The following is a 113,041-nucleotide window of genomic DNA, read 5'->3' on the forward strand; positions in this document are numbered from 1 at the left end:
CCCGCTCCTTCGTTTAAAACCACAGCGGGCCCCGGCCCGGGGGGGGGCCGGGCCGCGGCGCCCCCCCCCCCCGCCCCTCCCCCGCGGGCCCGCGCCGCCCAAGGCCGGAGGCGATTGTTGCGCCGCCTATGCCGGAGCCGATGATGACGATGTCCGGATTTGTCATGGCCGTCAGCGAATGCGGCTCTCGGTCGCCGGATCGAAGAACACAGCCTTTGTCAGGTTGAAGGCGAGCGGCGTGTTGGTGCCCGGCTGGATGTTGGCGTCGGCACGCAGCCGCGCCACCACGCCCTTGCCTCCGAGATTGGTGACGGCGAAGGTGTCGGAGCCTGCCGGTTCGATGACCTCGATGTGACAGTCGGCGGTGGCGATGTTCGACGCATTGCGCTCGGCGCCTTCCGGGTCGGTCAGCGCTTCAGGGCGGACGCCGAAGATGATCGGCTTGCCCTGGAACGCCGACAGGCCCGCCGGTGCATTGGCCATCGGCAGGTTGATCGGCTCGCGCGCCTCGCGCTGGAGCACGACGGACAGCGCGTCGCCATTGGTGCCGATGGTCGCCGGGATCAGGTTCATCGCCGGCGAGCCCATGAAATCGGCGACGAAGAGATTGGTCGGGTTGTTGTAGATTTCGGCCGGAGTGCCGAACTGCTGTACCTCGCCGTCGCGCATGACGGCGATCTTGGTCGCCAGCGTCATCGCCTCGATCTGGTCGTGGGTGACGTAGACGATGGTGGTGCCGGTGGTGGCGTGCAGGCGCTTGATCTCGATGCGCATATCGACGCGCAGCTTGGCGTCGAGGTTGGACAAAGGTTCATCGAACAGGAACAGTTTGGGGTCGCGCACCAGGGCCCGGCCCATTGCGACTCGCTGGCGCTGGCCGCCCGAAAGTTGGCTCGGCTTGCGCTGCAGCAGGTGACCGATCTGCAGCACCTTGGCCACCTTGTCGATCGCCTTCTGGCGCTCCGCCGCCGGCACGCCGCGCATCTCCATGCCAAAGGAGATGTTTCCCGCCACCGTCATGTTCGGGTAGAGCGCGTAACTCTGGAACACCATGGCAATGTCGCGCTTGGAGGGATGCAGATCGTTGATCTGGCGGCCGTCGACGCGGATTTCGCCCGACGTGATCGTCTCCAGCCCGGCGATGGTGTTGAGCAAAGTGGATTTTCCGCAGCCGGACGGGCCGACCAGCACCAGGAAGCCGCCTTTCTCGAGTTCGACATCGATCCCTTTCAGAATCTCGACCTGGCCGAAGCGCTTTCTCAGACCATCAATTTCCAGAAAAGCCATCAGATTATCCTTTGACGGCGCCAGCCATGAGACCGCGCACGAAGTAGCGGCCGGCGAGCACATAGACGAGAAGGGTTGGCAGTGCCGCGATCATCGCGGCGGCCATATTGACGTTGTATTCGACAACGCCGGTCGAGGTATTGACGACATTGTTGAGCGCCACCGTCATCGGCATCGAGTCGCCGGTGCCGGCGTAAGCCGAGGCGAACAGGAAGTCGTTCCAGATGTTGGTGAACTGGTAGATCACCGTGACGACGAAGATCGGCATCGAGTTCGGCAGCATGATGCGGCGGAAGATCTGGAAGAACGAAGCGCCGTCCACCTGTGCCGCCTTGACCAGTTCGGTCGGGAACGCCTCGTAGTAATTGCGGAAGAACAGCGTGGTGAAGCCGATGCCGTAGACGACGTGGACGAAGACGAGGTTGACCGTCGGGTTGCCGAGGCCGAAGCTTGTTCCGACCGAATTCCGCAGCGTGACGCCGAAGCGGCCGAGGCTGCCCAGGATGGTTGCCATCGGCAACAGCACCGACTGGAACGGAATGAAGCAGGCGAACAGCATCAGTCCGAACACCAGCGTCGCGCCACGGAAGCGCCATTTGGTCAGCACGTAACCGTTGAGGGCGCCGAGCATCGTCGAGATCAGCACGGCCGGAACCACCATCTTGATGGAGTTCCAGAAATAGCCCTTGATGCCGGCGCAGGTGAGGCCGACGCAGGTCTCCCCCCAGGCCTTGAGCCATGGATCGAAGGTCGGCGCCTGGGGCAATGCCAGCATGTTGCCGTTCTGAATCTCGTCCATGGTCTTGAACGAGGTGACCAGCATGACGAACAGCGGCATCAGGTAGAACAGCGCAAACAGCGCCAGCAGTCCGTAAATGACGATGCGGTTGACGATCTTGACGTTGACGACGCCTGAAGCCTGACGGGCGGGAGTGGTGACGGCGCTCATCGCGGCTTCTCCCTGAGTTCCGAATAGAGATAGGGCACGATGATGGCGACGATGGTCATCAGCATGATCACGGCACTGGCCGAGCCGACGGCCATTTCGTTGCGCTTGAACGTGTACTCGTACATGAAATTGGAGGGCAGCCAGGCCGAGCCGCCCGGTCCGCCGCTGGTCAGAGCCACGACCAGATCGTAGGATTTGATGGCGAGGTGTGCGAGGACGATGAAGGCCGACAGGAAGATCGGCCGCAGCAGCGGAATGACGATACGGCGGTAGAGCTGGAAGGTGGTGGCGCCATCGATCTGCGCCGCCTTCATGATCTCGCCGTCGATGCCGCGCAGGCCTGCCAGGAACATCGCCATGATGAAGCCGGAGGCCTGCCAGACGCCGGCGATGACCACCGTGTAGATGACGAAATCCTTGTTCTTGATCCAGTCGAAATGGAAGCTCGTCCAGCCCCACTGATGCAAGGTCTGCTCGAGGCCGAGGCCGGGGTCGAGGAACCATTTCCAGGCAACGCCGGTGACGATGAAGGACAGCGCCATCGGGTAGAGATAGATCGGCCTCAACACGCCTTCGCCGCGGATCTTCTGGTCGAGCAGGATGGCCAGGAACAGGCCGAGCGCCAGGCAGATGAAGATGTAGAGAAAGCCGAAAATGCCCATGTTGGTGATCGACGTGTACCAACTCGATGGCGGGTCGGTGTCGAAGGTCCAGCCCCACAGCCGCTGATAGGCGCGCGGGCCGGTGATGACATAGGACGGGAAGGTCTTGGAATTGGTGAAGGACAGATAGATCGTCCACAGGATGAAGCCGTAGACGAAGACGATGGTGATGGCGAAGCTCGGCGCCAGCACGATCTTCGGCAGCGCGTCCTGCAGGCGCGAGCGCACCGAGGCGCGCGGGCGCGCGTGCTCCGGCGTCAGCTTGATCTGGCTTGTCGCTACCGTGCTCATGAGGCTCCTCCCGTCGACGCGCGGCCATCCAGCTTCGCGAATCGGAGCCTTCCCCGCCGGAACGGGGAAGGCGTTTTTGTGTGTGGCGCTTACTTGGCGTCGTCGATGGCCTTGACCAGTTCGGTCACGGCCTCGTCCGAGGTCTTGATCTGACCATGGACGAACTTGGAGACGACGTCCTTGTAGGCATTGGCGACCGCCGGAGGCGCGCCATAGCCCTGGGCCAGCGAGCCGAACAGCGTGCCGCCCTCGTTGGCTGCCTTCAGGTCGGCGATGCCCTTCTTGCCGCAAGCGTCGAAGTCGGTGTCCGGAACGTCGGTACGAGCCGGAACCGAACCCTTGACGACGTTGAAAGCCGACTGGAAGCTCTTCGACAGGGTGGCTGTGGCCAATGCGATCTGGGCGGCCTTGCGGTCGTCCGGAACGTTGAACATGCCGAACATATCGGAGTTGTAGACCACCGAGCCTTCGGTGCCCGGGAAGCGATAGCACAGGAAGTCCGTGCCCGGCGTTTTCTTGGCGGCGTTAAACTCGCCCTTGGCCCAGTCGCCCATGACCTGCACAAGGGCATCGCCCTTGATGACCATGGCGGTGGCAAGGTTCCAGTCGCGGCCGGAGAAGTTCGGGTCGACATAGGTGACGAGCTTGGCCAGGTTGTCGAACGACTTCTTCATCGTGTCGGACTTCAGGGACTCGTCATCGAGGTCGTTGAAGGCCTTCTTGTAGAACTCAGGTCCGCCGGTCGACAGCACGACCGAGTCGAACATGGTGGCTTCCTGCCAGTTCTGGCCGCCGAGAGCGAGCGGGATCACGCCTGCCGCCTTGGCCTTGTCGAGCAGGGCAACGAAGTCGTCGAAGGTCTTCGGCTCGGTGCCGCCGATCTTGTCCATGACGGCCTTGTTGATCCACAGCCAGTTGACCGAGTGGACGTTGACCGGAGCCGCGACCCACTTGCCTTCATAGACCGAGAACTTCTGCAGGGCGGCCGGAACGGACTTGTCCCAGCCTTCCTTCTTCGCCGTCTCGGTCAGGTCGCCCATGACGCCGGCCGCCGCATAGTCGAGCACGGTGTAGCCGAGCATCTGCGAGGCGGTCGGGTAATTGCCGGCCGCGACCATTGCCTTCAGCGCGGTCATGGCAGCGTCACCGCCACCGCCGGCCACCGGCACGTCCTTCCAGGCGTAACCTTCCTTGGCCAGGTCGCCCTTGAGCACGTTGAGAGCAGCCGCTTCGCCGCCCGACGTCCACCAATGCAGCATCTGGACTTCCTTGACGTCCTCGGCATGAGCCGCGAAAGCCAGACCCGATGCGAGAGCCGTTCCGATAAGCAGTTTGCGCAACATGTACTTCCTCCCTTGTTGCATTACACGACCGGTGGAAGCCCACCGGGTTCTTCTCAACTCAGCCGACCCACCATCCGGTGCGTTGGCCGCGATGAAACTGGATTGTCTTTTCTTCGGTATAATCCTCAACGGCGCGTTTGCCGAGTTCGCGTCCGAGACCGGACTGCTTGTAGCCTCCGAAAGGCAGCTCGGGATAACCTTCCATGAATGTGTTCACCCAAACGGTCCCCGAACGCACCCCACGCGCCACCGACATGCAAGTGTCGATGCTGGCGCTCCACACGCCCGCCGACAAACCATAGGGCGTGTTGTTGGCGATGTGCAACGCCTTTTCAATCGATTCAAAAGTCAGCACCGAGAGCACCGGTCCGAACACTTCCTCGCGCGCTATGGCCATATCCTCGGTGACGCCGCGGATGATGGTGGGATCGAGGTATTGGCCGGCATTGGAGGCCAACTGCTTGCCACCGCTGTAGACGCTGCTGCCTTCGTTGGCAGCTGCCGCCACGTAATCCGCCACCTTGGTCAAATGGTCGGATGAGATCATCGCGCCGACCTTGGTCTGGTCGTCGAGCGGATCGCCGACCGTCACCCTGGCCGTGAGCGCCTTGACAGCGCTGAGAAAATCGTCGGCGATCGCCTCGTGCACGATCAGCCGGCTGCCGGCATTGCAGCATTCGCCGGCGTTGAAGAAGCCGCCGAACACCGCCGCGTCGGCGGCCGCATCAAGGTCGGCGTCGGGGAAGACGATCTGGCCGTTCTTGCCGCCGAGCTCCATCGAAACTTTCTTCAGCGACTGCGCGGCCGAGGCCATCATCATCTTGCCGATGCGGGTGGAGCCGGTGAACGACACCATCTCGACCAGGGGATGGCTGACCATCGGCGCACCGACATCAGCGCCGAGGCCGGCGAGAATGTTGACCGCGCCGGCGGGCAGGCCGGCCTGCATCAGGATATCGCCGAGCACAAAGGTCGAGGCCGAGGTCATCTCACTCGGCTTGACCACCGCCGTGCAGCCGGCGGCGAGCGCGAACGGCAGCTTCTGGCTGACGATCAGGAAGGGGAAATTCCACGGTGTGATGATCGAGACAACGCCGATCGGTTCACGCAGCACGACACCCAGCATGGCATCGCCGAGATTGGCGTAGGATTCGCCGTGCAGCGTGCGGGCGAGCGATGCGGCATAGCGCCAGATGTCGACGGCGCCGCCGATCTCGCCGCGCGCCTGGGCGATCGGCTTGCCCGATTCCAGCGCGTCGAGCCGGGCGATCTCTTCCAGCCGCGCCTCGATCAGGTCGGCCGCCTTGAGCAGGATCGCGGCACGTTCAGCAGCCGTCATGCGCGGCCATGGGCCCGTTTCGAAAGCTTTGTGCGCAGCCTGCACCGCGGCTTCCACTTCGCCCTCGCCGGCTTGTGCATAGTGCGAGACGGTGAAGCCGTGGCCGGGGCTCTGGCGCGCAATCGTGCGGCCGTCGCGGGCATCGATATGCTTGCCGTCGATCAGCAGCCTGTAGGCTTTCGGCGCCGCGGACGCCTCGGCCGGCATGGAAATCTTGAGGGGTGCGTTCATGTGTTTCCTCTAGGATCTCGAAAAGGCCGGCTTCTGCTTGGCCTTGAAAGCACCGACGCCGGCCTTGAGATCGCCCGTCATGGCGATTAAGCCACTGGCCAGCGCTTCAGTGGCGGCGGCACTTTCCTCGCCTTCGGCGACAGCGATCATCAATTTGGCGGCTTCCGTCGCCAGCGGACCGCGCTCGGCGATCTTTTCGGCCCATGCCTTGGCTTCGTCGTGCGCCTCGCCGGTCTCGACCACCCGGTCGACCACACCCAGGGCCAGTGCTTCAGGCGCGAGAAGGATCTCGCCGCCCAGCGCCATGCGGCGCACCGCCTGCGCACCGAAGCGGCGCACGGCGCGCTGCGTGCCGGACCAGCCGGGAACAACGCCGATCGAGGTTTCGGGAAAGCCCAATTTCACATGTGTTTCCGCGACGCGGAAATCACAAGCCACAGCCAGTTCCAGCCCGCCGCCCAGCGCATGGCCGGACAGAACGGCGATGGTCGGTTGCCTGAGCCGCGCCAGCCTGTCGAAGACGCGATGGCCATAGCGCACCCATTGCACCTGGAAGTCGGCGGCACTCATCCGCGCCCAGGCCTCGACATCGCCGCCGGCGCAAAAGCCCTTGCCTTCGCCGCGCAGCAGCACGACGCGAACGCCTTCCGCCATCTCGGCCGCATCGAGCGCCGTCTCCAGCGCCCGCAGCATCGGGATGTCAAGCGCGTTGAATTTCTCCGGCCGGCGCAAAGTGACGATGCCGATGGCGCCATCCTGCTCGAAGGTGACGAGACGCTCAGCCATGCGCGCCTCCGAGCGAGGCGGCGCCATTCAGCGACAGGCCCATCGGCTGGTCCAGGTAGAGCGCGCTCGGTGTCGTCTTGAGGTCCTTGGCAATGCCTAGCGGAAATTCGGCCTGCGCCAGCACATCGCGCTGCAGATCGATGCCGGGTGCGAGTTCGGTTACCACCAGCCCCTCCGGCGTCAGCTTCATCACGCAGCGCTCTGTGACGTAGGTGATGTCCTGTCCCTGCGCGACCGCGCGCTTGCCCGAGAACGAGATGTGCTCGACCTCCGCGACCACCTTCTTGACCTTGCCCTCCGCGTCGATGCGGATGCCGCCATCGGCCAGTGACAGCTTGGCCCCGGCATTGAAGAAACCGGAGAAGACGATCTTCTTCGCCCGCGCGGTGATGTCGACAAAGCCGCCGGCACCGGCGGTGACGTGCGGCCTTGCCGAAAGCTTTGACACATTGACCGAGCCGTGGCGGTCGATCTGCAGGAAGGACAGCAGTGACGCATCGAAGCCGCCGGCCTGGAAGTAGATGAACTGGTGCGGCGAGGGCATGAAGGCGTCGGCGTTCGATGAGCAGCCGAATTTGAAGTCGAGCAGCGGCACGCCGCCGACCGCGCCCTGTTCGATCACCCAGGTGACCTTGCCGTGCTGGCCTTCCTCGAGAAGGATGCGCGGCACATTGGCGGAGATGCCGAAGCCGATGTTGACGGCCATGCCGTCGCGCAACTCCATGGCGACGCGGCGCGCGATCACCTTCTGGACGTTCATCTCTGGCGTGCGGAAGCTCGACAGCGGCCGGAAGATCTCGCCCGAGATGGCCGGGTCGTAGGGCGTCAGCGTCGTCTGCAACTGGTCGGGCGCGACCACGATATGGTCGACCAGCACGCCGGGAACGCGTACATCATGCGGCTTCAGTGTGCCGTTTTCGACGACGCGTTTGACCTGAGCAATGACGACGCCGCCATTGTTGCGGGCGGCGAGCGCCTGTTCCAGCCCGCCGAGATAGGCGCCCTCATGCTCGTAAGTGAGGTTGCCGCGCTCGTCGGCGGTGGTGGCGCGGATGATCGAGACATCAGGCACGATCGAGCGGAAATAGAGCCATTCCTCGCCATCGAACTGCTGCACCGAAACGATCGGCTCGCTGGCGGCGGCGTTCATGGCGCAGCCCTGGTGTCGGGGGTCGGCGAAGGTGTCGAGACCGACCTTGGTCAGCACGCCCGGCCGCTTGGCGGCGGCTTCGCGGTGCATGTCGAACAGGATGCCGGACGGCACGTTGTAGGCGGCGACCGAATTGTCGCCGATCATCTTCCAGATCTGCGGCGGTTCGGAAGAGGAGGGGCCGGACGGATAGGAGCCGCACAAAGTCCGCTTCAGCAGGCCGGGTTTGGCAAGATGGTCGATACCCCTAATGCCATACATGTCGCCGGCGGCGATAGGATGCAGTGTGGTGATGTTCTTCGGATGGCCTTCCCCATCGAAGCGCTCGCCGATGGCGGCCAGCACGGCGTCCGGGCAGCCGAGGCCGCTGGATGAGGACACGGACACGACCATGTCGTCCTTGATCAGGCCGGCGGCTTCAGCTGCGGAAACGACCTTGCTCAATTCATGCTCCCGAGTTTCGGGTCGATCTTGACGGACTTGCCGGAACTGGCAGATTGCAGCGCTGCTTCGGCAGCGGTCAGCGACCAAATGCCGTCCTCGCCGGTGGCGGAGGGCTGACCCTCGCCACGGATCGCGGTGTGGAACTGGCGCACGGAGCGCGCATAAAGATCCTCGCGGTCGAAGCTCAATTCCTCTTCGCCTGCCGCGGTGCGAAGCATCACCGAGCCGACCGGCCTCTGTGTCATCACATTGCCGGCAATCAGCGAGCCTTCCGAGCCATGCACCTCGAAGCCGGTGCCGGCGAACTTGGTGGTGAAGCCCTCATGCGACTGGGCAATGACGCCCGATTTGAAGCGCCAGATGCACATGGCGCCATCTTCCAGCCCGTTGCCGGCCATGCCGGCCGACTGGGTGAAAGCAGACACCTCGACCGGGTCGTAGCCGAGCACGAAACGCAGCGTGTCGGCGTCATGCACGGTGATGTCGAGCACCACACCGCCGCCTGCCTCGGGCTTGGCAATGCGCCAGCCCTGCAGGTTTTCGGGCAAATAGACGGAATGGAAGACACGCGCGGCGATCGGCTTGCCGATGCGGCCGGCGGCGATCGCCTCGCGCATGGCACGATGTGCGCCGGCGTTCCGCAGATGATGGTTGGTGCCGAGTACGACGCCAGCGGCCCTGGCGGCAGCGACCATCGTGCGCGCATCGGCACTGCTCAGTGCCAGCGGCTTTTCGCACAGAACGTGCTTTCCCGCCTTGATCGCGGCGAGCGCCTGCTCGAGGTGCAATTCGTTGGTGGTCGAGATGTAGACGGCGTCGATGTCGGCGCCGAGCAGGGCATCGAGCGTCGAGACGGCAAGCGAAATGTTGTTTTCCCTGGCATAGGCCGTGGCTCGCTCCAAGCTGGAACTCATCACCGCCGCGATCTCGCCATCGCCTTGCGCACGGATGGCGTTGATCATGAACTGTCTGGCGATCGTGCTGGCGCCGATCAACCCCCATCTGACGCTCATGCCGCGTCCCCCGAACCCGCGGGCCTGTTTCGGGCGCGGCGATCCGGGCCGCAGCTTTCCCTGACCACGAGATTGACCGCGCCGATATGATCCTCGGCCCGCGTGGTGCGCGACTGGATCATTTTCAGCATGACATGGGCGGCACGTTCGCCGAGGCCCGCCGAGTCCACCGCGACGCTGGTCAGAGCCGGCATGTAATGCTCGGCCTCGGCCACGTCGTCGAAGCCGACGATGGCGAAATCAGCGCCCGGCTCCAGCCCACGCTTGCGCAGAGCCAGCATGGCGCCAAAGGCAACGGCGTCGTTGAAGCAGAGTGCCGCGGTCGGCGGTTCAGCCATCGTGAGAGCGGTCTCCAGGCACGCGATACCACCTCTGCGGCTGGTCTCGCCTTCGACGACAAGCGCGTCACCGGCGGCAATGCCCTGCGTCTCGCAGGCTTCGCGAAATCCGCCAAGCCGCTCGTGATAGACGACCAGATCGGACGAGCCGCCGAAGAAGACCAGCCGGCGATGTCCCTTGCCGATCAGATGAGCGGTGGCGAGATAGGCACCGCGATGATTGTCGGGCGCGATCACGGGGATGCGGCTTTCCGGTAGCCGGCGCATGGCGAAGACCACCGGCAAGCCCGCCGTCTCGATCCTGCGGAAGGCGCCCGGCGTCGTGCCGCGCGCCGGCGACACGATGAGACCGGCGACACCTTGCTCCATCAGCGACTTCAGCACTTCTTCCTGGCGCACCGGATTTTCCGCCGTGTTGGCGATGAATGGCACGATGCCGGCCGACTGAAAGACGCGTTCCATGCCGACCGCCAGTTCCGCGAAGAAAGGATTGGTGAGATCGTTGATGACCATGCCGATGACATTGGAGTGAGCCTTGCGCAGATTGGCGGCGCCGCGGTTGTAGACGTAGCCGACATCCTCGATCGCCTTGCGCACCTTGCTTGCGGTCTCAGGCCGGATCAGCCCGCTGCCCTGGAGCACGAGCGATACCGTCGATTTGGACACGCCCGCTTCGCGGGCGATGTCGAATATCGTCGCCTTGGCCCGGCTGGCCATTCAGATGCACCCTTCCGATTTGATGGTCAAATCTATTGGAACGTTCTAATCATCGCGTCGATCCCGAGTCAATCCGGATTTTTCAATGGTGCTGAATGATCGACTGTATGCGCTCAAACGGCATGTGTTATAAGGCTTTCTGTGTTGCAATGCAGCATTCGCCTGTGAATGAACCCTGAATCTCAAAGCTTCTTGATTTATTGGAACGTTCCATTTAATAGGCGCGGGAAAGGAGAGATCGATGGACATTTCCTTGCCTGGTGAGGATGGCCGCAGCACCCGCTACGCGCTTGCCGGCCAGCCGGTGCAGCCTGTGATCGGCGCGCGGTTTTCCCGCATCGCCTATGCCGCCGCGCATGTCGTTGCCGATCCGCTTGCGATGACCGATCCGTGGTCCAGGCCGGTGGTCGACTGGGACAGGACGATGGCGTTCCGGCGCCATCTGTGGCGGCTCGGCTTCCGCATCGCCGAGGCGATGGACACGTCGCAGCGCGGCATGGGCTTCGACTGGACAAACGCGCAGGAATTGATCCGCCGCTCGATCGCCGAGGCGCGTACCATCGATGGCGCCGACCTGGCCTCGGGCGCCGGCACCGATCATCTGGCGCCGGCCGCTGCCAGGACGCTCGATGACGTGATCACCGCCTATGAGCAGCAGTTCGCTTTCATCGAAGGACTTGGCGGCAAGGCGATCATGATGGCCAGCCGGGCGCTCGCGGCGACGGCCAAGGGCCCGGATGACTATGCGCGTGTTTACGACCGCATCCTGTCCCAGGCATCCGGCAAGGCCATCCTGCACTGGCTGGGCGACATGTTCGATCCGGCGCTCAAGGGCTATTGGGGCAGCAGCGATTTCGAGGCCGCGCTCGACACAGTCGTCGCCATCATCGAACGCCACGCCGACAAGGTGGCAGGGATAAAAATCTCGCTGCTCGATGCCGGCAAGGAGGTCGCGCTCAGGAACCGCCTGCCGGAGGGCGTCGTCATGTTCACCGGTGACGACTTCAACTACCCCGAACTGATCGCCGGCGACGAGCAAAGGCATTCGCATGCGCTGCTCGGTATCTTCGACGCCATCGCGCCCGTCGCCAATGCAGCACTGGCGAAACTGGCGGAGGGGAACCGCGCCGGCTATGACGCATTGATGGCGCCGACCGTGCCGCTGTCGCGAAAGATCTTCGAGGCGCCGACCGAATATTACAAGGCCGGCATCGTCTTCATGGCCTGGCTGAACGGCCATCAGGACCATTTTGCGATGGTCGGCGGCATGCAGTCGGCGCGCGGCATCCGTCACTATGCCGATGTCTTCCGCCTTGCCGACCAAGCCGGATTGCTGGCCGCTCCGGACCTGGCGGTTGCCAGGATGAAAAGTCTTTGCGCCGTCGCGGGTGTCTAGGTCCGCGACGAGGCCCTCGAAGTAGCCGGTCGTGCGGGACTTGCTGTCACGCGAACGCCGCGCCTGCTTCAAACAATAGCTCCGGGGCATGGAGGTCTCGTGAGGCCCCTTCGTCGCCATGCGGCACAAAATGATCTTCGCCGGCATGCGCAATTCTCTTTGAACAAATTTCTCCCGAGGCGCGACCAAGCGATGTGTCCAAACATGGTCCATCAAGGAGAATGTCTCATGTTTACTGTTTCGAGAAACGTCCTTTTGGCCGCCATCGCCGTTTCGGTGCTGGCCGGCTGCAAGACAACCAGTCCCAGGGAATGCGACAGGCAGAAGCCTGGCGTAACCTACAACGGCAAATGCTGCGGCACCGGCGAGCCTTGCCGCGAAGGCAAGGGCGGCACGCCGGACAGGCCGGGAAATACACCCGATCCAGAGCCGCAATGATCTGATCGCCCGCAGCCCGTTCCGGTTGGCGCCGGGACGGGCGCGTTGCGCTCGAAAAGCCCGCCAACGTCCAGTTTCCCTTGGGGCGAACGAAATCGTCCAGCTCTGGCGAGCCGGCCAGGGTGCCGCTTTAAGATCTGACTGTCTGGATTGGATGGTGGGCGTGACAGGGATTGAACCTGTGACCCCTGCAATGTCAATGCAGTGCTCTCCCGCTGAGCTACACGCCCATCCGAAGCCGCGCATACACCATTTTTGATCCAGCGCGTCAATAGCAGGAAAAAGGAAAGAAGGCGTCGTCTCGCCGCAGTGGCGAAGAGGTGCGGCGCCTCGCTTGGAAAGCGGCTCAGGCCGCGTGCAGCATCTTCTCGACCTCGTTGACGAGGTCGCGCAGGTGGAACGGCTTCGACAGCACCTTGGCGTCTTTCGGTGCCTTGGAATCCGGGTTCAGCGCAACGGCGGCGAAACCGGTGATGAACATGACTTTCAAATCAGGATCTATCTCGGTGGCGCGGCGTGCCAGCTCGATGCCATCCATCTCCGGCATGACGATGTCGGTCAGCAGCAGCGAGAACGGCTCCTCGCGCAGCCGCTCATAGGCGCTGGCGCCATTGTCGAAATCGCTGACCTGGTAACCCGCGCGCTCAAGCGCCTTGACGAGGAACCGACGCATATCGTCGTCGTCTTCCGCCAGAAGAATGCGTGCCATGATATCCCGTCCGAATCACCCGCCCGAGGTTGCCGTTGGGCAAGCCCGTTAACCATCCTGTATATGAGGAGGTGAGGGTAAACATCAAGTGAACGCGGAAGGCGATGATCCATATTTGCCCCGGCTGCGCGGCCGCTGAAATGCTGGACACGCGGCCAGCAAGGTGGCACTTTCACATGATGATGCACTGGTGTTTTCGGGTTCGTTCAAATTGAAGACGGCAGCCGAGGATTTTTCGGTCTTTCCACCCTTCGAAATCCGGTTGGGCGCCGAGCAGCGCGTCCCCTCCCCCTTCCTCTTCAACTCACCGCATAGCGGCCGCCACTATCCAGAACGCTTCCTGGCCATGGCGAGGCTGGACCGCAACGCCATCCGCCGATCGGAAGACTGTTACGTCGATGAGCTGTTCGGCGGCGCCGTCGCGCTCGGCGCACCGATGCTGGCGGCGAATTTCCCGCGGGCCTATCTCGACGTCAACCGCGAGCCGTGGGAGCTCGATCCGCGTATGTTCGCCGAGCCGGTGCCGTCCTTCTGCAATATCCGCTCGGCGCGGGTGGCCGGTGGACTTGGCACGGTGCCGAAGTTGGTCGGCGAGGGGCTCGATATCTATCCCGGCCGCTTGCCGCTGGCCGAAGCGGTCGCCCGCATCGAGGCCGTCTACAAGCCTTATCATGAGACGCTGAAGCGGCTTTTGACCAGGACTCATGCGCGTTTCGGCTTCGCCGTGCTGATCGATTGCCACTCGATGCCGGCGAGCATTCGTGTCGGCGACAGCGGCGTGCGGCCCGACTTCATCATCGGCGATCGTTTCGGCATCTCGGCCGCCGCGGCCCTGACCGAGACCGCGATCGGCCTGCTCACCGCCATGGGCTATACCGTCGCCCACAACAAGCCCTATGCCGGCGGCTTCATCACCGAGCACTATGGCCGCCCGGCGCGCCATCTGCATGCGCTGCAGATCGAGGTCAATCGCGGGCTCTACATGAACGAGCGGACATTCGAGAAGGCCGCCGGCTTCGACGCTCTGGCCGACGATTTGACGCGATTTTCAGCCGACCTGATGTCGATGCCCGACCATCATTTCGTCGACCTGCCACTGGCCGCGGAGTGAAATCCGCCTTGTATGCATGTCGTTGCCCCATACTTTTGGGCGACATGCATTTGAAATCGCGGCGTAAAAAAAGACCGCATCGTTTGCACGATACGGTCGAAGTCTAGGGAGGAAACGCCCAAGGAGGGCATGGACAGGAAAACCTGTCCGAGGATGAGGGTATTGTGCGCTGCACAAATGTCAAGCGACCTTCAGGCTTTTTTAATTCACTCTGATGTGGAAATTGCGTTTCGACGGTGCTTGTGTGACATCCAGGCAACAGATGGCGCTGCGGAAAAATCGTCGAACACCCTTGTTTTGGCACAAAATTGGCGGCAGAGCACGGCTCGAGCATGCTGCAATGCGGGAGAATCAGTTGGACATCAGCATCGATTTCATGCGCCGCATCGCGCAGGCAGCGGCGGCGGAGACCTTGCCGCGCTTTCGTAGCCAGGGGACTGTCGCCAACAAGGAAAAGGGCAGTTTCGACCCGGTCACCGAGGCCGATCGCGAGGCTGAGCGCGCCATCCGGACGCTGATATCGGCGCGGTATCCCGACCATGGTATCCTCGGCGAGGAGCACGGTAGCGAGAACATTTCGAGCCGGCATGTCTGGGTGATCGACCCGATCGACGGCACCCGCGCCTTCATTTCCGGCCTGCCGGTATGGGGGACGCTGGTTGGGCTGACGGTAGATGGCGATGCTGTGGCCGGCATGATGTCACAGCCCTTCACCGGTGAGCTTTTCTACGCCAACGCCTCCGGCTCTCACTATGAGGGTCCAGGCGGTCCGCGAAAACTGACAACCCGCAAGACGACGAAGCTGGCCGAGGCGACGCTATTCACCACCACGCCGGCACTGTTCAAGGACGAGGCGCGCAATCGCTACGACCAGTTCGAGAAACAGGTTCAGCTCGCTCGCTACGGCACCGATTGCTACGCCTTTGCCATGATCGCGTCGGGAAGCGTCGATATCGTCGCCGATCCCGGTTTGAAGCCCTACGACATCGTGGCGCTGATCCCGATCATCGAGAAGGCCGGTGGTGTCGTCACCACATTCGATGGCGGGCCAGCGGAACAGGGCGGTGACGTGCTCGCCGCAGCAACGCCGGAGCTTCACGCGGCTGCCATGGCCGCCTTGCGCGGCTGATATTATATTTCAGCGCGACCTTATCGAGCGCTGGAATTCCGCTGGCGTGCGGCCGTAAACCTGTCTGAAAGCGGAACTGAAATGGCTGCGGCTGGAGAGCGCGCGCCAGCCGCAGGCGCAGATGGTAGCGGTAGAGCGGCATGGCCTCGACCTGCTGGAAGACTTGCGTCAGATAGACCGGCGAGACGCCGACCTCGGCGGCAATGTCAGCCAATGTCCAGCGCCGTGACAACCAGCGATCGGCGCTTATCAGGCAGTCGGGTCGTCGCTGCCGGGAATGAAGGCATCGAAGGCGGCGAGCAACTGCTCACGGTAGATGTCGGCTTCCTGCAGGATTTCGTGACGGGAACCGTCGATCATCAGCAGCGAACCGAGCCGCAGACGCCTGGCGTAGGCTTCCACGGCCCTGGTCGAGACGACCTGATCGGCGCCGGCCGCGATTATCAGCAGCGGAATCTGGATCCGAGCCATGAAATCGGGATCGCTGACGGCTTCAGAGGCTTTCGCGGCTGCCCGCAGCCAGCGGATCGTGGGGCCCCCAAGTGCCAGTTGCGGGTACTCTTCGTAGATCCGCGTGTTGCGCCGATAACGCACCGGGTCGCTCGTCAGCTTGTTGGTCTCGAACGGGGCCGTCACCTTCGGCCGCGGGCCCCAGGCGGCATAGAGCCGGCCGAGGCCGAGAGCGCAAAACAGCGAACACACGCGGCGAACCGTCGATATCGAGACCGGCAGATCGGGCAGCGTCAGGAAGGGCGCGATCAGCACCATGCGCCGCACGCGGTTCACCATCGACCGCGCGGCAAGCAGGGTGATCAATGCGCCCGCCGAATGCGCCAGGATGTAGTAGGGACCGCGGCAGTCGGGCAGCACGATCTCCTCGAAGAACTGTTCGAGGTCCGCGGTATAGTCGCCGAAGCTCCTGACATAGCCGCGCTGGCGATCGCGGATCAGCCGGTCGGAATCGCCCTGGCCGCGCCAGTCGAGGGTGGCGACGCCAAAGCCGCGATCGGCGAGGTTGCGGATGGTTTCGAAATATTTCTCGATGCACTCGTTGCGGCCAGACAGCAGGACCACGGTGCCCTTCATCGGGCGAGCGACCGCGCCGAACAGGCCGTAGCGGATCTTCTTGCCTTCGCGCGTGGTGAAGAAGCCGCCGGAAGCGTTTTCCGGCCGCGGATTGCCCTCAATTTCGTGAAAAAGGGGGTTGTCGTTGAAAAGATCCGTCATTCGGCGCTTCGTGCTTGGCGTCTCGCATGCCTGCCTGTGCCGGCCGGCTCGCTAAGGTGATAGACGCCCATGCGCCAAAAGCAAAGCAATTCACGGCAACGGAGGCTGCAACGGGGAAGGCCGGAAGCCGCTTGAAAGCATGCTTCCGGCCTCTGTCGATCCGGGAGGAAGGGACGTTGACACCCGGTCGGCCTCGGTGCGGTGCCTGTTGTGCAATCGGCGCCGCCAATCCTTGATCCTGGAATGCACCTTAGCCCCGGTTGTCTGAACGCGCGCCGAAGCGACGGTTCATCTGCCGTTCATCAAGGCACCAGCCGCACGGCTTCTTTGCCACCGGATGTAATCTTGAAATGCATTCGAGCGCTCCCCAAATGTCTGGTGCGGCCGCCAATGTTGGGGCCGCTGGTCCAGCCGAAACGCCGCTCAAGGGTTTCGCACCGGCCATACGCAAACCATGTTGCTCAACAGGAGAACACTCATGCGTCACGTTGATTTTTCCCCGCTCTATCGTTCGACCGTCGGCTTCGACCGTCTCTTCACCATGCTCGATTCGCTTGCGCAGCCGGATGGCGCGCAGACCTATCCGCCCTACAACATCGAGCGCACCGGCGAGGATTCCTATCGCATCTCGATGGCGGTTGCCGGCTTCTCGGACGAGGAAATCTCGATCGAAGCCCATCGCAATGTGTTGACCGTGAAGGGTGAGCGCAAGGACGAGGGCACCGGCGAAGGGTCCGAACTGCTCTACCGCGGTATCGCTTCGAGGGCTTTCGAGCGCCGCTTCCAGCTTGCCGATCACGTCGAAGTTGTCGGCGCCGCGCTGAAGAATGGCCTGCTCTTCGTCGACCTCACGCGCAACATTCCCGAGGAACTGAAGCCGCGCAAGATTGCGATCACCTCGGCTCCGGCCAAGGCCAAGCAGATCGAGGCCAAGTCCGCCAATTAAACCTGTAGCCTCCCAAGGCAAAGGCGGCGCCGAAAGGCGTCGCCTTTTTTGTTGTCCGGGACATCGATTATCAAGCGATCAACTGACCAAAGCGGTCGACTTCCCCTGCCGTGGTGGCGAAGCTGGTGACGAAGCGATAGAGCAGCTCGTCCTCGCTGATGTGGCCGTCAAAGCCATGTGGCTTATGCCAGTCGTAGAAGGCAGCGCCGGCTGCCTGCAGCTTTTCGGCGTCGGCTTTCTTGATCACCGCGAACACCTCATTCGCCTGCGGCAGCCAGGCCAGCTTTGCCGTGGCCGAATCCTCGATCGCCGCCGCAAGGCGCGCGGCCATGGCGTTGGCGTGGCGGGCGGTGTCCAGCCACAATCCATCCTTGAAATAGGCCTCGAACTGCGCCGCGACGAAGCGGGATTTCGAAAACAGCTGGGCGGCGCGCTTGCGCAGGAAGGCCAATTCCCTGGCGCGGTCGAGATCGAACAGCACGATCGCCTCCGCGCACCAACAGCCGTTCTTGGTGCCGCCGAAGGAGAGGATGTCGACGCCGCGTTTCCAGGTCATTTCGGCTGGCGTCGTGTCGAGCGCGACGAGCGCGTTGGCGAAGCGGGCGCCATCCATGTGCAGGGGCACCGAATGTCGTTTGGCGATCACCGAGATCGTCGCGATCTCATTCAGCCCGTAGATAGTGCCGACCTCGGTCGACTGGGTGATCGAAACGGCCATCGGCCGTCCCCAATGGACGATTTCGGGCGCGAAACGGCCGATGGTCCGTTCCAGATTGTGCGGGTCGATCTTGCCAAGCGCGCCATCGATCTCATGCAGGCGCGAGCCGCCGGAAAAATATGACGGCGCGCCGCATTCGTCCTCGATGACATGCGATTCGCGGTGGGCGAAGGAGATGCCGCCAGGCTTGTTATAGGCGGTCAGCGCCAGCGAGTTGGCGGCAGTGCCGGTTGCGACGAAGAACACCGCGACCTCGCGTTCGAAAATCTCATTGAATCGCTGATAGACTGCCTTGTCGAGCGCACCGTCGCCATAGGCGTTGGAAAAGCCGCCGGCATTGGCCGACAGGCCAGCAACGATATTGGGATGGGCGCCTGCCCAATTGTCGGAAGCGAAGAACATGCATCTGCCTATGTCTAGGGAATCGGGGTTTTGGGGAAATCGGGGTTTTGGGGAAGTCAGCCTGAAGTTGACCGGTTTCGCGTGCTGATCGCAAGGGGCCAGACGCCGGAAAATCGGTAACGCCAGCCAGGCCGGCAGGGCAGAGATTGGCGACTGAACCTTACGTTTTTACCCGACTTCACGTAATTTTCTGTCGCGAAAGGCCCAAGTTTTTTGTGAATCGGTCTTGTATGCGTCCGGAATTTCTGTCATAAAAATTTAGGACAGTAGTGCTGTCTTATTTTGTCGCACAAAACGAGCTGGATTGGCGTATCATTTGGGCCTCTCCGGCTGTTGCCGCGAGCGACAGGTGGACGGCCTCAATCTGGCCTGTACGATACGAACCATGTGGAAAGCCGCCTGGTCCGGCAAGGATTTCGCAAGACGTGCCGCAAGGATCAGGGTGAGCCAAGCGCTTGCCGAGGCAAACCAGCGCCCGACGGGCTGGGAACGGAGGACAGGAGATGACGGACATGACGCACTCTGCGACGAACGGCCAGGCCGCGCAGACGAAAGCGGCAGCCGTCAAAAATACGTCCCTGACCAATATCGGTAGATCCAACATTGGCCGCACCGGCAACGGCTTTTCCGCCCGAGGCCTCTACGATCCGCGCAACGAGCATGACGCCTGCGGCGTCGGCTTCATCGTCAACATGAAGGGCGTGAAGTCGCATCAGATCGTCAAGGACGGGCTTGCCGTGCTCGAAAACCTGACGCATCGCGGCGCCGTCGGTTCCGATCCCCTGGTCGGCGATGGCGCCGGCGTGCTGGTGCAGCTTCCCGATCGTTTCTTCCGCGAGGAGATGGCGGCCCAGGGCATCGACCTGCCACCGGCGGGCCAGTACGGAGTCGGACATTGGTTCATGCCGCAGGACGCGGCACTTCGCGCCCATATCGAGGACATCATCGCCGAATCGGCGCAATCCGAGGGGCTTCCGCTCATCGGTTTCCGTGACGTGCCCGTCGACAATTCGTCGTTGTCGAAGGCGGCTGATATCGTGGCGTCCGAGCCGTTCCACCGGCAGATCTTCATCGGACGCACGCCAGACATTACCGACGACGAGGAGTATGAGGCCAGGCTCTATCTGCTGCGCAAGGTCATATCGGGCCGCATCTATGCCGAGAACGACAACAAGGACATCGGCGCCTATTGCGTGTCGCTGTCGGCGCGCACGATCGTCTACAAGGGCATGTTCCTGGCCTATCAGGTCGGTGCCTATTACAAGGACCTGATCGATCCACGCTTCGAGACGGCACTGATCCTCGTCCACCAGCGCTTCTCGACCAACACCTTCCCATCGTGGAAGCTGGCGCATCCCTATCGCATGGTCGCCCACAATGGCGAGATCAACACCGTGCGCGGCAACAACAACTGGATGGCGGCGCGGCAGGCGTCCGTCGATTCCGAACTGTTCGGCAACAACATCTCGAAGCTTTGGCCGATCTCCTATGACGGCCAATCCGATACCGCCTGCTTCGACAATGCGCTCGAGTTCCTGTTCCAGGGCGGATACAGCCTCAGCCACGCCATGATGATGCTGATCCCGGAAGCCTGGGCCGGCAACAAGCTGATGGATGCCGATCGCAAGGCCTTCTACGAATACCATGCGGCACTGATGGAGCCGTGGGACGGACCGGCGGCGGTGGTCTTCACAGATGGCCGCCAGATCGGCGCCACGCTCGACCGCAACGGACTGCGCCCGGCGCGTTACATCGTTACCGACGACGACCGCGTCATCATGGCCTCGGAAGCCGGCGTGCTGCCGGTGCCGGAGGAGAAGATCGTCAAGAAGTGGCGGCTGCAGCCTGGCCGCATGCTGCTGATCGACCTGGAGAAGGGACGCATCGTTTCCGACGAGGAGCTCAAGTCGGAGATCGCGGCCAAGCATCCCTACAAGACCTGGCTCGCCAATACGCAGCTCATCCTGGAAGATCTGAAGCCGGTCGAGCCGCGCGAACTGCGCAGGGACGTCAGCCTGCTTGATCGCCAGCAGGCGTTCGGCTACAGCCAGGAAGACACCAAGCTGTTGATGTCGCCGATGGCGACGACAGGCCAGGAAGCCGTGGGCTCGATGGGTACCGACACGCCGATCTCGGCCATGTCGGACAAGTCGAAGCTGCTCTACACCTATTTCAAACAGAACTTCGCCCAGGTCACCAACCCGCCGATCGATCCGATCCGCGAGGAACTGGTGATGAGCCTTGTGTCCTTCATCGGGCCGCGGCCGAACATCTTCGACCTGGTCGGCAATTCGCGCCGCAAGCGGCTCGAGGTGCGCCAGCCGATCCTGACCAATGGCGATCTCGAAAAGATCCGCTCCATCGGCCACACCGAGGACCGCTTCGACACCAAGACGATCGACATCACCTATGGCTCCGCCGAAGGGGCCGCGGGCATGCAGGGCGCCATCGACCGCTTGTGCGAGCGGGCGGAGGCGGCGGTCGCCGGCGGCTACAACATCATCATCCTGTCCGACCGCCAGGTCGGGCCGGACCGCATCGCCATACCGGCGCTTCTGGCGACAGCCGCGGTCCATCATCACCTGATCCGCAAGGGGCTGCGCACCTCGGTCGGCCTCGTCGTCGAATCCGGCGAGCCGCGCGAGGTGCATCATTTCTGCTGCCTCGCCGGCTATGGCGCCGAGGCGATCAATCCTTACCTTGCCTTCGACACGCTGCTCGACATGCACAAGCGTGGCGAGCTGCCGAAGGAAGTGGACGCCTACGAAGTCGTCTCGCGCTACATCAAGTCGATCGGCAAGGGCATCCTCAAGGTGATGTCAAAGATGGGCATCTCGACCTACCAGTCCTATTGCGGCGCGCAGATTTTCGACGCCATCGGGCTGAAGACCGATTTCGTGCAGCAATATTTCACCGGCACAGCGACGCTGATCGAAGGCGTCGGGCTGGACGAGATCGCGACCGAGACGCTCAGCCGCCACAATGACGGTTTCGGCAACGACCCGGTGCTGCGCAACAGCCTTGAGGTCGGCGGCGAATACATGTTCCGCATGCGCGGCGAAGCGCATATATGGTCGCCGGACGCGGTCGCCACATTGCAGCACGCCGTGCGCCAGGGATCCTGGGAGACGTTCAAGGACTATTCCGCCCAGATCGACAGCGAGACGGCCCGCGCACAGACCATTCGCGGCCTGTTCAGGCTCAAGCTGGCCGAGGAGACTGGCCGCAAGAAGGTCGCGCTCGACGACGTCATGTCGGCGGCCGACATCGTCAAGCGGTTCTCGACCGGGGCGATGTCGTTCGGCTCGATCTCGCGCGAGGCGCATACGACGCTGGCGCGCGCCATGAATCAGATCGGCGGCAAGTCGAACACCGGTGAGGGCGGCGAAGAGGCCGACCGCTATCTGCCGCTGCCTGGCGGCGGCAAGAACCCCGAACGCTCGGCGATCAAGCAGATCGCCTCCGGGCGTTTCGGCGTCACGGCCGAATACCTCGTCAATTCCGACATGATGCAGATCAAGGTGGCGCAGGGTGCCAAGCCCGGCGAGGGCGGCCAGCTGCCCGGCCACAAGGTCGACGCGACCATCGCCAAGGTCCGGCATTCGACGCCGGGCGTCGGCCTGATTTCGCCACCGCCGCATCACGACATCTATTCGATCGAGGATCTGGCACAGCTGATCTACGATCTGAAGAACGTCAACCCGGCGGCCGACGTTTCGGTCAAGCTGGTGTCGGAAGTCGGCGTCGGCACGGTTGCGGCGGGCGTCGCCAAGGCGCGCGCCGACCACATCACCATCTCCGGCTATGATGGCGGTACCGGTGCCTCGCCGCTGACCTCGCTCAAGCATGCCGGCAGTCCGTGGGAAATGGGCCTCGCCGAGACACACCAGACGCTGGTTCTGAACGGCTTGCGGTCACGCGTTGCACTGCAGGTCGACGGCGGCTTGCGCACCGGCCGCGATGTCATCATCGGCGCGCTGCTCGGCGCCGACGAGTTCGGCTTCTCGACCGCGCCGCTGATCGCGGCCGGCTGCATCATGATGCGCAAGTGCCATCTTAACACCTGTCCGGTCGGAGTCGCGACGCAGGATCCGGTGTTGCGCAAGCGCTTCAAGGGTACGCCGGAGCATGTCATCAACTTCTTCTTCTATGTGGCGGAAGAGGTTCGCGGTCTGCTCGCCGAGATGGGCTACACCCACATCGACCAGATCATCGGCGACACCGACCTCCTGGAAAAGCGCGACCTGATCGTGCACTGGAAGGCACGCGGGCTCGACTTCTCGAAGATGTTCTTCAAGCCGGATGCGCCGCATGAAGCGGTGCACTGGACCGAGCGGCAGAAGCATCCGATCGACGACGTGCTCGACCGCAAGCTGATCGAACTGGCCAAGCCCGCGCTCGAAAGCAAGCAACCGGTCAAGATCGAGGTCGACATCCGCAATGTCGACCGCTCGACGGGCGCCATGCTGTCGGGCGAAGTGGCCAAGCGCTTCAAGCACAAGGGCCTGCGCGAGGACACGATTTCGGTGAAGCTCACCGGTACCGCCGGCCAGTCCTTCGGCGCCTTCCTGGCGCGTGGCATTTCGTTCGAGCTTGTCGGCGCCGGCAACGACTATGTCGGCAAGGGCCTGTCGGGCGGCCGCATCGTCATCCGGCCGCCGGAAGAGGCCAAGATCGTCGCGGCGGACTCCATCATCGTCGGCAACACGGTGCTCTATGGCGCGACCGAGGGCGAGGCCTATTTCGCCGGGGTCGCCGGCGAGCGTTTCGCCGTGCGCAATTCGGGCGTGGCGGCCGTCGTCGAAGGCGTCGGCGACCATGGCTGCGAGTATATGACCGGCGGCATCGTCGTCGTCATCGGCCAGACCGGCCGCAACTTCGCCGCCGGCATGTCGGGTGGCGTCGCCTATGTGCTCGACGAGGCCGGCGATTTCGCCGAGCGTTGCAACATGGCGATGGTCGAGCTGGAACCGGTTCCGGAAGAAGACGACCTGATGGAAAGGCTGCTGCATCATGGCGGCGACCTTGATCACAAGGGTCGCGTCGACGTGTCCGGCGACATGACCAGCCATGACGAGGAGCGGCTCTACCAGCTGATCTCGAACCATGTTCACTACACCGGTTCGGTGCGCGGTCGCGAGATACTCGACGACTGGACGACATTCCGGCCGAAATTCCGCAAGATCATGCCGGTCGAATACCGTCGCGCGCTGATCGAGATGGAACGCATGCGCATGGGCGTGGCGGCGGAATAGATTGGAATTGCCGGGAGGCCCAGGTTTCCCGGCCCATCTTCATCGATAGTTTGACCTCGTGCGAAAGGTTGCCATGGCTGCCTCAAGAGGTTAACGGGTGCGGCGAAAACCGCACCATCTGGACAGCAGGAACTGGACTATGGGCAAGGTAACAGGCTTTCTCGAAATCGACCGGCAGGTGCACAAGTACCAGCCGGCCTCCGACCGCATACGGCATTTCCGTGAATTCACGCTGCCGATGTCGGACAAGGAGGTCGAGAAACAGGCCGCGCGCTGTATGGATTGCGGCATTCCGTACTGTCACGGGCCGACAGGCTGCCCGATCCACAACCAGATCCCCGACTGGAACGACCTCGTCTACAATGGCGACTGGGACAACGCGATCCGCAACCTGCACTCGACCAACAATTTCCCTGAGTTCACCGGCCGTATCTGCCCCGCGCCCTGCGAGGAAGCCTGCACGCTGAACCTCGAGGACATTCCCGTCGCCATCAAGACGGTGGAGCAGGCGATCGCCGACAAGGCCTATGAAACCGGCCATATCAGGCCTTATCCGCCAGAGAAGAAGACCGGCAAGCGTGTCGCCGTCATCGGCTCCGGCCCGGCCGGCATGGCGGCTGCCCAGCAGCTCGGCCGCGCCGGCCACGACGTCCATGTCTACGAGCGCGAAAGCCGGCCCGGCGGGCTGATGCGCTACGGCATTCCCGACTTCAAGATCGAGAAGCACTATATCGACCGCCGGATCGAGCAGATGCAGGGCGAGGGCGTGACCTTCCATTGCGGCGTCAATGTCGGCGTCGACAAGCCGGTTGCCGAGCTGCTCGCCGAACATGATGCCGTGCTCTATTGCGGCGGGTCGGAAACGCCGCGTGCGGCCGGCATTCCCGGCGACGATCTCGGCGGCGTGCATGACGCGATGCCGTATCTGGTGCAGCAGAACAGGCGGGTCGGCGGCGAACCGATCCAGTCGGTGGCCTGGCCGTCGCATCCGATCATCGCGGGCGGTCAGCATGTCGTCGTCGTCGGCGGCGGCGATACCGCGTCCGACTGCGTCGGCACCGCCTTCCGCCAGGGTGCCGTGCGTGTTACCCAGCTCGACATCCGTCCGCAGCCGCCGGAGAAGGAAGACAAGCTTTCGGTCTGGCCCTACTGGGCAACCAAGATGCGCACCTCTTCCTCGCAGGCCGAAGGCGCGGAGCGCGAATTCCAGGTGGCAACGCTCGAATTCATCGGCGAGGAAAGCCAGCTGACCGGCGTCAAGTGCTGCGAGGTCGACGACAAGCGCAAGCCGATCCCCGGCAGCGAATTCGTCATACGCGCCGATCTCGCCTTCATCGCTATCGGTTTTGCCGGACCGGCGAAGGTCGGTGTGGCGATGGAGCTGGACGGTGAGATGAAGATCGTCACCGACAACCGCCGCTCCAGGAATGTCGAGGCCAACGACCGTGACTACAGGACCAGCGTCGACAGGCTCTATGCGGCCGGCGACGTGCGTCGCGGCCAGTCGCTGGTCGTCTGGGCGATCCGCGAGGGCCGCCAGGCGGCACGCTCGATCGACGAGGCGCTGATGGGGTCAAGCGTTCTGCCGTGGTGAATAGTGAATGGTGAATGGTGAATAGTGAATAGTGAATAGTGAATAGTGAATAGTGAATAGTGAATAGTGAATAGTGAAGATATCCTCCCATTCACCATTCACCATTCACCGATTGATCGCGGTCGTGGTGTCGGTCGCGGCGGCGGCCTTAGGCGGCCAGGAGAAATCGTCGGCGCGGCCGGGCGAGGCATTTGGTGCCTTGCCCTCGATTACCAGCTTTTCACCCGGCAGGTCCGGATTGGCCTTCGCCAGCGGTGCCGCGCCAAGCAGCTCGGTGCCGCCATCGAGTGCCGGATCACTGAGCAACATCGGTGCGGTTCGGTCGATGACAATGGGGGCCGCGGCCGGCGCCGGCGCCTCCACGGGAGCGCCCGCCGGGGCGGATGCCGTGACCGCGCTCCCCGGCGCGGCCAGTCCGAGGATCTTCAACAGCGGCTTTTCGGTATAGAAGGCAAGCTTGCGCTTGCCTGCCTTCGAAACGTTGATGCCGTCATCGGCGCGCAGTCGCACCGGCTGGCCATTGATGTCGGGGCCGCTGGTCACGAAGGCACCGTTCTCATCGACGAAGCCGTCCCAGATATCGACGAATTCGCCGCCATGGCTTTCGGCGGCCTGACGGTAGATGTCGTTGAAGGCAAGCATGTCGGAGGTCATCTTCTGAACCCGAAAGGCCGGCATGCCGACCCAAAGGAAAGGCACCTTGGCCTCCGTAATGGCTTTGCCGAACGCGTCGGTGCGACGCTCATATTCCTTGGTCCAGTTTTCGGACCGCGGCTGTTCGCGGACGTCGCCGATTTTCATCTGTTGGCGGTCGTTTGAACCCAGCATGACGATCACGGCGGCGGGTTTTTCGGTCTCGATCAACGACTTGATCTGTTCGGGCCAGTTGTAGAAGTCGTCGCGCACGAAGCCGGACGAACCATTGCCGCGAACGAGGATCCTGACGCCGGCATTCTCGGCAAAGGCGGTGTCGAGGCCTTCGGCGAGACCGGCCGCCATGAAGTCACCAACCACCAGGACGGTGCGGGCATCCGGCGCCTTTTCGACCACAGGGGTTTCCGGTTCCGCGGGCGGGCGTGGCGTCCGGGGTTTTTTCATCTTGGGCCTGGGCTTTGCCTTCTGGATATCCAGCGGCGGCTCGAACCGCTCGCTGCGGCGCGGGAACAGAAGGTCGCGCAACGACCAGCCACGGTCTTGCTGCTCCTGCGCCATGGCTGGCGCATGAAAGGCGCCAGCCACGCCGACGGCGAGCACGATGACGGCCAGAATGAGCACCGGCATGCGACGAACAAGCCCTGCGATGCGCGCAGCCGAAGCCAATCGTTTCCTCCATCCCTGGCAGATCGCTACAGTGTCCTTTGCGCGCCCGAAAGGCCGCGCGGCACCGCAGGTGGCTCTATTTCCGCCGGAGCCACTTCAGCACTTCCATGCTCGGATAGCCATCCTGGGCCAAGCCGGCGCTGGCCTGAAACGCCATGATGGCTGACTTCGAACCGTCGCCGATCTTGCCGTCGAACTTGCCGTCGTAAAGGCCGTGCTGGGAAAGCCGCTTCTGCAGCTCCTGCCTTTCCTCGAAAGTGAGCTTGGTGAAAGGCCGCTTCCAGTCCTGCACGAGACCGCTGGAGCCGGCGATCTCGTCGGCAAGAAGACCGACGGCAAGCGCATATTTGTCGGCATTGTTGTAGGCTTTGATGACCGAGAAATTCTTGATCATCAGGAAGGCTGGCCCGCTGCGGCCGTCCGGCACCTTCAGCGTCGCCTTGTCGGAGCCGTTCTTGAACGGCTTGCCATTGGCCCTGACCACGCCGAGAGCCTGCCATTGCGACAGCGTCTTGGAACCGCCGGGAAGTTTGCCGGCAGGCAGGGCGACCTCGTAGCCCCAGGTTTTGCCTGCCTGCCAGCCATTCTTCTTCAACAGGTTGGCGGCGGTCGCCAGCGCATCGGGAATAGAATTCCAGATATCGCGCTTGCCGTTGCCGTCCATGTCGACGGCATAGTGCAGGTAGCTGGTCGGGATGAACTGGGTGTGGCCCATGGCGCCCGCCCACGATCCGCTCAGATGGCTTTCGTCGATATCGCCGGTCTGCAGGATCTTCAGCGCGGCGATCAGCTGGGTGCGGGCGAATTTCGCCCGTTTCGGATCAGCATAGGCCAAGGTCGCCAGCGAGCGCACGACATTGCGCATGATGTCGTCGCGCTTGAGGATTTCGCCATAGTTCGATTCCATCGACCAGATGGCCAGCAGGACGTAGCGGTCGACGCCGAACCGTGACTCGATCCTGTCCAGCCACGGCTTCCATTTCCTGGCCATCTGCTGCCCGACCGAGACCGACTGGTCATGGACGCGGTTGTCGAAATAGTCCCAGGCAGGGGCTGTGAATTCAGGCTGCGTGCGCGCCTTTTCCAGCACCACCGGGTCAATATCCTTGATGTCCCTGAAGGCCTGGTCGTAGAGGGCGCCGGAAACGCCGCTCTGCACGGCGGTGGCGCGGAAGCCGGCAACCCATTGCCGGAAGCCGGCATCGGCGAAAGCGGGGCCAGGCATCAGTAGAGCGAGCGAGAGGCTGGCTGCCGCTATGACGCTGGCAAAAAGTTTTGCGGCATTGCGAACGGACATCTTTTCCTCCTTCTCTGTCTCAGGAAAGACCATTCATCGCCGAACCAGGTTAGGAATTAGTTTACCATAGGTGCCGCCGCGAACGAAAAGACGTCTCGAAGGTTTCCGGCGAACGCTCCTGCCCTGTCGGCCAGTAATCCTCAATTCCGGCGTGAAAATGTCTTGCAACGGGGATTGCGGAGCTGCCCATCAAACGGATAATTGACTGCATGAAGAGAGTTCGCAAGGCAGTGTTCCCGGTCGCCGGTCTCGGCACGCGGTTTCTCCCGGCCACCAAGGCCGTCCCCAAGGAAATGCTGACCGTCGTCGACCGACCAGTCATCCAGTATGTGGTGGATGAAGCGCGCGAGGCAGGCATCGAGCATTTCATTTTCGTCACCGGCCGCAATAAGGCCGTCATCGAGGACCATTTCGACATTCAGTTCGAGCTCTATGACACGCTGGCCCAGCGCGGCAAGGACGACCAACTCGCTCGCCTGCAACGGCTGCAGCCGGCGCCGGGGCAGACCAGCTTCACCCGCCAGCAGGTGCCGATGGGGCTCGGCCACGCCGTCTGGTGCGCCCGCGAGCTCGTCGGCGACGAGCCGTTCGCGCTTTTGTTGCCCGACATGATCATGCAGTCGGAGAAGAGCTGCATGAAGGCAATGGTCGAGCTCTACGAGGAAACCGGCAACAACATCATCGCCGTGCAGGAATGCGATCCCGCCGAAGCCCACAAATACGGCATCGTCGGCCGTGGCGAGGATACGCATCACGGCTTCCGCATCACCGAGATGGTGGAAAAGCCGAAGACCGGCACCGCGCCGTCCAATCTCTACATCAACGGCCGCTACATCCTGCAGCCCGAGATCTTCAAGATCCTCGAAGTCCAGGAAAAGGGCGCCGGCAACGAGATCCAGCTCACCGACGCGATGCTGAAGCTGGAAAAGCAGCAGGCCTTTTATGGCTACCACTATCGGGGCCGCACGTTCGATTGCGGATCGCCGGAAGGTTTTGTCGAGGCCAATGTCGCCTTCGCACTGTGGCGCAGCGACATGAACGAGAACATGGCCGGCGTGATCCGCACCCTTCTCGATGAGATAAGACCATCGGAGCGGCTCGGCGCCGCTTAAGGCAGTCAAGCTCGCGACATATGGCTTTGCCTGACTGTGCTTGGCTAGATTTCCTATCTCTGCACTTTCACGCCGAGGAAGATGCTGTTGGCGGTATAGTCGCGGCCCGGTAGATTGCTGGTCAGCTTTTCGGTCCTCACCCTTGTGGTCAGGCCGGCATAGCGGTTCAGCCACAAGGTCATGCCCGCCTCGGCGCTCAAGATCCTGTCGTGGCCGTCGATGCCGACATAATCACGCCAGTCCAGGCCCAAAGCCGCATTTCCGGTGAGGTTGGCGCGAATCCGACGTTCGGCGGTCAGGCGCCCGGAATAGAGGATATCGCCGCTTTCATTGGCCGTGGTCGTGGGCTCGACGGTGGTCCGCCCGGTCAAGCCGATCGTGGTGCCGCGTTCGGGCGACCATTTGAGGTCGGCGTTGATGGTGGCACCCGAAATCGCATCCAAATCTTTGTCATCGATCGCTTCCCTGAGCCAGCCGGCCGAGAATTCACCCGACAGTTTCTCACCCATGTCGAGCGCAAGGCCGGCGCGGGCGCCTAGCCGCGTCGACGAGCGCTCGAAGCCTTCATTGTCGATGCGTTGATCGTAGGCCCGGCGGCCGACCTCGATTTCGGTAAAAGGGGTGAGGGCGGGGGAGATCTCGTAGCCGGTGCGCAAGGTCGCGGTGTAGAGCGTGGAGTCTTGATCCTTCTGCGACAGCGAGGTGCCGTTCGAAAGCTTGGCGTCGCCATAGAAGTCGTGCGAGAGCGCGCCGGTGAGCGTGTACTGCATTTTGCCGACGTGTTTTTCGACGGCGAGGCTGCCGTCGACGGTCTGCCGCAGCGGCTGCTTGCTGACGCCCGCGATGGCGTCCGGCGACGATGCCGATTCAGGCACGGCCTCATAGCCGAGCTTGGCGATGGCACGCAGTTCATTGTCGAGGTCGACATTGAGCTGGCCTTCGATGCGCCCTTGCTCATTGTGAACCGGGTAACCCGAGACGGTCTCGCGGAACAGGCCATAGCCGTCGATCGTGGCGGAGTTCTCGCGCCAGTCGGAGGCGGCGGAAAAGCGCAGCGCCGTCTCGGACAGCAGTGCCGACTTGCCGGCATTGCTCGAATCGCCGTTCGACGTGGCGGTCAGGCCCTGTTCGATCGTCGGTCGGATGACGAAGGAGCCCCATTTGACGCCGATGGCGGCGAACGGGTCATCCTCCGGCTTCTTTTTCTGGCCTTCGATGGCGTTCGTGCGCTCCGCTCCTGGGTCGAGCTTCTGCTTGTCGGCGCTGTCGATGGTGAGGGCGCGGCGGTTGGCCGTTTCCTCGTCGATGCCTGCACTATCGCTGGCATCCGTCGTGGAGGCGGTCGTGGAAGCGGTGATGTCGGTGGCTGCCGCCGTCGGCTTCTTCTTCTTTTTCGACTTGTCCGCGGCCTTGTCCCTGGCCTGGTCGGCCGCATTCTGCCCGGCGGTCGATGAGCGGCGGCGAGGCTTGGGCGGCGCCGCGGTGTCGGCGGAAGTATCGTCGGTGGCTGCCGGCGGGTCGAAAACGCTGCCGGTCGCGGTTGCGTCACCGGTGTCCGTTTCGTCCGGCACGGCGCCGGCGCTGGCCGGCAGATAGGTGCGGGCCGGCGCATTGTCTTGCGCCGCATTGGTCGGGGCCTGACCCTGCGCCGCCAAAGCGAGCTGTCTCGCCTTGCGCTGCTGGTCGGACAGGATCGCCGATTCCGAAACCTCGCCGCGCAGTTCCGTTTCCTGCGCATGGAGCGCCGTTGGGCGCAGCAGGGCAAACATGCTGGTCGCCAGCAGCAAGGCGCAGACCGCCTTGCCCTCACGTCCTCTCGATTTTTCTGGCTGGGCCCCGGACATCGCCACCACTGCTTGCGCGGCGCACGCGCGCCATACTTACCGAACCGTAAATGGGGATGGTTAACGGAGGGTTGAGGCGGCAGGCCGTTGGCCGCCTGAAGCGCTGACTTCCCAAGGGATTCATACGGCGCGCGTTAAGCTTTTTGGTCTCCATGCCTGTCGTTGTCGCAAACCGCCGCACACATTCGGGCGACATGCCCAGGGCCATTTCCGTTGGACAGCGCGCCGGCAAAGCGCTAATCGCTTCAGCCATGCATGCGGAATCCCTGGATAACAAGCCTTTGGACAGGCAAGCGTCGATCGCTTCGGCGCTGAGGACGGTGGCGACCGAACAGGCGGGGGTCGCGGCCCTTGCCGAGGCCTTGGAGAACGGATTGGCCGCGCCTTTCGCCCAAGCCGTCGACATGATCTCCGGGATTGAAGGCCGGCTCATCGTCACCGGTGTCGGCAAAAGCGGCCATATCGGTTCGAAGATCGCGGCGACGCTGGCCTCGACCGGCACGCCGGCCTTCTTTGTCCATCCCGCCGAAGCCAATCACGGCGATCTCGGCATGATCGCCAGGGACGACGCCATCATCGCCATGTCGTGGTCGGGCGAAAGCAAGGAACTGATGGGCATCGTCGCCTATTCCAGGCGCTTCTCCATCCCACTTATCGCCATCACCGCCGGAGAGACATCGGCACTGGCTCGGGCCGCGGACGTCGTGCTGCTTTTGCCGCGCGCGCCGGAGGCCTGCCCGCACGGCCTGGCACCGACGACATCGACGCTGCTGCAACTGGTAATGGGCGATGCACTGGCGATCGCCCTGCTCGAAGCGCGCGGCTTCACGCCGGACCATTTTCGCACCTTCCACCCGGGCGGCCAGCTCGGCGCCAATCTGACGCAGATCCGCGAGATCATGCATGTCGGCGACAGGCTGCCGCTGGTGGTCGCCGGCACCGGCATGCAGGACGCGATCCTGGAACTGTCGCGCAAGGGATTTGGCTGCGTGGCGATCACCGACGCCGACGGTGCGCTGGTCGGCATCATCACCGATGGCGACATCCGCCGTCATATCGGCAGCAATCTGCTGGCGATGACGGTGGATCAGGTGATGACAAAAAGACCGAAGACGGCGGCGCCTGACACATTGGTGGCGACGGCGCTGCAGACGATCAACAATTCAGCCATCACCAGCCTGATGGTGGTGGAGGGCCGCAAACCAGTCGGCCTCATCCACCTGCACGATCTCTTGCGGATCGGCGCGGCCTGAACGTTCAGACGGGCTCCACCGTCAGCTCCAGATCGGTGTCGGCCGCACCCGTCACGCGCACTTGCGTGCCGGCCGGCAGATCCGGACCGGAGACACGCCACAGCGTGTCGCCCAGCTTGATGCGGCCACGTCCATCCCGGATCGGTTCGGCAAGTGTCGCCATCCTGCCGACCATTTGCGCGCCACGCCGGTTGAGCAGCGGCTGGTCGGTCGGGTCATTGCGACTGCCGACCAGTCTCTTGCCGATATAGGCCGAGACCAGCGACAGCGCCAGGAAGGCGAGGACCTGGACCTGCCAGGTCCAGAAAGCGGTGTCCCAGATCAGCAGCGACACGGCGCCGATGATCAGGGCGGCGATGCCGATCCACAGCATGAAGATACCGGGCGCGATGATTTCCATCACCAGCAGGGCGAAGCCGAGAACCATCCAGTTCCACGGGCCAAGTTCGGAAATGATGCGGTCGATCATGGGTTTCGAGCTCAGTTATCGGTCGGGCGAACGACTGGCGGGCGCGCGGCCTGCCTTTGCGCGCCGGTCGTGCCTTCGCTGCGGAAAACCTCCTTGGCTATTTCGCCAATGCCGCCGAGCGAACCGATCAGCGACGACGCCTCGAAGGGCATCAGCACGATCTTGCTGTTGGTGGCCGTGCCGATCTTGCCCAGCGCTTCGGTGTATTTCTGGGCGACGAAGTAATTCAGCGCCTGCACATCGCCCTTGGAAATGGCTTCCGACACCACCTGCGTGGCGCGGGCTTCCGCCTCGGCCGAACGTTCGCGTGCCTCGGCGTCGCGGAAGGCGGCTTCCTTGCGGCCTTCGGCTTCGAGGATCTGCGACTGTTTGAGGCCTTCGGCGGCGAGGATCTGCGCGCGCTTGTTGCGTTCCGCCGTCATCTGCCGACCCATCGATTCGATGAGGTTGGCCGGCGGGTTGATATCCTTGATCTCGACGCGGGTGATCTTGATGCCCCACGGATGCGCTGCTTCGTCGACGACGCGCAGCAGCCGCTCGTTGATGGCGTCGCGGTTCGACAACAGCTCGTCCAGATCCATCGAACCCATGACGGTGCGGATGTTGGTCATCGTCAGATTGAGGATGGCGTTCTGCAGGCCCGCAACCTGGTAGGCGGCCTGCGCCGCATTGAGGATCTGGAAAAAGGCAATGCCGTCGACACCGACGATGGCGTTGTCGCGGGTGATGATTTCCTGGCTTGGAACGTCAAGCACCTGCTCCATCATGTTCATCTTGGCGCCGACGCGGTCGACGAACGGGAAAATGAAATTGAGGCCCGGGCTCAGTGTCTTGGTGTAACGGCCAAAGCGCTCCACCGTATAATTGTAGCCTTGCGGGATCGTCCTAATGCCTTTGATCAGAAGCACCAATACCAGAAGGGCAAGTGCACCAACCGCAATATCGAAACCACTGAAATCCATTTGGCTCTCCCTCGGACGTAGGCCGCACAAGCCATTCTCGCGCAACCGACTTCACCAAAGGCTTAAGTGTATTTCAGACGCGTTACAATCAGGTGATGATGGATTGTTTGTCGAATTGCATCCTACGGTTGAAAGAAAACAGCCTTGCATCCGTATCGTCCAGCCCGTTGATCGAAGCCGAGACAATCTCGGAAGCGATCCGCGAAAAGGTGATGCCGTTGCCACCGTAGCCCATCACCGCATGGATGCGAGGATGCCTGGGAATGGCGCCGATATAGGGCAGGCCGGTGGTCGTGGTGCCAAAAGAACCGGTCCAGGCGAATTCAGGCCTGGTGTCGAGATGCGGAAATATCAGGCCAAGTTTTTCGGCAATGCGTGCGCTCTTGTCAGCGATCAGCTCGTCGCGCTGGGTCTCATCGACAAAGTCCTCGTCCTCGCCGCCGCAGACGACCCTGCCGTCGGCTGTCGCGCGCAGATAGAGGTAAGGGTCCGACGCTTCCCAGATGAAGGCTGCCCGAGGCCAGATCTTTCGCGATTGCGGTCGTGTCGCGATCGCCCAGGTCGAGACGATCTGGTGGACTGCTGCCGGCACGATATCGACGAGTTCGTAGCCGGTGGCCAGAACAACATGTCGCGCGGCGATGGTCGGGCCATCCCTGGTCGCGACGACAACCGCGTCGGCGCTGTCCACGATCACCGTCGCTTCGACGGGGGCATAGAAACGTGCCGTGCGCTCCACGGCCTTGAGCAACAAGCCGGCCGTCAGCTTGCGCGGGTCGAGTGCGATATTGCCATGGCTGAGGATGGCGCCATCACGATCGATGCCGAAATTTTCCGCCAGCGCCGCCGGTGTGAGGTAGGTCGCGCCGATGCCGGCTTGCCGCCGCACGTCGGCCTCGTCACGCAGTTGCGATGGGCTGAGCAAGGTGCCGGCCAGATAGAGCGAAGGCGTGCGGCTCAGACCACAATTGATGCCGAGTTCGGCGATGCGGGCGGCAAGATTGGAAATGGCGAGCCGCGAGCGTCGCCAGGCCTGGTTCGCCGAGTCTCTGCCGATCATCTTTGACAGCGTCGAAAGCGGCTGATCAAGCTCGAATTCCACCAGCGCGGTGGTCGCGGCCGTCGAGCCTTTCAGCGGGCCGCGCCGGTCGATGCAGATCACCGCATGGCCCTGCGCCGTCAGAGCTTCCGCCATCATGGCGCCGCTGATGCCCATGCCGACGATCAGCACATCTGTCTTGACGTCGCGGGTCAGGCTGTCCGTCGGCACCGCAGGCGCGCGATAGGCGGACCAGACGGGCCGTCCGGTTCTCAGGTCGAGCTTGCGGGGCATCGAATTCTCCGGGGGCGCGCCTTAACGCCCCGGAGCTTGTGTTGTTCCGCTACAGAGCGGCTCACCGCGTCACGGAAGCGGCGAGCCGCTCTGACTCTTGTTTGAAGCAATTCCGGACGGAAAACCGTTTCACACTTTTCCTGGAATTGCTTTAGACCCAGCCGGACAGTTCGCGCCGCACCGTCGCCTCGAGCACCGCCATGCCCTCGGCGCTGTCGTTGAGGCAAGGGATATGGGCGAAGTTCTTGCCGCCGGCATGATGGAAGGTCTCGGCCGCCTCGCGGCCGATCTCGTCCAGCGTCTCGATGCAGTCGACGGAAAAACCCGGATTGACGATGGCGATCGACTTCACGCCGTCCTGCGCGAGTCTCTCGACCGTCTTGTCGGTATAGGGCTGCAGCCATTCCTGCGCGCCGAAGCGCGACTGGAAGGTGATGATTAGTTTCTTGTCATCCCAGCCGAGCCGTTCACGCAACAATCGCGTCGTCTTTTGGCAATGGCAATAATAGGGATCACCCTTCTCGAAATAGGGTTTCGGGATGCCATGATAGGAGGTGACGACCACCTCCGGCTCGAAATCAAGCGTCGCCAGATGCTGTTCGATCGAGCGCGCCAGCGCTTCGATGTAGACCGGCTCGTCGTAGTAAGGCGGCACGCTGCGGATGGCCGGTGCACGGCGCATTTTCATCAGCGCGCGAAACAGCTGATCGTTGGCGGTTGCCGTGGTCGTCGCCGAATATTGCGGGTAGAGCGGGAACGAAAGAATGCGGTCGCAGCCTTGGTCGACCAGACGCTGGGCAACGCTTTCGGTCGAAGGATTGCCATAGCGCATCGCCCAATCGACGACGATTTCGGGCAGGTCGCGCAGCGCTTCGGCCAGCTTCTCGCCCTGGCCGCGAGTGTAGGTGCGCAGCGGCGACTCGTTCTTCTCCCGGTTCCAGATCCGGGCATAGTTGGCGCCCGACGTCTTCGGTCGCCTGGTGAGCACCAGGCCATAGAGGATCGGATACCAGATCGCCCTGTTGAGTTCGATGACGCGTGGGTCGGACAGGAATTCTCGGAGGTAGCGCCACATCGACTTGAAATCGGTGCCGTCAGGCGTGCCCAGATTGACCAGCATGATGCCGATCTTGCCCGCCTTGACCGGCGGGTGTCCGGCGGGCAACGGGCCAAGTGCCTTCGCGGCCTTGGGATCGACAGGGGTGGATAGCGTCATAAGGGTTCTCCGGGAGACGCGAACCTAACCATCTTGTGTGCGCTTTCAATGCAGCGTCTGGCCGCACCTTATCCCGAAAACAGGACGCCCGCCCGGTTTCTCGGGCGGGCGGTGTCTTTCAGGCATCGAAGCGAGGTCATTTCGGCGGGATGGTCAGGGTCGCGCCGACCGGAAGCCGACGCGGCTCGTAGCCCTTGTTGGCGTCCGAAATGACTTTCCACTTGGTGCCGTCGCCATAGGCCTTCACCGCCAGATCCCAGTAGGTATCGCCGGCAACGATGACATGGCTGCTTTCGGCCGGTGCCGGTGCCGGTGCCGCAGGGGCAGGAGCCGGTGCCACTTCAGCCGGTTTTGCCGGTTCGGCCGGTGCCGCAGGCGGGGCTGGCGCTGTCTCAGTCGATATGGCCGGCGGTGTGTTGGCGATATCGCCCGAGTTGGCCGGCAATTCAGGCATTGAAGGCGCCGCGTCCGCGGGCTTGGCGGCTTCAACCGGTGCGGGTGCCGGGGTAGCCGGAACTGCTTCGGCCGGCTTGGCTGGTTCGGCCGCGGGTGCCGCCGCGACGGTCGCCGCGATCTCGGTGATGCGGCCGTCGAGCTTCGGCGTGTAGGGCCGGTGGGCGCCAAGATAGTCGGCAACCACCTGTTCAAGACCCGGACCGTAGTCATAGGCGTTCCTCGCCTTGTCGGCGAAGACCTTGTAGCCGTCGCCGCCCTGGCGGACATAATTGTTGGTGGCGACCAGATAGTCCTTGTCCGGATTGAGCGGCGTCCAGGCGCCGCCTTCCATGACCTCCACCGACTTGACGCGGCCGGCATTGGGTGCGGCGGACTTGTCGAAGGAATATTTCAGGCCGGCGACCTGCGGGAAGCGCCCGGCGCCGTCCTCGACCTGGCTGAGGCCGTTCTCAAGACCGGCCACCAGGTCCTTGCCGGAAATCTGGAAGGTTGCCAGCGTGTTCTGGAACGGCAGCACGGTCAGCACCTCGCCCATGGTCACGGTGCCCTTGTCGATCGATGCGCGCAGCCCACCGCCATTGGAGATGACGATCTCGACGCCCTGTCCCTTGACGCGGTCGAGGATGGCGTCGGAGACGAGGTTGCCCATCGCGCATTCTCGGGTACGGCAGCTCTCGCGGCTGCCGTCGATCACGTCGGTGGTCTCGGCCACTTCCTTGTTCTTCAGCGCCTCGATCGGCGCGCCAAGCTCCTTGATGCGGGCGAGCACGGCCGGGTCGGGCGTGATCGACTTGTCGAGATAGATCGGGTCGCCGCTGGCCGATTTGACGACGCCATTGTCATCGAACACCACCTTGAACTCGCCGAGATATTTCGAGTAAGACGCCGCCTGCACGACCGGCACCTTGTAGCCGTCCGGGTTGTCGACCATCGTCGGGTAGGGGCCTTCAGCCTTGGGGTCGGTGTTCGACAGCAGCGAATGGCTGTGGCCGCCGACGACGACGTCGATGCCCGGAATCTTGGCAATGACGTCGCGCTCGCGTCTGTAGCCAATATGGGTCACGGCGATGATCTTGTTGATGCCCTCGCCCTTCAGCTTCTCGACCTCGGCGGTGATCGACTTGACGTCATCCTCGATGGCGACATTGGGGCCGGGGGAGGCGAGGTCCGGGGTGTCGTTGGTGATCGCGCCGATGACGCCGATCTTCTGACCGCCGACCTCGACGACAACAGACGGCTTGACGCGGTCGCCGAGCTTGGATTGCGCGTTGGCCTTCACATTGGCACCCAGCACCGGGAACTGGATCATGTCGAGGAACGGCGCCAAGGCGACTTCGCCGTCGTCGAATTCATGGTTGCCGAGCGCCATGGCGTCGAACTTCATCTGGTTGAGGAATTCGCCTTCGACCTTGCCCTTGTATGTCGTGTAGAACAGCGAGCCCTGGAAATTGTCGCCGGCGCTGAGCAGCAGCACATTCTGGCCTTCCAGCTTCTTGCGCTCCTGGGCGATAGCGGTGATCAGCCGACCTGCGCCGCCGATGCACTCGCCCTTGGTCTCCTCGTCGGCCGAGCAGGTCGATTCATATTTGTTGTTGCCCTCGATGCGGCTGTGCCAGTCGTTGATGTGCAGGATGTTCAGTGTGTAGTCGGCAAAGGATGCGCCGGCCGACAGGCCGAGGGCTGAGGCGGACAGGGCGGCAATGGCAGCAAGCTTCTTCATCTTCGTCTCCCGGAAAGCTGATCGAGGCCTTTAACGCTCTTGCTTGACTGGAACATTACAGTCGGCGCTTTGGCCATGTTCCCATCGCGTTCCAGATGACGCAAGCGGAAATCCGGGAACCTTTGCCGGCATAAAAAAGGACGGCGGCCAATCGGCCGCCGTCCTTAGGAGAGCGAATGCTCGCTGGTTCAGACGCGTCGTGTCAGCACGAAATTCTGGCCGCTGGCGCTGGTGCAGTTGAGCTGGCTTGTCGAAACCATCAGGCAGTTGAAGCTGACTGGCGTCTGGCGGATCAGAGAGGTGCCGTTGATCTGCACCGAAGTGGCGCCGGTCATCGTGTAGCTGCCATCGGCAAGCTTCTGGCCTGTGTCGGTGGCGACGGTCGTGAAGGTGCCGCCGGCGAAGGTCGACAGGCCGGTGCCCTTGGCGTCGATCCAGGAGCCTTCAACGCCTTTCGGCGACGCCGCCATCGGCGGTTCATCGGGGCCGCTGGTGGCACAAGCAGCAAGCAACGCCGCAATGGCCCCCGCCAAACTCATAGAAAGAACCTTGCGCGCAATAGTCATGTGAAAATCCTCTCCTCTCGCATCGGCCGAAAAATCGGAATCGACTTTCGGAAAGCACGATGCGGGCATCCAAGTTTCCAGAGCGCACGCCGTGCTGTCAAACGGGCACGCGGTCGCTCTCGTCCGCATCCTTCAATCGCCCGATTTCCGGGCGATTGCAAGGCAATGGGGCCTATGGAACGCACCGCTATCGAACGAGGATGTTGCGGAATTGCCACGGATCGTCCCGGTCGAGGTCTTCCGGGAACAGGCCGGGACGGTTATCGAGCGGCGTCCAGTCGGTGTAGTGGCCCTCGACCGGCCCGAGATACTGGGACTGCACTTCCAGGCAGCGCCTGTAGTCCATCTCGTCGGCCTCGACGATGCCGGCCTCCGGGTTTTCCAATGCCCATACCATGCCGGCGAGAACCGCCGAGGTGACCTGCATGCCGGTGGCGTTCTGATAGGGTGCCAGCTTGCGCGCCTCGGCGAGCGAGAGGTGCGAGCCGTACCAGTAGGCATTCTTGTCGTGGCCGTAGAGCAGCACGCCAAGCTCGTCGAGGCCGTCGACCAGCTCGTTCTCGTCGAGCACGTGGTGCACAGGCTGAGCCTTGCCGGCGGCGCCGAACATCTCGTGTAGCGACAGCACCGCGTCGTTGCAGGGATGGTAGGCATAGTGGCAGGTCGGGCGGTAGTGCACCTTGCCCTTCTTGCCGCGTACGGTGAAGAAATCGGCGATCGAGATCGCCTCGTTGTGGGTGACCAGGAAACCGTATTGCGCGCCGGGCGTCGGGCACCATGAGCGCACGCGCGTGTTGGCGCCGGGCTGCTCCAGGTAGATCGCGGCCTTGGAGCCATGCTTGTGCTTCTTGGCGTTCTTCGGCATCCACTTCTCATGCGTACCCCAGCCGAGCTCGGCGGGCTGCAGGCCTTCGGAGATGAAGCCCTCGACCGACCAGGTGTTCCAGAACACATTCATCGGCTTCGGCTTCTTGGCGCGCTGGGTGTCGCGCTCGGCGATGTGGATGCCCTTGACGCCGGCCTTCTTCATCAGCTTGGCCCAGCCCTCGCGGTCGTCCTGCGCAGGCTCCGAAAACTCGAGGCCAAGATCGGTGGCGAGATTGACCAGCGCCTGTTTGACGAACCAAGAGACCATGCCTGGATTGGCGCCGCAGGTGGAGATGGCCGTCGCACCGCCGGGCTTGTCGTGCTTTTCCTGGATCATCGCCTCGCGTAGCGCGTAGTTGGTGCGGCTGGCATTGTCGGCCTCGGCATCGAAATAGAAACCGAGCCATGGCTCGACGACGGTGTCGATGTAGAGCACGCCGAGCTTGCGGCAGAGGCGCATCAGATCCACCGAGCCGGTATCGACCGACAGGTTGATGCAAAAGCCCTGGCCACCGCCATTGGTCAGAAGCGGCGTCAAGAGCTTCTTGTAGTTCTTCTCGGTCACCGCTTCCTGGACGAAGGCGATGCCGCGCTCGTCGAGCAGCTTGCGGTCGGTGTCGCGCGGGTCGATGACCGTCATGCGCGACTTGTCGAACTGGAAATGGCGCTCGATCATCGGCAGCGTTCCCCGGCCGATCGAACCAAAGCCGATCATCACGACAGGGCCGGTGATCTCACCGTAAACGGGCCAGTTTTCAGTCGCCATTTTATCGAACACTCCTTCAAAGCCCAGGAAGCTGGGAAAAACGCACACAAAACCGGGCATCCTTGCCCGGCGGCCATGCGCTACATCACAGATCATTGTCACAAACCAGCGAAAAGCGCCAACCAGCGGCTAGCCGTCATTGGCCATGTGGTTAAGGACCACGATCAGCCGGTCGCGGTCTGATGTCAGGCCCTTGTAGTCGAGCTGGGCGAGATCGAGCGCTTCGAGCTGGCCGGCGAAAGATACAGCCAGCGTTGCCCGATCCGGATGCCGGGCGAGCACGGTGAGGGGGTCGAGATGGATGCGGATGGTGAACAGGATGTCACGTGTAACCGGTAGTTTCCGCAGGGTTTGCCGCTCGACGCGGATGAAGGCATGGGCGTCGATATCGCCATCGGGAAAGCGCGACGGCCGGTTGGTGGCGCGGTCCATGCGCTGCAGGTCGGAGAGCGGATGATAGAGCGCGTCGCCCGACTGGATCGACCAGTTGTAGCGCTCGACGGCTTGTCCCTGGAGGCCATCGAACATCCGGTGGATCAGCTCGGCCGGACGCGTGCCCGGGCCGAAACCCGGCACCGGCGCGTGGATGTCCTGCAGCGGCTTACCGAACTTTTCCAGGAGCGACCAGGATGAGGGAAAGCACAGCGAGCCGGCAACGAGCCGCCAGCCGGCGTCGCTACGGCGCATCAGGATCAGGTCTTCCTGGACGAGCTGTGAGGCCCTAGCCAGCGGAGCATCGGCGAGGGAAGCAGGCAGGCGGCCCGCCGCGCCCACGGCCTCGACCCCCGATCCGGTGCGCCGATAGGTTTCGGGGAACCTCTCCAGCAGATGCGCATCGAGCAAATCGAGCACTTCCTGCTGGGCGTCCCGCGTGCCATCCTCCTCGACGAAAACACGCTCGGGGATTTCGGCATAGAGCCGGCGCTTCTCGGCGAGATAAGGCAGCAGATGATCGTCGACCTCGATCCAGTCCGCCGGATCGAGCGGCTTCAGCCCGATGCTGAAGAGTTTCGACGAACCGTCGTAGGGCGTGTGGGCGGGGAGCACCTCGGCCACGCTCATGCTTCCTTGAAATGATCGAGGCCGGTGGCGGTCATCCTCGCCAGGAATTCGGTGACATCATAGTCGGCCGCGCCTGCCTTGGCGAAAGGGTCGGCGGCCAGCCTGACGTCGAGCACCTCGCGCGGACAACGTGCGATGATGATGCCGCCGGTCCTCGGCTCCTTCGGCCCAGAGGCGACGAAGATGCCGTCCGCATAGCAGGCCTTCAGCCATTCGACATGCGCGGCCTGCAAGCGGTCGATCTCGGTCAGCGGCACTTTGTAGTTCAGCGAGACGACAAACATTGTCTGGGCTTCTCTCAGGTAAGTTTGGCCGGAATCAGTCCGCGCAGCGAATTGCCGACGAACAGCGTCCTTGCGGATTTCAGATCGTCCAAGCTGTAGATCGCTTCACGGGCGCGGCCTTCATCCAGAAGCCCGGCGCGCAATACGCCAGGCAGTAGGCCGCAGTCGAGCCGGGGCGTCGCCAGCGCGCCGTCGCCGAAATCGGCGAAGACATTGGTGATGGTGCCTTCACAGATTTCGCCGCGCTCGTTGGCCAGGATCACCTCGTCGGCCTGGGTGATGAGATATTCGGCGCGGGCGTGCGTGTAGAGCTGCCGCCGGCTGGTCTTGTGGCGCAGCAGCGGATCGTGCGAATCGAGCCTCGTTCGCGCCAGCCGCAGCGTCCAGACCCTGTCGGCGGCAAGCGGTTCGTAGGGGTGTGCCGAGGCGGTCACCTCGCCGTCATGCGACAGGACGAGGCGGGTGCGCATGGCAATGCCGGACCCGCTGACCGCGCTGCTCAGCACGTCGCCGACCTTGCCCGGATCACAGCGGAAGCCGAGCTCAGCCGCCGAGCCATAGAGGCGGGCGAGATGACGATCGAAGCGCAGGAAACCCGAGCCGGGTTCCCAGCGCATGGTCTCGATCAGCTGGAAATCGGCGGTGTTCCCGTCGCGAAGCGCGCTTTCAGCAGACACTCCTGATACTCCTCCCGCGCCGTCGAATCGAAGACGACGCCGCCACCGACATTGTAGATGGCCTCGCCGCCGGAAAAGAGCGAGATGGTGCGGATCGCCACGGAAAAGCGCATCGTGCCGCCGGGCGCGATCCAGCCGATGGCGCCACAATAGACATCGCGCGGCGTGCCTTCCAGATCGTGCAGGATTTCCATGGCGCGAATCTTTGGCGCGCCGGTGATCGAGCCGCAAGGAAACAGCGCCGCGAAGATCTGGCGGATCGAGAGACCCGGCAGCAGTTTGGCCCTGACGTCGCTCACCATCTGATGGACGGTCGGATAGGTTTCGATGCGGAACAGCGCCGGCACGTCCAGCGTGCCGACCTCGCTGATCAGCGAGATATCGTTGCGCAGGAGATCGACGATCATGCGGTTTTCGGCCTGGTTCTTCTCGTCATTGCGTAGGAAGATCTTCTGCCGCTCGTCCTCGGCCTTGGTCGCGCCGCGGGACGCCGTGCCCTTCATCGGATGCGTCTCGATCATGCCCCCGGCGTCGATCTCGAAAAAGAGTTCCGGCGAGCGCGACAGCACGATGGGTTCACCGAGCGCGACGAGCGCGCCATACTTTACCGGCTGGCGTTCGGTCAGCGCATCGAAGGCGGCCAGCGGGTCGCCTGACCATTGCGCATGCACCGGAAAGGTCAAATTGCCCTGGTAGCAATCGCCCTGCCTGATGTGCTGGTGCAGCCGCGAGAAGCGCTTCTCGTAGTCCTTGGGCGACCACGTCGCGCGGGCGTCGAAGATCGGGCCATTGGTCGCCGCGGTGTTGCGGGGCGGCACCGCCTCTTCGACCGGCGCATCGAAAACGCCAAGGCACACGAGCGGAGCGCGGCGCCCGTCCGGCAGCAAGGGAACGAGCTTGGGTTCCAGCAGATACCCCGCCTCATAGGAGAAATAGCCGGCAAGCCATTTGCCGGCGTCGTGCGCGGCTTGCGCTGCTTCCAGTGCCGGCAGGAAATCCTTCGCCTCACGCGCCAAGATGACATCGGCCGGCCGGTCGAAAACGAGCTGGCTCGCGCTTTCGTCGTTGCGGAAAATGGCGGCGGGCACGGACATGGGACTCGGATGCTGCGGTCGATGAAGCCGTCGACCGCTCTATATGGGGGGCCGCTCGCGCGCAATCGAGGGAACGGCACGCTGCCACTCAAAGCCGACCTTGGGGCCGATCTCAAGGCCATTTCCGGGTCAATATTGCGGGCCAAAAACAAAACGGCGGCGCCCTGGGCACCGCCGTTTGCAACAATATTGCCTCTGCCGCTCAAGTGTTGCTGGCGGTTCCCGCAGTTGGAAACTGCTTGGCGAATTCCTTTTCGTTGCCGGCGGCGAGCAGCTTGGCCTGCTCGATCCAGCGCTCGCGTGCGATGCGGCCGTCGAAATTCATCACGTCCTCGATCCGCTTGACATCGGCGGCTGTCCAGCTGGCGATCTGGGCGAAGCTGGTGACGCCTTGCGCCTTGAGCAGCTTCTCGTTGACCGGCCCAATGCCGATCAGCCGACGCAGATTGTCAGGCTTGCCGGATGCTGGCTTGGCCGGTGCCGGTGCGGCTTTCCTGGCTGGGGCTTCCTTTGGTGCGGTCGAATTCTTGGCTGCCGAGGCCGCGGCTGCCGGCTTGCTCGCCGCGGACTTGACCGCAGGTTTCGACGCTGCCGGCTTTGGCGCCGCCGATTTCGCAGCCACCGCCTTTGCAGGGGCGGCCTTCGCGGCCGCCCGTTTGGCAGGCGCCGGCTTTACGGGCGCGGATTTGGCCGTCGAAGGTGTCGACATCACGGCCGAGGGGGCAGCGTTTGTCTTGGCACTGGCAGCGGGTGCTGCCTGCGCATCGCGCAGCCGGCGCTCAAGGTCGGCGCGAGTCTTGCCGCATGCATTGAGTTCACCGGTCAGCCGGTCGCTGTCGGCGCGCAGTCTGTCGCGCTCGCCGCGTGTGCGGTCGATGTCGCCACGCAAGCTGTCCAACTCACCGCGCAGGCGGCCCCACAGGAACCAGCCCACCAGCACGCCTACCAGGAACGCCAGGAGCATGTAGAAAAAAGTGCCCATTGTGTCTCTCCAGTCAGATCCGTCTGCCGTGGGGTCATGACCTTCGGCGAAGGACTACTCGATGGTGGTTCCGCGGTTCGCGGAACAGCCGGCTTCGGTTCGAGCTGTCGGCAATCGGCCTTGCTTGCCATGGCCAACGGCCATCGTCGCGTTCGCCTGAGTGCTACGGCCGGCTGAGATATTTCCTCGCAGATCCGCATGCGCTCCGGCTGAGCTTGTAGCGAAGGCTATCATAGAGCTCGTGGAAAGCTATCGGAAAAACTTCGGTGGAGAGTACTTCAAGAACAGATATTTAGAGCAAGAATACAGCCATACCAATGTGCATTCCGGCTAAACTGTTTGGTGACGCCCGCCGGACGCATTTCACGTGTCGAGCACTTCCAACTCGTCGATCAGGCCGCTGATGACGCCAAGCCCGATCTGCCAGAAGGCGGGGTCGGTGGCGTCAAGGCCGAAGGGCGCCAGAAGCTCTGAATGATGCTTGGTGCCGCCGGCGCGGAGCATTTCGAAATACTTGTCCTGAAAGCCGCGCTCGGCGTTCTGGTAGACCGCATAGAGCGAGTTCACCAGGCAGTCGCCGAAAGCATAGGCATAGACATAGAAGGGCGAATGGATGAAGTGCGGGATGTAGGTCCAGAACACCTCGTAGCCTTCGCGCAGCTTGATCGCCGGACCCAGGCTTTCGGCCTGCACTTCGAGCCAGAACTGGCCGAGCCTGTCGGAGGTCAGTTCGCCGTTCTTGCGCTCGGCATGCACCTTGCGCTCGAATTCATAGAAGGCGATCTGGCGCACGACCGTGTTGATCATGTCCTCGACCTTCTGGGCGAGCATGGCCTTGCGCTCGCGCCTGTCGGTGGTCTGGTCGAGCAGCGAGCGGAAGGTCAGCATCTCACCGAAGACGGACGCCGTCTCGGCCAGTGTCAGTGGCGTCGAGGCCATCAGCGCGCCCTGGCCGCTGGCCAGCACCTGATGCACGCCATGGCCAAGTTCGTGCGCCAGCGTCATCACATCTCGCGGCTTGCCCATGTAGTTGAGCAGCACATAGGGATGCGCCGACGGCACGGTCGGATGCGCGAAGGCGCCGGGCGACTTGCCCGGACGCACCGGCGCGTCGATCCAGTTGCGGTCGAAAAAGGTTCGCGCAATCTCCGCCATGTCGGGCGAAAAGCGCTGATAGGCGGACAGCACGGTGTTCCTGGCCTCGTCCCAGCCGATGATCGCCTGAGGCGTATCCGGCAACGGCGCGTTGCGGTCCCAATGGTTCATCACCTCCACGCCGAGCCACCGCGCCTTCATCGCGTAGTAGCGGTGCGACAGGCGCGGATAAGCATCGCGCACGGCGGACGCCAGGGCATCCACCACGCCGCGCTCGACGCGGTTGGCGAGATGGCGTGAATCGGCGATGTCCTCGAAGCCGCGCCAACGGTCTGAAATTTCCTTGTCCTTGGCCAGCGTGTTGGTGATCAGCGTGAAAGTACGCAAATTCTTGCGGAAGGTCGTGGCCAGCGCCTCGGACGCCCGGCGGCGCACCTCGCTATCGGCGTCCTGCAGGCGGTTCAGCGCCGGCTCCAGCGTCAACTCCTCGCCGTCGATGGCGAAGCGAAGATCTGTCATCGTCTCGTCGAACAGTCGGTTCCAGGCACCGCGCCCTGTGATCGATTTTTCGTGGAAGAGCTGCTCGACACGGTCCTCGAGCTGGTAGGGCTTGTCCTTGCGCAGATCGAGCACCCACGGCCGATAGTGGCCGAATGCGGGATCGCCGGCGAGCGCGCCTTCGATGGCGGCATCATCGATCAGGTTGAGTTCGAGCGCGAAGAACAGAAGGTGCGCGCTGGCGTCGGTCATCTTCTCCTGGATGTCGCCATAGAGCTTGGCGCGCTGCGGGTCGGCGGTGTTGCCGGCATAGACCAGTCCCGCATAGGAGACGATGCGGCCGATCAGTTCCTCCAGTGCCTCGTAGGCGACAAGCGCCTCGCCCAGCCTGCCTCCGCTGCCGCGCTCGGCCTCGGCGGCCAGCGTGCCCTTCCAGCGGCTCTCGAAGCTGATCGCATCGGTGGCCGCCTTGGCGATATCGCGCTTCAGCTCCGGCGCGTCCATGCCGGCATAGAGGTCGGCAAGGTTCCATTCCGGCAGGTCGCCAAGCTCGGCCGCGCCCTGGCCGGACGCTGGCGCCGCAAGCCGCCGAGCGGAAACCGTGTGCCCAGAAACCATGTGCATCGCCGACACCTTCCGTGGCCAAGGTTCAAGGGGAAACGAGAAGCCGGTCAAATCCTAAGGAATTCATTCACCGGGTTTTTTGAAACCTTATTTAGAACCCTGTGCCAAGATGGTCCACAGGGCAGTATTCCTCGGGCGGGCAGTCATACCAGTCATGACAGGTTCCATACTCATAGTCGATGATGATCCCGTGCAGCGCCGGCTGCTCGAAGCGGCGGTGACTCGGTTCGGTTACACGGCCATCGTCGTCGATGGCGGCGCGGCTGCTCTCGATGTCCTCGACGGGCCCAGCGCCCGCGAGGTTTCGGTGGTCATCCTCGATCTGCTCATGCCCGGTCTCGACGGCATCGGCGTGCTGAAGGCGATGCGCGAGCACGACATAAATGTCCCGACCATCGTGCAGACCGCGCAGGGCGGCATCGAGACCGTGGTGTCGGCGATGCGCCACGGCGCCTTCGATTTCGTCGTCAAGCCGGCGTCTCCGGACAGACTGCAGGCGTCGATCGGCAATGCGCTCAAGGTCGAGGCCGTCGAGGGCGAGGTCAAGCGCACGTCGCGCCGGCGCAGCGGCCTTCTGACCTTCAAGGACATGATCACGCACAGCCCGGCCATGGACAGGGTGATCCGCCTCGGCCAGAAAGCGGCGGCATCCAACATTCCGATCCTGATCGAGGGCGAGTCCGGCGTCGGCAAGGAACTGGTGGCGCGCGCCATCCAGGGCAGCGGCGACCGCCGCTCGAAACCCTTCGTCACCGTCAATTGCGGCGCCATTCCCGACAATCTGGTCGAATCGATCCTGTTCGGCCACGAGAAGGGCTCATTCACCGGCGCGACCGACAAGCACACCGGAAAATTCGTCGAAGCGCATTCCGGCACGCTGTTTCTCGACGAGATCGGCGACCTGCCGCTCGACGTGCAGGTCAAGCTGTTGCGCGCCGTGCAGGACGGGGAGGTCGATCCGGTCGGCGGGCGCTCGACCGTCAGGGTCGACATCAGGCTGATTTCGGCGACGCACCGCAACCTCCTGCAGCAGGTCAAGGACGGCAAGTTCCGCGAGGATCTGTTCTATCGGTTGAACGTCTACCCGATCTTCGTACCGCCGCTGCGCGACCGCCGCGACGACATCCCCTATCTGGTCAGCCATTTCATGGACAAGGTCGCGCCGGCCGACCCGCGTCGCCGCCTGCAAGGCATTTCGGCCGCGGCGCTCGCCGTGCTGCAGGCCTATGACTGGCCCGGAAACATCCGGCAGCTCGAAAATGCCGTCTTCCGGGCCTCGGTGCTTTGCGAAGGCGATGTGCTGACCACGGAGGACTTCCCGCAGATCCGGGCGCAGGTGGAAGGCACCGTCAACCTCGACACGGACGACGATGCGCCGTCGCCGTCCCTGCCTCCGGAGGGGTACGAAGAAGAAGCCTTGCCCGGCGAGGTTAGCCCGGCAACCGGGTCCGATGCGCCGGCCAGGTTGCCGCCCCGCTTCGGCACGTTGCGGGCGCTCGACGATCGCGGCAATGTACGCGCGCTGGCCGATGTCGAACTTGAGATGATCAAGCTCGCCATCGATCACTACAACGGCCAGATGAGCGAAGTCGCCCGCCGACTCGGCATCGGCCGCTCGACGCTCTATCGCAAGCTCAAGGAATACGGCATCGATCCCGAGACCGGCCGCGTCGACCGGCTCGCTTCCTGAGGCACAAGGCCGGCGCCAGTCCGCAATGCCACAATAGGCCGTATACCGGCCGTTGGCGGATTGTGGCGGCACAACGCTGTTCACGCATTAAGGCTAACGGTAACAGATCGTGTTCCGCGCAAAGGCGGAAACATGATCTAAACCAGTGGTTTACCAAGTAACCCTGTGTACAATTTTTGACGGGATATCGCCACGGTGTTACCGCATTTCGACTTCAATAAGCGATGATTAACCATTAGGATCGATATTCGGATGTGACCACGACACATCCGTTTGGACAAATCCGGGGACAAACGGCAGCCTGCAAGGCCTTTTGATTTGAACAGAATCGAACGACACACGAACGGGCGGCACCATCAAGTGAGCGTCTGGCCGAAGTGGCTGGCGGCGTTGATTGTCGCATTTGGTTTTGTCGCCGCGGCTGGGACTGGAGCCAACGCCGAAACACGTTCGCTGAAGCTTTATCACCTCCACACACACGAAAAGGCCGAGATCGTCTACAAGCGCAACGGCCGCTACGTCCCGGAGGGTCTCAGGAAGATCAACATCATTCTGCGCGATTGGCGTCGCAACGAGCCGACCAAGATGGATCCGCGTCTGCTCGATCTGGTCTGGGAAGCGTACCGGGAAGCTGGCGCCACGGACTACATCCAGGTCGTCTGCGGCTATCGCTCGCCGTCGACGAACTCGATGCTGCGCAGCCGCAGCCGGGGCGTCGCCGAGAAGAGCCAGCACATGCTCGGCAAGGCGATGGACTTCTACATTCCCGGCGTGCCGCTGAAGAAGCTGCGCAATATCGGTCTCAAGATGCAGGGCGGCGGCATCGGCTACTACCCGTCCTCCGGTTCGCCGTTCGTCCATATGGATGTCGGCAATGTGCGCCATTGGCCCGGCATCAGCCGCCAGGAACTGGTCAGCCTGTTCCCCAATGGCAAGACGCTGCATGTGCCGAGCGACGGCAGGCCGCTGCCCGGCTTTGAGCAGGCGCTCGCCTCCTACAAGGCGCGCAAGGGTTCGGGCTCGCCGGCCATCGAGTTGGCCAGCGCCGGTGGTAGCGGCAAGAAATCAGGCGGGTTCCTATCGGCCTTTTTTGGCGGCGGCGACGACGAGGCCGACGACAGCGCCGATGTCGAGACCGCTTCGGCCGCACCTCCGCCCAAGGCGAGAAACTTGAAGCCGGCCGCGGCAGCCAAGACCAGCAACCTCCCGGGCATCGCCATCGTGGCGCCGGAGAACGCGCAGCGCGCCGCGATTCCGCAGGTGACCGAGGAGCAGGCCCCCGAGCCGGAACAGGACACGCCGGAGACGATCATAGCGGCATTGCCTGCACGCAGCGTTCCGTTGCCTGATTTCGCACCACGACCGAAGGCCGATGTCGGCGCTCAGCCGCCTGAAAACGTTCCTTTTGGGATGGCGGACGCGACAGCCACCACCGAGCAGGCCGTGGCGACCGCACAGGCGCCGGCGACCGTTCCTTTCGGCATGGCCGATGCAACGGCTTCGGCTGATCCGGCCCAAATTGCCGTCAACAACATACCGTTGCCGACATGGCGCCCCGACACTTCGCTGCCAGCCGCTCTGGCTGCGTCGCCCAGCAAGACTGTGCTGATGGCGCTGGCCGATACGGCTGAGCACGGCAAGACCGGGACCGATGCGTTCTCGGTGCTGCCGACGGCGCGCCCCGAGATGGCCCAGCCGGACGCCGTCAAGGCCGTTCTCGACGAAGCCAATGCCCAGGTCGGCGCGGCCGACGAATACCAGGTTGCTTCCTTGTCCGCGTCCGAGCCGCGTTCGGCCTTCAACGATCCGTCGGGCAATGGTGCCGCATCGCCGCGCGAGGCTGTCGTTGCCCGCCCGGCCGGCTCCGATCCGGCCGCCGCGATCGGCGCCGGCGTGAAGACCACCCGCAAGGAATCGAGAGCCACCGCGCGCGACCTGAAGCCAGGCCCCAAGGCGATGGTGGTTGCCGCCGCACCGCAGGCCGCCCGCTGGGCACTGACCAGCGGTGAGAATGTCGCCACCGTTTCCAGCGCGACGACGGCGCCGGGCTACGCCTACAGCATCGTGCACACGGCGCCGAGCGAGGTCTATACGGCCGGCTTCCAGCAGGGCAACCAACTGGCCGACGCCAACCGCTTCACCGGCAATGCCGTCAAGTTCCTCTCGGTCGCCCGCTTCCAGACCAAGTAAGCGACCAGCCAATCGACAGAAGCCGCGCCGGGTAACCTGCGCGGCTTTTTGCCGCGAGACCAGCCGGTCTGACATTGCAGTGATCGTGGACGGCTCGAAACCTGCGACGGATCCTGCTTGCAACAGGAAAACCGCGACTCGCTCGACGCAAGTCGGCCGGTTTTTCATGCCGCGACGAAGGCCTTATTTCGCGAGCTTACTCGCTACGCGCGCCAGGGCTTCGATCTCGTCCCACCTGCCGGCCTTGACCATTTCGTCGGGCGCCACCCAGGAGCCGCCGACGCAGATGACATTGGGCAGGCTGAGATAGTCGGCCGCGTTCTTGCCGGTGATGCCGCCGGTCGGGCAGAATTTCACATCGGCGAGCGGCGAGGCGAAGGCCTTCAGTGAAGCGATGCCGCCCGACTGCTCGGCCGGGAAGAATTTGAGAAAGCGCAAGCCGGCTTCCCGTGCGGCCATGATCTCGCCGGGCGTGATGGCGCCGGGCAGCAGCGGAACATCGCTGTCGGCGGCTGCCGCCAGAAGCTCGCGGGTGATGCCGGGGCTGACGATGAATCGCGAGCCTGCGCTCGCTGCCTCTTCGAACTGCCTGATATCGAGAATGGTGCCGGCGCCAACGATGGCTTCCTCGACCTCACCAGCCACACGCCGGATCGCCTCAAGCGCGTCGGCGGTCCGCAGCGTGATCTCGATCGCCGGCAGGCCGCCGCGTGCCAGGGCGCGGGCCAGCGGCACGGCGTCGGCGACATTGGCGATCTTCAACACCGGGATGACCGGCTGGCCGTTGAGAAGCGACAGGAGGTTTTCGGTCTTGCTGGGCATCTGCTCTCCGTATCCTAGCTAAGGCGCGTCGCATGAATTGGTTTCGGCGTGACGCGCTTGACGGCAATTCAACCGATTAGCAGACGGGTGTTTTTCTGTCCATGAAACGAAGCGTGTCGCGATGTCACGCGCGGCCGATACTTGTCTGGATTCCGGCGCTGCCTTGAATCGGCTTGCGTGAGCGTTTAGTGGCTTCGGCCATGACATCACTTCCACCCCTTTGCGTCGCCGCGCTCTACCGGTTTGCCCGGCTCGACGGTTTCGAGGAACTCCGCGCGCCGCTCGCTGCCTTCTGTTGCGGGCGCGGCATCAAGGGCACGCTGCTCCTGGCGCATGAAGGCATCAACGGCACCGTCGCCGGCAGCGAAACGGCGATCGGCGAACTGATCGAGTATCTCGAAGCCGTGGAAGGTCTCGCCGGCCTCGAGGTCAAATACAGCGTCGCCGCGGAAATGCCGTTCCATCGCATGAAGGTGCGGCTGAAGCGCGAGATCGTCACCATGGGCGTCGCCGATATCGATCCGGCGACGAGCGCCGGAACCTATGTCGCGCCGGTCGACTGGAATGCGCTGATTTCCGAGCCCGATACTGTTATCATCGACACGCGCAACGCCTACGAAGTGTCGATCGGCACCTTCAAGGGCGCGATCGACCCCGCTACCGCCAGCTTTCGCGAGTTCCCGGCCTGGGTGGAAGCGCACCGGACGGAGTTCGAAGGCCGCAAGGTCGCGATGTTCTGCACCGGCGGCATACGCTGCGAAAAGGCGACCGCCTATGTCAAATCGCTCGGCTTCGAGGACGTCTTTCATCTCAAGGGCGGCATCCTCAAATACCTCGAGGAGGTTCCGGCCGAACAGAGCCTCTGGCAAGGTGAGTGCTTCGTCTTCGACGAACGGGTTTCGGTGTCGCACGGACTTGCCGAGGGCGAGGCGGAACTCTGCCGAGCCTGCCGCCATCCGCTGACGCCGAGCGACCTGACATCGCCTAAATTTGCCGCCGGTGTTTCGTGCCCGCATTGCTTCGATGCGCGTTCGGACATGGACCGCCAGCGTTATGCCGAGCGTCAGCGGCAGGTCGAGCTTGCGCAGGCGCGGGGCAGGGATCCGCACATCGGATCGTAGGTCCGCTCTGTTATCGACAGCTACGGCACAGCGACGGTTTGTCATTGTAATGCAAGGGTTCGGGACCTACGTCTTCGACGTTCGAAACCTGCCCGTCCGGCCGGGCAAATCCTGGAGGCACTGAATGTTCGATCCCAAGAAGCTTCTCGACGATCTGCTCGGCTCGCAAATCCCCGGCACCAGTGGCACCGTTCGCGACAAGGCGGGCCAGGCGGTGCAGATGGCCAAGGACAACCCGCTGGCCGCTGGAGCGCTCGCTGCGGTGCTGCTCGGAACCGGTGCCGGCCGCCAGGTGACGGGTACCGCGGTGAAGCTCGGTGGATTGGCCGCGATCGGCGGCCTCGCCTACAAGGCCTACCAGAATTACAAGGCCGGCAATGCTCCGGCCGAGACGCCGGCAGCCGGCGAACCTGAATTGCTGCCGCCGCCCAAGGACACCGCCTTCCACCCGTCGCAGGCGCCGCAAGGCGAGGACGAATTCACGCTGACCCTGGTGCGGGCGATGATCTCAGCAGCAAAGGCCGACGGCCATATCGACGATGACGAGCGCCAGAAGGTCGCCGGCAAGCTCAGCCTTTCGGGGATCGGCTCCGACGCCGAAAAATTCCTGATGGCGGAGCTGGCGAGCCCGCTTGACCTCGACGCGCTGGTGGCTGGGGCCCAGACCGATGCGCAGAAGCTCGAACTCTACACCGCATCGCGCCTGACCATCGATCCCGACACACGCGCCGAGCGCGGTTACCTCGACCTGCTCGCCGGCCGGCTCGGTCTGCCGGATGCGCTGGTCGATCATGTCGAGGCGACGGTTTCGGCGGCCAAGGTGCCGGCCCAGGCCGGGACTTCACCCAATCCGCGCTGGTAGGTCAAAACGGCACAGGCAGCCTTTCGGGCGTTAACCTTTCGTTAACTCAGGAAGCGCATGATTTTACGCAGTCGGATCGGCTTTTCCTCCTCCCAAGCCCGGTTCAGATCAGGGCGGTCGCCAATGACCGCCCTTTTTGTCGGCACGATCTGCTCACCTGAGCACGATCTCCAGCAGAAATCGGATTCCAATTTTCGGATCATGCTTTGTGCTTCGGCTTGCCATCGCCGCCATCATTTGCGATGCCTTTGCTTCTTGCGCAAACCCGGAAAATAGTGCGTGCGCGCGTTGCTGCCGGAGGACAACAGCCATGACCGTAAAACGAACCGCCATCGTCACCGGCGCCGGCACCGGCATCGGCAAGAGCGTCGCCACGGCGCTGCTCAAGGCCGGCTGGAACACAGTGTTCTGCGGGCGCCGCAAGTCGGTGCTGGATGCCGCGGTCGCCGAGGCCGGCCGCACCGACGCCAAGGCATTGGCGGTTGCCTGCGATATCAGCAAGGCCGGCGAGGTCGATGATCTGTTCGAGACGGTGGCGGCGGCCTTCGGCCGCGTCGACCTGCTCTTCAACAACGCCGGCATGGGTTACAAATCGACGCCCATCGACGAGATCCCGGTCGAGGTGTGGAACGATATCGTCGGCGTCAATCTCACCGGTTCGTTCCTGTGCGCTCGCGCCGCCTTTGGCGCCATGCGCAAGCAGCGGCCGATGGGCGGCCGCATCATCAACAATGGCTCGGTGTCGGCCTACGCGCCGCGCCCAGGCTCCGTGCCCTACACGGCAACCAAGCATGCCATCACCGGGCTGACCAAGACGCTGGCGCTGGACGGAAGACCCTATGACATTGCCTGCGGGCAAATCGACATCGGCAACGCGCTGACCGACATGGCGCAGCCGATGACGGTCGGCGTGCCGCAGGCCAACGGCTTGATCGCCGCCGAAGCGGTGATGGACGTTCAGCACGTTGCCGACGCCGTTGTCCACATGGCCAGCCTGCCGCTCGACGCCAACGTGCTGTTCATGACGGTGATGGCGACCAAGATGCCGTTCGTCGGGCGTGGATAGTTATTTCCCAGCCAACGGCACGCCCGGCAGGTAGAGCGCGATTGGACGGATTTCGTAGACGGCGGTCGGATTAACGCGGCGCAGGTCGCGGGCGATAACGATCGCATCGTCACGTGTCGCGCAGTCGACGACATAGAGACCGAGGAGTTGCTCCTTCGTCTCGGCGAACGGCCCGTCAAAAACGGTTCCGTCGCCCGGTCCGCGCAAGGTGCAGGCCGACTGGGTCGCCCCAAGCCGCGCCGATGGGCCAAGATTGCCTTCCCGGTAAAGCCGATCGTTAATTTCGAGCAGGTCGACCATCAATGCCGCGTCCTGCTCCGGCGTCAGCGCGGTGATGGCTCCTTCCACATGGTAGGCGAGGATGGCGTAAAACATCGAGTCACCTTCTGTCGTGATTGCAAACATCCAGCGCCGGTCGCACAGCCTCACTTGCCCAAGAACGCTCCGATCCGCTCCAGTGCCCGCAAGATGTTCTCCTCGGAGTTGGCGTAGGAGAGCCTGATATAGCCTTCGCCGAGAAGGCCGAAATCGGGGCCGCCGATCAATGCCACGCCGGCCTCGTCGAGCAGCGCCGAAGCGAGCTTCTTTGCTTTCCAGCCGGTCTTCGAGACGTTGGGGAAGGCATAGAACGCGCCCTTGGGCGTGATGCAGGAAATGTTGGGCAGGGCGTTCAATCCCTCGACCACGATCTTCCTGCGGCGGTCGAAAGCGCGCATCATCTTGTCGACATCGTCCTGCGGGCCGTCGATGGCCGCGATGCCGGCAAATTGGCTCGGCGCGTTGACGCAGGACCAGCAATTGACCGCCAGCTTGCGCACCTTGTCGTAGAGGTGAGCGCCCTTGTCGCCATTCGGCCAGATCGACCAGCCCATGCGCCAGCCGGTCATCGCCCAGGTCTTCGACCAGCCATTGAGCACGATCAGCCGGTGGCGGATCTCGGGAAAGCCAAGCAGCGAGCAATGCGTCTCGCCGTCATAGGTCATCACGTCGTAGATTTCGTCGGAGAGGATGGCGACCTGGGGATGCGCCTCCAGCCCCTTGACCAGCTTCTCGATCTCGGCCCGCGGCGTGACGCCGCCGGTCGGGTTGGCAGGTGAGTTGAGGATCAACAGCCTGGTCTTCGAGGTGATCAGCGCCAGAGTCTCCTCGGCGGAAAAGGCAAAGCCGTTTTCCTCGCGCATCGGTACTGGAATAGGTGCCGCACCGGTGAACTCGATCATCGAGCGGTAGATGGGGAAGCCCGGATCGGGGTAAAGGATCTCGGCGCCAGGCTCGCCGAACATCAAGATCGCGGCGAACATGGTCGGCTTGCCGCCGGGCAGGATCATCACCGTTTCAGGCGATATCTCGACGCCGGTGGTGGTCAGCGTGCGCCGCACCACCGCCTCGCGCGTTGCCAGCAGGCCATTGGCCGGCGTGTAGCCGTGATGGCCGTCGCGCAGCGCCTTGATCGCCGCCTCGACGATGTGCTGCGGCGTCTTGAAGTCGGGCTGGCCGATGCCGAGATTGACGATGTCGCGGCCTTGGCTCGCAAGGGACGTCGCCCGTGCCAGCACGGCAAAGGCGTTTTCCTCGCCGAGACGGTCGAAGGCCGAAATCGTGTGGAGCATTTTTCCCGTCCGTGTGGTTCTTACTGTGAGGTTGCGGTTTTGTGAGCTTCGGCCCGCAAAAGTCAAACAGATTGGAGTCTTCGGTGTCGGAAAATCTGAAAGATTGGCAGCCGCGCCCGCGGCCCGAACGCAAGGCCATCGACGGAAGCTATGTCCGGCTTGAGCCGCTGAGCGCCGCAAAACACGGCGACGGCCTCTACGAAGCGTCCTCCGTGTTCGATGTCGATGGCCGCTTCGCCTGGCTGCCCGACTATCCGCCTGAAACCCGCGCTGCCTTCCAACCCTGGCTGGACAAGGTCGAGGCCAGCGAGGATCCGCTGTTCTTTGCCGTCATCGACAAGGCCAGCGGCAAGGTCGCCGGACGCCAGACCCTGATGCGCATCGATCCGGCCTACGGCGTCATCGAGATCGGCAACATCTATTGGGGCCCGCTCATCTCGCGCAAGCCGGGAGCGACCGAAGCGCAGTTCCTGTTCATGAAATACATCTTCGACGAACTCGGCTATCGCCGCTACGAATGGAAGTGCAACAACCGCAACGAGCCGTCGAAGCGGGCAGCCGAACGGTTCGGCTTCAAGTTCGAGGGCATTTTCCGCCAGCATCTGATCGTCAAGGGTGAAAACCGCGATACGGCATGGTATTCGATCATCGACAAGGAGTGGCCGGCCTTGCGCAAGGCCTATGAAGCGTGGCTCGATCCGGCCAATTTCGATAGCGGCGGCCAGCAGAAGCGACGGCTTGAGGATTTTCGCGCGCAGTTCGGTGCGTGAGATCAGGCGCGTAACGGGAGTTGCCATTGGCCCACACCCACGATCACAGCGGGCATGATCACAGCGGGCAAGATCATGGGCCAGGTCATGTGCATGGCTCGACCGACAAGAAACGCGTGCTCATCGCGGCCTGCCTGACAGGCGGCTTCATGGTCGCCGAAGCGCTCGGCGGCATCCTTACCGGGTCACTGGCATTGCTGGCCGATGCCGGCCACATGCTCGCCGATTCGATCGCGCTCGGCCTTGCCTGGTATGCGTTTCATCTCGCGGGACGTCCGGCGACCGTTCGCCTCACCTATGGCTTCGGCAGGGTCAAGACGCTGGTGGCCTATACAAACGGCATTGCCATCTTCGTCATCGCGCTGTGGATCGTCTACGAAGCCTGGGGGCGCCTGCGGGCGCCGGCGCCGGTGCTTGGCGGACCGATGCTGGCGGTGGCGATCCTCGGCCTGCTGGTCAATATCGGGTCCTTCGTGGTGCTGCATGGCGGCGATCGTGAAAACCTGAACATGCGCGGCGCCATCCTGCATGTGCTGGGCGACCTGCTCGGCTCAGCCGCCGCCATTGCGGCGGCGTTGGTCATTCTGACGACCGGCTGGACGCCGATCGACCCGATCCTGTCGGTCCTGGTCTCGCTGCTGATCCTGTATACGGCATGGTCGCTGATGCGCGCCGCCGCCCATGTCCTGCTCGAGGGCGTGCCGCCCAGCCTCGACCGCGATCTGATTGCCAGGGATATCGAGGCGACGGTTCAGGGCGTGCGTGAGGTGCACCATATGCATGTCTGGTCGCTCGACGGAACCAGCAACATGGCGACGCTGCATGCCTGTCTCGACGAGGGCGTCGACGCGCACCAGGCGGTCAGCGCCGTCAAGAAGCGGCTTGCCAGCGAGCACGGCATCAGCCATGCCACCGTGGAACCGGAATTCGGACAGTGCGCCGACGATAGCCACGAGCACGGCCACGGGCACGGGCATGAAGCGGCCGCGCACCACGCCCACCATCACTAGGACCGATCGATTGGTCCTGCCTCAGGAGTTCCAAACCTTGAAAACCAGCTTGATGAACGCCCACTGCCCGGACGCGTCATGATGGATCGTGACACCAGGAATGCGGCCATCGCAGCGGTGTGGATCATGCTTCTGTTCGGCATCGGCGCCTACTATCTGCCGACGATAATGCTGGCCCTCGGCAGCCTTTCGACCGTGCTGGCCGGCGCCTTCGGCATCGTCTTCGTGCTGGCGTTTTTCTCGGTGTTCTGGCTGCGCGCGCGCAACCAACGCAAAAACCAGGGTAAATAGGCAAGGGATTTTCGACATGCGCATTCTGATCACCGGCGCCGCGGGCATGGTCGGCCGCAAGCTCATCGCCCGGCTGGCCAAGGACGGCATGCTGCGCGGCGGCAAGATCACCGCGCTCGACCTGCACGATATCGTGCCGCCGCAGGCGCCGGTCATGGACGGGGTCAGCATCACCCTCCACACCGGCGATCTTGCCGAGGCGGGTGCCACCGAACGCCTGGTCGTATCGCGCCCCGATGTCGTCTTCCATCTCGCCGGCATCGTGTCCGGCGAGGCGGAGGCGAATTTCGAACTCGGCTACCGCGTCAATCTCGACGGCACGCGGGCGCTGTTCGATGCCATCCGCCTGGCGGGCTTTGCACCGCGTGTCGTCTTCACCTCGTCGATCGCGGTGTTCGGTGCACCGTTCCCGGATGTCATACCCGATGACTTCCATCCGACGCCGCTGACCTCCTACGGCACGCAGAAGCAGATGAGCGAAGCGCTGCTGGCCGACTATTCCAGGCGCGGTTTCTTCGACGGCATCGGCATCCGGCTGCCGACCATCTGCGTGCGGCCCGGCAAGCCGAACAAGGCAGCGTCGGGCTTCTTCTCGGGCATCATCCGCGAGCCCTTGAGCGGACATGAGGCGATCCTGCCGGTGCCGCGCTCCGTCGTGCACACCCACGCGAGCCCGCGTTCGGCGGTCAACTTCCTGATCCATGCGGCGCAGATCGATGGCGCCGCCGTCGGGCCGCGCCGCAACCTGACGATGCCCGGCGTCGCCGTTACCGTCGGCGAGCAGATCGAGGCGCTGGAGCGTATCGCCGGGCCGAAGGCGGCGAGCCTGATCCGTGAGGAGCCGGACGAGACGATCTGGGCGATCGTCAAGGGTTGGCCGACAAGGTTCGAGGCGCGGCGCTCAAGGGAGCTCGGCTTTGCCGCCGAAAAGAGTTTTGACGAGATCATCCGCGCGCATATCGAGGATGAGCTCGGCGGCAAGATCGCAGGTTAAATCCGCAGCACCACGGTGGGGAAAATCACCCGCCTGACGCCAGGCTTGCCGACAAAAGCAACAGTCCGAACAGGAAGACGAAGGCGGCGCCGCCGATCTCGACGATCGAGTGGATGCGGTTGCCCATGCGGCCATCGCCGGCGAAATACACGGCCCAGTTCTTGGCGGTCACCGCAAGTGTGGCCAGCGCCGAGACGGTGATCGCGGTCCCCAGCGACATCGCCAGCACCGACAGCAGGCCGCCGAGCCAGAGCCCGTTGAGAAGCGCGAAGCTGAGCACGATCAGCGCACCGGAGCAGGGGCGGATGCCGACCGCCGCCACCGCCGACCAGGCCGTGCGCCAGTCGAAGCGATCGCCCGACAGCAGCGCCGGGTCGGGCGCATGCGAATGGCCGCAGGTGTCGCAGACCTCGCCCGCCGCGTGATCGTGATGGGCATGATCGTGGGTGGCGTGATCATGGTCATGCGCGCCGTGGTCGTGATGATCGTGGGAATGGTTGTGCATGTGGTCGTGATCGTCATGCAGCTGCAGCGCATGCGAATGGGCTTGCGCCGCCGAATGGCTGTGAGCGGCATGCGAATGACCTGCATGCGAATGGCCACCATGAGAATGGCCAGCGTGCGCCGCCGACAGGCTGTAGGCGGGGCCTTTGCCGAACAAGCGCAGGACGGCAGGGCCGAGCTTGCGCCACAGCAGCCAGGCGCCAAACAGGGTGACGAAGACAAAGCTCATGACCTCCATGAACCAGGCCGCGTCCGTCATCGACACGGAGGTGCCGCGCAAGACGAAATAGGCGACCCCCATCACCGCGACCGCCGTGAGGCCTTGCAGCAGCGCCGAGACGAAGGACAGCAGGATGCCGCGCCGCAGCGCCACTTCGTTGGCGACCATGTAGGACGAGATCACCGCCTTGCCGTGACCGGGGCCGGCGGCATGGAAGATGCCGTAGGCGAAGGACAGGCCGACGAGTATCCAAATCTTGCTGCCGTCCTGGCGCATCGCCTTCATCGCGGTTGCCAGCGCGCGATAGAATTCCTGCTGCCGCAGATTGATCCACATCAGGATGTGGGCGAAGGGGCCGGCGCTGGGCGCGATGCCGTCATTGACGCCGATGCCGAGCGAACTCTGGGCATGGGCGGCGTTGGCAAAATGCATCGTGACAACGGTGACGGCTAACAGGCCGAATGCCAAATGCAGGGACGGTTTCGTCACCGGCTTCATCCTTCTGGCTGACAGGTCAGTTCGAGCTTGGTGGCAAAGATCTTGCTCATGTCGGTGCCGGTCGGATCGTTGAAGAAGGCATCGGTGAGGGTCTTCTGGTTTTCCTTGATCGCCTCGTCCGGGTCCGGACGGATCACCTTGCTGGTGCAGTTCGACGGCAGGCCTTCAACCGTGATGTTGGAGTCCTCGGTGAAGTCGATCGCCGTGTAGAACGTCGGATCGTAGACGCCGATGTCGATCTTGCCGTTGAGCTTCATCGGCTCCTTCGGCTCGGATTCGAACAGGATGATCAACTGGTCGTTGTCGAAATTGGCCATCAGATGCGGCGGCGGCGTCATCGCCACGTCCTTGCCGTCCACGGTGACGAGCTGGAAGTAATTGAACTCGGCCAGCGAGGCGTGGACGGTGTCGGCGACTTCCTTGAGCTCGTTGTCGTCGAGCTTCAGGTCGGAGTTCTTGTCGAACTCCATCATCACCGTGCTGGAGAAGAGATCGTCGAAGCGCCAGAGATGACGCAGCGCTTTCACACTTTGGTGATCCGGGGAGAGGATCACGTCGAGGCGGGCCTCGGCGAAGACGTGGGGATGCACCTCAGCCGGTCCGGTGGCGGCAAATGTCGCCGCCAAGGCCGAAGCCAGCATGATTGCGTGCCGTTTCAGGTGCATTCTCGGTCGCGATTCCATTGGGCCTCGGATGAGATGTCGAGAGTTATCAGAAAGGGGGCGAAATTGGGACCGGGACTCGACTGAATAGATCAGGCTTCACGCGTTCTGAACCACTGCACCAGGAAGTCGACGAAAACGCGGACTTTGGCCGGCAGGTAGCGGCGGTGCGGGTAGACGGCGAAGATGCCGCCGCCCGACAGGATGCGGTCATCCATCACCGACACCAGCCGGCCGCTCGCGAGGTCGGGCGCGGCGATGAAATCCGGCAGGACGGAAAATCCGAGCCCGGCTACGGCCGCGGCTCTCGCCGTCATCGGGCTGTTGACCTCGATGGGACCCGACACCGAAACGCTCACCGGATCGCCATTGTCGCCCTTGAACGGCCAGTTGTTCAGTCCGCGGCCATTGGTGTCGACGATGCAGGGCATGCGGCTGAGATCCTGCGGCCGTGTCGGCATGCCATGCCTGGCGATCAGTTCGGGAGAGGCGCAGAGTTTTATCGAAAATGGCGCCAGGCGCCTTGCGATCAGCGACGAGTTCTCCAGCCGCGAGATGCGCACCGCGAGGTCGAAGCCTTCCTCGACCAGATCGACGAAGCGGTCGTCGAGCTGGATGTCGAGCACGATGTCGGGATGCTGCTTGGCGAAATCGATCAGCGACTGTCCGATCGGTGCATCGGCGAAGGTGCGCGGCGCCGACAGCTTGATCCGGCCGCGCACGTCGCCGGAGGATTCGCGCACGGCGTCGGCCAGGCTGTCTACCTCGCGCACGATCTCCGAGGCGCGCCGGTAGTAGGTGTGGCCGGCCTCGGTCATCGAGAACTGGCGCGTGGTGCGGTTGAGCAGCAGGGCGCCGAGTTCGTCCTCCAACTCGCGCACATATTTCGACAAAAGGGCCTTGGAGCGGCCGATCTTGCGTGCCGCCGCTGAAAAGCCCTCGGCCTCGACCACGTCGATGAAGGCACGCATGCGGGTCAGTGTGTCCATGGTCAGGCCTTTCGTGCCGCGTCGAGAAGTTTCCGGCCGAGCCGTATCAGGGCAATGTCGCTGCCGGAAGGGCCAAGCAGCGACAGGCCGAACGGGGCGCCGGCGACCGACCCGATGGGCAAGGTGATCTGTGGAAAACCGGACAGGCCGGCCAGGCACAGAAGTTGAAGCGTCCGTTCGCGATAGGCCTGGAACTGCTCCGGCGTGCTGTCCACGTAGGGAGCTGGGCCCGGCACCGTCGGCAGGACAAGGAAGCCGTCCTTGCCGAGCAAGGCGCTCAGTTCGCCGCGAAAGGTCAGCCGGCGCACCTTCTCGGCCTGGGCTGTTTTGTCGTCGACGGCACGGCCAAAGCCGAAGCGCTCCTCGACACCGGGACCGAGGTTGCGCTCGCCACTGGTGATCCATTCGCCATGCACCGCCCAGGCCTCCTTGGCCTGCAGCCGGCGAAAGCACCAGTAGAGTTCATCCGGAGACGAGGTGAAGCGCGTCGCTGCCGTCGCCGGCGCGCCGAAGACCGTACTCGCCAGTGCCTTCATTCGAGCATATTCGGCAACCGCCGGGCCGGCGACCAGCGCGTCCAGCCATTCCAGCGTCAGCGGCCGGTCCAGTGCGTGCTGGTGGGGGTCGCGGCCGAGCAGCAGCTTGCCGACGGTCTCGTAGGTCTCGATATCGTCGGCGAACCAACCGAACGTGTCGAAGCTCGGCGCCAGCTTCATCGTGCCATCGAGCGAAATGCGCCCATGCGTGGTGCGCAGCCCGATCAGACCGCAAAAGCTCGCTGGCGCGCGGATCGAGCCGCCGGTGTCGGAGCCGGTGGCGATGTCGGCCAGCCTGCCCGCCACCGCCGCCGCCGACCCCGATGACGAGCCGCCGGTGACGCGGTCGGGCGCTGCCGGGTTCACTGGAAACGAAAAATGCGCATTCTGGCCGAACAGCGCGAAGGCAAGCTCGTCGGTCTGGGTTTTGCCGACGAAGCGCGCGCCGGCATCGAGAATCATCTGCACGGCCGGGGCCGTGCGCGAGGCGGCGTGGCTGTCAGTGAATTTCTGCAAGTTGCCGCAACCTGTGCGATAGCCGGCGACGTCGTAGATGTCCTTGACGGCCAGCCGCAGGCCGGCCAGCGGGCCGAGCTCGGCATGCGCCACCGGCATCTGGCGAAGATCGAGAAAGGCGTTGAGAGGGCCGTGGGTGCCTGTCATCGTTCGCTATCCGGATACGGTTGCCGCAACATCGTTCGATGCCAGAAATTTTACAACCTCGGATGCGATTTTTATTGATTGTGAAACCCATCGCCCTTATATCGCGCTTGCCCAAAGTCGCACGTGCCTGTGGGTGTCCGCCGGTCCTCGAATGGTGAGGGAAATCGGTAAGGTAACTGGAGCCAACCCCTCCAGTCGGTCTAGCGGCCAACCGCCAGCCCGAGGACACCTTGAAGCAACGACGGTGCGGGCCTTTCTGGTGTTCTGCCGGTTGTCCAAAAACCGGGGTTACTGAAGAGGCACACCTTCATTGCCGGCAGTGCGGACGGGTCTCCCATCCAAGCCAAGGCAGACAAAGCGAACCGAGGCCGGGCAAGGCCAAGGTTCACCGCCGCGAGACGGCGCTTCATGGTTCCGGGGTCTCCACCGGCTGGTTCCATGGATTTCCGTCCCGCCTTTGTCCACCGCGTGTTCGCGAGGCTGACAGCCTGCGTCCCGCAGCCTTATGGCGCCCGAAAGGCGCTGATGGAGAGACCCCGATGGCCACCCAGCGCATCCTTGACTTCCTCGCCACCCGACGTCCGACCGGCCCTTGCCTGGTCGTTGACCTCGACGTCGTGCGCGACAATTTTCGCGCCTTCGAGAAGGCGCTGCCCGATTCGAAAATCTACTATGCGGTGAAAGCAAACCCGGCGCCGGAAATCCTGCGCCTGCTTGCCGCGATGGGCTCGTCCTTCGACACCGCTTCCGTTGCCGAAGTCGAGATGGCGATGGACGCCGGTGCGCCGGCGGACCGCATTTCCTTCGGCAACACCATCAAGAAGGAGCGTGACATCGCACGCGCCTACCAGCTCGGCATCCGCCTGTTCGCGGTCGACTGCGTCGAAGAGGTCGAGAAGATCGCCCGTGTCGCTCCCGGCGCGCGCGTGTTCTGCCGCGTGCTGACCGATGGCGAGGGTGCCGAGTGGCCGCTGTCGCGCAAATTCGGCTGCGTGCCGGCGATGGCCGTCGACGTGCTGCGCCATGCCAAGGAGCTCGGCCTCGACGCCTATGGCGTGTCGTTCCATGTCGGCTCGCAGCAGACCGACCTGACCGCTTGGGACCGCGCGCTGGCCGACGCCAAGGTGGTGTTCGCGACGCTCGCCGAGGAAGGCATCGTCTTGAAGATGGTCAACATGGGCGGTGGTTTCCCGACGCGCTATCTGCGTGACGTGCCGGCGGCCCAGGCCTATGGCCAGTCGATATTCTCGGCGCTGCGCAAGCATTTCGGCAATGCCATCCCGGAAACCATCATCGAGCCGGGGCGCGGCATGGTCGGCAACGCCGGCGTCATCAAGTCGGAAGTCGTGCTGATCTCGAAGAAGGCCGCCAACGACAATGTGCGCTGGGTGTTCCTCGACATCGGCAAGTTCGGCGGCCTGGCCGAGACGATGGATGAGGCTATCCGCTATCCCCTCGTCACCCGCCATGACGGCACGGAGACCGCACCTTGCGTGCTCGCCGGCCCGACCTGCGATTCGGCCGACGTGATGTACGAGAAGACACCGTACCCGCTGCCGCTCTCGCTGACCATCGGTGACGAGGTGCTGATCGAAGGCACCGGCGCCTACACGACCACCTACTCGGCGGTCGCCTTCAACGGCTTCGAGCCTCTCCGATCCTACGTGATCTGACGGTTCGAAAGAACCGGTCAGATCATCCCAGGTGGGCGTCCGTCGCCCATCCGGGTTCGCCTGTGGAACAACCTCCGCTCGTGAAGGATCGCGGAAATGGACATTGCAAATTTCATTGTTGAAGGCGCTGCGCGCGGAGTCTCCCCCCTTGAGGGGGAGATGGCCACGAAGTGGCCAGAGGGGGTCGTCGCAGCTGCCGCGACTTCTCTTGGGCTGTCTGGGGTCAGCGCTTCACGCGCGGCGATCCCCTCTGTCGCCTTTGGCGACATCTCCCCCTCAAGGGGGGAGAGTGCCATTGCCATCATTGCCGAAACCGACGCCGATGTCGCGGCGCGCGAGGCGTTGCTCGATCGGGCCATGGGGCCGAAGCGGCGGAAAAAATCGTCGGAGAAGCTGCGGCGTGGCCGTCGGCCCTCTGAAGGCCTGGCCTTTGTCACCCACGATGCTTCGGGCGACGTGGCAGGCACCGTGCGGCTGTGGGATGTCACGCTGGGCGAGGGTGGTCCGGCCGCGCTGCTGCTTGGACCGCTCGCAGTCGATCCATCGCTCAAGAGTGCCGGCATCGGCTCGGCGCTGATGCGCCATGCCATCGCCGAGGCGGCGCGGCTTGGCCACGCCGCGATCCTGCTGGTCGGTGATGCGCCTTATTACGGACGCTTCGGCTTCTCCGCCGCCAGGACCGGTTCGCTCGCCATGCCGGGACCTTACGAGCGGCACCGTTTGCTGGCGCTTGAACTGGTGGACGGCGCGCTCGATGGCCTGCACGGCACGTTGAAGGCGGCGGGGCGCAAGCTGAAGACGCAGGAACTGAATTCGGCGGCCTGATGCTTCAGGCCGCCTGAAGCGGCGCGTCTTCATTCAAAACAATACGCCGCCTATTGGGCAGCGTTGGTTTGTCTGATAGTGGTCAGCCGATCAGCTGGCTGAGGGCCATGGCGACGGTCATGTCGCCTTCGACCTTTATCTTGCCGGTCATGAAGGCCATCGTCGGATTCAGATCGCCAGCGATCAGCGAATCCAGGTCGTCGAGCGAGAGCTTGATGGTGCAGTCGGCGGGTGCGTCTGATGTCGAAACGGTCGCGCCGTCGATGACGATGACGCCGTCGCTGCCGGTGTCGAATTTCACGGAACGATCGAACCCGCTGCTTGCCACGCGCGACTTGATCTTCTCGGCAATCTCCTGAACGCTCACGCTGTTCTCCTTGTCTGGTTGCATCTGTCTCGCAACGGCGCTTCGATCCGGCCGAAGCCCATGCCGCGGTTTCGCGATCACGGTCGCTGCCGCATATAGCTTTGCGTTGACGTTTACGTCAACGCGTATTCCGGTGGCTGGTTCCTGTCCCTCGCGGCAGGTGAGGCCCGATGCGATCGGACCTATGAGCAGGGCAACTCAGTGTTCCTTGAACGCCTTGGTCATTTCCGCCGCGGTCTCGCTTTTTTTGCGGCGCAGCCAGTTGTCGCGGATTTCGTCCTTCGACAGGAAGTTGACCTGATCGATCAGAACCTCATGCACCAAAGGGGCGCCGACACGCGCGTTGACGGTATCGCGGATGGCGGCGCGGAAGGCATCGAGATCGATCGTCGCCTTCTGCGTGAAGTCGATCTGCGGATTGGAATAGAGGTAGGAATAGACCTGGTCGGTGATCAGCGCTTCCGCCGGAATGGACAGCTTCTTTATCTGCTCGGGTTCGACCGTGTAGACGAGCTTTGTCAGGAAATAGCCGCCGATCTGCGAATCGCGGATCAACGGCACCGAAATGATATCGGTCTTGACGTAGTCGAGGCCGCCCAGCATCGGCTTCGGCGTCTCGCCGACACCTTTTTCGCCCGCGGCCTGGAACGAATAGAACACCGCGCCGAGCGTGGCGGCGCAGATCCAGACGGCGATGGCGATGACCTTGATCATCGGGCCTCGTCACGGCCTTGAGATGCCAACGCGGCGTTGCCCTCCTGCCTGAGCAGGATCGCAAATGCGTTCCCTGTGTTCGGGATCATGCCTTTGCCCAGCCGAATTCGCCGGCCGAATAGGTGCCGTCGGTTTCGGCGCGCTGGATGGCGTGCCGCAGCAGGCTGGCGACTTCGTTGACCGCGCTTAGATGCGCCAGGATCGCCGCCTCGTTCTTCGCCAGCTTGTGGCGCAGCCGGGTCAGGCCGTCGCGGTGCTGTTCGAGGAATTCGGCTTCGCTGCCACCCTTCATGGCGCGGGTCAGCTCGTATAGATAGCGGCTCTTGCGGGCGTTCGATGCCTTGAGATCATAGTTGGTGGCGTTGCGGATGCCGGCCGTCTCTTCCTCGACCACTTCCTCGATACGTCCGATGATGGCGGCGAGGTTGCCAGGCCGCGCGAACGGGATCGGCGCTTCCGAAGCGGTCGTGCGTGCTGGCAGGTTGGCGGTGAATTCCGAAAAGTCGGCCATGAAAATCCCGGTCTGGTTAGATTGAAACTCGGATACGCACTATCTCAATGGTTGAGCATGATCCCTCCCAAAACCGGTTCCCGGTTCCGGGGCATGTCCTAGATCTTGATGTCTGTCTTGACGATGGTCTCGTCACCGGTGATCGACCGCGCCGCCCTGCGCTGCAATTCGTGGACCAGCGAGGTCGACAGACTGTTCTGTTGATCCATCTCGGTCCTTTCCGGCCCGCCCGAAACCGGACCGACCGGCACGATGCGCTTGCCTTCGACATAGTGGTCGGCGAGCATCGACTTGGCGATGCCGATGCCACCACGTTCGGCCATGACGTCGGCCACACGCTCCGCAAGCTGCGATTTCCACATGTCGCCGGCCAGGCCCTTGCCGTAGACGCCTTCGGTGTCCTTGGGCAGCATGTTCTGGATGAAGGTCTGCAGCACCATCGCCTCGAACTTCTTGAATTTCTTGGCGGGATCGGTTGCGGCGGCGGCCTTGTCGGCAGTAGCGCGCGACAGGACCGAGCCGGCATCGACCGAAGCGGCGCTGTCGACCGAAAACGCACCCGCAGCACCACCGGCCCGCTTCGTCAGCGCGGCACGGGCGGCCTCGATATCCGTCGGGTCGACGGCTCGGGCCACATCCATAACGATGTCGCTGGGTGGAGAAATCGCCAAGAAAGTCCGCCTTTTGTCGGTTTTCCTTAGCCAGACCATGCCTCAACAAGCTTGTGGCAGGCTTGCGCGGGGAAGGGGAGGCGGGATGAAGGCGTGTCTTTGTCGGCCAAGCGCCAGAAGTGGTCGTTGGCTCGTGGCCGGAAACCGGATGTTCGCCCACCTTGTAGCCTAGCCCGCACTCGCCTAGGTTGCTCTGGCCGGGTGATCGCGAATGCCCTGTCCTCGCGGAGCAACGTATGGAGAAGGCGTGGTTTGAGATGCGCGCGGAAACGCGACGAGTTGTCTAGGTTCGGCGACGCGCATCTACCTCCAAGCGCGATCGAGGAAGCCATAAAATTGGTTCGAATAGATTCGAGTGAGCCATTGATAAATCAAGGTCGTGACTTACTGCACATTGCAGTTTCTGTGTTGTACACAATCGCTGAAGTCTTCAAGGGCGCGCCTATCGCGCCAAAGTCCGCGTAAGGACAGTGCGCGTGTATGGTATATTTTGTGGATATAGAAGCAAATAGTTGCAAATACGGCGGCGTAAGATGCCGCCTAACCTTCGATCTAGTGATGCATCACAAAATATGGTGCCGAAAGACCGTCCGGAGATGGCATGCGATTTGAAAGCGCTCTAGAACGTTCCTTTGCGATTGTTGATCGCACCTTGCGGCAGTCTTTTCGTGAAGATTATTACAAGCGCTGCATGTATGCCGCTTTTGGTATGCAATCATTATTGACTGAATTGGGCTACCCGGCCTCGATACAAGGGGGCGACGTGCTCGCCTTTATGGTTGCGAGGTCGGGAAATGAAGCTGGATTGCAAGGCTTCGCGAATGCCAGTGACGGACACGCCCACTACTGGACAGTTGCGGAAAACCGGCTGATCGATATCGGTCCATACTACCTGCCGCGCGAGTCGAGCTTTTCGGCTGTGCAGGTGCCGCTGATCGCGTGGAGTACGTTCGAACGACTGCCGCCGTTCCTACGGTACCGTGTGGCAGAAGATTTCGGACGGACGACAATTCTTGTTGCCGACGAGTCCATCCAACAGCGGATGGCCAAGTTCATTGAGCTTTGCCGCCGTAAGCTCAAGCAGCAAATTGGTCAGCCCAAGCCGCCCAACTGGATACTGACGGGAACCGCCGCCCTGCTATCCCGGGGAGAGCGAGGCGATCCTTGGGCGCGCAACGCCATGTTATTTTCCACAATGCCCGGCACAGTCGAAAACTTGCCATTCTAGCGGGCAAAACCCGATCAGACGAAAATCTGTTCGGGGTTTGATTCGAACGTTCGCTTTCAGGCACCCGACAATGGCTGCTTCGGTTCACAACAGCCGAAATCCCTCCTCTACTCCTCATGGCCGCTTCTGCGCGATAATATCCAGCCGCTCGCGGTCGGAGCGTTCGCGCTCGTCGCGGTTGCGCACGTCCTTGTAGGCGCGCTCGACCATGTTGGTGCGCGCGGTCGCGGCGGCGATGAGGCTGGCTTCCTGCTTCGCGCTTGCCAGGTTCGCCTCCTGGCGCACGACGGCCTGGGCGATGCGGCGATGGTAGAGATCGGGGAACAGGCCGGAAAGCGAATCGGCCTGGTCGAAATGTCCGACCAGATCACGGGCTTCGGCCTCGGCGGCGCTGGCTGCCGCAAGGAAGGTGGCGTGATGGGTTTCGTGCAGCGCCTTCAGCTGCTCCTGCACCTTGACCAATTTCCTGAGGCGGTCCTTGCGCGTGCTCATTTCTATCTCGCCAACGTCAGGTCGACAAAGCCGTCGACGAACAAAGACAGCATGGTGCCGATGGCGAAGTAGAAGATGATCATGCCGCCGGCGATGATGAAGGGCTGGGAGATGAAATAGATCGGGATCTGCGGTGTCAGCTTGTTGACGAAGCCGATCGTCAGATTGACGAGAATGGCATAGGCGACAAACGGGCTGCCGAGGCGGATGACCAGGAAAAACGTGTCCGACACCGTGTCGGTGACATCGACGAGTGCCGCCTGCGGGTTGAAGAAGATATTGACCGGTGCGACCGTGTAGGAAGAAACCAGCGCGCGTACTATCTCGTGGTCGAAATCGAAGACAAACAGCATCAGCAGCGCCGAGAACGAGATGATGGCGGCAAGGGCCGCCTGGGGTTCGGGCTCCTCGATCGCCGGTCCGCCGGTGCCGCCATAGCCGATCAGCATGGCGATGGCCGAGCCCATGAAGCGCAGGGCTTCCATGTAAAGCCTGGTCATGGCGCCGATCAGGCCGCCGACCAGCAGTTCCGAGATGATCATCGGCACCAGGATCTGCGGGCGCGGGTCGACGAAGGGAAAGATCTTGTCCCACAGGAAGGCGAGCAGGCCGCCGGTGGCGGCGACCGCCACGAACAGCCTGACCTGGACCGGAACGCGGGCGCTGGACAGGCCCGGCATCAGCATGAAGCAGGCGCCGATGCGGCAGAAGGCGAGGAACGCCGCGATGACGACGCCTTGCGAGAGCACGCTCACGATATGGTTCCGAGCACCCTGATCTCGACGCCCTTGGCGATTTCGACGTGGCTGAGCACCGGCAGCGTGGTGAACAGCCGCTCGATGATCATGCGCACATAGGGGCGGGCATCGGGCGCGGTGACCAGCACGAAACGCTCGCCGGCTTCGAGAAATTTCTTGATCGCCTTGGTCGCGTCCTGGCCGAACTCTTCCAGCTGGCGCGGGTCGATGTCGAACTCGCGCACCTCGCCCTTGGCGTCGCGCTTGAGGCTCTGGTGGAAGGCGAGGTCCCAGCGGTTGCCGAGGCGCAGCACCTTCAAAACGCCGCTCTCGGAGAGGTCGCCGCAGATCTGCTGGGCCATGCGGATGCGGACATGTTCGACGATCTGCTCGGTGCGGCGCACATGCGGCGCGATCTCGGCGATCGCCTCGATGATCAGGTGCAGATTGCGGATCGAGACCCGCTCGGCGAGCAGCAGCTTCAGCACCGCCTGCAGGCCGGGATAGGAGATGTGCGTGGTGCAGATCTCGTCGGCGAGCTTGCGATATTCCTGGTCCTGCCGTTCGAGCAGCGCCTTCATGTCCTTGTAGGACAGAAGCTGCGGCAGGTTGTTGCGGATGACCTCGGAGAGATGGGTGAGCAGCACCGACATGTTGTCGGCGAACGTGTAGTTTTCGCGCTTAAGGTCTTCAGCGAAGGTTTCGAGCACGGAGTAGGCCCGCATGCCGAAGGCCGGCTCGCGGATTTCCTCGCCCGGTATTTCGGGTATGTCGCGGTTGCCGAGCAGCACCATGATCTCGCCGACGCGCATCTGGTATTCGGCCACCACGGTGCCGTGCACCTTGATCTGGTAGCTCTTCGGCGGGATGGCGAAATCGTCGGCGACACGCACCTCCGGCACGACGAAGCCGTACTGGGTGGCGAATTTCTTGCGCATCTTCCCCATGCGGAAAACCAGTTCCTGATGCGATGTCAGCAGCCTTGTCGACAGCTGCTTGCCGATCAAGAGTTCGATCTCGGCGGTGGCGAGCGAGGCCTTGACCGAGTTCTTCTCCTCCTCGACCTTGGTCGCCTTCTCCTGGTCCTTGATCGCCTCGGCTTCGGCGACGGCGCGGTTGTGGCGCATCGGGATGACGTAGCCGAGGCCGGCCATGCCAGCGGCGAGCGCAAAGAACGGGAACAGCGGCAGGCCGGGCATCAGGCCGAGCAGCACGAGCAGCGATGCCGCCACGTAGAGGGCGCGCGGGTGGGCGCCGAGCTGGCCGAACACCGCCTGGTTGGTCGAGCCGCGGGTGCCGCCCTTGGAGACGAGCAGGCCGGCGGCCAATGAGACGATGAGCGCCGGAATCTGGGTGACGAGGCCGTCGCCGACCGACAGCTTGATGAACACGTCGGCGGCTTCGCCCATGCCCATGCCATGCCTGATGTAGCCGATGGCGATGCCGCCGACGATGTTGATGGCGGTGATGATGAGGCCGGCGATGGCGTCGCCGCGGACGAATTTCGAGGCGCCGTCCATCGAGCCGAAGAAGGAGGATTCCTCTTCCAGCTCGCGGCGGCGCAACTGCGCGGTCTTGTCGTCGATCATACCGGCGGAGAGGTCGGCGTCGATCGACATCTGCTTGCCGGGGATGGCGTCCAGGGTGAAGCGGGCGCCGACTTCGGCGATACGGGTGGCGCCCTTGGTGATGACGATGAAGTTCACCACGATCAGGATCATGAAGACGATGAGGCCGATGACGAAGTCGCTGGCCATCACCAGCTTGGAGAAGCCGGCGATGACATAGCCAGCGGCGTGCGTACCCTCGTTTCCATGCGACAGGATCATGCGCGTGGTGGCGATGTTGAGCGATAGCCTGAGCATGGTGGCGATGAGCAGCACGGTCGGGAATGACGAGAAATCGAGCGGCCGTTGGATCCATAGCGCCACCATCAGGATCAGTACCGAAAGCGCGATCGAGAAGGCGAGGCCGATGTCGATGAGAAAGGCCGGGATCGGCAGGAACAGCACGGCCAGGATGATGACGATGCCGATGGCGAAGAAAACGTCGCGGCCGTTCTTGGCCACCGCGCCGGGCTGGATGCTTTCGCTGATCGCCATGTCGTCCTCAAAACCTTAGACTGCCGAGCGCGCGACAGCCCTGTGAGGGTAGCCCGCCAAGCTTGCGCGAGAGTGGGAGACTGGCTAGTTCGAACGATCATGCGAGGATCATTCGCGCCGGCCGACTTTGCGAAAGAAGGAAAATCCCATACTTCTGATCATCGGCACCATTCGCTTGCCGCCAAACAAATTGGAGGAAGCCAAGCCCGCCATGGAACGCATGGTTTCCGGCAGCCGCGCGGAGCCCGGTTGTGTCCAATATTCCTACGCGCAGGATGTGCTCGATGCCGGGCTCATTCGGGTCACCGAAGTCTGGAGCGACCGGGCAGCACTGGACGCGCATTTCGCCTCGCCGCACCTTACGGACTGGCGTGCGTGTTGGCCGGCACTTGGCATCGGCGAGCGCAACCTCATGCTCTATGAAGCCGGCGAGCCCATGCCGACCTGATCGGTTTGCCACAATGGCGCCTCGTCCGTCGCCATTGCGGTTGCCATGCCCTGTCGCCGGGCGTATCAGGCGGGCCTTCCACTGCCTTTTGTGATGTCGGCGAGCCGCCCCGGTGCTTTCCAGAAACCACAGCGAAGTCTACGCCCGCCGGCTGCGCGCGGTGCTGATCCGATCGGTGCCGCTGCTCGAGGCGCGCGGCATCGCGGTGGTCATTCTGGCCGGCGCCGTCGGCGTGATGGCGGGCATACTGGTCTCGGCGATGAGCCAGATCGTGCAGGACCTGCACCGGCTGTTGTTCGGCGTCCAGCCCGGTGGTCGGCTTTCAGGCATGTTCTCGCTCACCAATCCGGTGCAGGCGCTGGTACCGGCGATCGGCGGCATCCTGCTCGGGCTAACGGTGATCTGGCTCAGAATCCGGAAATTCCGCACCCCGATCGACCCGATCGAAGCCAACGCGCTCTATGGCGGACGCATGTCGCTGACCGACACCTTCATCATCGCCGGCCAGACGATGATCTCCAGCGGTTTTGGCGCCTCGGTCGGGCTGGAAGCCGGCTACACGCAGGTCGGGTCCGGCCTGGCGTCATGGCTGGCGCGCTTCTTCAGGCTGCGCCGCAACGATGTCCGCATCCTGGTTGGCTGTGGTGCGGCCGGCGCCATAGCGGCCGCCTTCGATGCACCGCTGACCGGCGCCTTTTACGGCTTCGAACTGATCATCGGCATCTATTCGGTCGCCAATGTCGCGCCGGTCATGACCGCCGCGATCTCAGCCTCGCTGACTGCCGAAATGTTCGGCGGCGTGCCGTTTCCGCTCGAGCTTTCGGGCCTGCCGGCGCTCACCGCCAGCCAGTACGTGCCGTTCCTGCTGCTTGGCTTGCTGGGCGGCGCCGCCTCGATCGCCATCATGCATCTGGTGACGCTGATCGAACGTGGTTTTGCCAGGCTATCGATCGATGCGTCGCTGCGCCCCGTCATCGGCGGCGTCGTCGTCGGCTTGTTGGGGCTGATCACGCCACAGGTCTTGTCCAGCGGCCATGGCGCGCTGCATCGCGAATTCTCGATGAACTACGGGCTGGCCGCGGTGGCCAGCGTCTTCGTGCTCAAGCTGGCGGCATCGGCGGTCTCGCTGGGGTCGGGCTTTCGCGGCGGATTGTTCTTTGCCTCGCTGTTCCTTGGCGCCCTGCTTGGCAAGGCGTTTGCGGATGTGATGGCCATCGTCTCCCCGGCAACCGGCATCGACCCAGCCGTCGCCGCCGTCGTCGGTATGACGTCGCTCGCCGTCGGCGTCGTCGGCGGACCGCTGACGATGACCTTCCTGGCGCTGGAATCGACCCGCGACCTGACGCTGACCGGTGTCGTGCTTGCGGCCTCGATCATTTCGGCGATCCTGGTGCGCGAGACCTTTGGCTACTCCTTCTCGACGTGGCGCTTCCATCTGCGCGGCGAGACCATCCGCAGCGCTCACGATGTCGGCTGGATGCGCAGCCTCACCGTAGGCTCGATGATGCGCAAGGACATCAAGACCATTTATGCCTCGACGACGCTGGCCGCCTTCCGCAAGCAAGTGCCGCTAGGCTCGGCCCAGCGCGTCATAGCCGTCGACGCGGGTGATCGCTATGTCGGCGTGCTGATCGTGGCTGAACTGCACAGCGATCCTTCCGACGGCGAGGTGCCGGTGCGCGATCTTGCCAAGTACAAGGACGCGGTGCTGGTGCCGAGCATGAACGTGCAGGCCGCCGCCGAAACGTTCCAGCGCGCGGGCGCCGAAGAACTCGCCGTGGTCGAGGATTTCACCGACCATATCGTGCTGGGGCTTTTGACCGAAGGTCATTTGATGCGGCGCTACGCCGAGGAACTCGATAAGGCGCGCCGGGACCTGTCGGGTGAGGGGTAGGGGAAGCCAAGCCGGATGCCAGAGAGGGCAGGCGCGGTTGCGAAGCCTAATGCTCGATCGGTCCCTTGGCCATCACGAGAGCCGTGCCGGCGGTCGTCGGGCGCTCGATCATGCGCCGCACGCGCGGCGGTTCGTCGCCGCTGTGCAGTGCCCGGATGCGCTCGCCGATGACGGCGTCGGCATGGGTGATGCGTCCATTGTGGCGCACATATTCGATCCAGGTCGGCGTGTGATAATGCTCGATCCAGATCGCCGGATTTTCCAGGTCGCGCGCCAGCGTCCAGTTGCGGGCGCCGTCACGGCGGCGGATGCGGCCGCGTTCGGCCATGATGGCCAGGAACTCCGGCACATCCTCGTTGCGGATGATGTATTCGATCATGATGGCGATCGGCCCGCTGCGCGGCTTCAGGTCGAGCGCGAGATGCGGCTCCCTGAAGCGGTTGAGCGGGTCGAGGTTGAGCACCTGCTGTTGCGGCAGCGGCAAAAGCAGGCCGATGGCGCCGCCGGCCAGCATGGCGATGCTGGCGGCGATCAGCGCGGTTTCGGCGCCATGCGCATCGGCGACGACGCCCCAGATCCAGCTGCCGAGCGCGATGCCGCCGAAGGTCGCGGTCTGATAGACCGACAGCACCCGGCCGACCACCCAGCGCGGTGTCGCCATCTGCACCGTGACGTTGAAATGCGAAAGCGCGATGACCCAGCAGGCACCGCCGACAAGCAGCCCGAGTGAGGTCTGCCAGGCATGATGGCTAAGGGCGGCATTGAAAGCGCAGACGGCGAAGCCGGCGAAAGCACAGCGCACCATCGTCTCGCTGGACAGCAATTGCCGCAGCCTGACGCTGATCAAGGCGCCGCCGACGGCGCCGATGCCGAAAGCGCCAAGCATGATGCCGTAGGTCAGGGCATCGCCGTTGACGACATCGCGCGCCACCAACGGCAGCAGTGCCAGCACCGCGCCGGCGCTGAAGCCGAAAGCCGCGCCCCTGACCAGCACCTTGCCGATGTTGGGCGACATGGCGACATAGCGCAGGCCGGCGCCCATGGCGGCGCCCAGCGACTCGCGCGGCAAGGTCGATACCGGCACGTCCGGCTTCCAGCGCGCCAGAACGACGATCAGGCCGATGTAACTCACCGCGTTTGCCGCAAACGCGGCCGCCGCACCGGCAGCGGCGACGATGATGCCGCCGATCGCCGGGCCGACGCTGCGGGTAAGATTGAAGCCCATCGAGTTGAGCGCGACGGCGGCCGGGACCTTGTTGCGAGGGACGATGTCGCCGACGGAGGCCTGCCATGACGGGCTGTTGAGCGCGGTGCCGCTGTCGATCAGGAAGGTGAAGGCAAGCAGCGTCCACGGCGTGATCAGGCCCGAATAGGTGAACAGGGTCAGGAGCACCGAGACGACCAGCATGAAGGTCTGGGCGACCAGCATCACCTTGCGCCGGTCGAAACTATCGGCGATGGCGCCGGCAACGAGCGCGAACAGCATGATCGGCAAGGTGGTCGAAGCCTGGACCAGAGCCACCTGATAGGGCGAGGTGGCGATCGTGGTCATCATCCAGGCGGCGCCGACGCCCTGGATCAGGCCACCGAAATTGGAGATGAGACTTGCGCCCCATACGGCGCGGAAAATGCCGTGCCGGAAAGGCGCCAGCGCCGAGACGCTCTCGCTGTCCGGCTTTTCGTCAATCATCGGGGGTTCCTGCCATGTCGTGCCGATTCGTCAGGCGATCCGTTTGCTCAGACCGTTTGCCGAAAGTAGGGCATGGCGCCGCAAAGGGCGAATGTCTTTCGAAAAAGCCCATGGTCCAACAATGGGATAGAGGAGGTCCACGCCCTTGTCCGCTGCCAGACCCGAGGATGCATCGGGCCGGCAACCGACCTACCCGAATGCAAAACGGCAATCTAGCTAGCCCCAGCCGCGCGCAAGCGTTGGCATTCGTTCCAACACAATCCGGACGGATAGCTGCCGCTCAGAACCCGTTCTGAATGCGCTCGAAGATGACGTTGGTGAAGGCCGATATCTGGCTGCCGATGAAAGGGCCGGTCAGCGCCACCACCAGCATGATGGCGACGATCTTCGGCACGAAGGTCAAGGTGATCTCCTGGACCTGCGTCAGCGCCTGGATGAGGGCGATGCCGATGCCGACCACCATGGCGACAAGCACCACTGGGGCGGACGCGGTGAGCACCGTCCACACCGCGTACTGGACGATGTCGAGAGCGTCGGCCTCGTTCATGGGACTGGCTCTCTGTCGAAAACGTCAGCTCGCTGCCTTGACCGAGACTCCCGGGCCGACCGCGACTTCGGTGCCGTTCTGCAGCACGGCGATGAGGCCGCTGCTGGCGAGGCGCACCGACGCCACCGTGCCCGTCGTCTTGCCGTCGGCGGAGGTTATCGAGCGCCCGATCAGCGCGTCGGCCTGCGACAGCGCCGACGACTGCATGATCTGGTCGAGCTTGGTGTTGCTTTGCACCGATTGCTCGACCTGCGAGAAGGTGGCGAGCTGGGCGACGTACTGCGTCGAGTCCATCGGCTTCGTCGGATCCTGGTTCTTCATCTCGGCGATCAGAAGCTTCAGGAAGGACTGGTAGTCGACCGCTGTCTTCGAAGTCGACGCGGTGGCCTGGTTGGTGCCGGTCGGTATCGTCGTCGTCATGTCCACGTTCATCAGTATCGTGCTCCCACAGCCAGCGGGCGTTCGGCACCCGGAACGTCGTCATTGCCACCCAGCGCGCGGCGTTCGAGCGGATAGAGCGCGCGAATTGCCTTCAGCGCCTCGTAAATATGACCCTCGCCGACCATGCGGTCGATCTGTTTCAGCGCGCCGCAGATCTGAGTGTCCTCGAAGCTTGCAAGCAGCAACGGCAGCGAGCGGCGGAACATGTCGCGCGCGGCGGCCGCGCCGGCCGGATTCATCAGCATGACCTGCAGGATGAAATACAGCTGCTTGAGCGGCGTCGAGGCATCTTCGGCCTGGATCACGTGGCTTTCGAGCAGGAACTGCACGTCGTTCATCAATTCGACGGTGACCTTGCGGTCGACACGGATGACGGCGCCGTTAATGTAGATCTTTTCATTCGGCTTGAGCGATATCTTCAGCGTGTTGGTCATTGAATGCCGTCCCTGATGATCTGGGACACTTCGATCAGCCCTTCGAAATTGTTGGTGCGGCCCTGGCGAATATCCTCCGCCTCGCGCAGCAGCCACAGACCGATGGAAATGAGGTTGGCGCGCAGTTCCTTGGGCAGGGCGTTGTCGCTGGAGCCGAGGTCCTCGACGAAAGCGGTCCAGACACGGTTGGTGAAATTCAGCGCCTCGATCGCCTCCATCGAACCGTGGCCGGCCGCCGCCGCTGCCGCCAGCATGTCGATCGAGCGGGTCAGCAGTTCCCGCTCGCGATCCTTCGCATCGGCTACGGAGGTGCTCTGGATGTCGGCGTAGGAGAATTGGTACATCGTTGGGGCTCTACCGTTCCGTTAAGCGTTGTCAGGTCAGGTAATTCAGCAGGCTGAGCTGCTGCAGGCGTGCGGTCAGCGCGAAGGACGTTTCGATGTGCTGCGTCAGGTCGGCGACGCGGGTCGCGGCTTCGGCTGGATCGACGCCAACGAGATCGACAATATGCCGTTCGAATAGATCGGTCTGTGTTTTCATACGGTCGTTTGCATCGGACAGCCGCTTCTGGACGATGCCGGTCTCGGACTGAACCTGGGCAATGCCGCTCAGCGCTTCGCCGACCAGCAACGTTGAGCGGCTGACGACCGTGTTCTTCGCAGCCTGGCTGATGTTGCTGGACATCAGGCTGGCAACCATGGTTGCCGCCATGGCGAGCTTCTGGATACCGTCGCTGTTGGCGCTGGTCGAGGTCGGTGTGGTTTCGTTGAGCGCGATGCGGCTGACGATCTGCTGGTCGGTGGCGTTCGACCAGTTGCCTTGCCAGCCCGGACCCATGAACTGCGGCACGACATCGTTGGTGATGAAATCGTCCATCTGCGCGGCAGTGATATTGGCGGCTGCCGGGTCATCCGGGGTGAAACCGAAATTGGTGACGAAGGAAGCATCGAATGCCGCCTTTGCCGGCGAGCCCGCGGCGCTGAAGTCGTTGATCGGCTTGACGTCGGTGTTGGTGCCGGCGAACAGGTACTCGCCGTTGACGCTGGTGTTGAGGATCGAGGTCAGCTGCTGAATGGTCGCTTTGCCGGAATCCCGGGTAAGACTGTTGGAAGAATCGCTTGATGAGGCGGTGGTCAGGGCGGACAGGAATGTCTGAGCGGCGCCGGAGAGCTGGCCAAGCGAGGTCTGCGTCGAGGAAAGCCGGGCGCCGACCAGGCCGTTGGAGTCGATGATGACATTGAGCCGGTCGAGATCGCGCTGGAAGGTGACGGACTGGGCGGTGCGCCCTCCGAGAGCCAGGCCGACATCGGCGACCTTGCCGCTTGAGGACTCCTTCGTGGCTTTGACGAGATCGGCCTGCATGCGCATCTGCTGGGAGCGCATGGCGTTCGATATGGCGGCTGACGAGACGGAAGTCATGGATTATCCCACCGCGTTGAGCAAGGCCGCCATCATGTCGTCGACGGTTTTCATCATCCGGGCTGACGCCTGATAGGTGTGCTCGAGGTCGAGGAGCAGCGACATTTCCTGGTCGACATTCACGCCGGTCGCGTTGGACAGCGCCTCGGCGCTGCGCGAGGCCAGTGCTTCCTTGGCGTCGGAAGCGGTCGATGCCTGCTGGCGCACGCCCTCGAACCAGCCGATCGAGTTGGCCGCGTAATCGGAAACGCTGGACGTTGCCGAAACCCCGGCGGCGGGGTCGAAGGTCATCGGCTGGTCGAGCCGATCGCCATAGGCGATCAGCAGGGTGGAATAGGATGCGCCGCCGGTGTTGACGACATAGGCCGCGCCGTTGGCACCGCCATCGCGCAGCAGCGTCGGATTGCCGCCGGCGCTCGGGTCCATCGCCGCATTGACGCTGATGGATGCGGCGAGGCCGTTGATCAGCGTGCCCGCTGCCGGCACGGCCGGCGCGCCCGACCATGTGAACAGGCCCGCGGCATTGGGCATTGCCGGTGCGGTTTCGGCAAAGGCCGTGATCAGGCCGCGCGCGGTCTCGTCGAGCTGGCTCTGCATGGTCGTGGCGACGCCGTCGCGCAGTTGCAGCAGGCCGGCAAGCGTGCCGCTGGCGCTGGTGTTGCCGCCTGCTCCCGCCGAGATCGGCACATTGTCGATATAGACGGCATTGCCGGCGGCGCCCGCGGTGTAGCCGGCCGACGCCGCGAAGCTGACCGCGCGCGGTATCGTCTCGAACAATGTCGTGCCGTCGCCGGTGGTGATGACCATGTCGTTGTCGCCACGCGTGAAGGTCGATACCGGGACATAGTTCGAAATCTTCTTCAAAAGCGCGTCGCGCTGGTCGAGCGCGTCGGAAACGTCGTTGCCGGAGCGGGTTCCGGACATGACCGCCGTGTTGGCATCCTGGAACTGGCTGAGCAGCGAGTTCAGGTCGTCGACCGCCGTGGCGATCTGGCCGTCGGTCTGGGTGCGGAAATCCTGGACGGCCTTGGAGCCCTCATTCAGCGAACGCACAACCTGCTTGGCGGCGTCGATGACGCTGGCGCCGAGGTTCTGGTTGGACGGCGAGGTGGCGTAGAGCTGCAGCGCCTGCTGCAGGTTGGCGATCGCGGTCGAGGGCGAGGACGCATTGTCGACGCCGTTGACCGCAACGCCCAGCTGATCCATGCCGCTGAAGAGTGCGTTCTGGCCGCTCCAGGCCGACAGCGCGCCGAGGTTCTGGCGGAACAAGAGGTCGTTGGTGACGCGTTGGATATCAACCGAACGCGCGCCCGGCGCCGTGCTGGTGACGATGGCCTGGCGGCGCGAATAGTCCGGATTGGAGGCGTCGGCGACGTTGCGCGAGACGACGCTGGTCTGTCGCGCGGTGTTCATAAGCGCCGACTGGGCGATACTCAATGCGGTAGACAGTGACATGCGGGTCTTTCGCGGGCGGCGCCCGTCTTATCTCTTCAGGTTGACAAGGACGTCCATCAGATCGGAACCGGTCTGGAAGACTTTCGAATTGGCGGTGTAGCTGCGCTGCGCCGCGATCATGTTGGTCAGTTCTTCGGCGATATCGACGTTGGAATTCTCGAGCGCGCCCGAGATGATGGAGCCGAGCTTGCCTTCATTGGCGAAGCCGACACGGACCGCGCCCGATTCGGTGCCCTGCGAGTAGACGTTGCCGGGCAGTGCGGTGAGCTGGTCCGGGCTCTGCACGTCGGCCAGCGGGATCTTGTAGAGCGGCTTGGTGGAACCGTCCTTGTACTGGGCGTAGATGGTGCCGTCCTTGCTGATCTGGACCTTGTCGATGGTGCTCGGCGCATTGCCGTTGACCTGGGCATCGGAAACGGTGAAGCCGGTGCCGAGCTGGGTCAGCGCCGACAGGTCGAGATTGAGGCTGGCGCCGTTCGGCACGGTAAATGAAACGCCGGTGGGAGTGCCGGTGAGCTTGCCGGTGGTGGTGTCGAAGGTCAGGTTGGCCGAGCCCAGCAAGCCGCCGGCGGTGTAGGGGAACGATGTTCCAGGGGTGGCCTTCGACTGATCGAAGACCGCCACCTGCCAGGTGCCGGCGCCGGTGTTGGTGAAATAGACGTCGAGCAACTTCTTGTTGCCGAGGTTGTCGTAGGCGACCATCGAGGATTTCGACGTGTATTGCGCGCCCGCAGCGTTGGCGGCGGGCAAGTTGGCGGTCGCGACCGGTGTCGCGCCCGCCGGCAGGTTGCCGGCATAGCTACCCTCGGTGCTCGGCGTCGCGGTCATTCCCTGGTCGGAGATGACAACCGGGACCAGTCCCTCGAAACCGTTGACCGTTGCCGCGGGTACGCCGTTGTCGTAGCTGTAGGCCATCAGCTGGAAGCCGGCCGAGTTGACCAACCTGCCCTGCCCATCGGGAACGAAGGCGCCAGCGCGGGTCAGGTAGGGCGTACCGCTCGGATCTTGAACGACAAAGAAACCATCGCCGCTGACGGCAAGGTCGGAGACCGAGGTCGTGTACTGGAGCACGCCCGGATCGCTGACCGCCTGACGGATCGTCGTGGTGACGCCGCCAGAATTGTAGGCACCGCCCGTCGACGGCATGACCAGCGTCGAGAATTCGGCGGAGGACCGCTTGTAACCGGTGGTGTCGGAATTGGCGATGTTGTCGGCGACCGTCGACAGGCGGTTTGCCTGCGCGTTCATGCCGGACACGCCGGTCCGCATCATTCCATAGAGGCTCATCGAAACGTCTCCGCTGTGTCCATGCCACTGGCTACGAGGCTACGCGTGTTTTCTTGCGCGAGGCTGGCGCGGCGCTGCATCAGAAGACCAGCCGGTAGCCCAGGAAACGCTTGGAATCGATCGGGTCGGTGCCCAGCTTTTCGCGCAGCTTCTTGCGCAGTTTGCTGATGTGGCTTTCCACCACGTTCTCCTCGACCTCTTCGTCGAAGATGCCGTAGATGGCGTTGAAAACCTGGGTCTTGGTGACGCGACGCCCGCGATTGCTCGCCAGATATTCGAGGATGCGGCGCTCACGACGCGGCAGGGGCAGAGGCTGACCGTCGATCTCTGGGTCACGGCCGTCCATGAAGATGCGCATGGCGCCGATCTCGGTGTAGGCGACGTCTTCCTGGGCGCGACGGCGGATGGCGGTGATGCGGGCCAGTATCTCGCGGATATGGACGGGCTTGCGAATGACGTCGTCGACGCCGCTCTCGAACAACCGCAGCGTGTTCTCCAGGGAATGCTGCTCGCTGAGCGCAATGACCGGAGCGCCGGTGCGGTCGCGGATCTGACGGGGAGAGATGGAGCCTTCGCGGCAGTCGCCGATGAGGAAGGCTCTGACCGAGCGCAGATCGGTGTCGGCGGCCGAACTCACCCACTCACCGAATTCGCCGGATGCAAAGCCTGCACAGGCGATGCCCTCACGATCGAAAAGTGAATTGTATCCCTCTGTTACGAGCTCGCGCTCGTCAACGATCACAATCATCGGCCCCGCCTTCCGAATCAAATCATTTGCCCCGTGAAAAGAGGCGTAACCGCTGGGGAGAATCCTGAACAACCGTCATTTCTTGTAGCTAGTTTCTTGGGAGTCTGGAATCGTATCGGTTGCATTAGCTCGCAGCCAGATATGCTTTCGGGGGGTTGTGCGGTTGCTTTATTAGAAGCTGAAAATACGCTTATGGGTTGCAGAAGCCGCGGGCGTTCGCGGTCCATTTTCCAAAGCCGGTGGCGACCATGTTGGCAATGACGCGACAGACATAGGTCTTCTGCGCGGGATCGTTGTCGGGACCGGCATGATAGCGAGCGACGGCCATCGACCAGGTCTCGTGACGGGCATGGAGGCTGGCCAGGAAGCGCGCCGCGTAGTCGACGTTCTGGCGTGGGTCGAGCATGTCCTCGACGCTGCGAAAATGCGACGCGTGGTAGTGATGGTTGATCTGCATGCAGCCCAGGTCGATCAGCGTCTTGCCCTCGCGGCGGGCGTCGGCGAAGGCGGCAAGCGCTTCGGCCCGGCTTCGTGGGAAGACCGCTTTTCCCTCTATATTCAACGCATTGGGTTGAAGGCTGCCCTTGTTGCCGGTCTCCGTCAAGCCGACCGCGTAGAGGATGCCGGCGGGCACGCCATAGCGATCGGCGGCGCGCAGGATCTCCGGCTCGCATGGGTTGGTGGTGGCAGCGGCGACACTGGCGACGCTAGATAAACATATCGCCGCCAGCGCGCTCGCGAGAAGGCGAAGTGCCGCGGCCGTAGTCCTGCGCGTCATCGTTGCGGTTCCCCGTGGACTGCCGATCCGGTTGCTGGCCGCCGGCTCCACTACTACCAGCTCCCGAATTCCCCGGTTGGAAGGACGATGGATCGCGGCCTGTTGCCGCCGGCAAAGGGGCGGTTGCATCGGTGCGGGCAGTGGAGGGAACTGCTACTGAAGGTTGCAGGATCGTGACCTTGTCAACCTCGAAGCCGAGCCCGCGCAGCGATTTGACGATGGCCTCGCTGTCGGCGGACAGCCGACGGTAGGCGTCATGTGTTTGGGGCTTCAGCTCAATCGAAAGTTGTTCTCCGGAGAGGCGAAGATTGGCCGTCACCATGCCGAGTTCGGCGGGGTGAAGTTCGATCTTCAACACATGTGTCGGAACGGCCACAGGGCTGGCCGGCTGAGTGGCCGCGGATGAGACTGAAAGCGCCTTTTGCGGGCCGTTGTCGGCGGCTATGGCGTTGATCACATCGAGGGCTGCCTGGCTGATGGGACTTTGCGGCGGTGCCGGGTAGCTCTGTTCGGACACCACGTCGATGCGTGCGGCGGACAGGGATTGTTTTCCCGCCTCGGGCCGCATCGCGGACTGGACGTCCTCGATACTCTTCATCGTCGATGTGGCGTGCTTCGACCGTACGCCGGGCACGTCGGCAGCCGGCGCGTCCGGCTGCTTCTGGGTTGCCACCGTGTTGTCGCGTTTCGGCGCACTCGAGATAGCACCGGCAGCGCTCGATGGCTGAGCGTCAAGTTCCGTCAGGGGTCCGTCGGCGATCGAAGCCTGCTCCGGCTTCGACATGGTTTCGAGGGCCTCTTGTCCGGTCGTGGACTTTGACCGGTGGGTCTTTGGCGGTGGAGCCTGCCGGTCGAGCGCCGGGTCCGACGGGCTCTCGCCCAGTGCCGCATCGCGCCCGGCTGCCTTGGACGATGTCGAGAAATGGCGCAGGTCATGAAATGCGATCAGCAGCGGCAGGTCGTCCTGAAGCGGCTCGGCATCGGCGTCCGGAGCCGTCTCTTCGGCGTCGGCATCGTCCTTGTGCGACTCTGCTTCCAGGTCGTCCTTGCTGGCTTTCACGGTCGGCCCTCTAGCCGAGACGATGTTTTCTGGATCGGCCGATGGCGGCTCGGCCTTGCCGGCATGCCCGGCAAGACCGGCAGCGAGCTTGCACCAGCGCTGGTCGCGCGATCCCGCTTCCGTCGTCGGCTGCCGTTCCGGGCGGGCGGGAGCGGCGTCGCCGCGCAGCATCTTGCCGAAGCCGTCGTCGTTCCTGCCATTCGCGGCCGGTTGCTCCGACGTCGCGCGCGTGGAGGCAAATCCTGGCAGGGCCGAGCCGAGGCTGGTGGTCATTTGGGGGCGGCTCCAAGCATCTGGTCGATAAGGTCGAGCTGTCGACGTGTTCTGGTCATGGCGGCGTCGGTCGGATCGGTGGGCTCGGCAGCGGGCGATGGCGCCGAGGCCGGCGCGGCAGTCGCCACGTCGCCAGACGCCGCCGCAACCGCCGCCTTGGCGGCTGGTCCGTTGGAAGCCGCGGTGACGGCGGGTTGGTCCGAGATCGCGCCTTCGACCGGTGGCAGTCCGCTGTCATCGGCGCCTTGCGCCGTGGCGATCTCGGGCACCGGTGGTTGCTCGGCCGCGACAGGGGCAGGCCTTTCCTCGGGAACGGCGGCGGGCGGCGCGACGACTTCGCCGGCAATAGCTTGCGCGGCGTCGAGCAAGGCGCGATCGCCTTCCGACAGCCGGCTGCGGTCGATCTTGCCAAGCTTGGCGCGGACGTCCTCGATGGTGCCCGAGGTGACGGTGGAAAGGCTGGCATAGAGCAGGGCGCGTGGATCGTCCTGGTTGGTGTTGCCGTCGCGGCCCTGCTCGGCCCGAGCCGAAGCAAAAGCCGACAGGTCGTTCAGACCGTCGATCGCGGCGCGGCGGGCGATGCGCAGATAGATCACTTTCTCGCGCTCGGAATCCATCATCGAGGTGATGTCGCCCAGCTTGTCCTGGCTGATCGACATGTGCAGCGCGATGACGCCGGAGACGAAGGAGTCGGCGAACTGGCTGGCATAGGGCGAATGGAGGTAGCGCTCGACATACTGCGTGGAGGCAAGCGCGAAGCGTGCCGCGTCACCTTGCGCGACTGAAATGCCGACCGAACGGCGAAGTGCCGCTTCCTCGACCAGCGTGCCGGGGCCGAGCAATCTTGCCTCATCGAGCAGGCGGAGTGCGGCCGCCGGCTGGTCGCCGGCAAGCAGCGAGCCTTTGACCAGGGCAAGGAAAGCGCCGAGATCGGGAGGCAGTGCCATCGGATCGATCGGCCTCAAGGCTTCGATCGCCTCGCCGGGCCGGCCGGTCAGGTAGTCGATCACGCCTTTGGCTATGACAAGGCTTTGCGGGTCCGTCGTGGCGCGCGACGTGGCGACCTCGACGGTCACCGGATTGCCGCCGCTCATGCCGTAGACAAGCAGGGCGCGAAAGTTCTTGGGATCCTTGTAATCCTCGGCATCCGCCGCGCGCAGGCGCGCATCCGCCATCTCCAGCAGCTTGGCCTGCATCGGCAGGGCGGCATGATCGCCGACGGCTATGCGGTCCTGGATGAGCTGCAGCGAGCGCACCAGCTGATACGGCTGCAGCGCGTCCTGGGCGAAGCCGGTCGACGGGTGTCCGCCGGCCAGCAGCAACAGGCCAATCAACCGGCTGGTGACGGCTGCTCGACTCATCCGCCGGTCGCCATCAGGATTTCGATGCGGCGGTTCACGGCCGACAATGGATCCTTGGGATCCTTCGGCTGGCGGTCGGCGAAGCCGGCGACCTCGGTTATGCGACGTTCGTCGACGCCGCCGCGCACGAGCATGTAGTAGGCGGAATGCGCACGCGCCGTCGACAGTCGCCAATTGTCGTAGCTATCGCTGCGGAACGGCCGGGCGTCGGTGTGGCCGTTGATGCTGATGGTGCCTTTCTGGGCGTTGACGATGCGGCCGATCTTCTCCATCGCCAGCACAAGTTCGCGGCGCGGCAGCGCCGAGCCGACCTCGAACATGCCGAAGTCGAACTGGTCGGTGATCGAGATGACGACGCCCTTGTCGGTGGCTTCAACCGAGACGCCGTCGTGCAGCTTGTCGCCGGGCTTGAAGGCATCGGCCAACTGCCGCTTGACGTCGGCCGCGGCCTTGATGGCGGCGGCGGTCGGCGCCTTCTCGCCGGTGTCGGGCATGGCGGCCTTTTGCGCTTCGGGCTCGCCCTTGGCTGCGTCCGGTTTCATCTCGTCCGGTTTGATCTCGCTTGGCTTCGTGTCGCCGGCCTTGGCGAGGTTCATGGCTTGCTTGCCGGTCGCATCCTGGGCCAGCGGCTCGAGCGGTGCGGCCGCGACAGGCGGTACGGCTTTGACTTTGAGCACTCGCTTTTCGGCGGCCTTGTCGCCGGGCTTGACCGGATCGCCCTCGATCCTGGTGCGCTCGGCACTAGCCTCGGCGCCGGGCGCCGCCACCTGCTGCGACCAGAAATCAGGCTCGAAGGGATCGCGATAGGAGGCGCCGCCGGAGGCGCCTGTCGCCGGGCCGGCGGCCTGCGCGCCGCCGTCGCCCTTCTGACTGACGTTCTGCATGACACCGGTATCGGTGGCGATTTCCGAAAGCACCGCGTAAGGATCGGCGAACAGATGCTCGTCGGAGTGTTCCGCCTGCGGGAGTTCTTGCTTGTCCTGTTTGCGGTCCGCCGAGCCGTCGCCGTCCTGACCGGCCTTGTTGGTCGCCTTCTTCGGATTGTCGGCCGTCGTCCCGATCGCGCGCGGACCGTCGCCGAGATCCTCCAGGCCCTTGCGGCTCGAATTGCGGTCGACCAGCTTGACCGGGTTGAAGTAGCTGGCGACGGCTGCCTTGGTCTGCTCGTTGGCGGCGTTTATCAGCCACATGACCAGGAAGAAACACATCATGGCCGTCATGAAATCGGCGAAGGCGATCTTCCAGACGCCGCCATGGTGGGCCTCGTCATGGTCGTCATGACCACGCCGCACTATGATGATTTCGTGGGGTGTGTGTCCGGCCTCGGCGACGCTCATGCCAGGACCTCTGAAAGGGTCGTCGACCATTCGGCCATGCGCGTCTCGAACACCGCCTCGTCGATGGCGACGGTGAGGTCGAAACCCGGTGCCTCGACGAAGTCGAGATTGGCGGCGCGGAGCCCAAGCGATGCCCTCAGTGTTTCGAACAGTGAGAGAGGCCCGCGCACGACGATGCGCACCGCTTCGGCATCGCCGACCGCTTCGCGTACGGCGCCGGCCAGTGCCTCGATCGAACGTTTCTGCAAGTCGTCGCTCACGATGCCGCCGATGATGCGGGCGACCGTGGCGGCGACAAGCCCGGTGACACGCGCCTCCATGGCATCGATGCGCGACGAGACCGCCCTGCCGACATCGTCGCCGAGGCTTTCTAGAAATACCCTTGCTTCCTCTGCATTGGCCTGGCGTTCGGCTTCGAGCGCTGCTTCATGCGCAACCGAAAGGCGCGCCTCAAGCGCAGCCTCGGCCTGGACAACCGCTTCCGCAATCAGCGTGCCGATATCGGCTTGCGGGGCCGGCGTTTCGGGATTGTGTTGGGGATCGACTGCTGCCCGGGGCTGGCTGGCACGTTGCGTGCGTGTGCCGAAATCAGGCAGAAGGTCGAAGAGGGCTGCGGAGGGCATGGTTACACCGCAACTTCCTGGGCTGCCCATTTGCGCAGGATCTGCGCGGTGCGCTCCTCGTTGAGGTCGACCATTCGGGCAAGCCGATCCTGCGGCGCCGGTCTGATCTTCTGGCGAAGATCGTCGAGCGGCGTCGGACCTGGGCGCGAGCCGGGCAGGGCGGCGACCGCGGCATTGTCGGCGGCGGCCGTTGCTTCCGGCGTCGGCAGCGAGCGCTGCACGTCATCGAAGCTGGGACCTGACAGGGCCGGTGTCGCCTTCGCCGTCAGTGCCGACGCCATCGGCCTCAGACCGAAGAAGGCGACCAGGAACACGACGACGATGAAAGCGCCGGCATTGATCAAAGTGCCGGCATGCTGGCCAATGGAATCGAGCATTCCAGCCTGCGGGACCGCCTCGCCATCCAGCCCGTCGATGAACTCGACAGCCGAGACGTCGATGACGTCGCCGCGCTTTTCGTCCAGGCCGGTGGCCGAGGTCACCATTTTCTGGATGTCGGCGACACGCTTGGCAATCTGCTCCGGCGTGGCGTCCTTGCCGAGTATGGTCATCAGCCGCTGCTGGTTGACGACGACGGCAATCGACATCTTGGTGACGGTGTAACCGTTGGAGACAGTGGCGATCTTCTTGGAATTGATCTCGTAGTTGGTGATCTCTTCCCTGCGGTCGTTCTGCGAAGAAGATTGCGGACCATCGGTGGCGGTTGCCTGGGTCTCGGGCAGGTTCTGCTCGACGCTGGCCGGGGTCGAGGCCTGCTTCTGGTTGTTGTTCTCGTTGGCGCGCACCGACTGCACCGAGCGCTCGACGCGGGAGTTCGGATCGAAGATGGTTTCTTCGGTCTGACGGGTGTCGGTGTTGACCTCGGCCTTGACGCTGGCGCGGAAGTTGTCAGGGCCGAGATAGGCCGTCAGGGCACGGCGGATGTTGTCGCCGATCTGCGCTTCGACGGTCTGCTCGACGCCGAGCGTGCGGGCGGCGCTGGTGTTGGAAGGATCGTCGCCCGCGGCCAGCAGATTGCCGCTGGAATCGAGCACCGTCACCTTGTCGGCCGACAGGCCGGGGACAGCGGCGGCGACGAGATGGCGGATCGACATGGCGCTCTTCTCGGCGTCGATGCCGGCGTAGCGGATGACCACCGAGGCGGAAGGCTGCTGCTCGTCGCGGCGGAAATTGGCGCGTTCGGACATGACGATGTGGACGCGCGCCGCCTTGATGCCCGATATCGACTGGATGGTGCGGGCGATCTCGCCTTCCAGCGCGCGCACGCGGGTGATCTGCTGCATAAAGGAGGTGAGGCCGAGTGAACCGACATTGTCGAACAGTTCGTAGCCGGCATTGGCGCTCGTCGGCAGGCCCTTTTCGGCAAGCAGCATGCGCGCCTGCGCGGTGGTGCCCGCCGGCACCAGCACGGAGGTTCCGTCGGCGCCAACGTCGAAGCCGATGCCGGCTTCGCCCAGCACCAGCCCGATCTGGTTCACGTCGGCGCGGTCGAGCCCGACATAGAGCGTGTCGTAGGCGGGGCGGTTGAGATAGACCGAGGCGATGCCGATGACGCCCATCACCAGAACGGCGATGCCCGCCAGCATGGCAAGGCGCTTCACGCCAAACCCGCGGAGATTCGAGATGATGCTCTGGATCTGTTCCGGCACGGTTCGACGACTCCCAGCATGATTGTCCGCCGGAACAGTAGTCCTCGAAGCTTGTGCGAAAATGAAATCGGGCCGCGCTTGCGGCGCGGCCCGTCAATCGGGATGAGTAGGGATCGCGCCGGTGGCGCCAGTGACTAGTTCTTGAACAGCGACAGGATCGACTGCGAGGCGCTGTTGGCGATCGACAGCGCCTGGACGCCGAGTTGTTGCTGCACTTGCAGCGCCTGGAGGCGGGTCGATTCCTTGTTCATGTCGGCATCGACGAGCTGACCGACGCCGCGATCGATGGAGTCCATCAGGCTCTGGGTGAAGGTCTTCTGCAGGTCGATGCTGCTCTTGGCGGAGCCGAGGATAGTGGCGGAGTCGGTCAGCTGAGCCATGACCTTGTCGATCCTGTTCACCATCTGCGTGATGATATCGTCGGTTATCCCAGGTGCGGTGATGTCGAGGTTGTAGGCCGAGATGTTGTCGACCTTGGCGGGGGTGCCGGTAACAGCGGCTTGGCCCGCGGTGTTCGCGGCGATATCAGTCCCTCCGCCGGCGATCGCGGCAGCATAGGCTGTGTCATACTCCGTCTGGGCGGCTCCCGTGGAATAGATGGAAGTCTGGCGATCGAGGGTGCCATAGTTCTTCACGTCGGTGGCAAGGCCGTAGTCAAAGAGCTTGGTGCTCTCGACATCGATGTCGATCGTTCCGATCGAGATGGCGCCGGATGAGGAGCGATTGAATGAAGAAACAATCTGGGAGTCGGGCTGGACGCCGTCATAGTTGGCCGCGACCTGCTTGGAGGTCACCGCAAGGAAATTGGAGCCGGAGAAAGTGGCCGCATCGGCAAAGGACTTCATCTGCGCCTGAAGCGCCTTGATCTCGGTCTGGGTTTTTGCCTTGGCTGCATCCGTCTGGCCGACGGTCGAAAGCAGCTTGGTCTTGATCTGGCCGATGGTCGTCAGCACATTGTTCATGCCGGTATAGGCGGTATCGACTTTCGAGGCGCCGAGGCCGAGCGCATCCTGCACCGTCGACAGGGCCTGGTTGTCCGAGCGCATCGTGGTGGCGATCGACCAATAGGCGGCGTTGTCGGAGGCCTGCGAGACCCGATAGCCCGTCGATATACGAGCCTGCGTCTGCTCGAGCGACTTGTTGGTGGCGCTGAGGCTTTGAAGCGCGGTTAACGCCGAAGCGTTTGTCATGATGCTCGCCAAGAAAGTCGCTCCTTCTCAAAAGCCGACATGCTCAGACATGCCGGATAGGCCCGTTCAACGCTGCTATCGTGCCGGTGGGGCCGATTCGCCAACTGTTGTAAGCTATTGGTTAACCATAACTAGCGCGACATGGTTAACAGCCTGTTAAACGCTGGCTTTCGAGAGTTAAGGAGTGACGGTTGCGCGGGGCTGGAGCAAAAACGCAAATCGGGCCGCGCTTTTGGGGCGGCCCGATTGTCTAGCTGTAGTCGATTGAGAGCGATTAGCCGCGGAAGAGCGACAGGATCGACTGCGACGAGCCATTGGCGATCGACAACGCCTGGATGCCGAGCTGCTGCTGGACCTGCAGGGCCTGCAGACGGGTCGATTCCTTGTTCATGTCGGCGTCAACGAGCTGGCCGATGCCGCGATCGATGGAGTCCATCAGGTTCGAGGTGAAGGTCTTCTGCAGGTCGATGGAGCTCTTGGCGGCGCCGAGCTTGGTGGCGGCGTTGGTCATGTCCTTGAGCGCCGCGTCGACGACGGTCATCTGCTGCGCGATCTGACTATCGCTGGCAGCAACGCCACCCGCGAAGATGGTCAGCGAGGCGACCGAATAGGTGTCGGTGCCTGCAGCCGCGGCGCCCAGGGTCGGGGCCGAGGCAGTAAGGGTGGCCGTACCGGTGGAGCCAACGCGGAGCGTGTCGAGGATGCCCTTCGCGAGTGTCGCGGTGGTACCAGCTTCATACAGCTTGATGCTTTCCACGTTGACGTCGATCGTCGAGATCGAAACCGCGCCGGTGGCGCTGCGGTTGAAGGCCGAAACGATCTTGACGTCGGCCGCCGTCGTGGCTGTCGCGCCGCTGTTTACGGACAGCATGTTGGTGCCGGAGAAGGTGGCGCCATCGGCATAGGCCTTCAACTGCTTCTGAAGAGCGGCGATTTCGACCTGGGTCTTTTCCTTGGAGGCATCCGTCTGGCCGTAAGATGCGGTCAGCTTCTGCTGGATCTGGTTGATGGTGGTGATCGCGCTGTTCATGCCGGTGTAGGCGGTGTCGACTTTCGAGGCGCCGAGGCCGAGCGAGTCCGAAACGGTGGACATTGCCTGGTTGTCGGAACGCATCGTGGTCGCGATCGACCAGTAAGCGGCGTTGTCCGAGGCCTGCGAGACCTTGTAGCCGGTCGAGATGCGGGACTGGGTGGCTTCGAGGTTCTTGTTGGTGGAGTTCAGGCTCTGCAGTGCCGTCAACGCGGCAGTGTTCGTCATGATGCTGGACATGGCTACTCGTACCCTGATTTTACACGTGTTTTTTTGACATACCGGCTCTACCGGTATGACGGTGCGGCATCATGCCAATGATCTCTGGAAATCGATCACCCGCCATCTGCGAGCGAATATGCGGGCAAGTCCCTACCAAAGGGCTAAACCGGACGGTTAATCGAAAATATATTGCGTGAATTCTGCGCCGGAGCAGCGCGCCAGAGCGGCGCTGCGGGATTCAGTTGCCGGGGTCAGTTGAAGGAGCGCACAAGGCTGCCGACAAGCAGATTCCAGCCGTCGATCAGGACGAAGAACAGGATCTTGAACGGCAGCGACACCACTGTCGGCGGCAGCATCATCATGCCCATCGCCATGGTGATCGTCGCGACGATCATGTCGATGACCAGGAATGGCAGCACGATCAGGAAGCCGATCTCGAAGCCGCGCCGGATCTCCGAGATCATGAAGGCGGGTACCAGGATGCGCAGGTCGACGGTGTCACGCGAAACGGTCTGGCCGCGCTCACGCGCGAGATCGGCGAACAGGTCGAAGTCCTTGTCGCGCACATTGCGCAGCATGAAGGTGCGGAACGGATCCGAAATCTTCTCGAACGCTTCGGTCTGGGTGATCTGGTTGTCCATCAGCGGCTTGACGCCGGTATTCCAGGCCTGATCGAAGGTCGGCGCCATGACGTAGAAGGTCATGAACAGCGACAGAGAAATCAGAATTAGGTTTGCCGGCGTCGACTGCAGGCCGATGCCGGCGCGCAGGATCGAGAAGGCGATGACGAAGCGGGTGAAGCTGGTCACCATGATCAGCAGGCCCGGCGCCACCGACAGCACGGTCAGCAGGCCGAACATCTGGATGATGTAGCCGACGGTGGTGCCATCGGCCTTGCCGATGCCGCCGAGGTCGAGTTGCTGGGCCGCCGCGACGGACGTGGCGGCGGCGATCAACGCCGTGGCGAGAAGGAACTTTCTCATTCGAGCAGCAATGTCCTGATGAGAACCTGTTTGGCGTGACCCTGGCTGCGGATCGAGGCTCGTTCCTCGAGATCGGCCTTCAGGTGCTGGTAGCCGCTGGCACCCTCGATCTGATGCATCTTCAAGGTGCGCACCAGGGCCAGAAGGTCCTGGTGGATGTCGTCCGACATTGCCTGTGGCTGCGGCCCGTCATAGACGACCGACACCTCCATCCTGATCCAGGTATCGGCAGGCGAAGCGATGTTGGTGGTGATCGGCGCCAGCACGACGAGCGTCGGCCCCACGCCTGGCTGCTCGGCCGAAGCCGGCTGCTCGGCCTTGCCTTCGTTCTCAGGCGCCGCCGGTACCGACGCAGGTGCATCGACGCCTTTGAGATAGCCGCCGGATATCCAGCCCATGCCGATGGCGGCCGCCGTCACAACCAGCAGCATGCCGCCCTGGACGGCGAGCGAAGGACCCTTGCGGGGCTGAACCTGTTCGACATTTGACACGGCGCGGTGTTCCCCAATCCTAGAACGGAAGAACCTGGTCGAGAACCTGCTGGCCATAGGCAGGTTGCTGGACCTCGGTGATGCGGCCGCGTCCGCCATAGGAGATGCGCGCTTCGGCGATGCGTTCGTAGGGGATGGTGTTCTCGGCGCCGATATCGGCCGGCCGCACGATGCCGGCGATGGTCAGCACCCTGAGTTCGGCGTTGACGCGCACTTCCTGCGATCCCTTGATCATCAGATTGCCGTTCGGCAGGACATCGATGACGATGGCGGCGACGTTGAGCTCCAGGGTTTCCGATCGCTTGATCTCGCCATCGGCCGTCGTATCGGTGGTGGAGTTCAGAGCGCCAGCACCCTTGCCGGCGGTGCTGCCGATCTTGTCCCATTGCGCGCTGATGTCGAAACCGAGCTTGCGGTTGGCGGTGCGGCTCCTGTCGTTCTGGTTCTTGAAGTTGGCCCGGTCATTGATCCTGATCTTGACGGTCAGGATGTCGCCCTGGGACAGCGCCCGCGGATCGGTGAACAACCGGCTCTGGCGGTCATCCCACAACGAGAATTTCCTGGGCGGCGCGGGCGGCGTTTCCGGATAGCGATAGAGGGAAGAGGCGCTGCCGTCGTCGATGCCGGAGCCGACCGGTGACAGAGCCGGTTCCCTGCCGACCTCCTTCAGGTTGGTTCCACAACCGGACAACATGGCGACCGCGCACAGGACGAGCATCTTGCGGATCATGACGGATCTACCCTTCGGGCTGCGCTGGCCATGATGCCGGTGAGCGTCGCCGCCGCCTTCTGGTCCATTTCGTTGAGGATGACGCTCGCCTTGCGAGAATCGAGCTTCATCAATATGGCCGCCGCCAGATCGGCGTTGACGATGGCCAGCCGCTCGGCGGCGGCGTCAGGCTTCATGCCGGCATAGATCTGGACCACACCGTCCTCGGCCCGGGCCAGGAAAACCTCACGTCGCTTCAGCCAGGTCTCGTATTCGGCCTTTTTTTCCTCCAGCGCCTTCATGCGCTGGTCGATGCCGGCCTGGAGCTGCTTCAGTTCCTCCGCCTGCAAGACATAGCGGCGGTCGCGAGCGGCGTCGGCGATGTTGGAGCAGAAGCGCTCGATCTCGCTTTGGTCGGGTGCCTTCTCTCGCGCCAATTGCTGCGGGGGCGCTGCGACCGGTGCTCCCGGCAAGACCTGGCGGACCGCCTCCTCACCACGTGCGGTATCGCTGGCAAAGGGCAGCGCCGCGAGAACGGCGGTCACGAGCAGGATTGCGACGGGGCGATATCTTTCATGGCATGAGAAGGAGCGCGTCATCGGCATAGCCTATTGCAGAACCAGGTCGGCCTGCAGGGCGCCGGCCGACTTGATGCCCTGCAGAATGGCAATGATGCCGTCCGGCTTGACGCCGAGCCGGTTGAGGCCGGAAACCAGGGTCTGGAGATCGGGACCATCAAGCACGGCAACGCGGGCATCGGGCCGGCTGGCTTCGATGGCGGTGAACGGTTCGACGGCGGTCTCGCCCTTGGAGAAGGGCTCGGGCTGCACGACGCGCGGTGCTTCGGTGATGCGCACGGTGAGCGTGCCGTGACTGATGGCGACCCGCGAGATCTTGACGTCGTTGCCGATGACGATGGTGCCGGTGCGCTCGTCGATGACGACACGGGCCGGCGTGTCGGATTCGACCACCAGGTTTTCAATCTCGGCATAGAAGCGGGCCGCCGAAACACCCTTTGGCCTTCTGATCTGCACGGTGCGTGAATCGCGCTCGGCCGCCACCCGCGCGCCAAAGCGCTGGCTGGTGTAATCGTTGATGGCATCGGCGATACGGATGGCGGTCGAGAAGTCGGGATTGCGCAGTTGCAGCGTCAGTGTTGCCTGATCGTCGAACTCGGCCTGGACAGCACGCTCGACGATGGCACCGTTCGGCACGCGACCGGAGGTCGGCACGCCTTGCGTAAGCTGCTCGGCCTGCCCCTTGGCGATAAAGCCGGAAACGATCACCGAGCCCTGGCCGACGGCATAGATCTCGCCGTCCGCCGCCTTCAACGGCGTCATGATCAGCGTTCCGCCGGCGAGCGAGGTCGCGTCGCCCATCGAGGAGACGTCGATGTCGATGCGGGCGCCCGATTGCACGTAGGGCGGCATGTTGGCGGTGACGATGACGGCGGCGACGTTCTTGGCGCGCGCGCGGCCGCCTTCGGTGGCGATGCCGAGATTTTCGAGCATGGCGCGGATAGACTGTTCGGTGAACGGCGAGTTGCGTAGGCTGTCGCCCGATCCGGCAAGGCCGATGACCAGGCCGTAGCCGACCAGCTGGTTGTCGCGCGAACTCTGCAGCTGGGCGATGTCCTTGATGCGCGAGGCGACCTGGCCCGGCGGCAGCGAACTCGGCCCGGTGGAAACCCGGAACATGCGGCTGGTGGTGGCCGGATCATATTCGGGATCGTTGTAGACGCCGCCATTCTTGGCGGCGAGCTCGCGCTTGGCCTTCGGCGTCAGGCCGTCGGCCAGTGCCGGCTGCAGGCCAAGCACGGCTGCCAATATCAGGGTAAGTCCGCGCATCATGAAGCGCTGACCTGGATGGTTCCATCCGCCATCACCGTGCCGGACAGGATCTTGCCGCTGTCGATGTTGCGGACCTTGACGAGGTCGCCCGCGGCACCTGGCTGCAGCGTCACGGCGGTCGCCGAGATCGTCAGTCCGCCGGCGATGAAGAAAACCTGCACGGACGCACCCTGTTCGACCAGCCAGGCCACGCGGATGGCGGTAGAAGGGATGTAGCGGCCGGGCAGCAGGGTGCGCTTGGCGACCTTGCCGTCGAGTTCCTCGGCCCCTGTGACGACTCCGTCCGGCTTGTGCTTGCCGGCGATGAGGGTCACCTGTTTCAAGGCCGTAAGTTCGATGGTCTGGCCGGGATAGATGACCCGGTTGGGTATCAGCACCACCTCGCCAACAGGTTGATTGCTGGCGATCTGGGTGGCTGATTGGTTTGTCGATTCCTGGGCAAACGCCGGCATGCCACCGGCCACCAGCGCAAGGACGAGCGCGGTGCGGCGGAATGCGGACAGGAGGCCGGGCGTCGACATCATGCGTTACCGGATGTTCTTGGAGACGACGGAGGCCATGTCGTCGGCGGCCTGGATGACCTTGGAGTTCATCTCATAGGCGCGCTGCGCCGAGATCAGCTCGGTGATTTCCTTCACCGGGTCGACGTTGGAGGCTTCGAGATAGCCCTGCTGGATGGTGGCAAAGCCTGGATCGCCGGGGACGCCGACATTCGCCGGGCCGGAGGCCGTGGTTTCCTGGAACAAATTGTCGCCGAGCGGTGCCAGGCCCGCCTCGTTGGCGAAATTGGCGATCTGAAGCTGGCCGAGGTTCTGAAGGTCGGTCTGGCCGTCGATGCGAGCGAAGACCTGTCCCGTCTTGTTGATGATGACCTCGACGGCATCGACGGGGACGTTGATGGCCGGAATGACGGCAGCGCCGTCGACCGTCACCAACTGGCCCGTCGCGTTGGTGTTGAGGGCGCCGGCGCGGCTGTAGAGCGTGCCGCCGTCGGCGCCTTCGATCTGGAACCAGCCTCTGCCGGTCAGCGCCAGGTCGAAACTGTTGCCGGTGCTGGTCAGTTCGCCCTGGGTGTGAACGTTGCGCACGGCCGTCGTCTTGACGCCGAGGCCGATCGAGACGCCCTCCGGCACCAGCGAGGCATTGGAGCGGTTGGGCACACCCTGCGTGCGATCGACCTGGTAGAGCAGGTCGGAGAATTCGGCACGGGCGCGCTTGTAGCCGGTGGTGTTGATGTTGGCTATGTTGTTGGCGATGACTTCCAGATTTGTCTGCTGGGCATTCATGCCGGTGGCGGCGATGGCGAGTGCTTTCATGGCGGAATTCCTCAGATGCCCATTCGACTGACTTCGAGATAGGCGGAAACCACCTTGTCGCGGATGGCGACGGCGGTCTGAAGCGCCTGCTGCGCGCTCATCACGGCGTCGACCACCTGACGGGTGTCGGCGTCGCCCTTGAGCGCCTGTATCGACACCTGCTCGGCGTTCTGCATCGTGTTGACGGTCTTGGACGCTGCCTGGCTCAGCGCCTCGGCGAAGGAGGTGCCGATGTTGCCGCCGGCCGAAGGTGTCGCGCCGCCCTGGAGCAGGCTTGTCACCGCGTCGTCGCCGCCGATCGACGGCTTGAACTGAAGCGCTCCGATACCGCTGATCATTACTGGTTCCTCATCAGGTCGATGGTCATGGAAATCAGGTCGCGCGCCTGCTTGACGACCTGAAGGTTGGCCTCGTAGGAGCGGTTGGCCTCGGTCATGTCGGCCATTTCGATCAGCACGTTGACGTTGGGCATCTTGACGTAGCCCTTCTCGTCGGCGGCCTCGTTGCCGGGCTGGAACTCGATTGGAAAGTCGCTGGGATCACGATCGATCGAGTTCACCGCAACCGTCGAGCTGCCGGAGGTCCGGTCGAGTTCGGAGACGAAGCTGATGGTCTTGCGGCGATAGGGGTCGGAGCCGGGCGCGGTTCCGGTCGACTGGGCGTTGGCTAGGTTTTCGGAAACGACGCGCAGCCGCTCCGACTGGGCGCCGAGCCCGGATGCTGCGACTTTGAGGGCTGCGGTGAGCGCGTCCATGGTCAGCTCTTAACCGCCATCATCATCATGGAATGGAACGCCTTGACGATCGCCGTGTTGAGTTCGAAGGAGCGGCGCACCTCGCCGGCCTTCATCAACTGGTCTTCCAGCACGACCGAGTTCTTGGATGGCATGATAACGCCGTCATCTTCCTGCGGCTTGATGGTGAAGCCGGCATTGGTCGCCGCATTGCCTAGATGACCGGCCTGCGTGGCCTGAAGCGATACGGCTGTGCGATCGAGCACCTTTTCGAACGGCTCGACATCGTTCGCCGTGTAGCCCGGCGTGTTGGCGTTTGCGATGTTGCCGGCGACGGCGGACTGGCGCACGGCCAGCCACTGGGCTTGCTTGGTGGCGAGGTCGAAAAGGGAAACGGGCTCCATGGGAATCTCCGGGCAGGTGCTCAGAGACTAGGCCGCGAGTCTTGCGCGGGCCTTGCGAATGACCAGAGGCCGGAGAGCTTTATCGCGAAAGCTCGATCACCTGGTCGGTGCTGGTGACCATGACCCATTTGCCTTTGCGCTGCTCGATGGAAGACACCTGGCTGGAATCCGGGAGTATCGAGCCGCGCTGGACGATCCAGAGGCCGGCATCGTCCTCGATCATGGCGCGGCCGTTGGCAACATGGACCAGGCGAAATTTCGCGGCGTCGGCCGGAAAAGGTTGATCGTCGGGTGCCGGCGCGGGATTGGCATCGTCCTGCACCGTTCCCGTGGCGAGCAGATCGAGATCGGCCGCGGGAACGTCCTTCGCTGTCAGCGGCGCGCTGCGTTGGGCGACCACGCCGCCGCCCGCCCGCCCCGAATTCGTGCCGGTGCCGCCGAACTTGATCGCCTGGACGCCAAACTGGTCCTGGTTGAAGAAGATGTACCACGGAAACAGGGCGCAGATCAGTCCGAGCGTAATGCCGAGCGCGGCAATGACGAGATCGCTGCGCCGGCTGGACTCTTTTTTCAACCTGGGAAACACCGCCTTCGGTGGCCGCGGCCATTCGTTGAGTGGGAACAGCCCATCGATCAGCGAGTCGCGGCTGGCCTGCGTCATCTCGGCGGCCTGCGCCCGGGGCGCCCGGGGCAAAGCGGGCTCGGCGGCCTTGGCCAGAACGGCCTCGGCTTTGGCGGCTATGGCACGGGCAGCCTTTGCCTTGGCGGCTCTCGCTTCGTCAGATCGGGCTTCTTCCGCGGCATTGGCTTCGGCGATCATGTCGCGCAGGATGCGCTCTGTATATTCGCGTTCAGTCTCCGGCATCGGCGTTCAGCTTGCTCTTGAGGTGGCGGGCGAGGTCGGAGAATGGATCGGCTGAGGGGCGGTCCTTCGGCGCTTGCGTCAGTGCCTCGTAGATCAGCGGCACTTGGCGCACGGCAATATCGAGTTCGGCATCGACGCCGCCCTGATAGGCGCCCAGCAGGCGGATATCGCGCGTGTCCTCGAAGCGCGAGATCATCGACTTCAGCCTTGTCACCAGCGCGCGCTGTTCGGTGCTCCAGGCCTTGCCGGCCAGCCGCGAAATGGACGACAGCGGATTGACGGGCGGGTAGCGGCCCTGTTCGGCGATCGTGCGGTCGAGCACGACGTGACCGTCGAGGATGCCGCGCACGGAATCGGCGACGGGATCGTTGTGGTCGTCGCCGTCGACCAGCACGGAAATGATGGCGGTGATCGAGCCTTTGCCTTCCGCGCCTGGCCCGGCGCGCTCGAGCAGCTTGGGTAGCTCGGTGAACACCGAGGCCGGATAGCCACGCGCGACCGGCGGCTCGCCGGTTCCCGTCGCCACCTCGCGCAGGGCGTGGGCGAAGCGGGTGATCGAGTCCAGCACCAAGAGCACGCGGTGCCCCTGGTCACGAAAATGTTCGGCGATGCGCATGGCGGTGTCCGGAGCGCGCCGGCGCATCATGGCGCTCTCGTCGCTGGTGGCGACGATGGCGACGGTTTTGGCCATGCTGTCGCCGATCGTGTCCTCGAGGAATTCGCGGACTTCGCGGCCGCGTTCGCCGATGAGCGCCACGACGACGGTGTCGAATGCGTCGGCGCCGGCAAGCATGGCAAGCAGCGTCGACTTGCCGACGCCGGACCCGGCGAAGATGCCGAGGCGCTGGCCGAAGCAGAGCGGCGTGAAGATGTCGATGACCTTGACCCCGGTCATGAAGGCGGTGCCGACACGCTGCCGCGCCATGGCGCCGGGCGTCGTCTGGGCGCCGATCGATGCGTCATCGCCCCTGACCAGGGGCGTGCCGCCATCGATCGCCCTGGTGAGCGCGTCGATGGTGCGGCCGCGCCACGAGGCATGCGGCGCCACCGCGAGCGGACCGCGGCGGAACACGGCATCACCGATACCGGCATCGGCGCTGCGTTCGAAGGGGGCCACGACGACCTCATCGCGGCTGATCTTGACGATCTCGCCGCGGCGGGCGCCGGCATGACCGCGCTGCTCGACGATGTCGCCCAGCCTGGCGAAGTCGGAAAGGCCGTGCACCTTGTAGTGCGTGGGCGTGACTTCGGTGACGCGGCCGCCGCGCTTGAGCAGCGCCTCGGTGTCGGCGAAACGCCGCCAGACCCGTTCCAGAGCGACAAGCCGGTCTTCCGGCGCCGGCTGGAGCTGTCTTTCAGGTGCGCGCAGGGATGGCTGGTCGAGCGACATGGGTTACTTCGAGCCGAGCGTCTTGATCGCCTCGTCGGTGGAGGAGTCGGTCTGCCGCATCAGGGCGGCGGTGTTCTCGAAGGCGCGCTGGACCATGATCAGTCGGGTGATCTCCAGCACCGGATTGACGTTGGATTCTTCGAGAAACCCCTGGGCGATGCCGATATCGGAGCGATCGGTAACAGGCTCTGGCGTGCGCGCCGGAACGATGCCGGAATTGCCGTAGCGGACGAAATTTTCGCCCGGATCGAAATTGTAGAGACCGATGGAGCCGACAAGCTGATCGTTCTGGCGCAGCGAACCGTCGGCCCCGGCCTTGGGCGGGCCGTTGCGGGGGTCGAGCTGGATCGGTGAGCCGCCGGCATCGAGCACAGCGTGGCCCTCGATCGACATCAGCTCGCCGTTCTCGTTCATCGAAAAGCGCCCGTCGCGGGTCATGACGGTGCCGACAGGCGTGTCGATGGCGAACCAGGCATCGCCCTGGATGGCGAAATCGAACGGATTTCCGGTCTCGCTCAAGGCACCGTGAGCGCCGGAAAGATAGGTCTTGCCAGGGGAGGCGAAGGACACCGATTTCGATCCGGTGCCGGACACGACGTCCTCGAACTTCACGCCGGTGGCGCGAAAGCCGATCGTCGAGGCGTTGGCGACGTTGTCGGCGATCGTGTCGAGGCGGCGCTCGAGCGCGATCTGCGAGGAAAGGGCGACGTAAAGGCTGTCCCGCATGATGCTCTCAGAACCTCAGTTTCTGCATGGCCATCATCAGGTCGGTGGAGATGCCGACCGTGATCGGCTGGGCAAACAGCACGCTGACCGAGGTGACGGCCGATGACGTCGGGTTGTTGATCTCGTACATGCTGGTGAAGCGCGTCAGGAACTTGCCGAGCTTCTCGGGGTCGGAGAAATCCGAGATGTCGAGTTTCTGTTCGAACAGCTGCGCCTGCTTGTCGACATCGGCGGTGGCGAAGGAATCGGGCAGGCCGAGCACGGTGCGCACGACGCTGGCAAGCGCGGTGTCGGCCAGCACGTCGTACCAACTGGTGATGGTCGGCGCCTTGCGGTCGAAATAAAGCGCCAGCCGCACGCCCTGGTTGGTCTGGCCGGCATCCTCTTCGAGGGTCTGGCGCATGTATTTGTCGACGGTCGGCTGCTGCGCCGGATTGATGGTGGTGGCGTTCGCACCATAGGCTTCGAAATTGAAGGCGGAAGCAAGTGCCGCGTAGGTCTTGTCCGTCATCTTGTTGGCAACGCTGTCGGGATCGCGGACGCCACCCTGCAGAACCCGCTTGATGAGATCCTTGTCCTCCGTCATCGAATCGAGGCCGAATGAAGCCAGTGCGTATGTGTAGAGCCGGTTATTCGACATCAGGTCGTCGATCGACTTCACCTTGGTGATGTTGGCGAGATAGTATGTCGTCTCGCCTTTCACATAGGCCGAATTCGGATCGAGGCCGGCGATTTTCGCTTGCGTGGCGTAGTTCTTGGTCACCATCTGCTGCGTCTTGTTATAGATGGTCGCATCGGCGCCGTTGGCGGCGAAATTGAAGGCGCTGACGAATTCGGCGTAACGTTTGTCGGTCAGCTTGTTGGCGAAGCTGTCGGGATCGGAGACGCCCTCCTTGAGTGCCTTGACCATAAAGGCCTTGGCGTAGTCCATGTCCTCGAGCCCGTATGCCTTCATGGCATATTTGAACAAACGGTCATTTTTGACGAAATCGTCGATCGATTTCACCTTGGTGATGTTGTCCAGATAATATTTGGTGTCGCGATCGACCACGGGCTGCTGCTCGATCCTGTCGAGCGACTTTGAAATGTCCTTGGTGATGAGCTGGTAGCTGGTAAATGTATTGAGCAAAGACGCGCCTCCGGCCGAAGCTATGACAGGACAATATCCCCACTTCCTTGCGCGAAACTGAATCGGATCCGGCGGCTTCGATTCAAGCCTCACACAAGGCACGGGGGCTATCCCTTGCTCCTGATGTGAAATGCGGAAGGACCTCTTGTGGGCATTCTGATTGGACTTGTGGTGACGCTCGGCTGCGTCCTTGGCGGCTTCATGGCCATGGGCGGCCATCTTCACGTGCTGGTGCAGCCGTGGGAAGCCGTGGTCATCTGCGGTGCTGCGCTCGGCACCTTCCTCGTTGCCAACCCGATGAAGACGGTCAAGGACACCGGCAAGGCCATCCTCGAAGCCTTCAAGCAGGCGGTGCCGAAGGAGCGGGACTATCTCGAAACGCTCGGCGTGCTGCACTCACTGATGCGCGAGCTGCGCTCGAAATCGCGCAGCGAGGTCGAAGCCCATATCGATAATCCCGAGGAATCGGCGATCTTCCAGGCATTCCCGACCGTGCTCAAGAACCATGATCTGACGCATTTCATCTGCGACTACTGTCGCATCATCATCATCGGCAATGCCCGCTCGCATGAGATCGAGGCGCTGATGGACGAGGAAATCCAGACCATCAAATCCGACAAGATGAAGGCCTATCACGCGCTGATCGCGGTTGGCGATGGCTTGCCTGCGCTCGGCATCGTCGCCGCCGTTCTTGGGGTGGTCAAGGCGATGGGCGCGCTCGATCAGTCGCCGGAAATCCTGGGCGGCCTGATCGGCGCGGCCCTGGTCGGCACTTTCCTCGGCATCTTCCTGTCCTATGCGGTGGTCGGGCCGATCGCCACCAAGATCAAGACGGTGCGCGAGAAGAAGAACCGCCTCTATACCATCGTCAAGCAGACGCTGCTGGCCTACATGAACGGCGCTCTGCCGCAGGTGGCGATCGAGTTCGGCCGCAAGACCATCTCGTCCTACGAACGACCAACGATCGACGCCGTCGAGCAGAGCACGATGAACACCGGCGCCGTCGAAAAGAAGGCCGCCTGAACGATGCGTGACAGATCGGTCCCAGCATCGCCATGACCAGTCCGGGCAGCCCATCGGAAGCACGCTCGCTGATCATCGAGCGGCTCGTCGGTGACAGCGGCGAGGCCGCGCAGATCATCGATGCAGGCCGCGCCATGGCCGAGCGCGCCGTGCCGCTGCTGCAGAAAAGCCTGACCGGCGAGCTTGGCGTTCCGGTCATTGTCGATCTCAAAGCGATCGAGATCAGCCGCGTTCCCGAGGCGCGTTCCCGCGCCGGTGAGAATTTCGCGATGACCGTCGTTGCCTCGCCAGCGTCGTCAGATGCGGTGACCCTCGTCATCGATGGCGCGGCGATCGCCATCATGGTCTCGACGCTGTTTGGGGGCGATCCGGATATGCCGGTGTCACCGATCGAGCGTGACCTGTCGCCGATCGAGACCGACGTCTCGACGATGGTGTTTCAGCAGGTCGCGCAGGCGCTGAACGGATCCGGTCGGCGCTCGCTTGAGCTACGGCTTCCGGCGCCGCGGGCGATGTCTGGCATGGAGGCCAAGCGACACGTGCTGCGCGACGGGGCCGCACTGCGCATCGTCCTCGGCATCTCGACGCCGGCCGACAGCGGCAGCATCACCGTGACGATGCCGCAGCGTATCGTGCTGGCCGGTCGGGACAGCGTTGCCGCCGTCAGTGAGAACGATCAAAACGCCAGCTGGCGCGCGCGCTTTTCGGAAGAGGTGATGCGCTCAATGGTAGCGCTCGAAGCCACCATGCCGCTGGCCCGGCTGACGCTCGGCGATGTCGCCGACTTCGACGTCGGCCAGATCATCGAATTCGAGGAAACAGCGCAATCACAGGCGCGTCTCAGTGCCCGCGGCCAGACGCTGTTCGTCTGCGAATTCGGCAAACTGGGACAGAATTATACCGTCCGAATCAAGCATCCCTTCGATGCCGGGCAGGATTTTATCGACGGGCTGATGCCGGCTGCCGCCGGACGCGCCTGAGCACTGGAGACAATTCATGGCCAAGACCAAGGTGGAAGCCGACCTCGACCAGCCGGACGAACAACTCGACCGTGCCATCGAAGAATTGCGCGGGGTCCTGCACGAAGAGGAACAACGCCCGGATGCGGCGTTCAGGGCCGCCTCCGGCGCCAATTCAAGCGTCATCATGAACATCCCCGTCGAAGTTCAGATCATCCTCGGCAGCACCGAGATGCCGGTCTCCGACCTGATGGCGCTGCAGAAGGGGTCGACGGTGGCGCTCAATCGCCGTATCGGCGAACCTGTCGACGTCGTGGTCAACGGCCGCAAGATCGCGCGCGGCGAGATCACCGTGCTGGAAAGCGATCCGTCGCGCTTCGGCATCAGGCTGACCGAAATCATCGCTGGCACGAAGGGCGCCTAGACATGGGTTGCGGAGCTTGCCGGTGGCAGCGGAGGCGGGTGGCATGACGACGCCGGTGACCTTGACCCGCGCGCAGAAGGCAGCCGCCATACTGGTGGCGATGGGCAAGCCGTCGGCCAGCCGCCTGTTGAAATTCTTCAAGCAGGAAGAACTGAAGGCGCTGATCGAGGGCGCCCGTCTGCTGCGGACGATTCCGCAAAGCGATCTTGAGCGCATCGTCGCCGAGTTCGAGGCCGAGTTCACCGAAGGGGCGGGATTGCTCGATTCCGCCGACAGGATGGACACCATCCTCAATGAGTCGCTGTCGCCTGAAGAGATGAGCGCGATCATGGGCGACAAGAGATTCGAGGTCGCTCCGGAAGGCCCGCCGCCGATCTGGCCCGAGCTCGAAAAGCTCGAACCGGCGCGGCTTGGCGCCTTCCTGGCCGGCGAGCATCCGCAGACCGCGGCCATGGTGCTGTCGAAACTGGCGCCGCAGGTGGCGGCAAGCGTGCTGCTGACGTTGACCAAGCCGATGCGTGGCGAAATCATCAAGCGCATGGTGACGATGGCCAATGTTCCGGACGCCGCCAGCAAGATCGTCGAAAACCGGCTGCGCACCAGCGTGCTGGCGGAAACCTCGACCAAGGACACTTCTGCCGGGCAGGCGCGTGTCGCCAGCGTCCTCAACGAACTGGACAAGCCGCTGCTGGAGGAGGTCATGCAGGATCTGGAAGCCGCCGGCACACCCGACCTCGATGGTGTGCGGGCCCGCCTGTTCGCCTTCGACGACCTGCCGTTGCTCGCCCAGAAAGCGCGGGTGCTGCTGTTCGACGGGCTGTCGACCGAACTGATCACGCTGGCCTTGCGCGGCTCGCAGGCGGGACTTGTCGAATCCGTTCTGTCGGCGATCGGCGCGCGGTCGCGGCGCATGATCGAAGCCGAACTCGGACAAGGTTCGGAAGGGGTTCCTCTCGCCGATATAACAGCAGCACGCAAGACGATCGTGACGACGACGATCCGGCTGTCGCGCGAAGGCTCCTTCGAACTTCCGTCGACCCAAGACGCCGCCTAAGGCCGCGCCATGGCTGACGCGGTCGACAAGGATTCGAAAACCGAAGAGGCGACGGAAAAGAAGATCCGCGACACTATCGAACAGGGCAAACTGCCCCATTCGCGAGAAACGGCGCTTCTTGCATCGTTCGTTGCCATACTGGTGTTCACCGTCTTCTACGCCAAGGACGCCGTCATCGATCTCGGCATGTTCCTGTCGATGTTCCTGGAGAAGCCGGAAGCCTGGCCGATGGACACCGAGACGGACGTCATCGCGCTCTACAAGACTGTTATTTTCGAGGTGGGCCGGGCCGTCATCAGCCTGTTCGTGCTGCTGACCGTCGCCGGTGTCGGCGCCTCGGTGTTCCAGAACATGCCGCAGTTCGTCGGCGATCGGGTGCGGCCGCAACTCTCGCGCATCTCGATCCCCAAGGGGTGGAACAGGCTGTTCGGTATTCAGGGCTGGGTCGAGTTCCTGAAGTCACTGGGCAAGGTTGGCTTTGCCATCGTCGTGCTGAGCTTCACTCTGTCGGAAGACCACCGCAAGCTGCTCGCCGGCATGATCACCAATCCGGTCGCTTTCGGACTCGTCATCCGCGGCATTGCCGTCGACATCCTGGTGGCGATCGTCTTCGTCATGGGGCTGATCGCGGCAGTCGACATCGTCTGGTCGCGCTTCCACTGGAAGCAGGATCTGCGCATGAGCAAGCAGGAGGTCAAGGACGAGTTCAAGCAATCCGAGGGTGACCCGATCGTCAAGTCGCGACTGCGCTCGCTGGCGCGCGACCGGGCGCGCAAGCGGATGATGACGGCGGTGCCGCGCGCGACGCTTATTATCGCCAACCCGACGCACTTTTCGATCGCGTTGAAATACGTGCGCGACGAGGACTCGGCACCAATGGTGTTGGCCAAGGGGCAGGATCTGGTGGCGCTGAAAATCCGCGAGATCGCACGCGAAAACAACATCCCGATCTTCGAGGACGTGGCGCTCGCCCGCTCCATGTACAAGCAAGTTTCGGTCGATAGTGTGATCCCATCGCAATTCTACCAGGCCGTCGCCGAACTGGTGCGGATCGTCTACTCGAAAAAGGCTGAGCGCAGACAGATTTCATGAACCGTCAACCGCACGCAAAATCCCGCGAGATCATCGTCGCCAGTGCCATCGAGCAAGTGGTGGGAGAACTGAGGCTGATCGATGTCGCCGACTATATCGCCTTCATCCGACTGGAGCATTTCGCGTGCCTGTCGGATCTGGTCGATTCAGCGGTAGAGCTGTTCTTCATGCCAGGCACACTGCGGCTCGGCCATGGGGGCGAGGCGCATGTCGACTGGAGCGGCAGCCCGCGCATTGTGCTTGATCTGGAGTTGAGGCCGCCTGGGGTCACCGTCTATTTCCAGCTGACGCTGAGCGAGAACGGCGCTTCGGTGGTGGTCAACTACGTGTCGTTCGAGAAGCCGGGCGAAGACCCGGAGCACAACACGGCCCTGCTCGAGACGGTCATCGAACAGGCGCGTATCCGCAAGGCCGAGCCGCTGGCCTTTCTCGGAACATCGATCGCTTCCGACAGCCGCGGGCCAATCCTATAGTTGCCTTATTCGATAAGCCCCAGCCGCAGCGCCTTGGCAACGGCCTGGTTGCGGTTGACCGCATTCAGCTTCTGGGTCGACTGGGTCAGATACTGGTTGGCGGTGTGTACCGACAGTTTCAGCAGCCTGGCGATCTCCTCGCTGGTGTTGCCGTTGGCGGTCAGCTTCAGGCATTCGAGTTCGCGCTTGGAGATCGCACGCATCCTGCCGGCATCGCTAGGGCGGATGCGGGCGACGGCGGCGAACAGCGAGAAGCAACGGGCGTGGATCTCGTAGAGCGCGTCCTGCGGCAAGGAGATCTCCGAGCCCATGAAAACGACGAGGCCGCACTGCCCACGATCGGCGTGGACCGGAAAGGCGATGCCGCTGGTGCCGGGCGCCAGCGGCGCCATCTGCTCGGTCCAGGCGAGATTACCGAACATCTCCGCCATGGCGGCGACGCCGTCGTCCGTCCACCAGCGCGGTTCCGTCGAGATGCGGGTGTGGCGCACGATCTCCTCGCCATTGGCGCCTGAAATGAATTTCGTCGCCACCGCAATGCCGGGGTAGTCGGAATCAAGGCAAGGGACGAGCCGTGCGCGTTCGGGCGAGGGGCTGACGAAGAACAGGCCAAAGGCGGATGCGTTGATGTCGACGGAGATCCAGCGGCAGCGGCGCACGGCATCGGGAATGGTGACGGCGTGATGGGTTTCGGAGCCGAGCGAAAAGGCGCCGAACGGATTGCGCTGCTCGTTGAAAAGGGCTTCGGCAGCCTCCTTGATGTCGACGTGTTTCAAATGATGCCGCTCCTGATCGCCGTGGCGATTGCCATCGCGCGGTTGCTGGCCGCGAATTTCTGGATGGCGTGGGTGATGTAGCTGTTGACGGTGTTGGAGGAGACGCCAAGGATGACCGCCACCTCGTCGGTGGTCTTGCCCTCGGAGACCCAGAACAGGCATTCGCGCTCGCGATCCGACAGCGGATCCTGCATCGCGGCGGCGGCAATCAGTTGCGGGATGTGCGAGAGCGCATAGCAGCATTTCAGCTGTGCCCTCATCAGCGCCGGCTGGTCGATGCTGCCGGCTGTCGCTGCCGAAAACAAGGCGAACAGGCGCTGGCGACCGACATTGAGGCGCAGCGAATAGATCTCGGCATGGCCAAGCACGTCGAGAAGGCGCGCTTCCTCACCGGTGATCAATCCGTCAGTCTTGGGCGCCTGGGATGCCACTAGGGCGATCGGGCGGATACCGGGCGCAACGGTGAGCGCACCTTGTGCAAGCCCGGCGATCAGCCGCTTGCCGGTCAGTTCGATGGCGTCGAAAATCCAATTGGACGAGACGATGCGCGCATCGTTGCGGTCCTGGTCGTGGACGATGGCGACCAGCATATAGCTGTCGGCGCCGATCTCGGCTGTCAGTTGCATGAAAAAGCTAGTCAGATCGCCGCGCGACGTCAGGCGCGAGCCCAATGTGTCGGATTGAAGTAGCGCGGCGGGACTGCTCATTCTTGTTGCTTTTGGCCGGAATCGTTTCTGCTATCCGGTTGCTGGAAGCCAGCCACCGAACCCGAATACGCATTACTTTGAAGACACACGCTTGGCGCAGGGCTGCGCCCACCAGATTCGAATCCATTCAGGGAACGCGAAGCCGTCCGCGTCTGGTGCCGGAAAAGCTCCGGAACAAGAGACTTTGGGTGGTCGCCGCGCCCCCCGAGGACCGGCTGATTCGGGTCTAATCTACCCGCAGTTGAATCCGACATCAAACGCGATTTGACAAAATCGAATCTGGTGGACTCACGTGCGACTCAGAGGCGGACGCCAAGCCCTTTCGCCGCCCTGGGTCGCTGAAACGCCGATACGAAAAAGCCAGACGTTGTTGTAAAGATGCTGTATCGAGAGCCGATCAATTCCGATAGGTTTTCGGCAATCGGCAGGGATGGGCGTCCCTTCGATCGGACGGGGCGAGATGGGCGCTTGTTCGCGGCCATCGGCATGGGGGTGATCATGAAGCCGGCTTTTTTGGTGTTCACGGTGATGCTCGCGAGATCGTCAAGCGCGACGAGGGGGCGAGCAGACGGCGATGCGGGCGCTCGACCTTCTCGGCGGCAAACAGCAAGCGCCACTGTCCGCATCGCCATGGCGGGTCGGTGACGGCGGCACGACACGAGCGGTGCATTCCTGTTGCCGCGGCCAAGGATTGCGGCACGCAAATCCATGCCGATTGATCGGTTCCATGCGCGGTCGCGCGCAGATTTTAACACAAGTGGTTTCGGGGGAAACAATGAGCGATTCATTTCGGGAAGTTACGTCGGTCTCGTGGTTCGGACGCATCAAGCGCGCTGTCGGTGGGGTCATCTTCGGCCTGCTTCTGGTCGTGCTGATGGTGATCGGGCTGTTCTGGAACGAGGGGCGCGCGGTGCAGACGGCGCGCTCTCTGGCCGAAGGGGCCGGAGCCGTGGTTTCGGCCAGCGCCGACAGCGTCGATGCCGCCAATGACGGCAAATTGGTGCATGTCAGCGGGCCGGTGACGACGGACAGTGGTCTCGCCGATCCGGATTTCGGCATTGCGGCGCAAGGTCTGCGCCTGTCGCGCAGCGCCGAGATGTACCAGTGGAAGGAAGAGTCCAAATCCGAGACCACCAAGAAGCTTGGTGGCGGTGAGGAGACCGTGACCACCTACAGCTATTCGAAAGTGTGGGACGACAGCCAGATCGACTCGTCGGATTTTAAGAAACCAGACGGCCACCAGAATCCGCCGATGGCGATCCACGGCCGCACCTTCCAAATTCCGCAAGGCAAGCTTGTCGCCTTCGATCTCCACACGCCGGTGCTTGATCGCATCGAGGGCGACAAGGCGTATGCGCTGTCACCCGACCAATCGGCCGCGATCAAGGCCGCCTATACCGGCACCGGGCCGCTCAGCGTCGTCGACGGCAGGATCTATCTCGGCGCCGACACGACAACGCCGGCGCTGGGCGATTACCGCATCGGCTACGAGTTGGCACCGCTCGGCGTGATCAGCATCGTGGCGCGGCAGGCCGGCAGTCGGTTCGAACCCTACCAGACGCAGGCGGGCGATGCGTTGCTGATGGTCGACACCGGCACTGTCCCGGCAGACAAGATGTTCGCCGAGGCGGTCAGCGCAAACACGCTGATCACCTGGCTGCTGCGTGCCGCCGGCCTTTTGTTGCTGACCATCGGCTTTGCCCTGTTCCTCAGCCCGATCGGCGTGATCCTCGACGTCATTCCGTTCCTCGGCGGCATGGCGCGGATGGGAACCGGCATCATCGCCTTCTTCCTGGCGATCCTGGTCGGCACGACGACAATTGCGATTGCCTGGTTCTGGTATCGGCCGGTCCTGGCGGTGGGCATCCTTGCGGCCGGCATCATCGCGGCGGCGGCGGTCTACTACCTCGGCCGCTCGCGCAAGGCAGCCGCACCGGTTGCCGTGCCGAGCACCGAGGCGGCAAGCTAGATCTAACGCCGAACGGCCACCGCCGTTCGGCGCTCATTTTACCGATCCTCGAAACCGGTCAGAACGCCGACGGCATTGACGCCGATCTCCTCGACGGCATAGCCGCCCTCCATGACGAACAGCGTCGGCAGGCCAAGCTTGGCGATGCGGCGGCCGATCTTTGGATAGTCAGATGTTTTCAGCTTGAACTGGCTGATCGGGTCCTTCTCGAACGTGTCGACACCCAGCGAGACGATGACGACATCCGGGGCGTAAGCGGCAAGCTTGGCGCAGGCGTCCTCGAGCGAGGCATTCCAGGCGTCCCAGTCGGTGCCGAAGGGCATCGGATAATTGACGTTGAAGCCTTCGCCTTCGCCGGCGCCACTTTCGTCGGCATGGCCGAGGAAGAACGGGTACTCGACCATCGGATCGCCGTGCAGGTTGAGCACCTGCACGTCAGCACGGTCATAGAAGATCTCCTGCGTGCCGTTGCCATGGTGGTAGTCGACATCGAGGATCGAGATGCGTTCGGCACCCTGATCGCGGAACCATTGCGCGGCGACGGCGGCATTGTTGATGTAGCAATAGCCGCCCATGAAGCCGGCACCGGCATGGTGGCCGGGCGGACGGCAGAGCGCGAAGGCGGATGTCTCGCCGCCCTTGACCAGGCCGGCGGCGGTCAGCGCCACATCATAGGACGACTTGATCGCGGCCCACGTGCCCTCGACGAAGGTGGCACCGGCATCGAAGGAATAGTATCCGAGCAGGGCGTCGACGCGCTTTGGCGGCACGTCGCCGCGCAGGCCGCGCGTCGGCCAGGTGAAGGGCATCGCCGTGCCCTTGAAGCCGGCTTCTGTCCATTGCGGCCAGACCGTCGGCAGGAAGTCGATATAGTCTGATTTGTGGATGCGCTTGGCGGCGGCGAGATCATGCTCGAGCGGCAGGACGATCGGCCCCAGTTTCTCACTCTCGACCCGCGCCTTGATGAATTCGGCCCGCGACGGCTTTTCGAAACCCGGCACGATGGCCGAGGTGACCAGTTCCATTTGGCCAGCATGACCAGCGTGAAGCGGCGAATAGACAGTCTGCATAGATTCCTCTCGAAGTGCGAAATCAGTCAAGATTGAGATACGGGCTCACCAGAGCGAGCCACATGGTTTCCACATCGTCCTCGATGAGGTCGAATGTCCGGCGGTCTTTTTTCAGCCCCACAAGCCGGCATACGTGCCCGACCTCCATCATCACCACGCCGAGCCGGCTGGCGATCTTGTCTTCAAGAGCCGGGTTCACATGCTGCAGCCATGCGGCGTAGA

General features: G+C 63.4%; 107 protein-coding genes, 1 tRNA gene and 1 pseudogene (1 of these 109 cut by a window edge). 30 read left to right on the forward strand and 79 right to left on the reverse strand.

Annotation, left to right across the window (positions count from 1 at the left end; all coding sequences use genetic code 11):
• Positions 1–171 precede the first annotated feature (171 nt).
• The 9 genes from NKH02_RS08360 to NKH02_RS08400 all read right to left on the reverse strand — a co-directional run bounded on the left by NKH02_RS08360 (position 172) and on the right by NKH02_RS08400 (position 10,550).
• A complete protein-coding gene (locus NKH02_RS08360) occupies positions 172–1,287 on the reverse strand; it encodes an ABC transporter ATP-binding protein (RefSeq protein WP_352877845.1) in 1,116 nt (371 codons plus the stop codon).
• 4 nt (positions 1,288–1,291) lie between these two features.
• Complete coding sequence (locus tag NKH02_RS08365; RefSeq protein WP_352877846.1) at positions 1,292–2,236, reverse strand: carbohydrate ABC transporter permease; 945 nt, start codon at positions 2,234–2,236, stop codon at positions 1,292–1,294.
• The gene (locus tag NKH02_RS08370) at positions 2,233–3,189 is read right to left on the reverse strand and encodes a carbohydrate ABC transporter permease (RefSeq protein ID WP_352863252.1); all 957 of its coding nucleotides are present in this window, start codon (positions 3,187–3,189) and stop codon (positions 2,233–2,235) included. Before NKH02_RS08370 ends, NKH02_RS08365 begins: the two co-directional genes overlap by 4 nt.
• Positions 3,190–3,278: 89 nt before the next feature.
• On the reverse strand, positions 3,279–4,532 hold the full coding sequence (locus tag NKH02_RS08375) for an ABC transporter substrate-binding protein (RefSeq protein WP_352863254.1): 1,254 nt from the start codon (positions 4,530–4,532) through the stop codon (positions 3,279–3,281).
• Positions 4,533–4,590: 58 nt separating this feature from the next.
• Positions 4,591–6,102 (reverse strand): aldehyde dehydrogenase family protein, encoded by a 1,512-nt coding sequence (locus tag NKH02_RS08380; RefSeq protein WP_352877848.1) that lies wholly within the window; start codon positions 6,100–6,102, stop codon positions 4,591–4,593.
• A gap of 9 nt (positions 6,103–6,111) precedes the next feature.
• Positions 6,112–6,888 (reverse strand): enoyl-CoA hydratase/isomerase family protein, encoded by a 777-nt coding sequence (locus tag NKH02_RS08385; RefSeq protein ID WP_352877850.1) that lies wholly within the window; start codon positions 6,886–6,888, stop codon positions 6,112–6,114.
• Positions 6,881–8,482, reverse strand: a complete 1,602-nt coding sequence (locus NKH02_RS08390) for an acyl CoA:acetate/3-ketoacid CoA transferase (protein WP_352877852.1) — start codon at positions 8,480–8,482, stop codon at positions 6,881–6,883. The genes NKH02_RS08385 and NKH02_RS08390 overlap by 8 nt, the downstream gene beginning before the upstream one ends.
• On the reverse strand, positions 8,479–9,495 hold the full coding sequence (locus NKH02_RS08395) for a Gfo/Idh/MocA family protein (RefSeq protein WP_352877854.1): 1,017 nt from the start codon (positions 9,493–9,495) through the stop codon (positions 8,479–8,481). Before NKH02_RS08395 ends, NKH02_RS08390 begins: the two co-directional genes overlap by 4 nt.
• Positions 9,492–10,550: a LacI family DNA-binding transcriptional regulator gene (locus tag NKH02_RS08400; protein ID WP_352877856.1), complete on the reverse strand. Its 1,059-nt coding sequence runs from the start codon at positions 10,548–10,550 to the stop codon at positions 9,492–9,494. Before NKH02_RS08400 ends, NKH02_RS08395 begins: the two co-directional genes overlap by 4 nt.
• Positions 10,551–10,791: 241 nt before the next feature.
• Between NKH02_RS08400 and NKH02_RS08405 the strand changes: the two genes are divergently transcribed.
• Positions 10,792–11,946 carry a dihydrodipicolinate synthase family protein gene (locus NKH02_RS08405; protein ID WP_352863262.1) on the forward strand — a complete coding sequence of 385 codons (1,155 nt, stop codon included), beginning with the start codon at positions 10,792–10,794 and terminating at the stop codon, positions 11,944–11,946.
• A gap of 228 nt (positions 11,947–12,174) precedes the next feature.
• On the forward strand, positions 12,175–12,384 hold the full coding sequence (locus NKH02_RS08410; RefSeq protein WP_352863263.1) for a hypothetical protein: 210 nt from the start codon (positions 12,175–12,177) through the stop codon (positions 12,382–12,384).
• A gap of 155 nt (positions 12,385–12,539) precedes the next feature.
• Here the strand turns inward: NKH02_RS08410 and NKH02_RS08415 are convergent.
• Positions 12,540–12,614, reverse strand: a tRNA-Val gene (locus tag NKH02_RS08415).
• A gap of 116 nt (positions 12,615–12,730) precedes the next feature.
• Entirely contained in the window at positions 12,731–13,093 is a 363-nt protein-coding gene (cpdR, locus tag NKH02_RS08420; RefSeq protein ID WP_010911372.1) for a cell cycle two-component system response regulator CpdR, read from the reverse strand.
• 163 nt (positions 13,094–13,256) lie between these two features.
• Here cpdR and NKH02_RS08425 point away from each other — a divergent pair, with 163 nt between their 5' ends.
• Both NKH02_RS08425 and hisN read left to right on the forward strand, forming a co-directional pair.
• On the forward strand, positions 13,257–14,204 hold the full coding sequence (locus NKH02_RS08425; protein ID WP_352863264.1) for an N-formylglutamate amidohydrolase: 948 nt from the start codon (positions 13,257–13,259) through the stop codon (positions 14,202–14,204).
• A gap of 355 nt (positions 14,205–14,559) precedes the next feature.
• Entirely contained in the window at positions 14,560–15,333 is a 774-nt protein-coding gene (gene hisN, locus NKH02_RS08430; protein WP_352863266.1) for a histidinol-phosphatase, read from the forward strand.
• Positions 15,334–15,342: 9 nt separating this feature from the next.
• Here the strand turns inward: hisN and NKH02_RS08435 are convergent.
• Together NKH02_RS08435 and NKH02_RS08440 are read right to left on the reverse strand one after the other, a co-directional pair.
• A pseudogene (locus NKH02_RS08435) lies at positions 15,343–15,598 on the reverse strand (AraC family transcriptional regulator); the annotation flags it as partial.
• On the reverse strand, positions 15,583–16,560 hold the full coding sequence (locus NKH02_RS08440) for an alpha/beta fold hydrolase (RefSeq protein WP_352877858.1): 978 nt from the start codon (positions 16,558–16,560) through the stop codon (positions 15,583–15,585). The pseudogene NKH02_RS08435 and the gene NKH02_RS08440, both read right to left, overlap by 16 nt.
• 478 nt (positions 16,561–17,038) lie before the next feature.
• Here NKH02_RS08440 and NKH02_RS08445 point away from each other — a divergent pair, with 478 nt between their 5' ends.
• On the forward strand, positions 17,039–17,506 hold the full coding sequence (locus NKH02_RS08445; protein ID WP_352863269.1) for an Hsp20 family protein: 468 nt from the start codon (positions 17,039–17,041) through the stop codon (positions 17,504–17,506).
• A gap of 70 nt (positions 17,507–17,576) precedes the next feature.
• On the opposite strand, the gene NKH02_RS08450 is transcribed toward NKH02_RS08445, so the two are convergent.
• Entirely contained in the window at positions 17,577–18,626 is a 1,050-nt protein-coding gene (locus NKH02_RS08450) for a threonine aldolase family protein (protein ID WP_352863271.1), read from the reverse strand.
• 503 nt (positions 18,627–19,129) lie between these two features.
• On the opposite strand from NKH02_RS08450, the gene gltB reads away from it, so the two are divergent.
• On the forward strand, positions 19,130–23,881 hold the full coding sequence (gene gltB / locus NKH02_RS08455) for a glutamate synthase large subunit (protein WP_352877859.1): 4,752 nt from the start codon (positions 19,130–19,132) through the stop codon (positions 23,879–23,881).
• A 139-nt stretch (positions 23,882–24,020) separates the two neighbouring features.
• Positions 24,021–25,475 (forward strand): glutamate synthase subunit beta, encoded by a 1,455-nt coding sequence (locus tag NKH02_RS08460; protein ID WP_352877861.1) that lies wholly within the window; start codon positions 24,021–24,023, stop codon positions 25,473–25,475.
• A 105-nt stretch (positions 25,476–25,580) separates the two neighbouring features.
• Here NKH02_RS08460 and NKH02_RS08465 read toward each other — a convergent pair whose 3' ends face one another.
• Entirely contained in the window at positions 25,581–26,795 is a 1,215-nt protein-coding gene (locus tag NKH02_RS08465; RefSeq protein ID WP_352877864.1) for an SGNH/GDSL hydrolase family protein, read from the reverse strand.
• Positions 26,796–26,871: 76 nt separating this feature from the next.
• Complete coding sequence (locus NKH02_RS08470) at positions 26,872–28,092, reverse strand: lytic murein transglycosylase (RefSeq protein ID WP_352877865.1); 1,221 nt, start codon at positions 28,090–28,092, stop codon at positions 26,872–26,874.
• A gap of 209 nt (positions 28,093–28,301) precedes the next feature.
• Here NKH02_RS08470 and galU point away from each other — a divergent pair, with 209 nt between their 5' ends.
• Entirely contained in the window at positions 28,302–29,204 is a 903-nt protein-coding gene (gene galU / locus NKH02_RS08475; RefSeq protein WP_352863277.1) for a UTP--glucose-1-phosphate uridylyltransferase GalU, read from the forward strand.
• A gap of 53 nt (positions 29,205–29,257) precedes the next feature.
• Here galU and NKH02_RS08480 read toward each other — a convergent pair whose 3' ends face one another.
• Positions 29,258–31,048, reverse strand: a complete 1,791-nt coding sequence (locus NKH02_RS08480) for an outer membrane beta-barrel protein (RefSeq protein ID WP_352877868.1) — start codon at positions 31,046–31,048, stop codon at positions 29,258–29,260.
• A 251-nt stretch (positions 31,049–31,299) separates the two neighbouring features.
• Here NKH02_RS08480 and NKH02_RS08485 point away from each other — a divergent pair, with 251 nt between their 5' ends.
• A complete protein-coding gene (locus NKH02_RS08485) occupies positions 31,300–32,301 on the forward strand; it encodes a KpsF/GutQ family sugar-phosphate isomerase (protein ID WP_352877870.1) in 1,002 nt (333 codons plus the stop codon).
• 4 nt (positions 32,302–32,305) lie between these two features.
• Here NKH02_RS08485 and NKH02_RS08490 read toward each other — a convergent pair whose 3' ends face one another.
• From NKH02_RS08490 to NKH02_RS08550, 13 genes are all read right to left on the reverse strand, one after another.
• On the reverse strand, positions 32,306–32,770 hold the full coding sequence (locus tag NKH02_RS08490; RefSeq protein ID WP_352863280.1) for an NfeD family protein: 465 nt from the start codon (positions 32,768–32,770) through the stop codon (positions 32,306–32,308).
• 11 nt (positions 32,771–32,781) lie between these two features.
• A complete protein-coding gene (locus tag NKH02_RS08495) occupies positions 32,782–33,732 on the reverse strand; it encodes an SPFH domain-containing protein (RefSeq protein ID WP_352863281.1) in 951 nt (316 codons plus the stop codon).
• An 88-nt stretch (positions 33,733–33,820) separates the two neighbouring features.
• Complete coding sequence (locus NKH02_RS08500) at positions 33,821–35,065, reverse strand: NAD(P)/FAD-dependent oxidoreductase (RefSeq protein WP_352877873.1); 1,245 nt, start codon at positions 35,063–35,065, stop codon at positions 33,821–33,823.
• A gap of 151 nt (positions 35,066–35,216) precedes the next feature.
• Positions 35,217–36,281, reverse strand: coding sequence for a ferrochelatase (gene hemH, locus NKH02_RS08505; RefSeq protein ID WP_352877874.1), 1,065 nt, complete (start codon positions 36,279–36,281; stop codon positions 35,217–35,219).
• A 136-nt stretch (positions 36,282–36,417) separates the two neighbouring features.
• Positions 36,418–38,457 (reverse strand): 5'-nucleotidase C-terminal domain-containing protein, encoded by a 2,040-nt coding sequence (locus tag NKH02_RS08510; RefSeq protein ID WP_352863285.1) that lies wholly within the window; start codon positions 38,455–38,457, stop codon positions 36,418–36,420.
• Between the two features lie 188 nt (positions 38,458–38,645).
• Positions 38,646–39,023 (reverse strand): outer membrane lipoprotein Omp10, encoded by a 378-nt coding sequence (gene omp10 / locus NKH02_RS08515; RefSeq protein ID WP_352863287.1) that lies wholly within the window; start codon positions 39,021–39,023, stop codon positions 38,646–38,648.
• Positions 39,024–39,210: 187 nt separating this feature from the next.
• The gene (locus tag NKH02_RS08520) at positions 39,211–40,656 is read right to left on the reverse strand and encodes a homospermidine synthase (protein WP_352863289.1); all 1,446 of its coding nucleotides are present in this window, start codon (positions 40,654–40,656) and stop codon (positions 39,211–39,213) included.
• A 129-nt stretch (positions 40,657–40,785) separates the two neighbouring features.
• Positions 40,786–41,718, reverse strand: a complete 933-nt coding sequence (locus tag NKH02_RS08525) for a heme-dependent oxidative N-demethylase family protein (RefSeq protein WP_352863291.1) — start codon at positions 41,716–41,718, stop codon at positions 40,786–40,788.
• On the reverse strand, positions 41,715–42,002 hold the full coding sequence (locus tag NKH02_RS08530) for a YciI family protein (protein ID WP_352877876.1): 288 nt from the start codon (positions 42,000–42,002) through the stop codon (positions 41,715–41,717). Before NKH02_RS08530 ends, NKH02_RS08525 begins: the two co-directional genes overlap by 4 nt.
• Before the next feature lie 14 nt (positions 42,003–42,016).
• A complete protein-coding gene (locus NKH02_RS08535; RefSeq protein WP_352877879.1) occupies positions 42,017–42,679 on the reverse strand; it encodes an aminotransferase class IV family protein in 663 nt (220 codons plus the stop codon).
• On the reverse strand, positions 42,628–43,773 hold the full coding sequence (locus NKH02_RS08540) for an aminodeoxychorismate synthase component I (RefSeq protein ID WP_352877880.1): 1,146 nt from the start codon (positions 43,771–43,773) through the stop codon (positions 42,628–42,630). The genes NKH02_RS08535 and NKH02_RS08540 overlap by 52 nt, the downstream gene beginning before the upstream one ends.
• A 202-nt stretch (positions 43,774–43,975) precedes the next feature.
• The gene (locus NKH02_RS08545; protein WP_352863297.1) at positions 43,976–44,755 is read right to left on the reverse strand and encodes a helix-hairpin-helix domain-containing protein; all 780 of its coding nucleotides are present in this window, start codon (positions 44,753–44,755) and stop codon (positions 43,976–43,978) included.
• A gap of 363 nt (positions 44,756–45,118) precedes the next feature.
• On the reverse strand, positions 45,119–46,966 hold the full coding sequence (locus NKH02_RS08550) for a M3 family oligoendopeptidase (protein WP_352878039.1): 1,848 nt from the start codon (positions 46,964–46,966) through the stop codon (positions 45,119–45,121).
• Between the two features lie 160 nt (positions 46,967–47,126).
• On the opposite strand from NKH02_RS08550, the gene NKH02_RS08555 reads away from it, so the two are divergent.
• Both NKH02_RS08555 and NKH02_RS08560 read left to right on the forward strand, forming a co-directional pair.
• On the forward strand, positions 47,127–48,662 hold the full coding sequence (locus NKH02_RS08555) for a sigma-54-dependent transcriptional regulator (RefSeq protein ID WP_352877882.1): 1,536 nt from the start codon (positions 47,127–47,129) through the stop codon (positions 48,660–48,662).
• 360 nt (positions 48,663–49,022) lie between these two features.
• Positions 49,023–50,852 (forward strand): peptidoglycan L,D-endopeptidase MepK, encoded by a 1,830-nt coding sequence (locus NKH02_RS08560; protein WP_352877883.1) that lies wholly within the window; start codon positions 49,023–49,025, stop codon positions 50,850–50,852.
• 183 nt (positions 50,853–51,035) lie between these two features.
• Here NKH02_RS08560 and NKH02_RS08565 read toward each other — a convergent pair whose 3' ends face one another.
• Positions 51,036–51,674 (reverse strand): 2-dehydro-3-deoxy-phosphogluconate aldolase, encoded by a 639-nt coding sequence (locus tag NKH02_RS08565; protein ID WP_352877885.1) that lies wholly within the window; start codon positions 51,672–51,674, stop codon positions 51,036–51,038.
• 200 nt (positions 51,675–51,874) lie between these two features.
• Here NKH02_RS08565 and trhO point away from each other — a divergent pair, with 200 nt between their 5' ends.
• The 3 genes from trhO (at position 51,875) to NKH02_RS08580 (ending at position 54,723) form a co-directional block, all read left to right on the forward strand.
• Positions 51,875–52,795, forward strand: a complete 921-nt coding sequence (gene trhO / locus NKH02_RS08570) for an oxygen-dependent tRNA uridine(34) hydroxylase TrhO (RefSeq protein WP_352877887.1) — start codon at positions 51,875–51,877, stop codon at positions 52,793–52,795.
• A gap of 124 nt (positions 52,796–52,919) precedes the next feature.
• Positions 52,920–53,657 carry a tellurite resistance TerB family protein gene (locus tag NKH02_RS08575; protein ID WP_352877888.1) on the forward strand — a complete coding sequence of 246 codons (738 nt, stop codon included), beginning with the start codon at positions 52,920–52,922 and terminating at the stop codon, positions 53,655–53,657.
• A gap of 310 nt (positions 53,658–53,967) precedes the next feature.
• Entirely contained in the window at positions 53,968–54,723 is a 756-nt protein-coding gene (locus NKH02_RS08580; protein WP_352877890.1) for an SDR family oxidoreductase, read from the forward strand.
• Here NKH02_RS08580 and NKH02_RS08585 read toward each other — a convergent pair whose 3' ends face one another.
• Positions 54,724–55,098, reverse strand: coding sequence for a YciI family protein (locus NKH02_RS08585; protein ID WP_352877893.1), 375 nt, complete (start codon positions 55,096–55,098; stop codon positions 54,724–54,726). It lies immediately after the preceding gene.
• Between the two features lie 50 nt (positions 55,099–55,148).
• Positions 55,149–56,333 (reverse strand): pyridoxal phosphate-dependent aminotransferase, encoded by a 1,185-nt coding sequence (locus tag NKH02_RS08590; protein WP_352877895.1) that lies wholly within the window; start codon positions 56,331–56,333, stop codon positions 55,149–55,151.
• An 83-nt stretch (positions 56,334–56,416) separates the two neighbouring features.
• On the opposite strand from NKH02_RS08590, the gene NKH02_RS08595 reads away from it, so the two are divergent.
• The 4 genes from NKH02_RS08595 to denD all read left to right on the forward strand — a co-directional run bounded on the left by NKH02_RS08595 (position 56,417) and on the right by denD (position 59,398).
• Complete coding sequence (locus tag NKH02_RS08595) at positions 56,417–57,103, forward strand: GNAT family N-acetyltransferase (RefSeq protein ID WP_352877897.1); 687 nt, start codon at positions 56,417–56,419, stop codon at positions 57,101–57,103.
• A 26-nt stretch (positions 57,104–57,129) separates the two neighbouring features.
• Positions 57,130–58,113: a cation diffusion facilitator family transporter gene (locus tag NKH02_RS08600; RefSeq protein WP_352877899.1), complete on the forward strand. Its 984-nt coding sequence runs from the start codon at positions 57,130–57,132 to the stop codon at positions 58,111–58,113.
• Positions 58,114–58,191: 78 nt separating this feature from the next.
• Complete coding sequence (locus NKH02_RS08605) at positions 58,192–58,404, forward strand: hypothetical protein (RefSeq protein ID WP_352877900.1); 213 nt, start codon at positions 58,192–58,194, stop codon at positions 58,402–58,404.
• Positions 58,405–58,420: 16 nt separating this feature from the next.
• On the forward strand, positions 58,421–59,398 hold the full coding sequence (gene denD, locus NKH02_RS08610; protein ID WP_352877903.1) for a D-erythronate dehydrogenase: 978 nt from the start codon (positions 58,421–58,423) through the stop codon (positions 59,396–59,398).
• A gap of 25 nt (positions 59,399–59,423) precedes the next feature.
• On the opposite strand, the gene NKH02_RS08615 is transcribed toward denD, so the two are convergent.
• The 4 genes from NKH02_RS08615 to NKH02_RS08630 all read right to left on the reverse strand — a co-directional run bounded on the left by NKH02_RS08615 (position 59,424) and on the right by NKH02_RS08630 (position 63,470).
• A complete protein-coding gene (locus tag NKH02_RS08615) occupies positions 59,424–60,620 on the reverse strand; it encodes a nickel/cobalt transporter (RefSeq protein ID WP_352877905.1) in 1,197 nt (398 codons plus the stop codon).
• Positions 60,617–61,285 (reverse strand): DUF1007 family protein, encoded by a 669-nt coding sequence (locus NKH02_RS08620; protein ID WP_352877906.1) that lies wholly within the window; start codon positions 61,283–61,285, stop codon positions 60,617–60,619. The genes NKH02_RS08615 and NKH02_RS08620 overlap by 4 nt, the downstream gene beginning before the upstream one ends.
• Positions 61,286–61,374: 89 nt before the next feature.
• Positions 61,375–62,271, reverse strand: coding sequence for a LysR family transcriptional regulator (locus NKH02_RS08625; protein WP_352863324.1), 897 nt, complete (start codon positions 62,269–62,271; stop codon positions 61,375–61,377).
• 2 nt (positions 62,272–62,273) lie between these two features.
• On the reverse strand, positions 62,274–63,470 hold the full coding sequence (locus NKH02_RS08630) for an amidase (protein ID WP_352877908.1): 1,197 nt from the start codon (positions 63,468–63,470) through the stop codon (positions 62,274–62,276).
• Between the two features lie 539 nt (positions 63,471–64,009).
• Between NKH02_RS08630 and odc2 the strand changes: the two genes are divergently transcribed.
• Together odc2 and NKH02_RS08640 are read left to right on the forward strand one after the other, a co-directional pair.
• A complete protein-coding gene (odc2, locus tag NKH02_RS08635) occupies positions 64,010–65,143 on the forward strand; it encodes an ornithine/lysine decarboxylase (protein WP_352863328.1) in 1,134 nt (377 codons plus the stop codon).
• A 159-nt stretch (positions 65,144–65,302) separates the two neighbouring features.
• Positions 65,303–65,968 carry a GNAT family N-acetyltransferase gene (locus NKH02_RS08640; RefSeq protein WP_352877910.1) on the forward strand — a complete coding sequence of 222 codons (666 nt, stop codon included), beginning with the start codon at positions 65,303–65,305 and terminating at the stop codon, positions 65,966–65,968.
• Between the two features lie 82 nt (positions 65,969–66,050).
• Here the strand turns inward: NKH02_RS08640 and NKH02_RS08645 are convergent, their stop codons facing one another.
• The 4 genes from NKH02_RS08645 to NKH02_RS08660 all read right to left on the reverse strand — a co-directional run bounded on the left by NKH02_RS08645 (position 66,051) and on the right by NKH02_RS08660 (position 68,270).
• A complete protein-coding gene (locus tag NKH02_RS08645) occupies positions 66,051–66,335 on the reverse strand; it encodes an SCP2 sterol-binding domain-containing protein (RefSeq protein WP_056582750.1) in 285 nt (94 codons plus the stop codon).
• A gap of 198 nt (positions 66,336–66,533) precedes the next feature.
• Positions 66,534–67,049, reverse strand: coding sequence for a hypothetical protein (locus NKH02_RS08650; RefSeq protein ID WP_352877912.1), 516 nt, complete (start codon positions 67,047–67,049; stop codon positions 66,534–66,536).
• 85 nt (positions 67,050–67,134) lie between these two features.
• The gene (locus NKH02_RS08655; RefSeq protein WP_352877915.1) at positions 67,135–67,560 is read right to left on the reverse strand and encodes a hypothetical protein; all 426 of its coding nucleotides are present in this window, start codon (positions 67,558–67,560) and stop codon (positions 67,135–67,137) included.
• A gap of 98 nt (positions 67,561–67,658) precedes the next feature.
• Positions 67,659–68,270 carry a rod-binding protein gene (locus NKH02_RS08660; RefSeq protein WP_352877916.1) on the reverse strand — a complete coding sequence of 204 codons (612 nt, stop codon included), beginning with the start codon at positions 68,268–68,270 and terminating at the stop codon, positions 67,659–67,661.
• 562 nt (positions 68,271–68,832) lie between these two features.
• Here NKH02_RS08660 and NKH02_RS08665 point away from each other — a divergent pair.
• Positions 68,833–69,459, forward strand: a complete 627-nt coding sequence (locus NKH02_RS08665; protein WP_352877919.1) for a hypothetical protein — start codon at positions 68,833–68,835, stop codon at positions 69,457–69,459.
• A 114-nt stretch (positions 69,460–69,573) separates the two neighbouring features.
• Here NKH02_RS08665 and NKH02_RS08670 read toward each other — a convergent pair whose 3' ends face one another.
• Genes NKH02_RS08670 through flhA form a run of 3 tightly spaced genes read right to left on the reverse strand, consistent with a single transcriptional unit; the run spans position 69,574 to position 72,790 of the window.
• Positions 69,574–69,951 carry a hypothetical protein gene (locus NKH02_RS08670; RefSeq protein WP_352877920.1) on the reverse strand — a complete coding sequence of 126 codons (378 nt, stop codon included), beginning with the start codon at positions 69,949–69,951 and terminating at the stop codon, positions 69,574–69,576.
• Positions 69,952–69,953: 2 nt separating this feature from the next.
• Positions 69,954–70,706 carry a flagellar biosynthetic protein FliR gene (fliR, locus tag NKH02_RS08675; RefSeq protein WP_352877921.1) on the reverse strand — a complete coding sequence of 251 codons (753 nt, stop codon included), beginning with the start codon at positions 70,704–70,706 and terminating at the stop codon, positions 69,954–69,956.
• A complete protein-coding gene (gene flhA, locus NKH02_RS08680; protein ID WP_352877922.1) occupies positions 70,703–72,790 on the reverse strand; it encodes a flagellar biosynthesis protein FlhA in 2,088 nt (695 codons plus the stop codon). The genes fliR and flhA overlap by 4 nt, the downstream gene beginning before the upstream one ends.
• Before the next feature lie 148 nt (positions 72,791–72,938).
• Between flhA and NKH02_RS08685 the strand changes: the two genes are divergently transcribed.
• Both NKH02_RS08685 and NKH02_RS08690 read left to right on the forward strand, forming a co-directional pair.
• Entirely contained in the window at positions 72,939–73,238 is a 300-nt protein-coding gene (locus tag NKH02_RS08685; protein ID WP_352863480.1) for a putative quinol monooxygenase, read from the forward strand.
• A gap of 112 nt (positions 73,239–73,350) precedes the next feature.
• Positions 73,351–75,132, forward strand: a complete 1,782-nt coding sequence (locus NKH02_RS08690) for a chloride channel protein (protein ID WP_352863349.1) — start codon at positions 73,351–73,353, stop codon at positions 75,130–75,132.
• A gap of 46 nt (positions 75,133–75,178) precedes the next feature.
• Here NKH02_RS08690 and NKH02_RS08695 read toward each other — a convergent pair whose 3' ends face one another.
• The 31 genes from NKH02_RS08695 to NKH02_RS08845 all read right to left on the reverse strand — a co-directional run bounded on the left by NKH02_RS08695 (position 75,179) and on the right by NKH02_RS08845 (position 103,272).
• On the reverse strand, positions 75,179–76,822 hold the full coding sequence (locus NKH02_RS08695) for an MFS transporter (RefSeq protein WP_352863351.1): 1,644 nt from the start codon (positions 76,820–76,822) through the stop codon (positions 75,179–75,181).
• Positions 76,823–77,102: 280 nt separating this feature from the next.
• Positions 77,103–77,369, reverse strand: a complete 267-nt coding sequence (gene fliQ / locus NKH02_RS08700) for a flagellar biosynthesis protein FliQ (RefSeq protein WP_023761707.1) — start codon at positions 77,367–77,369, stop codon at positions 77,103–77,105.
• Between the two features lie 24 nt (positions 77,370–77,393).
• Entirely contained in the window at positions 77,394–77,801 is a 408-nt protein-coding gene (gene flgD, locus NKH02_RS08705; protein WP_352863353.1) for a flagellar hook assembly protein FlgD, read from the reverse strand.
• Entirely contained in the window at positions 77,801–78,244 is a 444-nt protein-coding gene (gene flbT / locus NKH02_RS08710; RefSeq protein ID WP_352863355.1) for a flagellar biosynthesis repressor FlbT, read from the reverse strand. The genes flgD and flbT overlap by 1 nt, the downstream gene beginning before the upstream one ends.
• Positions 78,241–78,588: a flagellar biosynthesis regulator FlaF gene (gene flaF, locus NKH02_RS08715; RefSeq protein ID WP_352829119.1), complete on the reverse strand. Its 348-nt coding sequence runs from the start codon at positions 78,586–78,588 to the stop codon at positions 78,241–78,243. The genes flbT and flaF overlap by 4 nt, the downstream gene beginning before the upstream one ends.
• A gap of 31 nt (positions 78,589–78,619) precedes the next feature.
• Entirely contained in the window at positions 78,620–79,663 is a 1,044-nt protein-coding gene (locus NKH02_RS08720; protein WP_031260869.1) for a flagellar hook-associated family protein, read from the reverse strand.
• Positions 79,664–79,666: 3 nt separating this feature from the next.
• On the reverse strand, positions 79,667–81,118 hold the full coding sequence (gene flgK, locus NKH02_RS08725; RefSeq protein WP_352863357.1) for a flagellar hook-associated protein FlgK: 1,452 nt from the start codon (positions 81,116–81,118) through the stop codon (positions 79,667–79,669).
• Between the two features lie 27 nt (positions 81,119–81,145).
• Positions 81,146–82,405: a flagellar hook protein FlgE gene (locus NKH02_RS08730; protein WP_352877924.1), complete on the reverse strand. Its 1,260-nt coding sequence runs from the start codon at positions 82,403–82,405 to the stop codon at positions 81,146–81,148.
• Between the two features lie 79 nt (positions 82,406–82,484).
• Positions 82,485–83,153, reverse strand: a complete 669-nt coding sequence (locus NKH02_RS08735; protein WP_352632692.1) for a response regulator transcription factor — start codon at positions 83,151–83,153, stop codon at positions 82,485–82,487.
• Between the two features lie 190 nt (positions 83,154–83,343).
• Positions 83,344–83,931: a transglycosylase SLT domain-containing protein gene (locus NKH02_RS08740; protein WP_352863361.1), complete on the reverse strand. Its 588-nt coding sequence runs from the start codon at positions 83,929–83,931 to the stop codon at positions 83,344–83,346.
• Positions 83,861–85,264, reverse strand: coding sequence for a flagellar hook-length control protein FliK (gene fliK / locus NKH02_RS08745; protein ID WP_352877926.1), 1,404 nt, complete (start codon positions 85,262–85,264; stop codon positions 83,861–83,863). The genes NKH02_RS08740 and fliK overlap by 71 nt, the downstream gene beginning before the upstream one ends.
• The gene (locus tag NKH02_RS08750) at positions 85,261–86,625 is read right to left on the reverse strand and encodes a MotC family chemotaxis protein (RefSeq protein ID WP_352877929.1); all 1,365 of its coding nucleotides are present in this window, start codon (positions 86,623–86,625) and stop codon (positions 85,261–85,263) included. The genes fliK and NKH02_RS08750 overlap by 4 nt, the downstream gene beginning before the upstream one ends.
• Positions 86,622–87,962, reverse strand: coding sequence for a MotB family protein (locus NKH02_RS08755; protein WP_352877932.1), 1,341 nt, complete (start codon positions 87,960–87,962; stop codon positions 86,622–86,624). Before NKH02_RS08755 ends, NKH02_RS08750 begins: the two co-directional genes overlap by 4 nt.
• A complete protein-coding gene (locus NKH02_RS08760; RefSeq protein WP_352863369.1) occupies positions 87,959–88,585 on the reverse strand; it encodes a hypothetical protein in 627 nt (208 codons plus the stop codon). The genes NKH02_RS08755 and NKH02_RS08760 overlap by 4 nt, the downstream gene beginning before the upstream one ends.
• A 2-nt stretch (positions 88,586–88,587) precedes the next feature.
• Positions 88,588–90,234: a flagellar basal-body MS-ring/collar protein FliF gene (gene fliF / locus NKH02_RS08765; protein ID WP_352863371.1), complete on the reverse strand. Its 1,647-nt coding sequence runs from the start codon at positions 90,232–90,234 to the stop codon at positions 88,588–88,590.
• Positions 90,235–90,368: 134 nt separating this feature from the next.
• Positions 90,369–91,436, reverse strand: coding sequence for a flagellin N-terminal helical domain-containing protein (locus tag NKH02_RS08770; RefSeq protein WP_352877934.1), 1,068 nt, complete (start codon positions 91,434–91,436; stop codon positions 90,369–90,371).
• Between the two features lie 262 nt (positions 91,437–91,698).
• Positions 91,699–92,694 carry a flagellin N-terminal helical domain-containing protein gene (locus NKH02_RS08775; RefSeq protein ID WP_352863374.1) on the reverse strand — a complete coding sequence of 332 codons (996 nt, stop codon included), beginning with the start codon at positions 92,692–92,694 and terminating at the stop codon, positions 91,699–91,701.
• A 233-nt stretch (positions 92,695–92,927) separates the two neighbouring features.
• Positions 92,928–93,659: a flagellar type III secretion system pore protein FliP gene (fliP, locus tag NKH02_RS08780; RefSeq protein WP_352877936.1), complete on the reverse strand. Its 732-nt coding sequence runs from the start codon at positions 93,657–93,659 to the stop codon at positions 92,928–92,930.
• Entirely contained in the window at positions 93,656–94,150 is a 495-nt protein-coding gene (locus tag NKH02_RS08785; protein ID WP_352877938.1) for a flagellar basal body-associated FliL family protein, read from the reverse strand. The genes fliP and NKH02_RS08785 overlap by 4 nt, the downstream gene beginning before the upstream one ends.
• A gap of 19 nt (positions 94,151–94,169) precedes the next feature.
• Positions 94,170–94,880, reverse strand: coding sequence for a flagellar basal body L-ring protein FlgH (gene flgH, locus NKH02_RS08790; protein WP_352863380.1), 711 nt, complete (start codon positions 94,878–94,880; stop codon positions 94,170–94,172).
• Positions 94,877–95,464 (reverse strand): MotE family protein, encoded by a 588-nt coding sequence (locus NKH02_RS08795; RefSeq protein ID WP_502913793.1) that lies wholly within the window; start codon positions 95,462–95,464, stop codon positions 94,877–94,879. The genes flgH and NKH02_RS08795 overlap by 4 nt, the downstream gene beginning before the upstream one ends.
• Positions 95,465–95,467: 3 nt before the next feature.
• Positions 95,468–96,709 (reverse strand): flagellar basal body P-ring protein FlgI, encoded by a 1,242-nt coding sequence (locus NKH02_RS08800; RefSeq protein ID WP_352877943.1) that lies wholly within the window; start codon positions 96,707–96,709, stop codon positions 95,468–95,470.
• Entirely contained in the window at positions 96,706–97,233 is a 528-nt protein-coding gene (flgA, locus tag NKH02_RS08805; protein WP_352877945.1) for a flagellar basal body P-ring formation chaperone FlgA, read from the reverse strand. The genes NKH02_RS08800 and flgA overlap by 4 nt, the downstream gene beginning before the upstream one ends.
• Before the next feature lie 3 nt (positions 97,234–97,236).
• Positions 97,237–98,025, reverse strand: coding sequence for a flagellar basal-body rod protein FlgG (flgG, locus tag NKH02_RS08810; RefSeq protein WP_352863388.1), 789 nt, complete (start codon positions 98,023–98,025; stop codon positions 97,237–97,239).
• Positions 98,026–98,036: 11 nt separating this feature from the next.
• Entirely contained in the window at positions 98,037–98,363 is a 327-nt protein-coding gene (gene fliE / locus NKH02_RS08815) for a flagellar hook-basal body complex protein FliE (RefSeq protein WP_352877947.1), read from the reverse strand.
• Positions 98,363–98,779 (reverse strand): flagellar basal body rod protein FlgC, encoded by a 417-nt coding sequence (flgC, locus tag NKH02_RS08820; RefSeq protein ID WP_352863392.1) that lies wholly within the window; start codon positions 98,777–98,779, stop codon positions 98,363–98,365. The genes fliE and flgC overlap by 1 nt, the downstream gene beginning before the upstream one ends.
• Before the next feature lie 2 nt (positions 98,780–98,781).
• Positions 98,782–99,162: a flagellar basal body rod protein FlgB gene (gene flgB / locus NKH02_RS08825; RefSeq protein WP_352877950.1), complete on the reverse strand. Its 381-nt coding sequence runs from the start codon at positions 99,160–99,162 to the stop codon at positions 98,782–98,784.
• 79 nt (positions 99,163–99,241) lie between these two features.
• Positions 99,242–100,027: a hypothetical protein gene (locus NKH02_RS08830; RefSeq protein ID WP_352877952.1), complete on the reverse strand. Its 786-nt coding sequence runs from the start codon at positions 100,025–100,027 to the stop codon at positions 99,242–99,244.
• A complete protein-coding gene (gene fliI, locus NKH02_RS08835; protein ID WP_352877953.1) occupies positions 100,014–101,417 on the reverse strand; it encodes a flagellar protein export ATPase FliI in 1,404 nt (467 codons plus the stop codon). The genes NKH02_RS08830 and fliI overlap by 14 nt, the downstream gene beginning before the upstream one ends.
• A gap of 3 nt (positions 101,418–101,420) precedes the next feature.
• Positions 101,421–102,143 carry a flagellar basal-body rod protein FlgF gene (flgF, locus tag NKH02_RS08840; protein WP_352863398.1) on the reverse strand — a complete coding sequence of 241 codons (723 nt, stop codon included), beginning with the start codon at positions 102,141–102,143 and terminating at the stop codon, positions 101,421–101,423.
• Positions 102,144–102,150: 7 nt separating this feature from the next.
• Entirely contained in the window at positions 102,151–103,272 is a 1,122-nt protein-coding gene (locus NKH02_RS08845) for a DUF1217 domain-containing protein (protein WP_352877955.1), read from the reverse strand.
• Between the two features lie 147 nt (positions 103,273–103,419).
• Between NKH02_RS08845 and motA the strand changes: the two genes are divergently transcribed.
• From motA to NKH02_RS08875, 6 genes are read left to right on the forward strand one after another with little or no spacing between them, the layout of a single operon-like run.
• The gene (motA, locus tag NKH02_RS08850; RefSeq protein ID WP_352863402.1) at positions 103,420–104,295 is read left to right on the forward strand and encodes a flagellar motor stator protein MotA; all 876 of its coding nucleotides are present in this window, start codon (positions 103,420–103,422) and stop codon (positions 104,293–104,295) included.
• Between the two features lie 32 nt (positions 104,296–104,327).
• A complete protein-coding gene (locus NKH02_RS08855) occupies positions 104,328–105,275 on the forward strand; it encodes a FliM/FliN family flagellar motor switch protein (RefSeq protein WP_352877958.1) in 948 nt (315 codons plus the stop codon).
• A 16-nt stretch (positions 105,276–105,291) separates the two neighbouring features.
• Complete coding sequence (fliN, locus tag NKH02_RS08860) at positions 105,292–105,678, forward strand: flagellar motor switch protein FliN (RefSeq protein ID WP_352863406.1); 387 nt, start codon at positions 105,292–105,294, stop codon at positions 105,676–105,678.
• A 43-nt stretch (positions 105,679–105,721) separates the two neighbouring features.
• Complete coding sequence (locus tag NKH02_RS08865; protein ID WP_352877960.1) at positions 105,722–106,732, forward strand: flagellar motor switch protein FliG; 1,011 nt, start codon at positions 105,722–105,724, stop codon at positions 106,730–106,732.
• 9 nt (positions 106,733–106,741) lie between these two features.
• Positions 106,742–107,824 carry a flagellar biosynthesis protein FlhB gene (gene flhB, locus NKH02_RS08870; RefSeq protein WP_352877961.1) on the forward strand — a complete coding sequence of 361 codons (1,083 nt, stop codon included), beginning with the start codon at positions 106,742–106,744 and terminating at the stop codon, positions 107,822–107,824.
• Positions 107,821–108,297 (forward strand): BspJ family T4SS effector nucleomodulin, encoded by a 477-nt coding sequence (locus NKH02_RS08875; protein WP_352877963.1) that lies wholly within the window; start codon positions 107,821–107,823, stop codon positions 108,295–108,297. The genes flhB and NKH02_RS08875 overlap by 4 nt, the downstream gene beginning before the upstream one ends.
• Positions 108,298–108,302: 5 nt before the next feature.
• On the opposite strand, the gene NKH02_RS08880 is transcribed toward NKH02_RS08875, so the two are convergent.
• Both NKH02_RS08880 and NKH02_RS08885 read right to left on the reverse strand, forming a co-directional pair.
• Positions 108,303–109,073, reverse strand: coding sequence for a helix-turn-helix transcriptional regulator (locus tag NKH02_RS08880; protein ID WP_352877966.1), 771 nt, complete (start codon positions 109,071–109,073; stop codon positions 108,303–108,305).
• On the reverse strand, positions 109,070–109,780 hold the full coding sequence (locus tag NKH02_RS08885; protein ID WP_352877968.1) for a helix-turn-helix transcriptional regulator: 711 nt from the start codon (positions 109,778–109,780) through the stop codon (positions 109,070–109,072). The genes NKH02_RS08880 and NKH02_RS08885 overlap by 4 nt, the downstream gene beginning before the upstream one ends.
• 775 nt (positions 109,781–110,555) lie before the next feature.
• Between NKH02_RS08885 and NKH02_RS08890 the strand changes: the two genes are divergently transcribed.
• Positions 110,556–111,749 (forward strand): TMEM43 family protein, encoded by a 1,194-nt coding sequence (locus NKH02_RS08890; protein WP_352877970.1) that lies wholly within the window; start codon positions 110,556–110,558, stop codon positions 111,747–111,749.
• 38 nt (positions 111,750–111,787) lie between these two features.
• Here NKH02_RS08890 and NKH02_RS08895 read toward each other — a convergent pair whose 3' ends face one another.
• Both NKH02_RS08895 and NKH02_RS08900 read right to left on the reverse strand, forming a co-directional pair.
• A complete protein-coding gene (locus NKH02_RS08895; protein ID WP_352877973.1) occupies positions 111,788–112,819 on the reverse strand; it encodes a histone deacetylase family protein in 1,032 nt (343 codons plus the stop codon).
• 22 nt (positions 112,820–112,841) lie between these two features.
• Positions 112,842–113,041, reverse strand: the end of a protein-coding gene (locus tag NKH02_RS08900; protein ID WP_352877975.1) for a TetR/AcrR family transcriptional regulator. 559 nt of this gene lie beyond the right edge of the window; 200 of the gene's 759 nt are visible here — the last part of the coding sequence; the start codon falls outside the window, past its right edge; it ends in the stop codon at positions 112,842–112,844.

This window comes from Mesorhizobium sp. M1396 (assembly GCF_040317725.1).
Taxonomy (GTDB): domain Bacteria; phylum Pseudomonadota; class Alphaproteobacteria; order Rhizobiales; family Rhizobiaceae; genus Mesorhizobium.

What these genes read in the sequence shown, in the direction of transcription:
- NKH02_RS08830 (WP_352877952.1), bottom strand. Translation starts at nt 100,027, where the DNA reads ATGCCGGAGACTGAACGCGAATATACAGAGCGCATCCTGCGCGACATG.
- NKH02_RS08440 (WP_352877858.1), bottom strand. Translation starts at nt 16,560, where the DNA reads ATGACGGATCTTTTCAACGACAACCCCCTTTTTCACGAAATTGAGGGC.
- NKH02_RS08775 (WP_352863374.1), bottom strand. Translation starts at nt 92,694, where the DNA reads ATGTCCAGCATCATGACGAACACTGCCGCGTTGACGGCACTGCAGAGC.
- NKH02_RS08530 (WP_352877876.1), bottom strand. Translation starts at nt 42,002, where the DNA reads ATGTTTGTCGTCTCGCTGAACTACAAAGTGCCGCTGACCGAGATCGAC.
- NKH02_RS08855 (WP_352877958.1), top strand. Translation starts at nt 104,328, where the DNA reads ATGACCAGTCCGGGCAGCCCATCGGAAGCACGCTCGCTGATCATCGAG.
- NKH02_RS08590 (WP_352877895.1), bottom strand. Translation starts at nt 56,333, where the DNA reads ATGCTCCACACGATTTCGGCCTTCGACCGTCTCGGCGAGGAAAACGCC.
- flhB (WP_352877961.1), top strand. Translation starts at nt 106,742, where the DNA reads ATGGCTGACGCGGTCGACAAGGATTCGAAAACCGAAGAGGCGACGGAA.
- trhO (WP_352877887.1), top strand. Translation starts at nt 51,875, where the DNA reads ATGACATCACTTCCACCCCTTTGCGTCGCCGCGCTCTACCGGTTTGCC.
- flgD (WP_352863353.1), bottom strand. Translation starts at nt 77,801, where the DNA reads ATGAACGTGGACATGACGACGACGATACCGACCGGCACCAACCAGGCC.
- NKH02_RS08720 (WP_031260869.1), bottom strand. Translation starts at nt 79,663, where the DNA reads ATGACTTCCGTCTCGTCAGCCGCCATATCGAACGCCATGCGCTCCCAG.
- denD (WP_352877903.1), top strand. Translation starts at nt 58,421, where the DNA reads ATGCGCATTCTGATCACCGGCGCCGCGGGCATGGTCGGCCGCAAGCTC.
- fliE (WP_352877947.1), bottom strand. Translation starts at nt 98,363, where the DNA reads ATGATCAGCGGTATCGGAGCGCTTCAGTTCAAGCCGTCGATCGGCGGC.
- omp10 (WP_352863287.1), bottom strand. Translation starts at nt 39,023, where the DNA reads ATGACTATTGCGCGCAAGGTTCTTTCTATGAGTTTGGCGGGGGCCATT.
- fliI (WP_352877953.1), bottom strand. Translation starts at nt 101,417, where the DNA reads ATGTCGCTCGACCAGCCATCCCTGCGCGCACCTGAAAGACAGCTCCAG.
- NKH02_RS08580 (WP_352877890.1), top strand. Translation starts at nt 53,968, where the DNA reads ATGACCGTAAAACGAACCGCCATCGTCACCGGCGCCGGCACCGGCATC.
- NKH02_RS08370 (WP_352863252.1), bottom strand. Translation starts at nt 3,189, where the DNA reads ATGAGCACGGTAGCGACAAGCCAGATCAAGCTGACGCCGGAGCACGCG.
- NKH02_RS08800 (WP_352877943.1), bottom strand. Translation starts at nt 96,709, where the DNA reads ATGATGCGCGGACTTACCCTGATATTGGCAGCCGTGCTTGGCCTGCAG.
- NKH02_RS08400 (WP_352877856.1), bottom strand. Translation starts at nt 10,550, where the DNA reads ATGGCCAGCCGGGCCAAGGCGACGATATTCGACATCGCCCGCGAAGCG.
- NKH02_RS08365 (WP_352877846.1), bottom strand. Translation starts at nt 2,236, where the DNA reads ATGAGCGCCGTCACCACTCCCGCCCGTCAGGCTTCAGGCGTCGTCAAC.
- NKH02_RS08525 (WP_352863291.1), bottom strand. Translation starts at nt 41,718, where the DNA reads ATGAGCGTGGCCGAGGTGCTCCCCGCCCACACGCCCTACGACGGTTCG.
- NKH02_RS08695 (WP_352863351.1), bottom strand. Translation starts at nt 76,822, where the DNA reads ATGATTGACGAAAAGCCGGACAGCGAGAGCGTCTCGGCGCTGGCGCCT.
- flgB (WP_352877950.1), bottom strand. Translation starts at nt 99,162, where the DNA reads ATGGAGCCCGTTTCCCTTTTCGACCTCGCCACCAAGCAAGCCCAGTGG.
- NKH02_RS08485 (WP_352877870.1), top strand. Translation starts at nt 31,300, where the DNA reads ATGCATGCGGAATCCCTGGATAACAAGCCTTTGGACAGGCAAGCGTCG.
- NKH02_RS08555 (WP_352877882.1), top strand. Translation starts at nt 47,127, where the DNA reads ATGACAGGTTCCATACTCATAGTCGATGATGATCCCGTGCAGCGCCGG.
- gltB (WP_352877859.1), top strand. Translation starts at nt 19,130, where the DNA reads ATGACGGACATGACGCACTCTGCGACGAACGGCCAGGCCGCGCAGACG.
- NKH02_RS08730 (WP_352877924.1), bottom strand. Translation starts at nt 82,405, where the DNA reads ATGAGCCTCTATGGAATGATGCGGACCGGCGTGTCCGGCATGAACGCG.
- NKH02_RS08585 (WP_352877893.1), bottom strand. Translation starts at nt 55,098, where the DNA reads ATGTTTTACGCCATCCTCGCCTACCATGTGGAAGGAGCCATCACCGCG.
- galU (WP_352863277.1), top strand. Translation starts at nt 28,302, where the DNA reads ATGAAGAGAGTTCGCAAGGCAGTGTTCCCGGTCGCCGGTCTCGGCACG.
- odc2 (WP_352863328.1), top strand. Translation starts at nt 64,010, where the DNA reads ATGGCCACCCAGCGCATCCTTGACTTCCTCGCCACCCGACGTCCGACC.
- NKH02_RS08895 (WP_352877973.1), bottom strand. Translation starts at nt 112,819, where the DNA reads ATGCAGACTGTCTATTCGCCGCTTCACGCTGGTCATGCTGGCCAAATG.
- NKH02_RS08615 (WP_352877905.1), bottom strand. Translation starts at nt 60,620, where the DNA reads ATGAAGCCGGTGACGAAACCGTCCCTGCATTTGGCATTCGGCCTGTTA.
- NKH02_RS08500 (WP_352877873.1), bottom strand. Translation starts at nt 35,065, where the DNA reads ATGCCCCGCAAGCTCGACCTGAGAACCGGACGGCCCGTCTGGTCCGCC.
- flgC (WP_352863392.1), bottom strand. Translation starts at nt 98,779, where the DNA reads ATGGACGCGCTCACCGCAGCCCTCAAAGTCGCAGCATCCGGGCTCGGC.
- NKH02_RS08490 (WP_352863280.1), bottom strand. Translation starts at nt 32,770, where the DNA reads ATGATCGACCGCATCATTTCCGAACTTGGCCCGTGGAACTGGATGGTT.
- NKH02_RS08795 (WP_502913793.1), bottom strand. Translation starts at nt 95,464, where the DNA reads ATGCCGATGACGCGCTCCTTCTCATGCCATGAAAGATATCGCCCCGTC.
- flgA (WP_352877945.1), bottom strand. Translation starts at nt 97,233, where the DNA reads ATGATGTCGACGCCCGGCCTCCTGTCCGCATTCCGCCGCACCGCGCTC.
- NKH02_RS08410 (WP_352863263.1), top strand. Translation starts at nt 12,175, where the DNA reads ATGTTTACTGTTTCGAGAAACGTCCTTTTGGCCGCCATCGCCGTTTCG.
- NKH02_RS08630 (WP_352877908.1), bottom strand. Translation starts at nt 63,470, where the DNA reads ATGACAGGCACCCACGGCCCTCTCAACGCCTTTCTCGATCTTCGCCAG.
- NKH02_RS08385 (WP_352877850.1), bottom strand. Translation starts at nt 6,888, where the DNA reads ATGGCTGAGCGTCTCGTCACCTTCGAGCAGGATGGCGCCATCGGCATC.
- NKH02_RS08650 (WP_352877912.1), bottom strand. Translation starts at nt 67,049, where the DNA reads ATGATCAAGGTCATCGCCATCGCCGTCTGGATCTGCGCCGCCACGCTC.
- NKH02_RS08660 (WP_352877916.1), bottom strand. Translation starts at nt 68,270, where the DNA reads ATGGTCTGGCTAAGGAAAACCGACAAAAGGCGGACTTTCTTGGCGATT.
- NKH02_RS08875 (WP_352877963.1), top strand. Translation starts at nt 107,821, where the DNA reads ATGAACCGTCAACCGCACGCAAAATCCCGCGAGATCATCGTCGCCAGT.
- fliK (WP_352877926.1), bottom strand. Translation starts at nt 85,264, where the DNA reads ATGACCACCAGCCTCGGCTCGGCCCTGCCAGGATTTGCCTCCACGCGC.
- NKH02_RS08375 (WP_352863254.1), bottom strand. Translation starts at nt 4,532, where the DNA reads ATGTTGCGCAAACTGCTTATCGGAACGGCTCTCGCATCGGGTCTGGCT.
- cpdR (WP_010911372.1), bottom strand. Translation starts at nt 13,093, where the DNA reads ATGGCACGCATTCTTCTGGCGGAAGACGACGACGATATGCGTCGGTTC.
- NKH02_RS08665 (WP_352877919.1), top strand. Translation starts at nt 68,833, where the DNA reads ATGCGATTTGAAAGCGCTCTAGAACGTTCCTTTGCGATTGTTGATCGC.
- NKH02_RS08520 (WP_352863289.1), bottom strand. Translation starts at nt 40,656, where the DNA reads ATGGCGACTGAAAACTGGCCCGTTTACGGTGAGATCACCGGCCCTGTC.
- fliN (WP_352863406.1), top strand. Translation starts at nt 105,292, where the DNA reads ATGGCCAAGACCAAGGTGGAAGCCGACCTCGACCAGCCGGACGAACAA.
- NKH02_RS08480 (WP_352877868.1), bottom strand. Translation starts at nt 31,048, where the DNA reads ATGTCCGGGGCCCAGCCAGAAAAATCGAGAGGACGTGAGGGCAAGGCG.
- NKH02_RS08550 (WP_352878039.1), bottom strand. Translation starts at nt 46,966, where the DNA reads ATGGTTTCTGGGCACACGGTTTCCGCTCGGCGGCTTGCGGCGCCAGCG.
- NKH02_RS08760 (WP_352863369.1), bottom strand. Translation starts at nt 88,585, where the DNA reads ATGCCCTCCGCAGCCCTCTTCGACCTTCTGCCTGATTTCGGCACACGC.
- NKH02_RS08460 (WP_352877861.1), top strand. Translation starts at nt 24,021, where the DNA reads ATGGGCAAGGTAACAGGCTTTCTCGAAATCGACCGGCAGGTGCACAAG.
- NKH02_RS08445 (WP_352863269.1), top strand. Translation starts at nt 17,039, where the DNA reads ATGCGTCACGTTGATTTTTCCCCGCTCTATCGTTCGACCGTCGGCTTC.
- NKH02_RS08380 (WP_352877848.1), bottom strand. Translation starts at nt 6,102, where the DNA reads ATGAACGCACCCCTCAAGATTTCCATGCCGGCCGAGGCGTCCGCGGCG.
- NKH02_RS08620 (WP_352877906.1), bottom strand. Translation starts at nt 61,285, where the DNA reads ATGCACCTGAAACGGCACGCAATCATGCTGGCTTCGGCCTTGGCGGCG.
- NKH02_RS08405 (WP_352863262.1), top strand. Translation starts at nt 10,792, where the DNA reads ATGGACATTTCCTTGCCTGGTGAGGATGGCCGCAGCACCCGCTACGCG.
- NKH02_RS08605 (WP_352877900.1), top strand. Translation starts at nt 58,192, where the DNA reads ATGATGGATCGTGACACCAGGAATGCGGCCATCGCAGCGGTGTGGATC.
- NKH02_RS08865 (WP_352877960.1), top strand. Translation starts at nt 105,722, where the DNA reads ATGACGACGCCGGTGACCTTGACCCGCGCGCAGAAGGCAGCCGCCATA.
- fliQ (WP_023761707.1), bottom strand. Translation starts at nt 77,369, where the DNA reads ATGAACGAGGCCGACGCTCTCGACATCGTCCAGTACGCGGTGTGGACG.
- NKH02_RS08360 (WP_352877845.1), bottom strand. Translation starts at nt 1,287, where the DNA reads ATGGCTTTTCTGGAAATTGATGGTCTGAGAAAGCGCTTCGGCCAGGTC.
- NKH02_RS08395 (WP_352877854.1), bottom strand. Translation starts at nt 9,495, where the DNA reads ATGAGCGTCAGATGGGGGTTGATCGGCGCCAGCACGATCGCCAGACAG.
- flgF (WP_352863398.1), bottom strand. Translation starts at nt 102,143, where the DNA reads ATGCGGGACAGCCTTTACGTCGCCCTTTCCTCGCAGATCGCGCTCGAG.
- NKH02_RS08750 (WP_352877929.1), bottom strand. Translation starts at nt 86,625, where the DNA reads ATGAGTCGAGCAGCCGTCACCAGCCGGTTGATTGGCCTGTTGCTGCTG.
- NKH02_RS08510 (WP_352863285.1), bottom strand. Translation starts at nt 38,457, where the DNA reads ATGAAGAAGCTTGCTGCCATTGCCGCCCTGTCCGCCTCAGCCCTCGGC.
- hemH (WP_352877874.1), bottom strand. Translation starts at nt 36,281, where the DNA reads ATGACGCTATCCACCCCTGTCGATCCCAAGGCCGCGAAGGCACTTGGC.
- NKH02_RS08755 (WP_352877932.1), bottom strand. Translation starts at nt 87,962, where the DNA reads ATGAGCGTCGCCGAGGCCGGACACACACCCCACGAAATCATCATAGTG.
- NKH02_RS08670 (WP_352877920.1), bottom strand. Translation starts at nt 69,951, where the DNA reads ATGAGCACGCGCAAGGACCGCCTCAGGAAATTGGTCAAGGTGCAGGAG.
- flaF (WP_352829119.1), bottom strand. Translation starts at nt 78,588, where the DNA reads ATGTACCAATTCTCCTACGCCGACATCCAGAGCACCTCCGTAGCCGAT.
- NKH02_RS08470 (WP_352877865.1), bottom strand. Translation starts at nt 28,092, where the DNA reads ATGTCCGTTCGCAATGCCGCAAAACTTTTTGCCAGCGTCATAGCGGCA.
- flbT (WP_352863355.1), bottom strand. Translation starts at nt 78,244, where the DNA reads ATGACCAACACGCTGAAGATATCGCTCAAGCCGAATGAAAAGATCTAC.
- flhA (WP_352877922.1), bottom strand. Translation starts at nt 72,790, where the DNA reads ATGGCGATCAGCGAAAGCATCCAGCCCGGCGCGGTGGCCAAGAACGGC.
- NKH02_RS08735 (WP_352632692.1), bottom strand. Translation starts at nt 83,153, where the DNA reads ATGATTGTGATCGTTGACGAGCGCGAGCTCGTAACAGAGGGATACAAT.
- NKH02_RS08885 (WP_352877968.1), bottom strand. Translation starts at nt 109,780, where the DNA reads ATGAGCAGTCCCGCCGCGCTACTTCAATCCGACACATTGGGCTCGCGC.
- NKH02_RS08565 (WP_352877885.1), bottom strand. Translation starts at nt 51,674, where the DNA reads ATGCCCAGCAAGACCGAAAACCTCCTGTCGCTTCTCAACGGCCAGCCG.
- NKH02_RS08655 (WP_352877915.1), bottom strand. Translation starts at nt 67,560, where the DNA reads ATGGCCGACTTTTCGGAATTCACCGCCAACCTGCCAGCACGCACGACC.
- flgK (WP_352863357.1), bottom strand. Translation starts at nt 81,118, where the DNA reads ATGTCACTGTCTACCGCATTGAGTATCGCCCAGTCGGCGCTTATGAAC.
- NKH02_RS08450 (WP_352863271.1), bottom strand. Translation starts at nt 18,626, where the DNA reads ATGTTCTTCGCTTCCGACAATTGGGCAGGCGCCCATCCCAATATCGTT.
- NKH02_RS08740 (WP_352863361.1), bottom strand. Translation starts at nt 83,931, where the DNA reads ATGACGCGCAGGACTACGGCCGCGGCACTTCGCCTTCTCGCGAGCGCG.
- NKH02_RS08890 (WP_352877970.1), top strand. Translation starts at nt 110,556, where the DNA reads ATGAGCGATTCATTTCGGGAAGTTACGTCGGTCTCGTGGTTCGGACGC.
- NKH02_RS08625 (WP_352863324.1), bottom strand. Translation starts at nt 62,271, where the DNA reads ATGGACACACTGACCCGCATGCGTGCCTTCATCGACGTGGTCGAGGCC.
- flgH (WP_352863380.1), bottom strand. Translation starts at nt 94,880, where the DNA reads ATGATCCGCAAGATGCTCGTCCTGTGCGCGGTCGCCATGTTGTCCGGT.
- NKH02_RS08540 (WP_352877880.1), bottom strand. Translation starts at nt 43,773, where the DNA reads ATGTCCGTGCCCGCCGCCATTTTCCGCAACGACGAAAGCGCGAGCCAG.
- fliP (WP_352877936.1), bottom strand. Translation starts at nt 93,659, where the DNA reads ATGAGAAAGTTCCTTCTCGCCACGGCGTTGATCGCCGCCGCCACGTCC.
- NKH02_RS08640 (WP_352877910.1), top strand. Translation starts at nt 65,303, where the DNA reads ATGGCCACGAAGTGGCCAGAGGGGGTCGTCGCAGCTGCCGCGACTTCT.
- NKH02_RS08545 (WP_352863297.1), bottom strand. Translation starts at nt 44,755, where the DNA reads ATGGGCACTTTTTTCTACATGCTCCTGGCGTTCCTGGTAGGCGTGCTG.
- flgG (WP_352863388.1), bottom strand. Translation starts at nt 98,025, where the DNA reads ATGAAAGCACTCGCCATCGCCGCCACCGGCATGAATGCCCAGCAGACA.
- NKH02_RS08495 (WP_352863281.1), bottom strand. Translation starts at nt 33,732, where the DNA reads ATGGATTTCAGTGGTTTCGATATTGCGGTTGGTGCACTTGCCCTTCTG.
- NKH02_RS08575 (WP_352877888.1), top strand. Translation starts at nt 52,920, where the DNA reads ATGTTCGATCCCAAGAAGCTTCTCGACGATCTGCTCGGCTCGCAAATC.